Raw genomic sequence first — 85869 nt, 5'->3', positions numbered from 1 at the left:
CACTGCCAGGCATCAAATAAACGTTATCGGTTTGACACCCGGTAATGAGCAGGATCGCCATGAGCGGTTTTGCCACATCGAAAGATGTAACGTGAAAGAACCGGTGGAGCGGTAGTTCAGTTGGTTAGAATACCTGCCTGTCACGCAGGGGGTCGCGGGTTCGAGCCCCGTCCGTTCCGCCACTAATTTGATAAGCCCTGAGTCTCTGACTCAGGGCTTTTTCATATGAAAAATTCAGAGAAATAGTCTATTGCAGCGTGATTTATGCGGTGAAAATCTATTTTGATAAATAATTATCTGAATTGAATGCCAATATAAAGAATAATATACCCGGCAGTAGGATCCCCACCGGGTAATCTACATTCTCGTCGTTATTTAATATTCTGACGGGCGAGTTCCAACTGAATATCCTTATCCAGATTGGCCACCCAGCGATTATAGTTTGGGTGAATCTTTCCGTCTTTGGCATCCATATTACCGCTGCCAATATAGTTAATTTGATAACTATTCGTATTGTAAGTGATGCGGATGTCGGCACTGTGACCACGCAGCAAAATTTTGCCATCGATCACGCCGTCAGCGCTCGGGTTCATAATCCAGCCACGGTTCAAGCCTGCAGAGAGAATGGCCTGACGCACCTGTGCGTCACTGTGGCTACCAGTAACCTGTTGACTGACGTTTCTTACCGGGGCTGTGCCTGCGCAACCACTGACCAAAACCGCAGCGAATACGCCAGTTAAAATGAATTTTAATGGTTTCATACTCTTTTCCATGAGTGATGGTGAATAAGAAATGTATTAGCCACACACCGGGTGTAGTGTATGACTCTCCCCGATTAAGATACTCCGATGAAGCATTTTCGACAAATATTGCTGGTTTTCATTACGATAATTCCTTTTTCTCTCAAGTCTCATCAGGTTATGTCGATAAGTAAACCTAATCGTTTAATCGAATATTCCGTGTAAAAATAGGAATTTTGGGAATGCATTCTGAGGTTAGATATAATAAATTTACCCACGGAATTTTTCTGACCGGTAATACCCTTTAATGGCGGGCGACATGAATATACTCAGTTGGTGGGCGATGGCTCCCGATCGTGGAACGCGTGATGCATGGCGCCAATGGGCTACAGATTACTCTCTTGCCGCTGAATATCAGGGCGTATTACCCGGCTGTTCTCATATCCCCATGATGTCGCTGCGTCGGATGAGTATCGGAACCCGTTTGGCGGTAGAAAGCGGACTGATCTTGTTGAATGACCACCAGGCGGATATGGCGATCTTTACCAGTCGTCATGGCGAACTGGAGCGGACGCACAAAATTCTTCAGCATCTGCATCAGGAACAACCCTTATCGCCAACGGATTTTGCCATGTCGGTGCACAACACGGCGGCAGGCTGGTTGACTATTACGGCGAAGAATACTTTGCCGACCACTTCATTGGCTGCCGGGGCAGACAGCTTTCAGCAGGGGATGATTGAGGCCCAGGCGCTCTTGGCCACGGGCAGTGCTGGGCGGGTATTGTTAATTGATTTCGACGGTATTGTGCCGGAGGTTTATCGCCCTTTCGCGCCGGAAAATTCGGTTCCCTATGCTGTCGCCCTGTTGCTCGAAAGCGGTGACAGTCTGCATTGCCAGGCAACAACTACCGAACAGGCTAACCGCCATGAGCCACAGGGGTTGGCGTTTTTACGGGGTTGGTTGAGTGCTGATGATGAATTCACGGTACCGGGCCTACGGCACGACTGGTCGTGGAAACGCTGATGGCTACGACGATCCCTGCGGAAAGTGCTCCCGAAAAATCCTCCTGGTTTAATCGCTGTTGGCGGGTGGTGGCGACGGGCTTTTGCTTTTCACTGTTTGGTTTGGGTGGCCTGTTACTGTCTGGCGTCTGGTTTAACCTGATGCGTCTGGTGGTCCGTGATCCAGATAGCCGCAGTCGATTGACGCAGAACTCAATCCGTCACAGTTTCCGTTTCTTCCTGGCCACGACGCGCTTTTTTGGCGTTCTGGATTACCATTTCGACAATGTAGAACGCTTTAGTGAGGATCGCGGTTGCCTGGTGATCGCCAATCATCCCAGCCTGCTGGACTATGTGTTGCTGGCATCTCGGATGCCGCGCTGTGACTGTATCGTCAAAGAGGCCTTGCTGAGTAATGTGTTTGTCAGCGGGGTGATCAAAGCGGCGGGGTACTTGGCCAATGCGCAGTCGGATATCCTATTGGAGCAGTGCCGACAACGCCTGGCCAGCGGAGGGACTATCCTGATCTTCCCGGAGGGCACTCGTACTACGCCGGGCAAGGCGCTGACATTGCAGCGGGGGGCCGCCAATATTGCGCTACGAGGGCAGTGTGACATCCGCGTGGTGCATATTCATTGCCAGCCCCCCATGCTGACGAAGCAGGGCAAATGGTATAATATCCCGGCGATAAAGCCGCAGTTCCATATCACCGTTCAGGATAAGATCGACGCCCGCGCATTTATTCATGCAAATGACGTTTCTCCCGCCCTTGCGGCAAGAAGATTAACCCAGCATTTAACTGACGCCTTACAGTCAGAACCTATAAATAATGAGAAATAGTGGAATGAATTTATTGAGCACCGAAATCAAGCAATTGATCATTGATACGCTCAATCTTGAAGGTATGACACCGGAGGAGATTGACGCTGAGGCACCGCTGTTTGGTGATGGACTGGGCCTGGATTCCATTGATGCATTGGAACTGGGTCTGGCATTAAAGAACCGCTATGGCGTGGTGCTGTCGGCTGAAAGCCAGGATATGCGCCAACATTTTTATTCCGTGGAAACGCTGACAAAGTTTGTTTCTGCACAGCGTAGCAAATAAGGGGTTTTCATGGATAAGCAAGAAATTTACCTGCAAATTCAGGCGCTGTTGGTCAAGCTGTTCGAGCTGGACGCGGATGACATTAAGCCGGAGTCCCGCTTATACGAAGAGCTTGAGCTGGACAGCATTGATGCGGTGGATCTGGTCGTGCACCTGCAGAAAACAACCGGTAAGAAGATCAAACCGGAAATGTTCAAGTCGGTGCGCACCGTGCAAGACGTGGTTGATGCCATCGATGAGCTGCTTAAGTCAGATAGTTAAGGCCGCAGTATAAAAGTGAACACTGCCCCCTGGCTGAATCCGATGTTGCGGCTGTTGCAGGTCGTGACCTGGCTGGTGCTGCTGCTTTATCCACTGGCGGTCTGGGTTGGCTTGACTCGCTGGGGAACCACTGTCCTGGCGCCGCTGTTGGTGACGGTGTTTACCTTACGCTTGCTGGTGCTGCGCGGTAAACTTCGTCAGCAAATGTGGTTAGGCAAAGCCCTGGCTATTGTCGGTATCTTGCTGGCGCTGGCCAGTTGGGCGCTGAAGCAGAGCCACTGGTTGCTGTATTACCCGGTATTGGTTAACGCATTACTGCTGTTGCTGTTTGCATACTCGCTGTTTGTGCCACCCACGGTGGTTGAGCGGTTGGCGCGTATAACCGAGCCGCAGCTGGATGCCGCTGGCGTGGCTTACACTCGCCGGGTGACTCAGGTTTGGTGTGGGTTCTTTATTGTTAACGGCGCGATAGCGCTGGCAACCTGCCTGTCCGGTGATATTGCACTCTGGACGCTGTATAACGGCGGCATCAGCTATCTGCTGATGGGGGCATTAATGGGTATTGAATGGACAGTCAGGAAAAGGATCAGGCGCGCCTGAGTTTGCCGATGAGCCAATGGCTCAGCCCGGAGCGTGATGATGGGCTGCTTATTGCCTGGCGTGGCGCTCAGGTGTTCTATCTCGGTCAGTTTCGCCGTGACGTTGCCGCATTGGCTACAAAGCTGGCAGGCAGGCAAGAGCGTCGTTGGGCGCTGTGTTTTGATGATAGCTATCGCTTTGCCGTTGCGTTGTTGGCATCCTTGTATGCCGCCAGGGTGCCGGTGATTTTTGGCCACCAGCGCGAAGCCATCCTCAAAGAGCAGCGGGCAGATTACGATGCGTTGCTGACCGATATACCTCTCGATCCCGGCGTGCCGGTGTTGTCGGTATCCGAGGGGGCCAATGCGGGTAGCGTACTGCCCGCCTGGCCTCAGGATCCTCGTTTTATTCTTTACACTTCCGGCTCTACCGGCCAGCCGCAGGCGGTGAATAAATCAGTTGCCTGTATGGACCATGAAAGCGAACTGCTGGCTGAAACCTGGCACGAGCCCTTGCAAGGTTGCTGCGTTATCGCGTCGGTGTCTCACCAGCATATGTATGGCCTGAGTTTTCGCCTGTTCCTGCCACTGGCTTTTGGCCTGCCGTTTGATGCGCAGTTAACGCAGTATCATGAACAGTTGATTGCCAGACACCAGGGCCGGCGTCTGGTTTTTGTCAGCAGCCCGGCGTGGCTTAAGCGTTTGGATAACCGCCTGGCGCTGACCGAATGCGTTAAGGTATTTTCCGCCGGTGGCCCGCTATCTGGCGCCGAAGCCAAACTGTCGCAGCAGATGCTGGGCGGATTGCCGTTGGAAATATACGGCACGACGGAAACCGGCTCGCTGGCCTGGCGCAAGCAAGTTCGAGAGGCCGCACTGTGGCAGCTATTTGATGGCGTGACGCTAACGGTTAATGCAGACAGCAGTGTCAAGGTCGTGTCGCCACTGATCCCTGATAGCGGCGAACTGGTGTTGAGCGATATTATTCAGCTCGCACCGGACGGCCGACAATTTCAATTAAACGGCCGCGCCGACCGTATTATCAAACTGGAAGAGAAACGACTGTCGCTAAGCGAAATTGAGCGTCGGCTGACTTCGCTACCGGAGATCGCCGATGCCGCGGTGTTAACGCAGCAGCAAACAGGACGCACGGTATTGGTAGCGGTGCTCGTGTTGTCACCCTATGGCGAAACCCGCCGACAAAGCTTGTCCGAAGGGGGGTTAACCCGCGAACTGCATCAGGCGCTGCGGGGCTGGCTGGAGCCGGTGGCCCTGCCGCGTCGCTGGCGTATTATCGATGCCATTCCGCTGAATCCGCAGGGCAAGCGCGCCTATGCTGAACTACAGGAGCTGTTTTTATGATGCAACCTGAGGTGCTGCAACAGCAGGTGAGTGACGCTACCCATGCCAGCCTGCAGCTGCGTTTATCTGCCGGGCTGTTTTGGTTTCGCGGCCATTTCCCGGAACATCCGATCCTGCCGGGGGTCACGCAGTTGAACTGGGTGATGCAATATGCCCGGCAATTGCTGGCTATCGAGGCCGGGTTCAAAGGGATCGAAGTGATCAAATTTCAACAACCCCTGTTGCCGGAGCAAACCGTACTGTTACAGCTTGAATGGCAGCCGGCGCGGCATAAACTGTTATTCAGCTACCGCGTGGGTGAAACGATCGCCAGCAGCGGTAAGATCTCATTATGTCAGTGAGCGCCCCCTTCACCCCCTGTCTCGTTATCCCTTGTTTCAATCACGGGCAGATGATGGCCGCGGTGCTGAGCTCGTTAGCCAGCTATGGCCTGCCATGCCTGATCGTGGACGATGGCAGCGATACCTATACCGCCGGGGAACTCCAGCGCCTGGCCGCGGAGCTACCCTGGGTCAGGTTGCTGCGACTGGAGAAAAACCAGGGGAAAGGGGCGGCGGTGATCGCCGGTCTGCAGTTGGCACAACGGCAGGGTTACAGCCATGCTTTACAGGTGGATGCCGACGGCCAGCATCAACTGAGTGATATCCCGGCCATGATCGACGAGGCGCGCGCTCATCCGGATTGTCTGATTTCCGGCCGACCCATTTACGACAGCTCGGTGCCAAAAGCTCGCCTGTATGGCCGCTATGTCACCCATGTCTGGGTATGGATAGAAACCCTGTCGCTGTCGTTGAAAGACAGCATGTGTGGTTTTCGCGTTTATCCGGTGGGACCGACGCTGGCGCTAACCACTCGCCATCCGCTCGGCAAGCGCATGGATTTCGATACCGAAGTGATGGTCCGGCTGTATTGGCAGGGAGTCCCCAGTCGTTTTTTACCGACGCGGGTCACCTATCCGGCCGACGGCGTTTCTCATTTTGACGCGCTGCGCGATAATCTGCGTATCTCCTGGATGCATACCCGTTTGTTCTTTGGCATGTTGCCGCGTATTCCTCGCCTGCTGCGACAACGCCAACGGTCGGCTAATTCACAACATTGGTCGGCGACCCAGGAGCGTCGTGGCCTGTGGGGCATCCGGCTGATGCTGCAGATCTACCGGCTGTTTGGCCGCCGGGTATTTCAATTATTGCTGTATCCGGTGATCGGTTATTTCTGGCTGACCGGGCGTCGCCAGCGCGAGGCATCGCGCGCTTACCTGCAGCGTCTGCGGCAGTTCGCCCAGAGTCGGCAGCAGCCGTTGCCTGCGTCGCTCAGCAGCTTCCATCACTTTATGCGTTTTGGCGAGGCGATGCTCGACAAGCTGGCGAGCTGGCGCGGGGAACTGAATGATATTCGGTTGGTGGATCGCGCTGGCTGTGAACGCCAGATAGCTTCCGGCAAAGGTACGCTGATCCTGGCTTCACACCTGGGGGATATCGAGTCCTGCCGTGCCCTGGGCGAGCTGGATTCCGGCGTAAAAGTGAATGCCCTGGTGTTTACCGAGCACGCCGAGCGCTTCAACCAGATGATGAAAGAAGTGAATCCGCGCGCCAATCTGAATTTGATCTCAGTGACGTCGCTGGGGCCGGAAACGGCCATGCGGCTGCAGGACAAGCTGGATGCCGGTGAATGGGTGGCGATCGTCGGCGATCGCACCTCTGCCGGTAAACATCAGCGAGGTGAGCAACCCCGCGTAGTATGGAGCCGTTTTCTCGGCCAACCAGCCCCTTTCCCGCAGGGACCCTTTGTCCTGGCTGCCGCACTGCGTTGCCCGGTATTTCTGATGTTCGGTCTCAAGCAGCAGGGGCGCCTGAACGTTTATTTCGAGCCGTTTGCCGATCCGCTGTTATTACCCCGTCAGCAGCGCCAGCAGGCGTTGCAAGACGCGGTGGATAGTTATGCCGCACGGCTGGAGCACTATTGCCTGCTGGCACCGCTCGACTGGTTTAATTTTTTCGATTTTTGGCAACTGGCGGCGCAGCCGTCAGCGCAACAGGGGCCTGAGACATGAAGCTAAAAGACGATCCGCGATTCTCCGTCAGTATTGAAATCGCTATTCCTTTCCATGATACCGATGCCATGGGCGTCGTGTGGCACGGCAACTACTTCCGTTATTTTGAGATCGCGCGTGAAGCGCTGCTCAAACAGTTCAGTTACGGTTATCGGCAGATGCAGGCTTCGGGCTATGTCTGGCCGATCGTGGATACGCGAGTGAAATACATCGCGCCGGTGCTGTTTGAACAGCGCATTATCGTTTGCGCCGAGCTGGAAGAATATGAAAACCGCCTGCGCATTGGCTACCGCATTCTGGATGCAGAGAGCGGCAAAACCACCACCCGCGGTCATACCATTCAGGTAGCGGTAGACGCTGACAGCAAAGAAATGTGTTTTGCCTCACCGCAGGTGCTGCTGGACAACATTGAGGGGGCGCAATGAAGTACGGGTTATGGGTTCTTATCACCTTTTTCAGCCTGAGCGTCCAGGCGGTCACATTGCCGGAATTGCAACAGCGCTTTAGCCAGCAGCCGGTGTTGCGCGCCGAGTTTGAACAGCAGCGCAGCATCAGCGGCATGACGAAACCTTTGAAATCCAGCGGTGAGCTGCTGATTTCCCAGCAAAAAGGGCTTTGGTGGGCGCAACAGAAACCCTTCCCGCTGACCCTGCTGCTGGATGATAAGCGCATGGTACAAACCCTGGCAGGCCAGCCGCCGCAGGTGGTAACGGCGGACAACAATCCGCAAATGTTTCAGTTCAACCACCTGCTGACCGCGCTGTTTCACGCCGACAGCCAGGCGCTGGATCAAAACTTTGCTTTGCAGTTCAGCGATTTGGGAAAAAACCAATGGCGACTGGTGCTGACACCCAAAACCACTCCTCTCGACAAGTTGTTCAAGCGAATTACCCTCAACGGTGCGCAATTCCTGGAAACCATTGATATCGATGATATGCAAAGTGATGCCACCCATATCCGCTTCTTTAACCAGCGTACGGCACCACAGACGCTGACCGCCGAGGAGCAACAGCGTTTTGCGTCCTGAATTGCACCGGCGGTTGGCGTTTGGCTGGCTGGCGATTTGCCTGCTGTTGCTGGCGGCTTTGTGCTGGCTGTTGCCGCGCAGCCAGATCAACAGCAGCGTATTGGCGTTATTACCGAAGCAGCAACTGGTGGGCGTGCCGGATGAGCTGGCCGAAGGTTTCAGCCGCCGGCTCGACCGCCAACTGATGTGGCTGGTCAGCCCGCCGCCGGGAGCAGATAGCGCTGCGGTGAACTGGTGGTGGCAACAATTACGCCAGATGCCGGAACTGCAGCAGGTTGGCGGGCCAATGGATGCGCAACGTCAGCAGCAGTGGGGGCGTTTTTTCTACCAGCACCGTAATGTGCTGCTGGACGATGCCACCCGGCAACGCTTGTTGCAGGGGGCGGATGCGCAAAGCCAGTGGATCCTTGGGCAACTCTATTCTGCTTTCGCCGGGGTTAGCGGCAAGGAGCTGGCTAACGATCCGCTGATGCTGGTGCGAGCCTCGCAGCTGGCACAGCAACAAAACGGTGGCTTGCTGAGCCTGTCCAATGGCTGGCTGGTGGCGCGTGATGCACAGGGTCGCAGTTGGTATCTGCTGCACGCTGAATTAAGTGCCTCTTCTTATGACATCAGCAGTGCCCGGCGCACGGTGGATAAACTTACGGCATTGCAGCAACAACTGCAGCAGCGCTGGCCGGGCGCAGAGGTGCTGAACCGCGGTACGCTGTATTACAGCAATTACGCCAGCCAACAGGCCGAACGGGATATTTCCACTATTGGCCTGGCGTCGGTGGTGGGGGTGTTTGTATTGGTGCTGTTGATGTTCCGTTCACCGTTGCCGCTGTTGCTGTGCGGGCTATCGGTGGGGATAGGCGCCTTGGCGGGCACCGTCGCCACGCTGTTGGTCTTTGGCGAAATACATTTGATGACGCTGGTGTTGAGCATCAGCATCGTCGGCATTTCGGCCGATTACACGCTCTATTTCCTGACCGAACGTATGGTGCATGGTGAGCAATCGACACCGTTGGCCAGTTTACAAAAGCTGTTGCCGGCGCTGTCGATGGCTTTGCTGACTACGGTGGTGGCTTATCTGGCGCTGTTGATTGCGCCGTTCCCGGGTTTGCAGCAGTTGGCGGTGTTTGCCGCTGCCGGGCTCAGCGCCGCCTGTCTTACCGTGATTTGCTGGTATCCCCGGTTGTCGCGTCGGCTGCCGGTGCGGCCGGCTCCGGGTTTGCCGCTTATCCTGCGCTGGCTGCATGCCTGGCGACATCGTCCCTTACTGCGCTATGGGTTGCCCGCAGCGGTATTGTTGCTGGTGGTGGCCGGTTTCAGCCAGTTGAAGGTCGACGACGATATTGGCCAATTGCAGGCGTTACCCACGGCGTTACAGCAACAGGAACAACGCATTGCGGCATTGACGGGTCAGCATAACGATCAGAAATGGCTGGTGGTCTACGGCGAAAATGCCGAACAGTTGTTGCAACGCATCGAGTTGCTGCAGCCCAAGCTGGCGCAGGCAAAACGGCAGGGCGTGCTGGCGGATTATCGTCTGTTACCTCTGCCTTCACTCCAGCGCCAGCAGCAGAACGTCGCTCTGTTGCAGCGGGTAGCGCCGCAGGTGATGACGCAATTACAGCAGGCGGACCTGACCCTGAAAGCCCCTGACTTGACCGCTGAATGGGTGAAACCGGATCAGTGGCTGAGCAGCGTGGTCAGCGAGGGTTGGCGACTGCTGTGGCTGACGCTGCCCGATGGGCGCAGTGCAGCGCTGGTACCGGTCAACGGGGTGCAGAACAGCGCGGCGATGCAGGCATTGGCTGAACAGGTGCCGGGCACCGGTTGGATCGACCGTAAAACCGAATTCAGTGAACTCTTTGGCCAGTACCGGCTGTATCTTTCCTATCTGCTGATGCTGTCAGTGGCGGCGATCGCGCTGATTTATCTGTGGCGTTTTGGCCTGCGTCATGGCTTGCGTTGCATGGTGCCGACGCTGTTGTCGCTGGGCAGCGGTATTGCGGTATTGGCGTTGAGCGGCCATACGCTGAACCTGTTCTCGCTGCTGGCGTTGGTGCTGGTATTGGGGATCGGCATCAATTATACGCTGTTCTTTACCAATCCCCGGGGGACGCCGACCACCTCGATGTTCGCCATCTTTATGGCGGTATTCACCACCCAATTGACCTTTGGCATGCTGGTGCTGAGCCATACTCAGGCCATCAGCAGTTTTGGCATTGTATTGAGCAGCGGCATCGCCGTCGCCTTTCTGTTAGCGCCGCTGACGTTAGCAACAAAAAGAAAAAGAGGAAAAGCCTGATGCGTGGCTTACGAATGATGCTGTTAACGCTGGTCGCGGTGCTGGCCGGTTGTGCCGGTTCGCAGGATCCAACCCTGCCGCAGGCGTGGCTGAAACCCGGTACACGGGTGACATTACCCGCACCGACGCTGGCGCAGCCGTTCAGCCAGCAGCAACTGCTGACCGCCGAAGTGAAAGGGCAGCAGCATTCGATGCTGGTATTGCTCAATGCCGACGGCCAGCGCTTGCAATTGGTTGGCATGTCGCCGCTCGGTATCCGGCTGTTCAACCTGACCTACGATCGTCAGGGGATCCATACCGAACAGTTGATTAAAGTGGGCGAATTGCCGCCCGCCAGCCAGGTGTTGGCCGACATAATGCTGAGCTATTGGCCGTTGGCGGACTGGCAACCTTTGCTGCCTGCCGGGTGGCGGCTGGAAGATCAACCGCAGGTGCGGCGTCTGTATGACGATCGTGGGACGATCATCAGTGAAATCCGTTATCAGCAGGGGGACGGGCGGCGTGAACCGCAGTCTATCACCCAATCCGCTTTCCATTACCGCATCACCATTCAGAACCTGGGGAGCGAATAATGATCTACTTCTCCGCCGTAGGGATGGTGAATGCGTTGGGTAACAGTTTGCCGCAGATAGCGGAAAATCTGGCGCGTGGCGTGTCGCCCGGCATGCAGCAGCAGACGCAGTGGCTGCTCGGGGGCGCGCCATCCTGGTTCGGAAATGTACAGGGCGAACTGCCTGCCATTCCTGAGCCACTCAAAAAGCATAACTCTCGCAACAACCGCCTGCTGCTGGCAGCATTGGCGCAGATCGACACGCCAGTGCGCGAGGCTATCGCCCGCTACGGCGCGGATCGTGTTGCGGTGATTATGGGCACCAGTACCTCCGGTATCCACGAAGGTGAGCTGGCGCTGCAACAGTATCAGGCGGGGCAGTGGCCGCAGGGTTATGATTATCAGCAGCAGGAGTTGGGCGATCCGGGCCTGTTTCTCAGCGCGTTTCTTGCTACCCGTGGCCCGGCTTATACCCTGTCTACTGCCTGTTCCTCCAGTGCGCGTGCCATTATCAGCGGTAAACGCCTGATTGAGGCCGGGCTGGTGGACGCGGCGATTGTTGGCGGTGCCGACAGCTTGTGCCAAATGCCGATTAACGGTTTCCACAGCCTGGAGTCACTGTCAGCGGAACGCTGTACGCCGTTCGCCACTGGGCGTAGTGGCATTAATATCGGTGAGGCGGCAGCGTTGATGTTGTTAACGCGGGAACCGGCACCGGTCGCACTGTTGGGCGTCGGTGAATCTTCCGATGCCTGGCATATGTCGGCACCGCATCCTGCCGGTGAAGGAGCCGAACGGGCCATCAGCATGGCACTACGGCAGGCCGGTCTGAACGCCGGGCAAATTGGTTATATTAATCTGCACGGTACCGCTACACGGCTTAACGATCAGGTTGAAGCGCAGGTGGTCAATCGCCTGTTCGGTAGCCAGACGCCGTGCAGTTCTACCAAGCATCTTACCGGCCACACGTTGGGTGCTGCCGGTGCGGTCGAGGCGGCGTTGAGCTGGCTGTTGCTGACTCAGCCGTTGCCGCTGCCGCAGCAAGATTTCAGTCGCGTGCCGCGTGATGCCGAATTGGCACCGATAGGCTTGGTTTACCAACCACAACCGCTGCGCCAGCGTGCGATTTTGTCCAATTCATTTGCCTTCGGCGGTAACAATGCTTGTCTGCTGTTGGGAGAAGCTTGATGAATCACTATCACACTGCCGAATACTATTTGCCTCATGCATCACCAATGGTGCTATTGGAACAGGTGCTTGAAGTAGGTGAAGAGCATGCCCGCTGTGCCGTTACGGTCAGTGCCGACGGCGTGCTGGCGCCATTTCTTGACGCGCAAGGCGCACTGCCGGGCTGGTATGGCATTGAGCTGATGGCACAGGCGATTGGCGTCTGGAGTGGCTGGCATGGCCGTCAGAGCGCCCAGCCGCCGCAATTGGGCATGTTGCTGGGCGGACGTGCGATTCACTGCGAGTTACCGATCTTTCCTGCCGGCAGTAAACTGTTGGTTAGCGTGCAGCAACTGTTAAAAGACGAAAAGTTAGCCAGTTTTGAGTGTGAAATCAGTATCGATAATGTGCGCATCGCACAGGGCAGGCTGAATACTTACCAGCCTGATCAACAAGAAATCATTCAATTGACGACCTTAAGGGGAGACGCATGATGCGTTCCGTTTTAGTCACCGGCGCCAGTAAAGGGATCGGTCAGGCCATCGCCTGCCGCCTGGCTGCCGATGGCTTTTTGATGGTAGTTCACTACCACAGCGATAAGACCGGGGCAGAACAGACACTGCAGCAAATTACCAACGCCGGTGGGCAAGGGCGGTTGCTTCAGTTTGATATCAGCAACCGCAGCCAGTGCCGTGAGGGGCTGGAACAGGATATTGAAACCCACGGCGCCTATTATGGCGTGGTGAACAATGCGGGCATTACCCGCGATGGTGCTTTCCCTGCGCTGAGTGAGGACGACTGGGATGGCGTGATCCATACCAATCTCGACAGCTTCTACAACGTACTGCACCCCTGCGTGATGCCGATGATTGGCTTGCGTAAGGGCGGGCGGATTATCGCGCTGTCGTCGGTTTCCGGCGTGATGGGTAACCGTGGGCAGGTCAACTACAGTGCGGCCAAGGCCGGGGTGATCGGTGCCTGCAAGGCGCTGGCGATCGAACTGGCAAAGCGCAAAATCACCGTTAACTGCATCGCGCCTGGCCTGATTGATACCGGCATGATCGACATGGAGCCGGCGGCGCTGGATGAAGCGATGCGCGTTATCCCGCTTAAACGCATGGGCTCGGCGGAAGAGGTGGCCGGGCTGGCCAGCTATCTGATGTCGGATATTGCCGGCTATGTGACGCGGCAGGTCATTTCCATTAACGGAGGAATGGTATGACGCAACGAGTGGTAGTAACCGGCATGGCCGGTGTGACGGCGTTCGGCAATAACTGGGCGGATGTCTCCAGCCGGCTGAAGCAGGGCAAGAATGCGGTGCGTTACATGACGCAATGGGAAGAATATCAGGGGCTGAATACCCACCTTGGTGCACCGATCGAGGATTTTGTATTGCCGGAGCACTATACCCGCAAGCGTATTCGTTCGATGGGCCGGGTTTCACTGTTGGCCACCCGGGCAACCGAACTGGCACTTGAGCAGGCTGGGCTGCTGGGTGAGGCGGTACTGACCAACGGTGAGACCGGTATCGCTTACGGCTCATCGACCGGCAGCACCAAGCCGGTCAGCGAGTTCGCCACCATGCTGACCGAGAAGCACACCGGCAACATTACCGGTACCACCTATGTGCAGATGATGCCCCACACCGCGGCGGTGAATACCGGCCTGTTCTTTGGCCTGCGCGGCCGGGTGATCCCGACCTCCAGCGCCTGCACCTCAGGCAGTCAGGCCATTGGCTACGCCTACGAGAGCATTCGCCATGGGTATCAGACGGTGATGGTGGCGGGGGGAGCCGAAGAGCTGTGTCCTTCGGAGGCGGCGGTGTTCGACACGCTGTTCGCCACCAGCCAGCAGAACGAGCACCCGGCGCTTTCGCCACGCCCGTTTGACCGTCAACGTGACGGGTTGGTGATTGGTGAAGGGGCGGGGACGCTGATTTTGGAGTCACTGGATCATGCGCTGGCGCGCGGTGCTACCATTTACGGCGAGATTGTCGGCTTTGCCACCAACTGCGATGCCGCGCATATTACCCAGCCGCAGCAGGAAACCATGCAGATCTGTATGCAGCAGGCACTGAAGGCCTCCGGGCTGGCGATCGGTGATATTGGTTATATTAGCGCTCACGGCACGGCGACCGATCGTGGTGATATCGCAGAAAGTCAGGCAACGGCGGCGATTTTTGGCAATAGCACGCCGATCTCCTCGTTGAAAAGCTACTTTGGTCATACGCTGGGTGCTTGCGGTGCATTGGAAGCCTGGATGGCGCTGGAGATGATGCGTGAAGGCAGCTTTGCGCCGACCATCAACCTCAGCGAACCGGACAGCGCCTGCGGCGATCTGGATTACATCATGGGCGGCTATCGCCAGATTGATACCGAGTTTGTGCAGTCGAACAACTTTGCGTTTGGCGGTATCAATACCTCGCTGATCCTGCGCCGCTGGGCGTAATCTTGCCTTGCCGGGGTGCTTACCCCGGCAATTGTTGTATTTTAATCAAAAGTCTTATGCACAATAGGGCGTTTTTGATCAACAAAACAGTTGCCATAATCCTCCCATATCGCTTCAACATCCTAATGAGAGAATAAAATTATGAGCATCCCTGCATTTGGTTTAGGTACCTTCCGTCTTCAGGACCAGGTCGTTATCGACTCGGTTAGCACCGCGCTGGCACTGGGGTATCGCGTCATTGATACCGCACAGATCTATGAAAACGAAGCGGCAGTGGGCCAGGCGATCGCCGCCAGCGGTATCCCGCGTGAAGAGCTGTTCATCACCACCAAGATTTGGATCGCCAACCTGGCGAAGGGCAAGTTGATCCCAAGCCTGCAAGAGAGCCTGAGCAAACTGCAAACCAGTTATGTTGATCTGACTCTGATCCACTGGCCGTCGCCGAATGACGAAGTCTCTGTCGCGGAGTTTATGGCTGAGTTGGCGGAAGCCAAAAAGCTGGGCCTGACCCGTCAGATTGGCGTGTCCAACTTCACTCTGGATCTGATGCAGCAGGCGATTGATGCGGTAGGCGCGGACCAGATCGCCACTAACCAGATCGAGCTGTCGCCGTATTTACAGAACCGCAAGGTGGTGGAGTTTGCCCAGCAGCACGGCATTGCCATCACCTCCTACATGACGCTGGCCTATGGCCAGGCGCTGCAGGATGAGACCATCAAAGCTATCGCGACAAGCCGCAACGCCACTCCGGCACAGGTTATCCTGGCCTGGGCGCTGCAATTGGGTTACGCGGTGATCCCATCATCGACCAAACGTGAAAACCTGGCGAGCAACCTGTTGGCGCAGCAACTGACGCTGACTGCCGAGGAAATGGCGGCAATCGCCAGCCTGGAAAACAATGGCCGTCTGGTCAGCCCGGAAGGCCTGGCACCGAACTGGGATTGATTCTCTAGCATCTATACATCAGGGCGCCCAAACGGGCGCCTTTTTTATGGTGCCAAACGCTCACTAATAAAATCGATAAAGCTGCGCAGGCGGTTGCTGACTGCACTGTCGCTGTAATACACGGCATTGATCGGCATTGCTACCGGCAGGGTTTCAGCAACCAAAATCGGGACCAAATCGCCGCTATTGATATCTGCATCAATCATAAAATTCGACAGGCAGGCAATACCGTTGCCGTGCAGGCACAGGTGACGCTGGGTTTCACCACTGTTGGTGGTCAGGCCCGGGGTTATTTCCAATTGGCGGCCGTCGGCGCAGGCCAACGGCCAGCGGTTCAGACTGGGCAGGTCGTTAAAACCAATGCAGCAGTGCTGCTCTAATTCTTCTACCGTCTGTGGCGTGCCGTACTGCGCCAAATAGCGGGGGGAGGCGAGAACGCGCCGATAGCTGGTCATCAGCTTGCGTGCCTTCAGGCTGGAGTCGGTCAACTCACCGACGCGGATGGCAATATCTACCTTACGCTCGATCAGATTGATAAAGTTCTCCGATGACACCAGCGACAGCGTCATCTCCGGGTAGAGCGTCCGAAACTCCGCCACCAGCGGCGTCAATACATGCAGTACTACCGGTGTCGCGGCATCGACGCGTAGCAGCCCTTGCGGACGCTGACGGCTTTCCATCAGCGCATTCTCCGCCGCCGCCATATCACTCAGTACCTTCTGCACCTGACGGAAATAGTTCTCCCCTTCCTGCGTCAGGCTGATCTGGCGTGTCGTGCGGTTAAGCAACGTCACGCCCAGCTTGGTTTCCAGCTTCTTGACCGTACGGCTGACTACCGAATTCGCCTGAGCAAGCTGTTCTGCCGCCCGGCTGAAGCTGCCGCTTTCTACCACGGTGACGAAGGTGATGAGTTCATCGGAGTTCGCTTTCACTATTGCTCCTTTGGCAAAATTAATTTGATATTTTGAGCATTTTTATCATTTAAGCATAGGCCGATAATAGCCGTCATCAACCTGAACGCTATTTGGAGTAAAAAAGATGCCTCTCGCATTACTTGCATTGACCATCAGTGCCTTTGCTATCGGTACGACGGAATTTGTGATTGTCGGACTGATCCCGACGATTGCAGAGCAGTTAGGGGTAACTGTGCCGTCCGCCGGGCTGCTGGTGACTATTTATGCTATCGGCGTGGCCATTGGCGCGCCGGTGCTGACGGCGTTAACCGGCCGTGTACCGCGCAAGCTGCTGCTGATCAGCCTGATGGTGCTGTTCACCCTCGGTAACCTGTTGGCCTGGCAGTCGCCAGGCTACGAGTCGCTGGTGATAGCTCGTCTGCTGACCGGTCTGGCCCATGGGGTGTTCTTCTCAATCGGTTCTACCATTGCTACCAGCCTGGTGGCGAAAGAGAAGGCCGCCTCGGCGATTGCCATCATGTTTGGTGGCCTGACCGTGGCGCTGGTGACTGGGGTGCCCTTGGGGACCTTTATCGGCCAGCACTTTGGCTGGCGTGAAACCTTCCTGGCAGTATCACTGATTGGCGTAATAGCCACCGTGGCCAGCGCTATTTTGGTGCCAAACAACATTAAAAATCAGGCCAGTGCCAGCATTAAGGACCAGTTCAAAGTGCTGACGCATCCTCGCCTGTTGCTGATTTACGCCATTACTGCACTGGGTTACGGTGGTGTGTTCACTACCTTCACCTTCCTGGCGCCGATGATGCAGGAACTGGCGGGCTTCTCCGCTCCGGCAGTCAGTTGGATCCTGCTGGCCTACGGTATTGCGGTGGCGATAGGTAACATCTGGGGTGGCAAGCTGGCGGATCGTCACGGAGCCGTGCGTGCATTGAGCTTTATTTTCGCCGCTCTGGCCGTTCTGTTGCTGGTGTTCCAGTTCACTGCCAGCCACAGCATTGCCGCGTTGCTGACGGTGATCGTCATGGGGGTGTTTGCCTTTGGTAACGTTCCGGGTCTGCAGGTGTATGTGGTACAAAAAGCCGAGCAGTACACGCCAAACGCGGTGGATGTGGCTTCCGGCCTGAACATTGCGGCCTTTAACGTGGGTATTGCCCTTGGCTCCGTGATTGGTGGCCAAACCGTGGCGACCTTGGGTCTGGCACAAACACCGTGGATTGGTGCGTTGATTGTGCTGGTGGCGCTGTTACTGGTGGGGGTCAGCGGCCGGCTGGATAAGAAGTACCGGCAGCAATTGGCCTGAACCTCATAGTTTTTTCTTCACTGGCCTGCATTTTGCGGGCCTTTTCGCATTTATGACACGCTGCCGCTAACCTTTACACACATATACTGTCAGAAGATTGAAATCCCTGTATCACGCCCCTATAACTGAAAGGGTATAACCCCTAAAAGCCATGCCGTCAGCCGAGGGCAGGCGTATAATCAATTCATTGTTGGCGGGAATGTCACCGCCAGTTTCATCCTAATGGGAAATAGGCGAATAGCGTGCCGAAACGAACTTATGCAATGAGGTATGTTGCAGGCCAGCCAGTTGAGCGAATTTTCCCTGGCGCCATCGACCAAGCGTTGCCGCCCGGGGCTGCATTGCCCACGTCCGGCGCGTTACGGGTCATGGTGTGGAATATCTTTAAACAGCAGCGTGCCGACTGGCTTTCGGTGCTGAAAAGCTATGGCAAGGATGCGCAACTGGTGCTGTTGCAGGAAGCGCAAACCACGCCTGAACTGGTGAGCTTTGCTACGTCAAACTATCTGGCAGCCGATCAGGTGCCGGCATTTGTGTTGCCGCAGCATCCTTCCGGCGTCATGACGCTGGCGGCGGCGCATCCGGTCTATTGTTGTCCGCTACGTGAACGTGAGCCTTTGCTGCGATTGGCCAAGTCGGCGTTGATCACCGTCTACCCGTTGTTTAACGGCCAGTTATTGATGGTAGTGAATATTCATGCGGTTAATTTCAGCCTGGGCGTGGACGTTTACAGTAAGCAACTGGGGCCGATTGGTGAGCAGATTGCCCATCACCATGGGCCGGTGATCATGGCCGGGGATTTTAATGCCTGGAGCCGTAAACGAATTAATGCGCTTTATCAGTTCGCCAGTGATATGGCGCTGCGTGAGGTGAATTTCACCGATGATCACCGTCGCAAGGCTTTTGGTCGCCCACTGGATTTTGTGTTTTATCGCAACATGGGGGTGGCAGAGGCTTCGGTTCTGGTGACCAGCGCGTCGGATCATAATCCGCTGTTGGTGGAGTTTCATCCAGAGGCCGACAAACCGCACTGGTAATGTTCACCCCTGTATTCAGGACGGGTCACAGACAATAAAAAAGCACCCCGAAGGGTGCTTTTTTTGCGCCGAAAATTTAGGTATCCGGCGACGTTTTATCGCTGACAAACAAGGTCAATTTCAGACCCGGTTGCAGGCTGCTGTTAGCCTTGGCAAGCGTTGAGTTCCAACGCATCACGTCGTTAATATCGACGCCGTGACGACGTGCAATACTGGCAAGCGAATCACCTTTACGAACCTGATAAGTGATACTGCTGTTACTGCCGGTGTTGCTGGCCACTTGCAGGGTTTGCCCAACTTTCAGCGTGCTCTTGGCACGTAAATTGTTCCAACTCTGCAAATCGCTGGACTTGATATTCAACCGCTTGGCAATGCCCGATACCGTATCGCCGGAGCGCACTTTATACGAGCTGCCACCAGTCAAACCGCTGTTCTTCGCCAACTGGGTAGTTGGTTGAGTCACGGCGATCTGGCCATCGGCCAACGAGTCTTTCAGCTGATCGGCATGACCTTTGGGAACCATAATGTAATGGGGCCCGTTGGGTGCCGTAACGCCTTTTTTGTAGCCTGGGTTGTAAGCTTTCATCTTGGTCAGTGAAAGCCCAGCCATCTCAGCCGCCTGAGTTAACTGTATTTGCTGCCCAACATCAATACGCGCCAGTGCACGGGTGTTATCAGTCTTAGGCAGATTGATACCGTACTTTTTGCTGTTCTTAATGATGTCGCTCAGCGCCAGCATTTTCGGGACATAAATTGACGTTTCACGTGGAAGCGACAATGCCCAGAAATTGGTTGGCTTACCCTGGCGTTTATTCGCCTTAACCGCCTGCATGACACGGCCTTCACCACTGTTATAAGCAGCAATGGTCAGTAACCAGTCACCCTTAAACATGCGGTTCAAATACTGCATCATATCAAGCGCAGCAGTCGTTGAGGCCACGACATCGCGTCGTCCGTCATACCACTGATTGTTTTTCAAACCATAATTCCGACCCGTTTGCGGCACGATTTGCCATAGCCCTGCGGCGTTGGCACTTGACGTGGCGTGGGGGTCAAAAGCGCTCTCCACTATGGGTAGCAGTACCAGTTCCATCGGCATATTGCGTTTCTTAATCTGCCCGACTATCCAGTACATGTACGGCTCTGCCCGTAATGTTACATCGTGGAGATAGCTCTTACTTTTTAGGTACTTTCTTTTTTGATCACGGATCCGGGAATTTTCCGGAACCTCCATCTTCAGCTCGTCGCTAATGAAGTTCCACAGGTTCTGTTGCGCGGCACCACTATTGTTATCTAGCCACCGCGCCGAGCTCGCTCGACCATTCGCTGTGTACTCTCCTGCTTCACCTTCTTGACCTGCCGAAGACAAACTCTGTGCATGCTGTTCTGGGGCCGGTGCGTCCTGCCTGGACGACTGGCACCCCACTAGCAAGACTGAGGCGAGAAATATCGCTTTAGCCTTCATGTGTGTGTCAATATAGTTGCTTAAAAGACGAGCAATCATACTTTGCTTCGCCAAACAACACAACTAAAAGCTCAGAAGTTGTCTTTTCGCAGGCGTAATTCGGAAAAAACTGAATGAAGGTGCTTTGGTGGCGTATGGAATCCTAATTTCTTTTGTAAATCAGTGTCATGGCAGCGTAAAAATAGGTTAATTTTACGCTCTAATTGTAGCGGAGTAGGGACGCTGGGTTGGCCTTTTGCCCGTAATGCCTCGACTTGTTGCTGATATGTTTCAATCTGTCGATCTTCCGGCAAAATAGCCCGTGCAAACTTAAGATTTGAAAGCGTATATTCATGCGCGCAACAAACTAACGTGTTATCGGGAAGTTGCGCGAGCTGTTGAAATGAGTCGTACATTTGCTCGGCGGTCCCTTCGAAAAGCCTGCCGCAGCCGGCAGAGAAAATAGTGTCTCCGCAGAACAGATAAGGTGCGCTATAGAAAGCCACATGACCCAATGTATGTCCGGGAACCGCGATGGTGGCGAATTTTTGTCCGTTAATTTCGATGGTGTCGCCGTCATGAACGATGTGGTTAGCACCTTTGTCGGCGGTTTCCTGTGGGCCATAGACTTTCAGCCCGGGATAGCGCGCTGCAATTTGTGCAACGCCGCCAACGTGATCGTGGTGATGGTGGGTCAGCAGGATCGCATCAGGCGTCAGGTTCAGCCGATCCAGCGCTGCCAACACCGGTTGTGCCTCGCCGGGATCGACGATAGTGCAATGCCCCTGCTGGTTATCCAATAACCAAATGTAATTGTCCTGGAAGGCGGGAATACTGATAAGATTCATGTTGGACCTCTCGTTGGCAACGGCTTGAAAGAAGATAATAAATCATGAAACCAGCCCATACTCTACAAAAGCTCACCGGCCCACAGTCCTGGGCGGAGTTGCCGTGGGGGGAATACTATCGTGAGGCGCTTGAGCGGCAGTTGCAACCCTGGTGGTCGAAGCTGTTTGGTTTCCACCTGCTAAAACTCGGTAATCTCAGTGCCTGTCTGGCAACCGACAAATGCGCCATTTCTCATCAGGTGAATGTGGGTCTGGAAGGGGATAACCTGCAGGTGATTGGCGATGCCTACCAGCTCCCCTTTGCCGCCAAGTCGGTGGATGCCTGCCTGTTGGCGCATACGCTGTCTTATGCTGACGATCCGCACCGCATGCTGCGTGAGGTTGATCGCGTGTTGATCGACGACGGCTGGCTGGTGATCAGCACCTTCAATCCGTTCAGTCTACTGGGGTTAGGCAAGCTGGTTCCCGGGTTACGCCAACGTCAGCCTTACGTCAGCCGGATGTTTACCCAGATGCGCCTGTTGGACTGGCTGAGCTTGCTGAATTATGAAGTCCTGCATCAGTCGCGTTTTCACGTGTTGCCGTGGCAACGTAAAGGTGGGAAGTTTTTATGCACCCACTTACCGGCGCTGGGGTGCATGAGCGTGATTGTGGCGCGTAAACGCACCCTGCCGCTGACGCCAACACCGATGAAGTTCGGTGCCAGGAAGCCTGCTCTCAGCCGCGCCGTCGGCGCGACCAAGAGTTATCGCAAACTGCCTTAACTTTCCGGTTTATAACCGACGTCATCCTGGGTTGGATTACCGGCCGCATCGCGCGCCAGCACGTCGCAGCGTTCGTTTTCCGGATGGCCGGCATGGCCCTTGACCCATTCCCATTTGATGGTGTGGCGCTGAATGGCCAAATCCAATCGCTGCCATAAATCGACATTCTTGACCGGTTTTTTGTCGGCCGTTTTCCAGCCGCGCTTTTTCCAGTTGTGGATCCAAGTGGTAATGCCCTGGCGCACATACTGGCTGTCGGTGCTCAGAACCACTTCGCAAGGGGTGGTCAGAGCTTCCAGCGCGACAATCGCCGCCATCATCTCCATGCGGTTGTTGGTGGTCAGGCGGAAGCCCGCGCTGAAGGTTTTTTCAGTCTGCTTATAACGCAGTATTGCGCCATAACCACCGGGGCCCGGGTTGCCAAGGCAGGAGCCGTCGGTGAAAATTTCTACCTGTTTGAGCATCTCTGGTAGACTCTTCCTATCAGTTTTATAAAAGCCAAGTCTGACATAAACACGCGCTGCGAGCACTGCAATATGATCTCTACAACCACCAGACAGATTGTCCTCGATACCGAAACCACCGGTATGAATAAACTCGGGGTGCATTACGAAGGCCACCGCATCATTGAAATTGGTGCACTGGAAGTGATTAACCGCCGCCCGACCGGCCGTCACTACCACGTCTACATCAAGCCGGATCGGCTGGTGGATCCTGAGGCCTATGGGGTTCACGGCATCAGCGATGAGTTCCTGGCGGATAAACCGACCTTTGCCCAGATTGCCGATGAGTTTATCGACTTTATCCGCGGCGGTGAGTTAGTCATCCATAACGCGGCGTTCGACATCGGCTTTATGGATCACGAATTCCGCATGCTGCAGCAGGGCATCCCGAAGACCGATACCTTCTGTACCATCACCGACAGCCTGTTAATGGCGCGCCGCCTGTTCCCGGGCAAGCGCAACAACCTCGATGCCCTGTGTGGCCGCTACGAGATAGACAACAGCAAGCGTACGCTGCACGGCGCGTTGCTCGATGCCGAGATCCTGGCGGAAGTCTATCTGGCGATGACCGGCGGTCAGACGTCGATGGCATTCCAGATGGAAGGCGATACGCAGAATAATAATTCAACGCAGGACATTCAGCGCATTGTGCGTCCGGCGACGACGATGAAAGTGGTCTACGCCAGCGATGAAGAAGTGGTGGCTCACGAGGCGCGTCTGGATTTGGTGGCGAAAAAGGGCGGCAGCTGCCTGTGGCGTACAGAAGTGGAATAACGCTGTTTTAATCTGGGCAGATAATCTTTGGCCCCTGTTAGCTGAAAAACTGTGCAAACGGTTCATTTGGTAAGAGAAAGGCATTGACGCCATAGTGGCTCAACCGTAATATGCGCCTCGTTCCTCTCGAAAGAGAAGAACGGCGCGGAGCGGTAGTTCAGTTGGTTAGAATACCTGCCTGTCACGCAGGGGGTCGCGGGTTCGAGCCCCGTCCGTTCCGCCAACATTAAGAAGCCCTGAGTTAGCAATAACTCAGGGCTTCGTTGTTTTTAATCTTTGCTTAATTCTGCCTTGGCAAAGGTCACTGCCTGGTTGGCTGCCCATTCGCGGCGGGCAATGATTCGATAACCTCCCCCACCCAGTGCCGCACCGATAAACCAACTGAAGTTAGCCACCTGATGCAGGCCCGGCGTAAAGCTGATGGCCAGCCCGATCGCCACGGCCGGTACCAGCGCCCAAATCGCATTCGGATTGAAGCCGTTCTTGTACCAGTAACGGCCGTTTGGCGTGGCGTTATACAGGTCGTCGACGTGCAGTTCGCCGCGCTTGATGATGTAAAAGTCCACCAACAGAATACCGAACAGCGGGCCGATAAAGGCGGCCAGTACGTCCAGCGTGTAATGAATCAGCTCGGGTGACTGGAACAGGTTCCACGGCGTCAGCAGGAATGAGCCGACGGCGGCGATCATGCCGCCGGTGCGGAAGCTGATCTTCTGCGGTGAGCAGTTGGAGAAATCAAACGCCGGCGACACAAAGTTGGCCACGATATTGATGCCGATGGTGGCGACAATCATGGTCAGCAAACCCAGGGCGACGGCGATATCGCTGTCGAGGCGGGTGACGGTTTCGATCGGATCGGTGATGAGCTGCCCAAACAGCGGCAGGGTGCCGGAAACGATCACCACGGTCACCAGCGAGAACAGCAGATAGTTGAAGGGCAGGCCCCAGCGGTTACCGCGCTGCACTTCGGCAAAGCTTTTGCCGTAGCGGGTAAAGTCACCGAAGTTAAGCAGCGGGCCGGAGAAGTAAGACACCACCAGCGCGGTGGCGGTCAACATCAGCCAACCCTGTTCACCGGTGCTCAGGGTTTTGCTCGACAGCGTGAGGGACAGGTTGGAAAAACCGACGCGGTAAACAATCCAGCCTGCCAGCGCGAACATCACCACGTAAACCGCCGGTCCGGCGATATCGATAAAACGCTTAATGGCCTGCATGCCGTGCCAAAACACCATCGCCTGCAACAGCCACATGGTGATGTAACAGACCCAACCCAGTTGCGACAACCCGAGGAAATGCGGCTGGGTCATCGGCTCCAGCGACGGGAAGAATTTCAGCAGCGTCAGCATCAGTGCGTTGGAAGCCAGATAGGTTTGGATGCCGTACCAGGCGAAGGCGATCATGCCACGGATCACCGCCGGAATATTGGCACCGAACACGCCAAACGCCTGACGGCTTAAAACGGCGTAGGGCACGCCGCCGAGCTGGCTGGGTTTAGCCACCAGGTTGGCGCAGAACTGCACGATGCAAATCCCCACCAGCAGACAAATCAAGACCTGCCAGCTCGACAACCCGAGGGCGAAGAAGCTGGCGGCCACCACATAGCCGCCCATGCTGTGCACATCCGACATCCAGAAAGAAAAGATGTTGTACCAACTCCAGTTCTGGTCACGCGTGGGGGCCAGGTCGTCGTTACACAGCTTGGGACTGTAGTTTTCATTAGGGTTTGGCATAAATCGTGCTCCTCTCAAGAACGTCACCCGGATGTTGTTATCTGTTTTTTGGCAAAGATTGCTGAGAGGGCTTTTGCAGGATCCAGGCCAGACTGCTCATTTTTGTATACAAGAGATATTATTCTTGTATACGATTTGATTATCTAAGGGGACGGGGAGCAGCAAAATGATCGGTACAGCGATCGGCACCAATGCCGCGTGGCATGGGCAGCAGGCCAGTTATTTCATTGAAGATAAAGACGATCATATTTACAACTCACTGGTGAAGGCGATTGTTGAGCATCGGTTGCTGCCCGGCAGCAAATTGCCGGAAGAAACGTTGGCGGAGACCTTTGGTGTCAGCCGCACCGGTATCCGGCGGGTGCTGCAGCGCCTTGCCGCAGTGCAATTGGTTACCCAACTGCCCAAACGTGGTGCACAGGTCGCCACGCCGGGGCAGGGCGAAGCGGCGAATGTTTTCCAGACGCGAAAAATGCTGGAGTGCGCCAATCTGCCGCAGGTGATTACCCACTGCCGTGAAGAGCATCTGTTGGTGATGGAACAGATAGTGGCGCAGGAGCAGCAGGCCCACCGCGATCAGGACGGTGCGGCGGCGATCCGCCTGTCCGCCGCGTTTCACGTTCAACTGCAGGCGATCGCCGGTAATCAGGTGCTGACCGAGATGGTTTCACTGCTCACCCTGCGTTCATCGTTGGTGATAGCCGTTTACGGCTCTCCCTGGCAGCAGGGCTGTCGCTGCCACGATCACAGTGATTTGCTGATGTTACTGCGCGACAAAGACAGCGCGGCGCTGGCGGATCATATGGCCCGTCATTTTGACGACATTGTGGCCAATCTGCGGTTTGACCAGGCTGTAAATGAAACGCCAGATTTCGCCCAAATCTTTGCCGAATCCGGCTCGCGGGAGTCGCTATGACCGCGGGTTGCATCATTCAGGTCATCAATCCGAACACCAGTCGGAGCATGACCGAAACCATTGCTGTGGCAGCCCGATCGGTGGCCGCACCCGATACCGAGATCCTGGCGGTCTGCCCGCAGGAAGGGGTGCCATCAATAGAAGGGCATTTTGACGAAGCCATTGCTGCCATCGGCGTATTACAGCAGGTGAAGTTGGGACGAGAGGCGGGTGTCAGCGGCCATGTCATCGCCTGTTTTGGCGATCCGGGCCTGCTGGCGGCGCGGGAGTTGGCAAACCGGCCGGTGATTGGCATCGCCGAGGCGGCCATGCATATGGCGACGCTGGTGGCGACGCGTTTTTCCATTGTCACCACCCTGCCGCGTACGTTGGTTATTGCGCGGCATTTACTGCATCAATACGGTTTTGAGCGCCACTGCGCCGCACTGCATGCGATCGATCTGCCGGTATTGGCGCTGGAAGACGGCAGCGGTCTGGCGCAGCAAAAGGTGCGTGAACACTGTATTCAGGCAAAACACCAGGACGGCAGCGGGGCGATTGTGCTCGGGTGCGGCGGCATGGCCGATTTGGCGCGTGAGTTGACTCAGGAACTGGGGATCCCGGTGATCGACGGCGTCAGCGCCGCGGTAAAAATGATCGAGTCGTTGCATGCGCTCGGCCTGAACACCAGCAAACACGGCGATCTGGCTTTTCCGCAGGCCAAACCCCTGTCCGGCATGTTTGGCGGTTTTAACCGGTCATCAGTAAAGGGAAACAGCGATGAGTGAGTACCAGTTCAACCAGGATTATCCCCGTGATTTGATCGGCTACGGTGGCCAGCCACCCCATGCTCGTTGGCCGGGACAGGCGCGGATCGCGGTGCAGTTTGTCCTCAACTACGAGGAAGGGGCGGAAAATAGCGTGCTGCACGGCGACGCCGGTTCTGAACAGTTTCTCTCCGATATTATCGGCGCGGCCAGCTACCCTGAACGGCATATGTCGATGGAGTCCCTGTACGAATACGGTTCTCGCGCCGGGTTCTGGCGTATCCATAATGAGTTTCAGCGCCGTGGCCTGCCGTTGACGGTGTTTGGTGTGGCGATGGCGCTGGCGCGTAATCCGTTGGTGGTTGAGGCAATTAAAAATGCCAATTATGACGTGGTCAGCCATGGCTGGCGCTGGATCCACTACCAGCACATGGACGAAGCGACCGAACGGCAGCATATGCAACAGGCGATCGCGGTATTGCGCGATCTGTTCGGCAAGGCACCGCTCGGCTGGTATACCGGCCGCGACAGCCCGAACACCCGCCGGTTGGTGGTGGAGCAAGGTGGACTGTTGTACGACAGCGATTATTACGGTGATGACCTGCCGTTCTGGACCGAGGTGCATTGTGCCAACGGTGAGACGAAGCCGCATTTGATCGTGCCTTATACGCTCGAGGCTAACGACATGCGCTTTGCTTCGCCGCAGGGGTTTAACACCGGTGAGCAGTTCTTTACCTATCTGAAGGACAGCTTTGACGTGCTGTATGCCGAAGGGGCGGAGTCGCCGAAGATGTTGTCTATCGGCATGCATTGCCGTTTACTCGGGCGTCCGGGCAAGTTCCGCGCGTTGCAGCGTTTCCTGGACTATATCGAGCAGCACGATCGGGTCTGGGTATGTCGCCGGCAGGATATCGCCGACCATTGGCTGGCGCAGCACCCGTTCAAGCAATAAAGAAAGGGCCGATACGGCCCTGAATTTTTACGCCACCGAAAGGGTTCGATGACCAACGGGATCCTGGCTCGGCCTGACAACAATTTCAATGTCATAGCCGAGGCGGTTGAGACAATCCATCAATTTTTTTTCCGACATGTTGAAAAATTTACCGTGATACAGGGCAGAGACGCGCGCCTGTGGCAGGTTCATTCGTTTGCCCGCTTCAGCCTGATTGAGACCTAATTGTTTGATGGTACTGATGATCTGGATAGCGAGATCGGCTTTTAGTTGCAGATTGTCGGCATCAGGCAGATTTAAATCGGCAAAAATGTTATCCGAGCCGAGCTCAAAATCATTTTCGTCATATTTTGCCATTTTTCATGTCCTCATAAACCTGTTTGGCTCTATTAAGGCGAGACTTGATGAGTTCAATATCCGCTTTTGGCGTCGCTACACCTGTCTTGGATTTTTTCTGAAAGCAGTGCAGCACAAACACGGCATCCTCAAATCGTAGGGTATAAACCGCTCGGTAGGTATTACTGTCATGGTCTTCTACGACTTCCAATACGCCTGCGCCTTGAAACCCCTTGAGAGCCTTCACGCCAGGGGGGATTAATCCGGCCTGCGCGCAATGAAGGGAATAACCGACGGATTTAATGACCTCATCCGGCAGCGAAAGCAGATCTTTTTTGCTGCTGGCGATCCATACCAACTGTCTTACCCGATGTGTGTCCATGAACGATCACTCCTTGATCATATTTTTGGATTATTACACAACTGATATAAAGCGGCAATGCGGGAGGGGAGGTTGGGCGGAGTGACCTCCGCCCAAAGGATCAGAACAGGACGGAGTAGTTCAGGCCAAAGGTGCGGCCGCGGCCTTTATAGCTGTAAAGCTCTGGCGAGCCGTAAGTTGGGCTATAAAGGATCGGTGCGCGCTGGCCCCAGACTGTGGTGTATTCCTTGTCCAGCAGGTTCTCCACGCTGAAGCTGACTTTACCCACTGGCAGGGCGTAGCTGCCAAGGAAGTCGATGGTGTTGTAGCCATCAATTTTGCGGCCCTGAGTGGAGCCGGCCTTGGTGTAGTCGCCGTCATCCGACACGTCGAAGCTTTGCTGTGACTGCAGGCGCAGGTTCCAGTCGCCCGGTGCCCAGCCGACATAGGCGGTGACTTTCGACGGGCTGGCGGTGTCCACCAGCAACTTTTTCCACTCGCCGTTGACCTTGGTCTCGGAGCGAATGAAGTTGAAGTTGGTGCCCGCACTCCAGTCACTGTCTTCGAAGAAGTAATCGACCGCGCCTTCTACCCCATAGATACGACGCTTATCCGAATTGACGTTAATGGTCATGTCGGTTTTGTTGATCGAAATACTCTTATCGGACAGAGAATAATAGCCGGCGATCTGCGTGCGCAGGTTGTCGCCGGTATAGCGCCAGCCGAGCTCATAGGAGTTAACCTTGATGCCTTCCAGCTTGGAGTCGCCGACGTTGACGCTTTTGTTCAGCTGATAGTGGCCGTTGTTCAGCGAATAAGTGCCGTTGCCGTAATATTTGCCCGGATCCGGAATTTCGTAGCCCTGTGAGAAGTTGACCCAGGTCTGTTGACGTTCGGTCAGGTGCGCCAGCAGGCCGGCGTTGAACAGGGCGTTGTTGTAGTCGGTTTTCCCGCCTGGGATCGCATCCGCTGAGGTTGCACCGCCGGTAGCGATGGCCTGCTGTTGGTTATAGCCGACAAAGTCATCAATCTTGTTTTCGGTGTACTGATAACGCACGCCGCCGCTCAGGGTAAAGATCGGGTTGATGTCGTAACTGGCCTGCATAAAGGTGGCCAGATTGCTGGTGGTATAACCCGGATAGCGGCCGGTGTTATAGGCATTTTCCAGCGTCATACCGCCGGATTGCTGCGCCTTTGCCAGATTGAAGAACTGCTGATTGGAGTTAAAGCTTTCATGCTCGGCGTCGATGCCGTAGGTCAGCGTCAGCGCGTCGATCGGTTTGCTGTTCAGCGTCAGCTTGCCGCCGTAAAAATCGGTTTTCTGCTGTGAGGCACCGATGCTGCTGACATAGTAGTCCGGCGCTTTGCCCGCCAGCGTCGGGAACGGATAGAAGGTCAGCGACTCATCGCGATAATAAACCTGAGCGACCAGATCCTGCCCGAGGAAATCGGTGTTGGAGTATTGCAGGTTAATCAGGTGGCGTTCAGTGCCTGGAATACGATCCGAATTCAGATCACCGCTGTTGTACGCCTTGGCGCTGCCGGTCACGGCCGCGAAATTCTCCCCCAGATACAGGCCGTGGTCACCATCGGACTGGCTTTTGTAATACTGGGTGGTCAGCTGCAACTGCTGGTGATCGTCAATATTAATGGTGCCGGTACCCATCACGTCGAGACGATCGGAATACTGCAGGCCGGTCTGGGTATTGTCGATCAGGACTTCATTGCCTTTGCCATCGTACCAGCCGCCGTAACGCTGGTAAGAGACCGACAAGCGGCCCGAGGCATTGTCGTTGCCACCGCTGACCGCCGCCGCTACGTTCTCATCGTGGTCGTTATGGCCGCCAAAGCCGGTTTTGCCGCCGACCTGTAGCTCAACCTGCTGCTCTTTCTGGCCCTTTTTGGTGACGATGTTGATCAAACCGCCGGTGCTGCCGCCGCCGTACAGTGAGGTGGCACCGGAGATCACTTCAATGTGGTCGATGTTAAACGGGTCGATCGAGTCCAACTGGCGGCTGTCGCTGCGTGAAGAGTTCAAACGCACGCCGTCGATCATCACCATCATCGAACGGCCGCGCAGGTTCATGCCGTAGTTGGTACGGCCCTGACCGCTGACGTCCATCCCTGGGATCAACTGCGCCAGCATGTCCTTGATCTCTTTGCCACCCTGTACCTGTTGCTCAATTTCCTGGCTTTCAATCACCCAGGTGGTCTGCGCCATTTCTGCCACGGAACGGTGCGAGCGGCTGGCGGAAACCACCATTTGCTCTTCGCTTTTTTGTTCTTCTGCCCAGGCTGCTGCGGGTGCGATCATCGCCAGCAGACAAGGATTTAATACCCAGAGGTGTTTGCGCTTCATCATTATTTTCCAGTGGTTCCCATCATTGGTGTGTAGTTAAAACTCGGTGTAATTGAGCATGACGTGATCGGCACGGGCTGGGGTGCCCGGTTGCCGACTGCGCCATTGGATCACCGCCGGGGTGGACGTTAAATCGAACTGGTCGCGTCCTAAAGCCCGGTTGAGAATACGAGCCGATCGCCAGGCCATCAGGCTGAGCTGGGGTTCGGCGATGCCGTGACTGTGCATGCCGGCGTTAACCGCAAACAGGCAGTTTTCCTTGGGGCCTTCCCATTCGAGGGTGAAGTCGGGGGCCACGCGATACTGGTCATCGGCCGTGGTCAGCAGACGATCCGCCAGCGGCTCGAGGAAAGCCGGGCGATCCTGCTGATAGCCAGTGGCGAAGATCACCACGTCGGCATCGAAAGTTTCCTTACCCTGATCGAGATGGTGATGAGTCACCAACTGCCAGCCGTTGCCTGCGGCCTGGATCGCCGCCAGTGAGCGGCTTGGCAGCAAGTGCGCCCAGGGTTTCTCACGCAGCACTTCAAACTGGTGATACATAGCGCGGTAAATTGCCAGCAGCGAATCGCTGGTGATGCCGTCGGAGGTCATCTTCTGCTCGGTCAGCATGCGCTGCTTGGCGCTGTCGTTCAGGCCATAGAAGCTGTCGACGTAGTCCGGCGTGAAGTACTCGTTGGCGAAGGCGGCTTCGTCCAGCGCGTTATAGTTGTTGCGACGTGAGATCCAGTTCAACTGCGCCGGCTGGCCCCATTCGGCGCGGAAGATGTTCAGGAACAGATCGGCACCGCTCTGGCCGCCGCCGACGATGGTGACGCGCTTGCCGGTCAGGTCCGGGTTGCGCAGCGTCATCTCACTGGCGTGGAAGCAGCGGTCGTTCTGTTCGGTGACGCAGTCCGGCAGCTTGATGCGTTTGCCGATACCCAGACAGACGTGGCGCGCCCGGTAGGTGGCTCGCGGGGTGGTGACGACAAATTGGCGCTGCTGGTCGTCAAAATCCACGCTTTCAATTTCCTGGCTGAACTCGAGCGATTTCAGGCCATTGGCGGCCCAGTCGAGGTAGTCGGCGAACTCTTCACGCGATACCGTGTGCAGTTCGGTGGTCAGGAAACGGTAAAATTTCTTCCGTTTCACCAGATAGTTAATAAAGCTGTAGGGATTGGTCGGCGATACCGCGCTGACCAGATCCTTCAGGAAACTGGTCTGCATATGGCAGTCCGGCACCATCATGCCGGGGTGCCAGGAAAAGTGCGGTTTGCGCTCGAGAAACTTTGCGTTAAAACCGGCAACTTCACTGCCCAGTGCGGCAATGCTGAGGTTGAACGGGCCTACGCCAATGCCGATGAAATCCAGGGGCTGATTCATTGGGCAAACTCCTTGGTGACCAGGTAAAGAGGGTTATCCAGATCCTGCAGATAGTTTGGCAACATGCGGCTGCCGCCATCCTGCTCCGAGTAGGTGAGTTTCACCGGGTTGAGCACCACGCGAATGATTTGCGGTTTAAACAAATCAAACAGGGCAAAACGTTCCGCCATCTCCGGGTGCTGTGCCATATAGCTTTCCAGCACCTGCGCCAGCAGTTGATAGAAACGCGGTTCACTCACCCCGCAGGCCTGCATCAATGGTGAGATAAAACGCAGCACGGTGACGAAATGCCCGGTTTGCAAATCATGGATCAGATAGTCGGCGGACAGACGCACAGTGACGTCTTTCACCACTTTCGGCAGCGAAGCCGCTTCGGGGAAGTCCTGATCCACCAGGCGCATATCCCCCTGGAAGTCTTTCAACAGCACGCGCTGCGGCACCTGGTCTTTCATCACCAGCGTGATGTTCTGCCCGTGGGCGATCAGCGCCACGCCGTAGCGGCACATCAGGTGGTACATCGGCAGCACCACCACGCGGAACATCTGTTGCAGCCAGGCTTCGGCGTCGAGAGCGGAATTGGCAATATAGGCGGCGATCAACGGTTGGCCGAGGTTGTCGGTTTCCATCAGCGTCGCCATCAAAATGGCCTGTTCGCCTTCCTGCAGATAACAAGAAGGGTTCTCGCGCCAGATCACCCCCAGCATTTCCTGATAGCGGTAGGGCGCCTTGGTCAGCGAAGCGTAGGTTGGATGAGTCATGTAACCTGCCGCCGGTTCGCCAAGGATCTCGGCCCCGCTGGTACGCAGCGTGCTGTCTTCGGCAAAAATCTGTTGTAGCCAGCGGGAAGCGGCCGGTCCGGCGCTGATATATTTGCCAGGAATGCCGCGATAACACGAGGTGTTGTAAATTGTCAGCGGCAGCTTGATGTCGAATGCGGAGCGGCGGCTGATGTTGGTCAGGGTGCGCAACGATTGCTGGGCCAGATAGCTGTCGCCGAACTCACCCAGCTCCACCAGTTCCCCTTCGGCCAGCTGCGGCAGGAAGTGCAGGGCGATTTTTTGCTGCCACTGCCACGGGTGCAGTGGCACCGGGATCCAGTCTTGGGTCAGTTTCAGCTCGCGCCAGCGGCGGTCAAAGCGCTGACGTTCGGCGCTATCCATGGCGCTATCCAGCAGATTGGCCAGCGGATAGGCTTCATCAGCACACCAGACGAAGCTGCCACGTTTGGCTGCTACCCAGTGCAGCCGGAACTGGCCCTGGTATTCCGGCGCATACTGCTGCAGCGCGGTCAGCCCCCAACCGCGACGGCCTTTGTTAAAGATAAACTTGGGATGTCCTGCCAGCAGACATTGCAGCGCATCGGCGTCCAGTGCGATCAGATCCTGTGCGCTCATGCCGTGGCGGGCAGACAGCAACTGCATATCGCCGCGCAGTGTGGCGTACAGGTCTTCCAGATGTTCGGCGACCTGCGCATCGTCCATCTTCAACACCTGTGCCAGTTGGCGCAGCGTTTGGTCGGCGGCTAACGGCGATTGATCGCAGACCAGCGTAGTCGGATCGATGTGCAGCCAACCCCAGATACCGCGTTCGGCGCTGAAGCGGTAGTGGGCATCGCCCAGCGCAATGCGCCATTGTCCATCCTGTTGTTCGGCGTGCAGCGTGCGTTCGTATTCCAGTTCGGCCAGGATCTTGGCGATCATCTGGCGGTTAACGCGCTGCCAGTCGGCGTAATCAGGGGTCATCATACGCAAGCCTCCCGGAAGAATTCATCACGCTGATTCATTATCAAACGCGAACGTTTATGTGGGAAATCAAACTCTTTAAGGGTGTGATAGCCGGCGGCAGGCAGGTGGCGGAACAGCCGCTGATTGTCAGCGCGCGGCTCGGCGACCACTCGCGTGGTGCGTGGCTCATCCAGATACAAGTAATGCGTCAGGCCGCGTAGCCAACTGCGGATGTACTGTGCGCCGCGGCAGTCTTCCTCACCGACCAGCATATGCAGCCCGCGATCGAATGGCTGCCAACGGTAGTGACGGCCAATGCGATCCTCCGGCGCCCAATAAACTTCGAAATAACCGAACGGGCGATCGTCAAAGCAACCCAGCAGCGGGTAGCAGTAGCTGGAGTCCAGTTGACGCTGCAGGTAGGCGGCCTGGGTTTCGAGCGGGCCGCTCATTTCCCAGAAGGCATCGACACGCGGCGAGTTCATCCAGCGGGTGAATTGTTCGGCGTCGCGTTCCACTTCCGGCAGGCGGAAGCTCAGGGTCTTCTTCAATTGCGGATCGTAACGGCGATAGACCTCACCGCTGGGCCGTACCGGGCGCTGTGGAAACCACAGGCTGCGTTCAGCGTCATACTGCATCTGGCCAGAGGCACGGTTGCGTTCAGCAATGAGCCACAGTGGTAATTGATAAAAGGTTTCGCGCGCCAGATAGTCACTGCTGGCCAGGGCGAACAGTGCCTGCGCCTGCGGTTCTTCACGCCATTGCGCATAGGGCAAGGTGACACCGCTGAGCTGCGGTGCCGCTACCAATAACTGGTCCAGCGCCACTACCAGCCAGCCCTGCGGCAACGGGCCCGGATAGTGCAGCACGGCGCTGCCATCGAGACCGAAACCCAATTGCAACTCCTGTTCCAGCCGCTCACAGCGAAAACCGCTGCCGGCATGCATCAGTTTGGCGTGTGGCATCATTGGGCAGCCCCCTGGCGCAGCGGGTTAACGAAGTCGAAGTAAATCACCGCCGGATCGACGATGGTGTTTTCGTTATGGTCGTGCAGATAACAGAAGAAGTTGCCTTTGCAATTCCAGTGGCTGCTGTCGAGCACATAGTCCAGGCACAGAGTATTTTTGGCGCTGGCGCGCAGGCCGCTCAGTGCGTCGCGAACCCGGGCCATCAACGGTTCTTCACTGTCGAAACCGGCCGCGGCCAGCGCGGCGGTTACCGCCAGGCTGGAGTTCACCAGCAGGTAGTAAGGGAAGTAGCGCAGCAGTTGCTGTTCGCTGAAGCGGTTTTCCGCATCGGCTTCGCCAATTTCTTCCAGCCAGGGGCCGGCATCACGGGTAAAGCCGCTGCCCTGACAGTCGCGGTACAGCATGCCGATCGGCAAATCCTGCTGCATCTCAACCAAAATATTTTGCTGGTGAGCCAGCAACACCAGGCCGTAATCGGCTTCGGTGCTGAACAGCGGCAGCAGGACCTGTTGGCAGTAAGCGTCGAGCCAGGTGTGGGCGGCCTGTTGCAATGGCAGATTCAGACGGCTGGCCAAACGGCGTACCGCTGCAGCCAGCAGGCTGTCACCGCCATCCGGCGCGGCCTGGGTCAGCGTCACCAACACGTTGGTCTGGCTTTGTGGCTGATCGAACAGCAGGTTATCGCGCAGCGCCATCAGGCTTTCTTCCTGGATGGTGCCGTCCGCCGAACGCAGACCGGCCCAGCCGTCTTCCTGCATTACGCGGAAGGTCGGATAGCGCGCCTGCAACTGCTGCCAGCGTGATGTTTGCGCCAGACGTGCCAGGCGGATGCCGCGCTTCACTTCTTTTACTGACAGGGTGCGTACCGAGTTGGTCAGACGCACGCTGAGGGAAAACTTGATCATGTCGCGGTTGCTGGCGCTGTACAGCGAGCGCGAAGAGCTGGTTGGCAGCCAGCGTTCGCCGGCTTCGCCCAGATCGTGCAGCAGCCCCTGGGCCACCAGATCCTGACACCAGCTCTGGGTCAGCAAATGGTCGGCCTGCCAGGGATGCATCGGCAGCAGCCAGACGTCATCGCTAAAATGGGCCAGCAGCTGCGGGGCGCTTTCGGCGGCAAAACGTTGCAGGCGTTGCTGCAGCGTCAGGTTCAGGCTGTCACCGCACAGTTGGCGTTTATCCACGGCGAACCAACGCAGCGGGAAGCTGGCGCCAAAGTCCGGCAGATAACGGCGTGCCTGCTGTTGGTTGAACGGCTCATGAGACTTCGGTGCCGGGTGGAAGGCGTGACCGACCAGCAGGCCCTGTTCCGCCTGGGCGAAGTTCAGCGGCTTGTCGCGCAGCGCAGGCCAGTCCAGACGGATATCGATCGCCTGTTGGGTATTACCATGACTCTCCAGCACACGCTGACGAAAACGAGCGACCACGTCATCCGACAGTTCGCCTCTCACCGCCGGTTTTTCCAACATCAAGGAGATAAGCTGTTCCACGCTCAGCGCAACGCCGGCACCGTCATCTTGCTGATGCAGGTAGGCGGGGAACCGATATTGGTGATGCTGAGTGGGGGAGATATGGCGTAAAGCGATGCGAATAGCCTGAGAAGGCGAAAGTGGAATGTGGAGCTGCGGATGCTGTTGGTCGTTGGCTGGCGGAATGATTTGCCAGTCCCGGGTTTCACGCATCAATGCGTTGAGAAAACATTGTGCAGCCACGTCGGTCGTCGCGGTTTCAAACTGGATTGTCATGATCCCATTTCACTGTTGAATCAATTGAGAATGATTCTTATATCAATAATATTTATTGTTATCAATCGTCCTATGATACAATTTTTCAATGAATTGAACATAACCTTATAATATTATTAACGGTAAATTTACGTTTGATGCATATTTCTTCTCCCCCAAAATCACCGACAATTGGGAATACGTCTCCTTCCAACTGGCCGCTGGCACTTTGCGCCGGGTTGTTGGGCATCGGGCAAAACGGCCTGCTGGTGGCGTTACCGGTGTTGGTCAGCATGACTCACCTGTCGCTTTCCGTCTGGGCCGGGCTACTAACGCTCGGCTCAATGCTGTTTCTGGTTGGCTCTCCGTGGTGGGGCAGGCAGTCTGAAATTCGTGGCTGCAAGTTTGTAGTAACCCTGGCCTTAACAGGGTATTTGTTCAGTTTTGCTTTACTGGCATTGGCGGTTTGGGGGCTGGCGGCCGGCTGGCTTTCGCCGATGCTGGGGCTGGGCGGCCTGATCGTGGCGCGGATTATTTATGGTTTGACGGTCTCCGGCATGGTACCGGCCAGCCAGACCTGGGCTTTGCAGCGTGCCGGTTACGAACAACGGATGTCGGCGCTGGCGACCATCAGCTCCGGGTTGAGCTGCGGGCGGCTGCTTGGCCCGCTGTGTGCGGCATTGGCGTTGTCGATTCATCCGATGGCGCCGCTGTGGCTGATGGCGATTGCGCCTTTAATCGCCTTGTTGGTGATATGCCGCCAACAAAAGGATCCGCCTTTACCGCCGGTGGCCCATCAGCAAAACCGACTGCGTCTTAATATGGTGCCTTACCTGCTGTGCGCGGTGCTGTTGGCGGCTTCGGTCAGCCTGATGCAACTGGGATTGGCACCGCATTTGACCCGGATGTTCAGCCACTCGGCCACTGGCGTCAGCCATCATGTGGCGGTGTTGCTGAGTGTGGCGGCGGCCTGTACGTTGTTGGCACAGTTCCTGGTGGTGCGGCCACAGCGCTTTAGCGCGCCACAATTGCTGCTGATTGCGGCGGTGTTGATGGTCGTCGGCCTGGGCCTGATGTGTGCTCAGCTGCTGGCCTTGTTCTATGCCGGTTGTGCGCTGGCCTCCTTTGGCGCGGCCATGGCGACACCGGGCTATCAACTGATGTTGAACGATAAATTATCCACCGGCAAAGGATCGGGAGCTATCGCCACCAGCCACACGCTGGGTTACGGCCTGAGTGCGCTGATGGTGCCGGTGGTGGCCAGGTTTTATGGTGAGTCGCAGCTGATCGCGGCGGCTCTGATGATGGCGGTTCTGCTGGGCGGTATCAGCGGCTGGTTGTGGTGCCAGCACCGTATCCAGGTAAATTCTGCGGGAGAGTAACTGTTATGTCCGGCGTATCAAGCTACAGAATTTTTGATATCACACTGAAAGTAAAAGAAAACGTATCGCCTTCCTTGCTGCGCTGCGTATTCGAAGGACCGGATGTCCATCGCATGAAGTTAGAGGCGCCGGATCAGCGCATCAAACTGTTGTTCCCGGCCGAGAATGGCCAGCAGCCACTGTTGGAAAACAGCGACGACTGGTACCGCCACTATATGGCGATCCCGAAAGAACAACGCCCGGTGATGCGGACTTATACGCTGCGTGCGTTGCGCACGGAACACAATCAGATGGACGTCGAGTTTGTGCTGCATGGCGTCAACGGCCCGGCTTCCGCCTGGGCGACCCAGGCCAAACCGGGGGATGTCCTTCAGGCAGTGGCACCCAATGCCGATTTTGACGGTGACAGCGGCGGTTATGAATGGGCACCGCCGAGCGTGCTGCAACATGCCCTGCTGATCGCCGATGAAACGGCGGTACCGGCGGCGGTAGGTATTTTGGAACAGCTGGCGCAGCGGCCCAATCCACCGCAAGTGCAGGCGTTCTTTGAAGTACCGGTAGCGGGGGATTGCCTGAATATGGACCGCTTCCCGTTTGCCGAGGTGTATTGGTTACCGCGTGACGTTGGGCACCAGCAAATACATGGCACACTGCTGGTGGAGTCGGTACGCCAGCGGGTAAATATTCCAGAGTCGGCGCGTACGCAAGCACAGTCGCTGACGGAAAACAGCCTGGGCGGCGACCTGCTGTGGGAACGAGCGGAAGGGGCGAAAAGTTTCTACGCCTGGGTTGCGGCGGAGTCTTCAGCGGTGAAGGCATTACGCCGTTACCTGATTGGCGAACGCGATTTGGACCGTTCCACCGTGAACTTTATGGCCTATTGGTGCTGAGCTAATCCTTCAATAGCCGGCTTCACTTTGGTGGCGGAGCGGGATCTCCGCGTCGTCACCTCTTTCCAGGCCAGCGAGCCAATGATCGACCTCTGCATGAGACAGATGTTTACCATTTGTCTGATAGATTCCCCATGCCTGCAGCGCATCTTTGCGCAGCGTTTCGCGTTTTTCTTCTCGCTCGACGTATTCACGGATTGCCTCACGAATTATCCAGTGCACGCTACGTTGACGTACCACTGCGATTTGCTGTACTCGATACTTCAGTTCTTCATCAATTTTAATCAACATTGCACTTGTCATTGGTCTTCCCTGTTAGCTAAAAATAATACCTCAGACGGCTGACAAAGCCCGTTATTAGGGAGAGTGTGGCGAAGGGGTCGTAGCGGCTCGTCCGCCGACCAATTTGCCGGGAGCAAATTGAAACGACTTCCAGTCGGCCCGTAGGGTGGGGCACATGGATGTACCCCATAATGGCCCCTCGGTGCGCTAGGCCCGAGTATCTCGGGTTCAAAGACAACTGATACCTTTGGCTACTATACGGCGGGTTGAGTCGGGCTGTCCGAATTTTGTTCAACCGCGATTATTCTGCCATCAAACTCACATGCGCAGCCACAATACGCCAGCCGCAGGGCAGTTTGACCCAGGTTTGCATCTGGCGGCCGAGCCTATCGCTGCCCGGGCGGCGGAATTCGGTACTGGCCACCGCCATATCATCGCCGTAGGTGGTGATGACGGTGTTTTCCAGCAGACGAACCAGCCCTTTCGAGGGACGCTGCTGGCGGAAGTCACGGATCTGATCGATGCCGTACAAATTTTCCGTCGCGCCGTAACGGACAGTGCGCCCATCGTGCCAAAACAGCTCATCCAAAACTTCAATATCATTGCCAATCAGCGCCTGTTCATAGCGATAAAACGCGCTGTTCACTTCTGCCAATACCGCCGGTCGATCGATATATTCACTTTTCAAGGTTAATCCTGTTTTCCCGCTAAACCACAGAAGGCCACACCGCGTTGCTCCAGCGCATAGGCGGCTCGCAGCGCCAGATCCTCACGCCACGGCGGCGCGATAAGCTGCAGGCCGATCGGCAGCCCGGCCGCAGTTTTCAGCGGCACCGTCACCACCGGCAGACCGAGGAAGGAGATCGGCTGTGTCAACATGCCCATGCTGGCGCGGATCGGCAGGTCGGTGCCGTTGATACGCATGGTTTCCTGACCAATCTCCGTTGCGCCGCACGGCGTGGCCGGGGCGATCAGAATGTCCCAGTGTTCAAACAGCGGCAGTACCTGCTGCTGAAAATGAGAGCGGAAACGTTGTGCCTGCAGATACCAGGCGGCGGGCAGCATGGCACCGGCCAGCAGCCGCTCGCGCGACAGCGGTTCAAAGCGCTCAGGCTGGCTGCGCAACTGCGGGAGATACTGGTTCCCCCCCTCGGCGGCGGTGAGAATGAACGCCGCCGAGCGTGCCAGTTCGGCCTGCGGCAGTTCGACTTCGGCGATGGCCTCCAGCGCCTGAGCGACCTGTTGCACCGCCGCTTTGGCGTCGTCATTGCACCACTGCTGGAAATAACCGGCCAGTACCGCACAACGCAGCCCCTGCTGACCACGCGGCAGCAGCGATTCGGTTTGGGTGATCGGTTTTTCCGCCTGGAAGCGGTCTTCGACGTCGGTACCCTGCATCACGTCATACACCGCTGCCAGGTCGCGTACCCGACGGGCAAAAGGACCGACATGATCCAGACTGGCGACAAACGGCTGGCTGCCGCTGCGCGAAAGGCGGCCAAAGGTCGGTTTCAGGCCGAAGATGCCGCACAGCGAGGCGGGCACGCGTATTGAGCCGTTGGTATCGCTGCCGAGCGAAAATGTCACCAGTCCGGCGGCGACTGCAGCCGCTGATCCGCCAGAGGATCCACCGGCAATACGTGTGGTGTCGTGTGGGTTGCACGTTGCACCGTAGTGGCTGTTTTCGGTGGTAAAACCGTAGGCATAGGCGTCCATATTCAGCATGCCAGAGAGCAGCGCGCCTTGCGCCGCCAGCTTGTTTACCACCCAGGCATCTTGTTTGGCAGGGGGGTTATCGCTGAACAGGCTGGCACCGGCCAGGGTGGTTTCCCCGGTGACGTCGAACAGGTTTTTCACCGCGTAAGGAATGGCTGCCAGGCTGGGTAGCGTTTGCCCTTGGGCACGGCTGCGGTCGAGAAGATCGGCCTCACTCAACATACGTTCGCGGGTGACGTGGGTATAGGCGTTCAGCGAAGGATTTTGGCTGTCGATATTGTCCAGCGTTTGCTGGGCGATCTCGCGGGCGGAAATCGCGCCTTGTTTCAGGGCGGCGCGGATCTCGGCGATCGACAGTGCGCTTAGTGGATTCATGCTCGATATACCCCGGCAATCTCCAGACGCTGATCGAGCGGCAGGGCCATCAGCGGTTCCGCCATCGCAGCGATGCGGTTGAATTGGATCAGCAGTTCCTGACGGCGCACGTCATTCAGCTCCAGGGCCAGCACGGCTTCCATCTGGCTGATATAGGTCGCCCAGTCGGTGGCAGGTGGGTGGTTCATCGGTGTCCCCTTTTTGAGAGATCGGTTAGAAGCCGGCGGCGCTGCCGTTGCTGCGTGGATCAAAAGCGCCTTCGAGCATGCCGTTAGTATGGCGAACAATGGCACCGGCGTGGCCGACCGCTTCGCTGAAATCCGGCAACAGTTCCACGTCGTGGCCGCGTTGACGCAGGTAGGCAAGGGTTTCTTGGCTGAAACGTCCCTCCAGTTTTAATGAGTCGGAGCTTTCACCCCAGGTGCGGCCGAGTAGCCAGCGCGGCGCACTGATCGCCTGTTGCAGCGGCAGCCCCTGCACCACATGGCGGACAAATACCGCCGCCTGGGTTTGCGGCTGGCCATCACCCCCCATGGAGCCGTACACCAGGGTACGCCCGTCATACAGACGTGCCGCTGCCGGGTTCAACGTGTGGAAAGGTTGTTTACCCGGCGCCAGTGCCAGCAGGTGCGCGGCATCCAGGCTGAAGGACGCACCCCGGTTTTGCCACAGTACGCCACTTTGCGGCAGTACCACGCCGCTGCCGAATTCGTGATAGATACTCTGGATAAAGGACACCGCCAGACCGCTGCTGTCCATCACCCCCATCCAGACGGTATCGCCCGGCCCTTTGCCTTTGCCCCAGGCGGCGGCTTGTTCAGGATCGATGCGCCTGGCCAGGGTATCCAGATGTTCTGCCGTCAGTAGTTCTTGCGGATCCTGAGTCATTTGACGCGGGTCGGTGATAAATTGATCGCGCAGGCCGAAGGCCAGTTTGGTGGCCTCGACGATGCTGTGTACCACCGCACCTTCGCTACGGCTGGCGAGCGGCAGGCGATCGGTTAGCCCGAGGATTGCCAGCGAGACCAGGCCCTGAGTCGGTGGTGTCAGGTTAAATATCTCCCCTTTTTGATGCTCCAGCCGCAGCGGGGTGCGGCGGCGCGGCCGATAATCTGCCAGATCCTGCGCGGTGAGCGGCATACCGAGCTTGGCCATATCCGCTGCCATGCCCTGTGCCAGCGGGCCGCGATAGAAGCTGTCCAGGCCCTGTTCGGCCAGAGCGATCAGAGTATCCGCTAACTGCGGCTGACAGAAACGTTGTCCGGCGTGAGGGATTTCCCCGTGCGGCAGGTAGGTGCGGGCAAAATGCTCCCGATCTGCCAACTCATGATATTTGCTGCGGGTAGCCGCCTCCTGCGAGGCAGTGACCGGAATGCCGTCTGCGGCATAGCGAATCGCATCTGCCAGCAGTCGCGACAGCGGCAACTGTTCGCCGCCCAATTCAACGGAATAGCCCAGTGCTTCCTGCCAGCCACCGACGGTACCGGCGACGGTCAGCGCGGCTTTTGGCCCCCGATGTGGAATGTGACTTTCACCAGCGTAAAAATCCAGAGTGGCCAGCGATCCGGCAGCGCCGCTGGCGTCGATCGCCACCGGATCACCCTGCGGCGGAACGATCAGCCAGAATCCGTCGCCCCCCAGGCCATTCATGTGCGGGTAGACCACGGCGATGGTCGCGGCGGCGGCGACCATGGCTTCAATCGCGTTGCCGCCTGCGCGCAGTACCGCCAGTGCACTTTCACTGGCGAGGTGATGTGGCGTGACGGCCATGCCCAATGGCGCGGTGTTGCTGTTAATCATTTCTTGGCCCTTGTTTGAGGTCAGCGTCTGCCTTAAACATAAGCAAGAGACGTTCCATGTTTTCTGCCAGCGCAATAATCGCTTGCCAGCGGGTGGATTGGCCGTGGTATGTTCCGCTGAAACAAAGGTTACAGCTGGAGTAGCAATGAAGCAGATTGATGAACGCCTGCGCGGGGACTATCCGCAGCTCACGCCGCAGGAACAGCGGGTGGCCGATTTTATTTTCGATCACTTTGATGACCTGATCAGCTACAACAGTGCCGAACTGGCGCGCCTGAGTGGCGTCTCCAAAGCCACCGTCAGCCGCTTGTTCAAACGCCTGGGTTACCCGAGCTACCGCGCTATGCGTGATGAATTGCGCACCCTGCGTCAGAGCGGTATGCCGCTGACCGATAACCGTGATGCGGTGCAGGGCAATACCCTGCTGGCACGCCACTACAAGCAGGAAATGGCTAATCTCACCCAGTGGGTGAACCATATTGATGCCGAGCAGTTCAACGCGGTGATCGCTGCTTTGGTGCAGGCGCGGCGAGTGGTGCTGATGGGGTTTCGTAACAGCTATCCGGTGGCGATGCATCTGCGCCAACAACTGATGCAGGTGCGTGAGCAGGTGTTACTGGTGCCGCAGCCCGGCCAGACGTTGGCGGAGGAACTGGTCGATATTGATCGGCGGGATGTGGCGGTAGTGGTGGCATTTCGTCGTCGGCCACGCCAGTTGCGGGCGTTATTGACGCAGTTACAGGTTCAACAGGTGCCGACTTTGCTGGTGTGTGAGCCGCAGGCGCAGGCGTTGATCCCGCTGGCCAACTGGCATCTGGCGGCGCCACTCGACAGCGTTTCTGCTTTCGACAGCTACTCTGCCGCCATGAGTCTGGCCAATCTGCTCAGCAATGCCTTGCTGCATGAGACGCTGGCGCAAGGGCGGCAACGTATTCACCAGATTGCCGATCTGTATAGCGATCTGGATGAGTTGGAACAGCGCTAAACTCAGCGCCATTTTGGTGCTTTCGCACTTAGATGGTGCGCTACTTGCCCGCTTAATAGATCCCCCTGCTATCACTTTGACAGGGGAGTTTCCTTCTTAATGCCCTAACTTACGGTCACTAAAGCCGATCGTTCCTTACACCCTAGATTGGCACATTAGTTGCGAAGTGATAATCAAAGAATCTTTTGTTTCATCATTTCACCATCGGGGATAATCTATGAACTTCAAGAAAATCGGGGTAGTGGCGTTAGGTGCGGTGCTGTTGCTGGCGCAGGCCGCTTCGGCGATGGCGGATCAACTGCAGGAAATCCAGCAGCGTGGCGTGCTGCGGGTGGCGGTGCCACAGGACTTCCCGCCATTCGGCTCCGTGGGCACCGATCTGCAGCCGCAGGGTTATGACATCGATATGGCGCAGTATCTGGCCGACAAGATGAAACTTAAGTTGCAGTTGGTGCCGGTCACCAGCGCCAATCGCGTACCTTATCTGCAAACCAACAAGGTCGATCTGGTGATTTCCAGCCTGGGCAAAAACGCGGAACGCGAGAAGGCGATTGCTTTCAGCCGTATCTATGCGCCGTTCTTCCTGGGTGTGTTTGGCCCGAAAGAGTCGGTACTGGCTGACGCCGCGCAGTTGGACGGTAAAACCATCGGCGTGACGCGCGGTGCGGTGGAAGACATGGTGCTGAGTGATACCGCGCCGAAGGGCGCACAAATCAAGCGCTATGAAGACAACAACACTACGTTGTCGGCCTATCTGTCCGGCCAGGTGCAATACATCGCCACCGGCAACCTGGTGGTGAGCGCCATAGCGCGGCAGAACCCGACCAAAGCGCCGGTGGCCAAATTTATGCTGAAAGATTCACCCTGCTATGTCGGTCTGCGTCTGGGTGAGCCGGCGCTGAAAGCGAAAGTGGACGAGCTGATTGAACAGGCGTTGAAGGACAACACCCTCAATGGCCTGTCCGAGAAATGGCTGAAAGCGCCGCTGCCTGCCGACTTCGGCGCATAACGGGAGCGCCTGATGACCTATCAGCTGAACTTTCCTGCCCTGTGGCCTTACCTGCCCGAATTGCTGGCCGGTCTGCTGACCACCATTGAGCTGACGGCGCTGGCCACCTTGATGGGGGTGGCGCTGGGTATTTGCGGTGCGGCGATCCGCAGCGGCAAGGCCAACTTGCTCAGCCGCGTTTGGGGTATTTACGTTGAGGTGGTGCGCAATACGCCGTTCGTGGTGCAACTGTTCTTCATCGTCTTCGGCCTGCCGAGTCTGGGCTGGAAACTGACCGCCGGGCAGGCGGCGCTGCTGGCGATGGTGATTAACCTGGGGGCCTACAGCACCGAGATCATCCGTGCCGGCATTCAGGTGACGCCGAAAGGCCAGTGGGAAGCCGGTAGGGTGTTGGGTCTCAGCCGCAGCCAGACATTTTTGCGCATCGTGTTGCCGCCGTCGCTGCAACGGATTTATCCGGCGTTGGTCAGCCAGTGCATTATCGTCATGCTGGGGTCATCGGTAGTGTCACAGGTGTCGTTCGAAGAGTTGACCTTCGCCGCCAACCTGATCCAGTCACGGACCTTCCTCAGTTTTGAGGTTTATCTGGTGACGGCGCTGTTTTACCTGCTGTTATCCATATTGATGCGCCAGCTGTTGCTGGCCGCCGGACGCCGTTTTCTAGGGAGCCAGGGCTGATGCTGACTTTTACCGACTGGGACATTGTGCGCAACCTGCTGTTGGCGGCACGCTGGACCTTGCTGCTGTCGCTGACGGCGTTTTTTGGCGGCACCCTGGTGACGTTGCCGCTGTTATTGCTGCGCCTGAGCAAGCGTAAGTGGGCGTTGCGGTTTGTCCGCTGTTATTCCGAGCTGTTTCAGGGCACGCCGCTGCTGATGCAGTTGTTCCTGGCCTTCTTTGGTCTGGCGCTGTTCGGCATTGATGTTAGCCCCTGGACCGCTGCCGCTTTGGCACTGACTTTGTTTACCAGCGCTTTTCTGGTGGATATCTGGTCCGGCAGTATTGCCGCGTTGCCGAAAGGCCAGTGGGAAGCGTCGCGCTGTCTGGGGCTGAGTTTTGGTCAGACCCTGGTGCGGGTGATTGTGCCGCAGGCGGTGCGTATCGCTATCGCCCCTACCGTCGGTTTTTCGGTGCAGGTGATCAAGGGCACCGCACTGGCGTCGATCATTGGTTTTATCGAACTGACCAAGGCCGGCACCATGCTGAACAATGTCACTTATCAACCGTTTAAAGTTTTCGGCCTGGTCGCGTTGGGCTATTTCCTGATGTGTTATCCGCTGTCGCGCTACAGTCATTATCTGGAGAAGAAATTCCATGCCGCTCATCACAATTAATCAGGTGCAGAAATATTACGGTCAGAACCATGTGCTGAAGGGCGTGGATTTGGATATCGATATGGGCGAGGTGATTTCGATCATCGGCCGCAGCGGCTCCGGCAAGAGCACCTTGTTACGCTGCATCAACGGGCTGGAAGGCTATCAGGAAGGCAGTATCAAGCTGGGTGGCATGACCGTCACCGATCGCGATTCACAGGCCCGTGAAATCAGCCGCTCCATTGGCATGGTATTCCAGAACTTCAATTTATTCCCGCACATGACCGCGCTGGAGAACGTGATGCTGGCGCCGCGTCGGGTGCTGAAGAAAAGCCCGGCCGAATGCCGTGAACTGGCGGAAGAGATGTTGAACAAGGTCGGGCTGGCTGAGCGCATGCATTATTCACCGGCTAACCTTTCCGGCGGACAGCAGCAGCGGGTGGCGATTGCCCGGGCGCTGGCGATGAACCCGAAAGTCTTGCTGTGTGACGAAATTACCTCGGCGTTGGATCCTGAGCTGGTGGGCGAAGTGCTCAAGGTGCTGGAGCAATTGGCCAAAGAGGGCATGACGCTGATCCTGGTGACCCATGAAATGAACTTTGCCCGCGAGGTCGGCGACCGGGTGGTGTTTATGCACCAGGGCAAGGTATGGGAGCAGGGCGACAGTCGCACGCTGTTCGCCAATCCGCAAACGCAGGAATTAAAACAGTTTATTGCATCGGTTCGCGGCCTGTCTGAGCACTGATGCCACCAAGTCTATTAAGTTATTAAGCTGGTAAGGAATCAACATGTTAGATATCACCCAATTCGATCAGATTAATCCACCTGCCCGCCTGCTGATGGGGCCGGGGCCGATCAACGCGGATCCGCGCGTGCTGCGCGCCATGTCGAGCCAGTTGATTGGTCAGTACGATCCGGCGATGACCGGTTACATGAATCAGGTGATGGAGCTGTATCGCGCGCTGTTCCGCACCGAAAACCGCTGGACGCTGCTGGTAGACGGCACTTCCCGCTCCGGTATCGAAGCGATGCTGGTCTCTTCAATCCGCCCTGGCGACAAGGTGCTGGTGCCGGTGTTTGGGCGTTTCGGTCATCTGCTGTGTGAGATAGCCCGCCGCTGCCGCGCCGAAGTGCACACCATAGAGGTGCCCTGGGGCGAGGTATTCACTGCCGACCAGATTGAAGACGCGATCAAGAAGGTACGCCCGCGCCTGCTGTTGACGGTGCAAGGCGACACCTCTACCACCATGCTGCAGCCGCTGGCGGAATTGGGGGATATCTGCCGTCGCCATGGCGTGCTGTTTTACACCGATGCCACCGCTTCGTTTGCCGGCAACCCGCTGGAAACCGATGCCTGGGGGCTGGATGCGGTCTCTGCCGGCCTGCAGAAATGTCTGGGTGGCCCGTCGGGCAGTTCGCCGGTCACTCTCAGCCCGCAGTTTGAAGAGATCGTTCGCCGCCGCAAATGCGTAGAGCAGGGCATTCGCACCCTCGACCACGCGGATGGTGACGACGAAATGATCTACTCCAACTACTTCGATCTCGGCATGATCATGGATTATTGGGGCCCGGAGCGTCTGAATCACCATACCGAAGCCACCAGCATGCTGTTTGCCGCACGCGAATGCGCCCGGGTGATCCTGGAAGAAGGGCTGGATAACACCATCGCCCGGCATAAATTGCACGGTGCGGCGATGCTGGCCGGCATTCAGGGCATGGGGCTGGAAGTGTTCGGCGATCTTGATAACCGCATGAATAACGTGCTCGGCGTGGTGATCCCGCAACAGGTGCACGGCGAGCAGGTCCGTCAGATGATGCTGAACGATTTCGCCATTGAGATCGGCACCTCGTTCGGCCCGCTGCAGGGCAAGATTTGGCGCATCGGCACCATGGGCTACAACGCGCGTAAAGACTGCGTGCTGCAGACCCTCACCGCGCTGGAAGCGGTGCTGAACCGGCTGGGTTTCGCCAGCAAACAGGGTGAAGCGCTGCAGGCGGCCTGGAATACCTACGACGACGGGAGTCGTTGATGGTGGCGCTGTTAACCGCCCAGGAGGCGGAGCAGGCTGCGGCTCGGGTGATGGCCCGCTGCGATGCGCTGGCGGCGATCAGCGCCACGCCGGGCCAGTTAACGCGGGTTTATCTGTCGGCGGAGCATCAACGCGCCAACCTGTTGGTCGGCGACTGGATGCGCACTATCGGCATGAAGGTCTGGCAGGATAGCGTCGGTAACCTCTGTGGCCGCTATGAAGGCCAAACGCCAGATGCGCCTGCGCTGCTGCTGGGTTCACATCTGGACACGGTGCGCAACGCCGGGCGCTATGACGGCATGCTCGGCGTATTGACCGCGCTGGAAGTGGTGGCGCATTTGCATCGACAGCAGCGGCGTTTGCCGGTGGCGGTTGAGGTGATTGGCTTTGCAGATGAAGAAGGCACGCGTTTTAGTATCGCGCTGCTGGGCAGCCGGGGCATTACCGGACAGTGGCCGGCGGATTGGCTGGAACGCACCGATGCTGATGGCATGAGCGTGGCACAGGCGTTACGTGAGTTTGGGCTGGATCCGGCGGCGGTTGGCGAAGCGCGACGCGCGCAAAGTGATATTTGCGGCTATCTGGAACTGCATATCGAGCAAGGGCCCTGCCTGGAGGCTGCCGATCTGGCTTTGGGTGTGGTGACGGCGATTAACGGCGCCCGTCGGCTTAACTGTACCTTTACCGGCCAGGCAGGCCATGCCGGTACCGTGCCGATGGGGCAACGTAAAGACGCGCTGGCGGCGGCGGCGGAATGGATGGTGGCGGTAGAGGCGATGACTTCAGCCAGCGATCGGCACCTGGTGGCTACCGTTGGCCGAATTGAAAGCCTGCCGGGGGCAGTCAATGTGATCCCCGGTGAAGTCAAACTGACCCTCGATGTACGCGGCCCGGAAGATGGTCCGCTGGCAGCGCTGTTGACGCAGTTGCTGGAACAGGCGCAGGCGATCTGTACCCGTCGGGGACTGCGTTTTGACAGTGAAGAGTTTTACCGCATAAATGCAACAGCTTGTGATGCAAATTTGCAACAGCGCTGGCAGCAGAGCGTGATGGCGGTACAGGGGCGCAGTATGGCGTTGCCGAGCGGCGCCGGACATGATGCGATTGCCGTAGCGGCCTGTTGGCCGGTGGGGATGCTGTTTGTCCGCTGCGATCGCGGCATTAGCCACCATCCGGCCGAAGCCGTCAGCCAGTCCGATGTGGCGCTGGCGATCCAGGCTTACTGCCAGACGGTTAGCGGTTGGGAGGAGGCCTGATGAGTCTGCAACGATTTAATCAATTGCCACAGGCGGAAGCGGAGCATTTACTGCGGCCCTGTGTGGATATTGCGGCCTGGATCGCGGCGGTGATAGTAGCGCGGCCCTTCAGCAGCATCGACGCCGCGCTGGCGGTGGCCTGGCAAGCGGCACTGCGCTGGCAGCCGGAAGAGATCAGCCAGGCATTGGTGCAGCACCCGCGTATTGGCGAACGTGCCAAGGGCCAGGGGCAAGAGGCGCAATTTTCACAGCGTGAGCAAGCGGCGGTCAACGCGCAGGATGCTGAGCTGACCGAAGCGCTGTGGGACGGGAATCGACGCTATGAACAGCAATTTGGTCAGGTATTTTTGATCCGTGCCGCCGGTCGCGATGGTCAGAGTATTTTACGTGAGTTACAACGGCGATTGAATAACAGTGCGGAGCAGGAACGGCAGGAAACCGCCGAACAACTGCGTGAAATCGTGATGCTGCGTTTTAAGGAGTTACTGAGCGATGAGTAATATCAGCACCCATATTCTGGACACCTCACTCGGTAAACCCGCTGCGGGCGTGCGGGTGTGGCTGGAGCAGCAACAGGACGGGCAGTGGCGAACCCTGGCAGAAAGCCATACCGATGCCGACGGCCGTGCGCGTGACCTAACCCCTGACAGCCTGCCTGCCGGGCATTACCGTCTGTCTGCCGATCTCGGCGCTTACTTTGCCGCTGACCGGCGTGCAACCTTGTATGCCACGGCAATTATCGATTTTGTCATCAATGATGCGGCGCAGCATTACCATTTACCGCTGCTCATCAGCCCGTATTCCTACTCAACCTACCGGGGCAGTTAAACGCCCTTAGCGGTTAACCCGCATTGACGAGGTACCTATGGCTCTGTCTCAGGATAAGGGCGCGGCTTCGTGCTGCCCGGAAGATGAAAAACTGCCGCTGGCAAAGACCTTCGCCTACGGCTTGCAGCATATTCTGACCATGTACGGCGGGATTATCGCACCGCCGCTGATCATCGGGTCGGCCGCAGGGTTAGGCGCGCCGCAGATTGGCATGCTGGTGACGGCAGCCCTGTTTGTCAGCGGGTTGGCGACGCTGTTGCAAACCCTTGGGGCACCCGGCTTCGGTTCGCGTCTGCCGCTGGTACAGGGCGTGTCCTTTGCCGGGGTGGCGACCATGGTGACGATTGTGACCGGCGATGGCGGGTTGCCGGCGGTGTTCGGTGCGGTGATTGCCGCCTCGCTGATTGGGTTGTTGATCGCGCCGTTCTTCTCACAAATTATCCGCTTCTTCCCGCCGGTGGTCACCGGTACCGTGGTGACGGTGATCGGGCTGTCGCTGATGCCGGTGGCGGTGCGCTGGGCCATGGGCGGCAACGCCAGGGCGGCAGACTGGGGATCCACCGGGAATATTGGCCTGGCGGCTTTCACGCTGGCGGTGATTTTGCTGCTGAACAAGGTCGGTTCTCCGGCGCTAAAACGGCTGTCGGTGTTGCTGGCGATGGCGGTCGGCTGCGTGGTCGCCGTGCTGGCGGGTAAAGTGAGCTTTGCCGCCGTAGGCAGCGGACCATGGCTGGCATTCCCCGAGCCTTTCGCCTACGGTTGGCCGACCTTCGAACTGAGCGCGATCCTCTCGATGCTGTTGATCGTGTTGGTGTTGCTGACGGAAACCACCGCCGGGTTGATGGCGGTTGGCGAGATCGTCGGTTCGCCGGTGAATGCGCGCCGTATCGCCAATGGCCTGCGCGCCGATATGCTGTCCAGCGCGCTGTCGCCAGTGTTCAACTCATTCCCACAAAGCTCGTTTGCCCAGAACATCGGATTGGTGGCGATCACCGGAGTGAAGAGCCGCTTTGTGGTCAGCGCCGGAGGGGCCATTTTGGTGCTGCTGGGGTTACTGCCGGTGCTGGGGCGACTGGTGGCCTGTATTCCGTTGCCGGTGTTGGGGGGCGCAGGTGTGGTGTTGTTCGGTTCGGTGGCTGCCAGCGGGATCCGCACCCTGGCAAAGGTGGATTACAAGGACAATATGAATCTGGTGGTGGTGGCGACGGCGATTGCCTTCGGCATGATCCCGATCGTGATGCCGACCTTCTACGATCAGTTCCCGAACTGGGTGCGCACCTTATTGCATTCCGGTATCAGCGCTTCCTGCCTGGTGGCGTTGCTGCTGAACCTGCTGTTTAACCCTATTGGTGCCAAAGAAGAAAACGCGGTGGAAGAGGAGCTTTCCTGAAACAACGGGCGCAGCGGACCGCGCCCGGAAGGATTAATCGTGGCGCAGGAAGCTGTCGGCATCACGCCAGGCCGGGAAGGCGCTGCGGTAACTTTGCAGGTTTTCCAGCGACAGTTCGGCGTCCAGCCGTGCGGCGGCACCGGGTTCTGCCTGGGCCAATGTTTCCCCCTGTGGGCTGAGGATCAGGCTGTCACCGCTGTAGTTCAGGCCGTTGCCGTCTTCGCCGACGCGGTTGCAGCCGGCCACGAACACCTGGTTCTCAATGGCGCGTGCTGCCAGCAGCGTTTGCCAGTGTTTGCTGCGCGGTGCCGGCCAGTTGGCGACGTACAGTGCCAGATCGTAATCCTGTTGATAGCGGGACCACACCGGGAAACGCAGGTCATAACAGATCTGCGGCAGGATTCGCCAACCGCGCCACTCGAAAATTTCACGCCGTTTGCCGGCCTGATAGTGCAGGTGCTCGCCGGCCATGCGGAACAGATGGCGTTTATCGTAGGCATGCACCCGGCCGTTCGGCTCGACCAGCAGGAAACGGTTAACCGCGCCCTCGGCAGTTTTCAGCGCTACGCTGCCGCCGACCAGGGCGTTACTTTTACTTGCCCAGCCGTGCAACCAGTCGACGACCTGCTGTTCCGGCAGTGCGCTTTCCCCGGCATCCATAGCAAAGCCGGTGGTAAACATCTCCGGCAGCACGATCAAGTCGCGGCCGCTTAACGGCGCCAGCAGCGCATCAAAATGACGCAGGTTGGCTTCGCCATCGCGCCAAACCAAAGGTTGCTGCAACAGGGTAATTTTTAAAGTCGACATAACCGCTCCGCAGCCGCATCCAGCGTGGCATCCTGTTTAGCGAAGCACAGCCGGATCAATTTATGAGGGAAAGGATCGGCACAGAAGACCGACAGCGGGATCGCCGCCACGCCAACGTGCTCGGTTAACCAATGGCAGAATGCCACGTCGTCCAAATCGGAAACGGCGCTGTAATCGGCCAGTAAGAAGTATGTACCCTCGCAGGGCAAAATTTCCAGTCGACTGTTGGACAGCGCCTGCACAAAACGATCGCGCTTGGCGCGATAAAATGCTGACAACTGCTGCCAGTGTTCCGGCTCGCTGCGCAGCATGTCCGCCAGCGCCAACTGGGCCGGGGTGTTGACCGAGAAGGTCAGGTACTGGTGCACCTTGCGCACCTCCGCACTCAGCGCGGCCGGAGCCACGCAGTAACCCACTTTCCAGCCGGTCATGTGGAAGGTTTTGCCGAAGGAAGACACGGCGATGGCGCGCTGACGCAACTGCGGGTGCGCCAATACGCTGGTGTGGCCGCCCTTGGCGAAACAAATGTGCTCGTAGACTTCATCGCTCAGCACGTAGATCTCGTGATCGCCAATGGCATGCCACAGTTGCTGCATATCTTCTGCCTGCCAGGCCGTGGCGGAAGGGTTGTGCGGCGTATTGAGGATCACCAGCCGGGTACGGGGTGACAGCAACTCAGCAAACTGTTGCCAGTCGACGCTGAACGCCGGGGGTTGCAGCGCAATACGTTTTAGCGTGCCGCCGGATAAGGTCACCGCCGGCGCATAGCTGTCGTAGCTGGGATCAAAGCAGATCACTTCATCGCCAGGGCGTACCAGCGCGCTGATAGCGGCGAATAGCGCCTCGGTGGCACCCGCGGTGACGGTGACTTCGTTAGTGGCGTCCGGCAGCCAGCCGTACAGGGCGGCGGTTTTCTCGGCGATGGCCTCACGCAGTGGGGCGACACCGGTCATCGGAGCATATTGGTTCGCGCCCTGGCTGACATGCCAGGCCAGACGTTCTTTCAGGTAGTCCGGGCCATCGAAATCGGGGAAGCCCTGCGACAGGTTGATCGCCTGATGCTGCGCCGCCAGCGCACTCATCTGGGTGAAAATGGTGGTGCCCAGCGCGGGCAGTTTACTTTCGGGAATCAATGCTGAAGTGCTCATAGCAGGCTAATACTCCTGGCGCTTATGTTGCCGTCAATATAACACGATGTTAGTATTTGGCAATCAAGACGCTTAGATGGCTAAATGAAGAAAAAATCTAACCATTAATCAAATCATTCTAAGCTTCACCTGCAGATGACCTTACAGACCGGGAAACGATAATGACCGAAAATCCGCAACTTACAGCGCTATTGTCTGCCTGTCACTGGATTGGTGAAAAGGGCTGGTGCCCGGCGACCGGTGGCAATATGTCGCTGCGTCTCGATGACCAGCATTGTCTGGTGACCGAATCCGGTAAGGATAAAGGCAGCCTGACCGAAAGTGACTTCCTGCTGGTAGAAACCGCCAGCAACCATGTGCCGAGCGGCCGCACGTCGTCGGCGGAAACCGGTCTGCATACCCTGATTTACCGGCTATATCCGCAGATTGGTGCGGTGCTGCATACGCATTCGGTGAATGCGACCGTGCTGTCGCGGGTTGAACGCAGCGATGGACTGGTGTTGCAGGGCTATGAGATGCAAAAATCCCTCGGCGGCCAGAGTTCGCATCTGGACAGCGTGGTGATCCCGATTTTCGATAACGACCAGGATATCCCGCGTTTAGCGGCGCGCGTGGCGGCCCATGCCGAAGTCACGCCGCTGCAGTACGGTTTGCTGGTGCGCGGCCACGGTTTGTATTGCTGGGGCCACCAGGTCGCGGAAGCACGTCGTCATCTTGAAGGGCTGGAATTCCTGTTCCAGTGCGAACTACAACGCCGTTTACTGGAGGCAAAATGATCCGCGCCATTGTTACCGACATTGAAGGCACGACCAGCGATATCCGTTTCGTCCATCAGGTGCTGTTCCCCTATGCACGCGAACGCCTGGCGACCTTTCTCCGTCAGCACGCTGGAGAGGCCGAAGTCGCCGCCCCGCTGGCCGCTTTGCGCCAGGAACTTGAGCAGCCGCAGGCGGATATCGAGCAACTGATTACCGCGTTGTACCGCTTTATGGATGAAGACCGTAAATCTACCGCGCTGAAGGCGCTGCAAGGCATCATCTGGCGCAGCGGCTACCAGAACGGCGATTTTCGCGGGCATTTGTACCCGGAGGTGGCTGAGCAACTGGCCGCCTGGCAATTGCAGGGGCTGAAGCTGTACGTCTATTCTTCCGGCTCGGTGGAGGCGCAGAAACTGCTGTTCGGCTACAGCGACGCCGGGGATTTACAGCCGCTGTTCAGCGGTTATTTCGATACCCACGTCGGTGCCAAGCGTGAAACCGCTTCGTACCGCAATATCGCCAGTGAAATCGGTATCGTCCCTGACCAGCTGTTATTCCTTTCCGACATTCATCAAGAGCTGGACGCCGCTCGTGCCGCAGGTTGGCATACCTGCCAACTGATCCGCGATGACGCCGATAACCAGAGTCAACATCCGCAGGTTAACCGTTTTGATCATATCGATTTAGGGGAGTTTGCCTCATGAGTGGATTGACTATTTTCAGTGATAAAGAGCCGCAGCAGCCACTGTGGCAGAGCCGCGACGCGCAGGCCATCCAGCAGCAACTGGCGCAAATTGGCGTTCGTTTTGAGCGCTGGCAGGCGGACCGTGAACTGGGTGAAAACCCGGAGCCGGCGACGGTGATTGCCGCCTATCAGCAGCAAATCGATCGGCTGGTGGCGGAGAAGGGCTACCAGAGTTGGGATGTGATCAGCATGCGTCCGGATAATGCCCAGCGTGAAGTGCTGCGCAGCAAGTTTTTATCCGAACACACGCACGGCGAAGATGAAGTACGTTTCTTTGTTGAAGGGGCCGGGCTGTTCTGCCTACATCTGGATGGCAAGATCTTCCAGATCCTGTGTGAGAAGAACGATCTGATCTCGGTGCCGGCTGATACCCGCCATTGGTTCGATATGGGTTCGGCACCGAATTTTACTGCGATCCGCGTGTTCGATAACCCGGAAGGCTGGGTAGCGCATTTCACCGGCGATAACATCGCCGATGCCTACCCGCGCCTAGACTGACCGCTACGATGCGGGTGTTAACCTAACGCCCGCTGGAAAATCCCTTCATTGACCTGCTGTGGCGTGATCACGCCGCTGTCGAACACCCAACCGCTAATCAACGCCGCGGGCGTCACGTCAAACGCCGGGTTATAAACCTGGGCATCGGCAGGGGCCCACTGGCAAGAGCCAAAACTGCCCGACACACCGGTCACTTCAGTTGCGGCGCGCTGCTCGATAGGGATTGCGGCGCCATTTGGACAGTGCGGATCGTGCGTAGTGTGCGGGGCCGCGACGTAGAACGGAATGCGGTGATAGTGTGCCAATACTGCCAGGCTATAAGTGCCAATCTTGTTGGCGACGTCACCATTGGCGGCGATGCGGTCTGCACCCACCCACACCGCATCCACCTGGCCTTGCGCCATCAGGCTGGCTGCCATGGAGTCACAAATCAGCCGATAGGGGATGCCCAGCTCACCCAGTTCCCAGGCGGTCAATCGGCCACCTTGCAGCAACGGGCGGGTTTCATCGACCCACACCTGTTGCACCTTGCCCTGCTGATGAGCGCGCAACAGCACGCCGATAGCGGTACCAATGCCGGCGGTTGCCAGACCCCCGGTATTGCAGTGGGTCAGCAGGCGGCTGCCGGGTTTCACCAGCTCGGCGCCGTGATCGGCAATGCGATCGCACAATTGACGATCTTCTTCCACCAGGCGTAGCGCTTCTTCCACCATTGCCGGCACCCAGTGCGGTTGTGCCAGTGCCAGCTTCATGCGGTCCAGGTTGTTCATCAGGTTGACCGCCGTCGGTCGTGAGGCGCGCAGGGTGATCAGCGCCTGCTCCAGTTCCTCACGCGGTAAGCCGCGTTCCGCCAGCAGAGCCAATAACAGGCTGGCAGACAGGCCGATCAGCGGCGCACCCCGCACCCGCAAGGTGAGAATATGATCAACCAGCTGTTCCACGCTGTCGCAGGTCCGCCACTGTTTTTCCTGCGGCAAAGCCTGCTGGTCGAGGATCCAAAGTCGGTTGTCACTCAGGGTCAAACTGGTGGTGTTAAGCGCTTGCATCGGCGGTTAATTCCTTGTTGCGTAGTTATTGCATCTGGAAAGCTATTCTGCCAACATGACTTCCGGATGTATAGACGTCCAAATGCTTTTACGTCTAAAAAAATATAATCGCTGGGTCAGTGAGAAAGTTCAGAGGGGTTGGGAATGTCGCATTATCGTACGTTTACTGCTGCTGATGCCGTTGAGTATGCCCGTCAATATGGGCAGTTAGCCGATCCCCAGGCGTTGGTGAGCGCTGACGAGATTGGTGACGGTAATCTGAACCTGGTGTTCAAGATCCGCGATCGTGATGGTGTGAGCCGGGTGATAGTCAAACAGGCGCTGCCGTATGTTCGATGCGTGGGCGAATCCTGGCCGTTAACCCTGGATCGCGCACGTATTGAAGCGGAAACCCTGTTGATCCATGGCGGTTTTTGTCCAAGGCATACGGTAAAGGTGTTGTATCACGATCCTGAACTGGCGGTGATGGTGCAGGAAGATCTTTCTGATCACCATATCTGGCGCAGTGAGTTACTCAAGGGGCACTATTACCCGTTGGCTGCCGGGCAACTGGCGGAGTATTTGGCGCAAACCCTGTTCCATACTTCTGACTTTTATCAGACCGCGCAGGAGAAAAAAGCGGAGGTTAGTCGCTTTAGTAACCCCGAACTGTGCCAGATCACCGAAGATCTGTTCTTTACCGATCCCTATATTGACCATGAGCGTAATCAGTTTGATCCGGTGCTGTTGCCGCAGGTCCTTGAGCTGCGTGACGATGCGGCACTGAGGCTGGCGGTCGCCGGATTGAAGCATCGTTTCCTGAGCAAGGCGGAAGCGCTGTTGCACGGTGATATCCACAGCGGCTCGGTTTTTGTCGCGGAAGGCAAGCTGAAGGCGATAGACGCCGAGTTTGGTTTCTATGGCCCGATCGGTTTCGACGTCGGTAGCGTATTGGGCAATTTGTTACTGAACTATTGCGGTCTGCCAGGGCTTTTGGGGCCGCGTGACGCCGCTGCCGGGCGCGAGCAGCGCTTGCAGGATGTTCGCGAACTCTGGCTGATTTTTGCCGATCGTTTCCTGGCATTGTGTCACCAACAGACACGAGAACTGGCGCTGGCAGTTCCGGGCTACGCCGAACAGTTTCTGCAACAGGTGTGGACCGATGCGGTTGGTTACTGTGGTAGTGAGTTGATCCGTCGCACCATAGGTCTGGCGCACGTTGCCGATCTGGACAGCATCAGCGATGACGATATGCGTGCCGAATGCCAGCGCAGTGCGTTGAGTCTGGGCCGCGCGCTGATCGTCAACGCGTCGCAAATCGAACATATCGACGCGTTGTTGGCGCGCATCCGCCAGAACGGCTAAGCCTCCTGGATGTGGTGAAAAGGGTGCTCATGGATCCGTCGCTAACAACCAACAGGCGGGGGCAAGCCCCGCCGTTGGGTTGCCTTACCCTTCGGGTTCGTAAGCCAAAATGGCGGCAACCTCCGTGTCTCCCAGTGTGATGCGCAGTTCACATAGCGAACCGCGAGTGATCCACATCAGCGCGATCAGCGTGATGCAGATAATCATCAGCCTCAGAACGACCCGTTCCTGCTGCATTTTTGACCTCCTTATCCTTGCCTTGCGGCGGGGAAGAGGCTAACCTGACGTTGTTGGACGTTCAGAGTGGCCTCGGGTTGATTACATCGACTCGGGGCCTTTCTCTTTCTATCCGTTAGCAAGGCTCCGGACAGAAAGATCCAGAGCACCCATCCGCAGTCTATCCGATAATCCCCAGGGTTAAATTAGCCGTTCTGGTAAGGTGCGGAGCACCGCGCAGTTTTGAACGGAATGCCGGTGAAAGGGGGCGATGATGCAAATCCGTAAGTCTGGCAGGGGGAAGGGTGCTCATGGATCCGTCGCTAACAACCAACAGGCGGGGCAAGCCCCGCCGTTGGGTTGCCTTACCCTTCGGTTTCGTAAGCCAAAATGGCGGCAACCTCCGTGTCTCCCAGTGTGATGCGCAGTTCACATAGCGAACCGCGAGTGATCCACATCAGCGCTATCAGCGTGATGCAGATAATCATCAGCCTCAGAACGACCCGTTCCTGCTGCATTTTTGACCTCCTTATCCTTGCCTTGCGGCGGGTAAGAGGCTAACCTGATGTTGTTTGGACATACAGAGTGGCCTCGGGTTGATAATATCGACTCGGGGCCTTTCTCTTTCTATCCGTTACCAAGGCTCCGGACAGAAAGATCCAGAGCACCCATCCGCAGTCTATCCGATTATCCCCAGGGTTAAATTAGCCGTTCTGATAACGTTGCGAAGCTCTGCGCATTTATGGGGATAAATAGAAAAGGGGCGATGATTATCGCCCCTGGGTAAGTCAGTTTATTGCAGTTACGCGGCTTCGGTGTGTTTCTGGCGCTTATCCTGCTTGAGCAACTTTTCCGGCTTACTGGCCGCCAGCGCATCCGGCTCAAAGTCATCCACGTTGATGGAACGCAAACGGCTCTCTTCGGCTTTCACCAGGATCTTCGCTTCGTCGGCGTTAATCTTGCCTTCTTCCAGCGCACGCTGCGCCAGACGATCCAGTCGGGTGAACGGCAGGTTCTTACCGGCCGCCTTGCACAGACGATCGTGGATCGGCTCGGCGGCGATCACGTCAACCAATGCGGCTTCCAGCAGGCCGACCGGGTTATGCTCACTTGGCGTCAGATACTGACCACGACCCAGACGGCTACGGGTGGCGGACGGTTGTTGGATAATCTTGGCCAACTGGTGATCCAGACGGTCAGACGGTGCAGTATGCACGCGGCCTAACGGGAAGATAACCAGACGCATCACGCCGGCGATAAAGCGGTTCGGGAAGTTGCGCAGCAGATCGTCCAGCGCCTGTTCTGCCTGATGCAGACTGTCCTGTACGGCCCAATGTACCAGCGGCAAATCTTCTTTCTGACGGCCTTCATCTTCAAAGCGTTTCAGCGAAGCGGAAGCCAGGTACATTTGGCTGAGGATATCTCCCAGACGGGCGGAAATACGCTCACGGCGCTTCAGGCTGCCGCCCAGTACGCCCATGGAAACGTCCGACAGCAGCGCCAGGTTAGCGCTCAGGCGGTTCAACTGCTGGTAGTAACGACGAGTTGCATCTTTGGTCGGTGTACTGCTGGTGCGGCCGTTGGTCAGACCCAGCCAGAAGCTGCGTACCTTGTTGCTGCCCACGTGGCCCAGATGGCCGAACAGCAATTTGTCATAGGCGTTCAGGTCGTTATTCTGCGCTGCCGCCATTTCGTCCAGCACATAAGGATGGCAACGGATCGCACCCTGACCGAAGATCATCATGGTACGGGTCAGGATGTTGGCGCCTTCTACCGTGATAGCGATAGGCGCGCCCTGATAGGCACGGGCCAGGAAGTTGGATTTACCCAGCATGATGCCTTTACCGCCGGCGATATCCATTGCATCAATGATTGCCTGCTGGCCGCGGTGGGTACAGTGGTATTTAACGATGGCCGACAGCACGGCCGGTTTCTCGCCCAGCATCAGACCACTGGTGATAAGCGTAGCCGCTGCATCCATCACATAAGTGTTACCGGCGATACGCGCCAGCGGTTCTTCAATACCTTCCATCTTGCCGATCGACAGCTTGAACTGACGGCGGATATGGGCGTATGCGCCTATTCCCAGCGCCATGGACTTCACGCTACCGGTAGAGTTGGAAGGCAGGGTGATACCGCGACCTACCGACAGGCACTCAACCAGCATACGCCAGCCCTGACCGGCCATTTTTGGCCCGCCGATGATGTAATCAATCGGGACGAACACGTCATTGCCGCGAGTCGGACCGTTCTGGAACGGCACGTTCAGCGGGAAGTGACGGTTGCCGATTTCAACACCCGGCGTGCTGGTTGGGATCAGCGCACAGGTGATGCCCGGTGATTCATTGGTGCTCAGCAGGTGGTTCGGGTCATACAGTTTGAACGCCAGGCCCAGCACGGTCGCCACCGGTGCCAATGTGATATAGCGTTTGTTCCAGGTCAGGCGCATGCCCAGAACCTGTTCGCCTTGCCACTCGCCCATGCAGACGGTGCCGACGTCCGGAATGGCACCGGCATCGGAACCCGCTTCCGGGCTGGTCAGGGCGAAACAAGGGATCTCGTCGCCGCGCGCCAGGCCTGGCAGGTAATGGTTTTTCTGTTCGTCAGTACCGTAATGTTGCAGCAGTTCGCCCGGACCGAGGGAGTTCGGCACGCCGACGGTGATGGCCAGAATGCCGGAAACACCGGACAGTTTTTGCAGTACGCGTGCCTGAGCATAAGGAGAGAAGTCCAGGCCGCCGTATTCTTTCTTGATGATCATCGCGAAGAAGCGGTGTTCTTTCAGGTATGCCCAAAGTTCCGGAGGCAAATCGGCCAGTTCATGGGTGATCTGGAAGTCGTTGGCCATGCGGCAGGCTTCTTCCACCGGACCGTCGATAAACGCCTGTTCTTCGGCGGTCAACTGCGGTTTCGGGTAGTTATGCAGCTTGTTCCAGTCCGGCGTACCGCGGAACAGATCGCCCTCCCACCAGGTGGTCCCGGCTTCGATCGCTTCCTTTTCGGTGGTGGACATTGGCGGCATCACCTTGCGGAACGCGCGCAGCGCCGGTGCAGACAGCAACGAACGGCGCAGTGACGTGACGTTCAGTGGCAGCAGAATAATCGCCAGCGGCAGCAGCATCCAGAAGGTCCACAGACCGATGGCGCCCATGGCGGCGGTGTATGCCAGAAGAATAAGGCTACTGAGGGTGAGGTTCACTCGGTGATAAAACACCACACCAATGAGTGCCAGTAAAACAACAATACTAAGAACCATCATAAGAAGCTCCGAAGTGGCAAGAGGTCTGACCTGTTGTGTGTATGTAATAGGTTTTAGTACAACCCCATATTTTTATCAATGCATTTACAGTTTAATTACAACTTAAGTCACAAACTGACCGCATCAATCATCAAAAACCTCATCGGCGCCTCAACCGGGCTGCTGTTTGACTGACAATGCTTCTCGGTTTTTCCCCGATCCGTTACACTGCGGGGCGGAAGATTGACGATAACAAGAGGTTCCTCATGTACCACGACCTTATTCGTAGTGAACTGAACGAAGCGGCCGATACCCTGGCGAAATTTATCAATGACGACGCCAATATCGACGCGATCCAACGCGCAGCCGTGCTGCTGGCCGATTCCTTTAAAGCCGGTGGGAAAGTCATTTCTTGCGGTAACGGTGGCTCCCACTGTGACGCGATGCACTTTGCCGAAGAGCTGACTGGCCGCTACCGTGAAAACCGTCCGGGTTATCCGGCGATTGCCATTTCCGACGTTAGCCACCTGTCTTGCGTCAGCAACGACTTTGGTTACGAGTATGTATTTTCACGCTATGTGGAAGCGGTAGGCCGTGAAGGCGACGTATTGCTGGGTATTTCCACCTCAGGCAATTCCGGCAACATCATTAAAGCCATCGAAGCGGCGCGCGCCAAAGGGATGAAAGTGATCACCCTGACCGGCAAAGACGGCGGCAAAATGGCCGGTTCTGCCGATGTGGAAATCCGCGTACCGCACTTCGGTTACGCAGACCGCATTCAGGAAATTCATATCAAAGCGATCCACATCTTGATTCAGCTGATTGAAAAAGAGATGGTTAAGGCTTAACGGCTTTAGGGGGCATGGCGCCCCCGTTAATAATGCACAGGGGCGCAGTTGATCGCGCCCGAATAGACGGTGTCAGTGGGAGTTAAGGAGTGGCTGGCGATGTGTGAATTGCTCGGGATGAGCGCAAACGTACCGACCGATATTTGCTTTAGCTTTACCGGGCTGGTTCAGCGCGGTGGCCGTACCGGGCCACATAAAGATGGTTGGGGCATTACCTTCTATGAAGGGAACGGTTGCCGCACGTTTAAGGATCCCCAGCCGAGTTTCGACTCGCCGATCGCCCGTCTGGTGCAGGAATACCCGATCAAATCCTGCGCGGTGGTATCGCATATCCGTCAGGCCAATCGCGGTGAAGTGGCGCTGGAGAATACCCACCCGTTTACCCGCGAACTTTGGGGCCGTAACTGGACCTACGCGCACAATGGCCAGTTGAAAGGCTACCGTCAGTTGGAAACCGGCACTTTCCGCCCGGTCGGCCAGACTGACAGCGAGTACGCTTTCTGCTGGCTGCTGCATCAGCTTTCCCTGAAATACCCGCGTACCCCGAGCCGTTGGCCGCCGGTGTTCCGTTATATCGCTCTGCTGGCGGATCAACTGCGTCAGAAGGGGGTATTTAATATGTTGCTGTCGGATGGGCGCTTTGTGATGGCTTATTGCTCCACCAACCTGTATTGGATCACGCGGCGCGCGCCGTTTGGCAAAGCCACGTTACTCGATCAGGATGTGGAGATTGATTTTCAGCAGCAGACCACACCCAACGATGTGGTCACGGTGATTGCTACCCAGCCGCTGACGGCGAATGAAACCTGGCACAAGATTGCGCCAGGCGAATTCGCATTATTTCACTTCGGTGAGCGGCTTGGTCTGAGCGAAGGGATTGGTACTGACAGCGGGAGCCGTGTTTGACGCATACTGCGTCATCTGGCCGCTGCTCAGCACGGGTTGACCCAAGACGTACTGACCATTGGCTACGCTGACCATCGGTGGCTGGTGGTTTTTGACAAAGTAGTCATAGCCCGGTTTCAGCTGACGCCAGAAGGCGATGTAGCTGGAAGAACTGTGGCGTTTCAGGTTCTTATCGGTCATGCGGAACGGATAGATACTGATATCAATCCGGTTCTGTCCGTAGGCGAACGCAGCTTCGACGTAGCGGTAAATCTCATCCATATAGGTGTTGGTCATCGCATAACAACCAATCGATTTACATTCACCGTGGATCATCAGATAAGCGCCGGAATAGCCCTGTGATTTATCGTAATCATTTGGGAAGCCGATATTGATTGCCCGATAATACTTGCTGTCGGGTTTCAGATGGCGCGCGTCGACGCTATAAAAGCCTTCCGGACTCTTAAAGTCACCTTCACGGCGTTTCGGGCCGAGGCCGCCGGAGAAATTACAGATTTGGAAAGAGTTCACCAGACGGAATTCGTTGCCCATTTTGGCATACAATTCCAGCGTGCGTTCTTCTTTGAAGATCTGAATATAGACCGGTGAACCCACTAATTGCTGCTTAACTACCGGAACCTCGGGAACCTGCTCGCTGGCGCTGCAGGCCGTGATCATCGGCATAGAAAAAAGCATCGCAAACAACAACGCGATTTTGCTCATTATTATTCCTGCTTATATTTATCTGTCGGCTCAATGCAATTGGCCAACATGCCACTGATTATTGTTTTACGGTCTTAAAACACCGCCAGATTACCAGTGTGTTCTTTTTTAGCAATATGCGATGTGTATAAAAAAACTACAAACTTCGATAAAAGTGAATCTATAGGCAGATTTTAACGATTAGTCGCGTAAAACGGCCGAAATTTAATTGTGTTTGCTTGACTCAGGTCACTGCCTGACGCAGAAAAATGTTGTGGAAAATGTTAATATTCCGGCTCGAATAAATGCGCAAAAAATGGACGCAGGAGTTAATCAACGGAATGTACGTTAGCCCATTTTATCAGTGCGAAAGATTTCATGTTGAGCGTGATGCCGTTGCGCTCAACCCAGAGGCTGCTGATGCGGCCTCATCATCCAGGCATCGTCAGTACCAGCCTCTGGGGTCGGTAAGACGTGTGAAACTAACCAACATCGTATAAAACCTATGATTAAAATCAGAAAAGGGTTAGACCTGCCAATTGCCGGAACCCCGGTTCAGGCGATTCAGGACGGCCCAGTCATTCAGCATGTCGCCCTGCTTGGGGAAGATTACGTCGGAATGCGCCCGTCTATGCTGGTGCAGGAAGGCGAGAGCGTTAAAAAAGGCCAGGCACTGTTTGAAGATAAAAAGACCCCCGGGGTTTTCTTCACCGCGCCTGCCAGTGGTCGCATTGTGGCCATCAATCGCGGTGAACGACGCGTATTGCAGTCGGTCGTCATTGCCGTTGAAAACGGCGGCGATGATCAACTGGAGTTCGCTCATTTTCCGGTCGCCGAACTGGCGATGCTGCCGCGCGAACAGGTTGAAAGCGAACTGATCGCCAGTGGTCTGTGGACCGCACTGCGCACCCGTCCCTTCAGCAAAACACCGGCACCGGGCACCAGCCCACGCGCCATCTTCGTTACCGCCATCGACAGCCAGCCGCTGGCCGCCGATCCGCAGGTGATCATTTCCGAGCAGTTGACGGCGTTTAACGCCGGGCTGGCGGTATTGGCTCGCCTGACTGACGGCAAGGTGCACGTTTGTCATGCCGCAGGGGTGACCCTGGGCAAGCAGCCCGATGCGCAGGTGACCTATAACGAATTCGCCGGTCCGCATCCTGCCGGGCTGGTGGGCACCCATATTCATTTCCTCGAGCCGGTCAGTTTGAAAAAAACCGTCTGGCATATCGGCTATCAGGACGCGATTGCCATCGGCACCTTGTTCACTACCGGCAAGCTCGATACCCGCCGGGTAGTGGCACTGGCCGGGCCGCAGGTGGAACAGCCGGTACTGCTGCGCACCCGGTTGGGCGCCAGCATCGACGAACTGACCGCCGGCCGTCTGAAAGCGGGCGAGAACCGGGTCATTTCCGGCTCGGTGCTGAGCGGCACCCACGTCGCCGGGCCGAACGCTTACCTTGGCCGTTTCCACTCGTTGGTTTCCGTGCTGCAGGAAGGGCGTGATAAAGAGCTGTTCGGTTGGATTGCCCCATCACCGGATAAATTCTCCATTACCCGCACCACGCTGGGCCACTTCCTGAAGAACAAGCTGTTTGCCTTCTCGACCACGACTCACGGCGGTGAGCGTGCGATGGTGCCGATCGGCAACTACGAGCGGGTAATGCCGCTGGATATCCTGCCGACCCTGCTGCTGCGTGACCTGCTGGCGGGTGACAGTGACAGCGCGCAGGCGCTGGGCTGTCTGGAGCTGGATGAAGAAGATCTGGCGCTGTGCACCTTTGTTTGCCCCGGCAAGTATGAATACGCTCCGGTGCTGCGCGATGTGCTGACCAAGATTGAGCAGGAAGGATAACCGATGGGCCTGAAGAATTTTTTTGAAAAGATCGAGCATCACTTCACTCCGGGCGGCAAGCTGGAAAAGTGGTACCCGCTGTATGAAGCGACCACCACGGTGTTCTATACCCCGGGGCAGGTGACGCGTGGTGCTTCGCACGTGCGCGATGCTATCGATCTGAAACGCATGATGATCCTGGTGTGGCTGGCGGTCTTCCCGGCGATGTTCTGGGGGATGTACAACGTCGGCCAGCAGGCCATTCCGGCACTGCACCACCTTTACAGTGGCGATCAACTGCAGCAGGTGCTGGCGGGCGATTGGCACTACCGGTTGGCGCAATGGCTCGGAGCCTCGCTGGCGGCGGACGCGGGCTGGATCAGCAAAATGGTGCTGGGTGCCTGCTATTTCCTGCCAATTTATGCCGTGGTGTTCCTGGTGGGGGGCTTCTGGGAGGTGCTGTTCGCGGTCATTCGCAAGCATGAGATTAACGAAGGCTTCTTCGTCACCTCGATTCTGTTTGCGCTGATTGTGCCGCCAACGCTGCCGCTGTGGCAGGCCGCGCTGGGTATTACCTTCGGCGTAGTGGTAGCCAAAGAGATATTCGGCGGCACCGGACGCAACTTCCTTAACCCGGCGTTGGCGGGGCGTGCGTTCCTGTTCTTCGCTTACCCGGCGCAGATTTCCGGTGACCTGGTGTGGACCTCCGCCGACGGTTTCTCCGGCGCGACTCCGCTGGCACAGTGGAGCGCGGGCGGGGCACACAGCCTGAGCAACGTGGCTACCGGCCATTCCATTAGCTGGATGGACGCGTTTCTCGGCAACATCCCCGGCTCGGTCGGTGAAGTCTCCACGCTGATGATCCTGCTCGGCGGGGCGATAATCCTGTTTGGCCGCGTGGCTTCCTGGCGCATTGTCGCCGGTGTGATGCTCGGCATGATGGCTACCGCCTTCCTGTTCAATTCGATCGGCTCTACCACCAACCCGCTGTTCGCCATGCCGTGGTACTGGCATCTGGTGTTGGGGGGCTTCGCCTTCGGTATGATCTTTATGGCTACCGACCCGGTTTCTGCCTCGTTTACCAACAAGGGGAAATGGTGGTACGGCATTCTGATTGGCGTGATGTGCGTGCTGATCCGGGTGGTCAACCCGGCCTATCCGGAAGGCATGATGCTGGCGATCCTGTTTGCCAACCTGTTCGCGCCGCTGTTCGATTACCTGGTGGTGCAGGCCAACATCAAGCGGAGAAAAGCCCGTGGCGAATGAATCTAAAAACGACAGCATCGGTAAAACGCTGCTGGTGGTACTGCTGCTGTGCCTGGTGTGTTCTGTGGTGGTGGCGGGTTCCGCCGTCGGCCTGAAGTCCAAACAGCAGGAACAGAAGCTGCTCGACAAGCAGCGCAATATTCTCGACGTGGCCGGCTTGCTGCAGCCAAAAATGGAAGGTGAGCAGGTCAAGGCGCTGTTCACCCAACGTATCGAACCGCACCTGCTGGATTTGAACAGCGGTGAGTTTGTCACCGGTAAGGCGACGGCGTTCGATTTGGCTGCGGCCCTGCGTGATGACGCCAAAAGCGTAGCGCTGCCGGCGGCTGACGATCCGGCCGGCATCAAGCGTCGCAGCAATCAGGCTGAAATCTACCTGGTGCGCGACGACAGCGGTGCGGTCAACAAAATCGTGCTGCCCGTCTACGGCACCGGCCTGTGGTCGATGATGTACGCCTTTGTGGCGTTGGATAACGACGGCAACACGGTGAAAGGCATCACTTACTACCAGCAGGGGGAAACTCCGGGACTGGGCGGTGAAGTTGAGAATGCCAGCTGGCGCCAGCAGTGGATCGGTAAAAAGTTGTTTGACGACAACGGCCAACCGGCGATCCGCGTGGTGAAAGGCGGGGCGCGTCAGGGGGATGAACACGGGGTGGACGGCTTGTCCGGTGCCACGCTGACCTCCAACGGCGTGCAGCATACTTTTGACTTCTGGTTGGGCGAGCACGGCTTTGGCCCGTTCCTGCAAAAAGTTCGTGAAGGAGCGCTGAAAAATGGCTGATTCCAAAGAGATTAAACGGGTCCTTTTAGGGCCGTTGTTCGACAACAACCCGATTGCCTTGCAGGTGTTGGGCGTCTGTTCCGCGCTGGCGGTAACCACCAAGCTGGAAACGGCGGTGGTGATGACCATTGCGGTGACGCTGGTCACCGCGTTCTCCAGCTTCTTTATTTCCCTGATCCGTCACCATATTCCGAACAGCGTACGCATCATCGTACAGATGGCGATTATTGCCTCACTGGTCATCGTGGTCGATCAGTTGCTGCGCGCCTATGCGTTTGAAATCTCCAAGCAGCTGTCGGTATTTGTCGGCTTGATCATCACAAACTGTATCGTGATGGGGCGCGCCGAGGCGTATGCCATGAAGTCTCCGCCGATCGAGAGCTTTATGGACGGCATTGGTAACGGGCTGGGCTATGGGGTGATCCTGGTGCTGGTCGGCTTCCTGCGTGAGCTGTTCGGTTCCGGCAAGCTGTTTGGCATTCCGGTGCTGGAAACGGTGCAGAACGGCGGCTGGTATCAACCGAACGGCCTGTTCCTGCTGGCACCGAGCGCGTTCTTTATCATCGGCCTGCTGATTTGGGCGCTACGCACCCTGAAACCAGCGCAGATCGAAAAGGAGTAATGGCCGATGGAACATTATATCAGCCTGTTTGTACGCGCGGTGTTCGTTGAGAACATGGCGTTGGCGTTCTTCCTGGGGATGTGTACCTTCCTGGCGGTGTCGAAAAAGGTGTCGACCGCCTTTGGTCTGGGTATCGCGGTAACGCTGGTGCTCGGGATCTCCGTACCGGTGAACAACCTGGTCTACAACCTGATCCTGCGCGACGGTGCGCTGGTGGAAGGCGTTGATCTGAGCTTCCTTAACTTCATTACCTTTATCGGCGTGATTGCGGCGCTGGTGCAGATTCTGGAGATGATCCTCGATCGCTTCTTCCCGTCGCTGTACAACGCACTCGGCATTTTCCTGCCATTGATCACCGTGAACTGCGCCATCTTTGGCGGCGTGTCCTTCATGGTGCAACGTGACTACAACTTCGTCGAATCGGTGGTGTATGGCTTCGGCTCCGGCACCGGCTGGATGTTGGCGATTGTCGCGATGGCGGGGATCCGCGAAAAACTCAAGTATGCCAATGTCCCCGCAGGGTTGCGCGGCCTGGGCATTACCTTTATCACCACCGGGCTGATGGCGTTGGGCTTTATGTCCTTCTCCGGTGTTCAGTTGTAAAGGCGGGAAGAATTTATGGAAATTATTTTAGGCGTCGCGATGTTTACCGGCATCGTTATGGTGCTGGTGCTGCTCATCCTGTTTGCCAAATCCAAGCTGGTGAACACCGGTGACATTGCGGTGGAAGTGAACGGCGATCTCGACAAAAGCTTTACCGCTCCGGCGGGCGACAAGCTGCTGAATATGCTCTCCAGCCAGGGGATCTTTGTTTCGTCTGCCTGCGGCGGCGGCGGTTCTTGCGGCCAGTGTCGGGTGGTGATCAAAGAGGGCGGCGGCGATATCCTGCCGACCGAGCTGTCGCACATCAACAAGCGTGAAGCGAAAGAGGGCTGTCGCCTGGCTTGCCAGGTGAACGTGAAGCAGAACCTGAAAATCGAGCTGCCGGAAGAAATTTTTGGCGTGAAGAAGTGGGAATGCGAAGTTATCTCCAATGATAACAAAGCCACCTTTATCAAAGAGCTGAAGCTGAAAATCCCTGATGGGGAAGACGTGCCGTTCCGCGCCGGTGGGTTTATCCAGATTGAAGCGCCGGCACATGACATCAGCTATGCCGATTTTGAAGTGCCGGACGAATACCGTGGCGACTGGGACAAGTTCAACCTGTTCCGCTATCGCTCAGTGGTGAATGAAACCACGGTGCGCGCCTACTCAATGGCCAACTACCCGGACGAGAAGGGCATCATCATGCTCAACGTGCGTATCGCTACGCCGCCACCGCGTGATCCGGACGTGCCACCGGGCATTATGTCTTCTTATATCTGGTCGTTGAAAGCCGGTGACAAGGTGACCATCTCCGGGCCGTTCGGCGAGTTCTTCGCCAAGGAGACCGACGCGGAAATGATCTTTATCGGCGGTGGTGCCGGTATGGCTCCGATGCGTTCACATATCTTTGACCAGCTCAACCGCCTGAAGTCGAAGCGTAAAATCACCTTCTGGTACGGCGCGCGTTCACTGCGTGAAATGTTCTACGAGGAAGATTTCAACCAACTGCAGGCAGAGAACGAGAACTTCACCTGGCATGTGGCGCTTTCCGATCCGCAGCCTGAGGATAACTGGACGGGTTACACCGGCTTTATCCATAATGTTCTGCTGGAGAACTATCTGCGTAACCACCCGGCGCCGGAAGACTGCGAATTCTACATGTGTGGTCCGCCAATGATGAACGCCGCGGTGATCAAGATGTTGAAAGATCTGGGCGTCGAAGACGAAAATATCATGCTTGATGACTTTGGTGGCTAAATGCGTGCAGGGGCAATGAAGGGGTTAATGACCACGGTGGCGCTCAGCGCTACCCTGTTATTGACCGGCTGCGGACCGGAGCAGGTGAATCTCGATGGCAAAACCATGGGGACCTCTTATTCGATCCGCTATGTCACCGGGGACGACACGCCGTCTGCCACCAAAATGCAGGCGGAGATCGACAAGCGCCTGGAATTGGTGAACGACCAAATGTCCACCTACCGGCCGGGCTCTGAACTGAGCCGCTTCAACGCCAGCCGCGCGGTGGATAAACCCTTCCCGGTATCGGCAGCGACCACCGAGGTGGTGCTGGAGGCGTTGCGTATCAACCGCGTCACCGACGGTGCGCTGGATGTGACCGTCGGGCCGTTGGTTAATCTGTGGGGCTTTGGCCCGGAAGGCCGCCCGGACAAAGTACCGAGCGCCGCCGAGCTGGAGCAACGCCGCGCCTGGACCGGGATCGACAAGCTGTCGGTGCAGGGTAACGCATTGGTAAAGAGCATTCCTGAGCTGTATGTCGATCTTTCCTCGATCGCCAAGGGCTATGGGGTGGATGTGATTGCCCAGTACCTGCAATCGCAGCAGGTTAAGAACTACATGGTGGATATTGGCGGTGAGGTACGGACTCGCGGCCATAACGGTGAGAAAAAACCGTGGCGTATCGCCATTGAACGGCCAACCGCCGGCATGGAGCAGAAGGCGCAGTTGGTGATCCAACCGGGCGAGATGTCGATCGCTACTTCGGGGGATTACCGCAACTACTTCGAGCAGGGCGGCGTGCGTTATTCGCATACCATAGATCCGGTCACCGGCAAGCCGATCCACCACCATCTGGTCTCGGTCACCGTGTTGAGCCCGACCTGTATGGCTGCCGACGGCCTGTCGACCGGGCTGAACGTACTGGGGCCGGAACGCGGCATGGCGCTGGCGAACCTGATGGGGATCCCGGTGTTCATGATTGTGAAAACCGCTAAAGGTTTTGAAGAGCGCTACTCCGAGGCGTTCAAACCCTATTTGAATAAGAGCTGATGAGGTCGCTATGTTGACAGTATTTGTCGCCAGCTTCGTGTTGTTTCTGCTGATTGTCGGCGGGATGTCGTTGGGTTACGTGTTCAAGCGTAAAAGCCTGCAGGGCAGTTGCGGCGGCATTACGGCGCTGGGGATGGATAAAGTCTGCGACTGTCCTGAACCCTGCGATGCCCGTAAAAAGCGTCTGGAGAAAGAGGCGTTGCGCCAGCAGCAGTTGGAAAAACACCGGATCATCTGAATAACAGGGGCGCATGCAGCGCCCCTTTTTTTATCGGTTATTTAGCCTTAACGAAGCTCTTTGCTTCGGCCGGTGAGTTGACCATAACCCCATCCACGCCTAGCGCCAACGCCTGCTGGTATTCCGCCGGTGAGTTGATACCGAACAGAATGATGTGCGCCGGTCCTTGCGAACGGAAGCAGTCGATCGATTCTTTATCCCAGGTCAGAAACGCCTTGGAGCGCCCTTCACCCAACGTAAATTTCTCCACCACTTCCACTTCACGTTTCAGTTCCAGCCCGTACCAGCGCGGTTGCTGATTGTCTGGCTTCAGCTCACACAGGTGTGACAGGCTGATATTCGCCAGCAGGTCGCGGGTTTCATCGCGGGTCTCAAAACGTTTAATCGCCGGTGGCAGCGCCTGCAGATATTTGGCATCGGTGGAGTACACGCGGGTGCGGTTCAGGCTGTGGGTCTTTTCCAGCGTTGCCAGCAGGGCTTTACCGAACTGGGCCGGGTCAGCGTCCGGTGATTTGATATCCAGATAGAAATTGACCTTGGGGAAGGCGTTGAGGATCTCATCCAGCCGGGGAATACCAATGCCCTTACCGCGGAACGGATGAGTCTCCCCTTTGGCAAATGACCAACCGGCGTCAACTTTTGCCAGTTGCGCGGCGGTAAAGGCAGAGACCAACCCCTGCTGATTGGTCAGCGCCTTTAGATCCGAAGGGCGGTACAACACAATCACCCCGTCTTTGGATTCCTGCAGGGTGATCCAAATGGCATCGGCACCGTTTTTCAGTGCGGTTTCAATGGCGACGCGGGTATTTTCAGGGGCGTCGGCCGTTCCACCACGGTGAGCGATAATGGCGGGGGCGGCGGTAGCGGCAAGGGATATCAGGGATAAGGCTGAAGCTAATAAATAGACTGATAATGTTTTCATGTAGGGCACCATCCTGTGCGTAGCGTTATTGTTATCAGTAAGCGCGGCGGTTAATTTGCCACAGCGTACTATTGAAAAATTACGCTTTTTTAACAAGTCGAAGATAATTGGGTGAAACCCTGTTTTCTCCGAGTGGAGCCGAGGCTTGAGCTTTCCATTGTTGCCTGTATACTTATACAGTGTTATTGGAGGCGAGATGCGTAAAATCATTCATGTCGATATGGACTGCTTCTTCGCGGCGGTAGAAATGCGCGACGATCCCAGCCTGCGCGATATTCCATTGGCGATCGGCGGCAGTGCCGACCGGCGTGGGGTGATCAGCACCGCCAACTATCCTGCCCGTCGCTATGGCGTGCACAGTGCGATGTCGACGGCGATGGCGCTCAAGCTTTGCCCACACCTGAAACTGCTGCCCGGCCGCATGGCGGCGTATAAAGAAGCCTCGCAGCATATCCGTGAAATCTTTGCCCGTTACACCCCGTTGATTGAGCCACTGTCACTGGATGAAGCCTATCTGGACGTGACTGACTGCAGCCAGTGCAACGGTTCGGCGACGCTGATCGCCGAACAAATCCGCCAGACTATCTCTGATGAACTCAACCTCACTGCCTCTGCCGGTATCGCGCCGATCAAGTTCCTCGCCAAGATTGCCTCAGAGCTGAATAAACCGAACGGACAATACGTCATCACGCCGGCGCAGGTGCCGGCGTTTTTACAGCAGTTGCCGCTGAGTAAAATTCCCGGCGTGGGCAAAGTCACGGCCAAACGGCTGGAAGAAGTGGGGCTAATCACCTGTGCCGACGTGCAGCAGTATGATCTGGTGTTGTTGTTAAAGCGCTTCGGCAAATTTGGCCGGGTCCTGTGGGAGCGTTGTCAGGGGATCGATCTGCGTGAGGTCTCGTCAGAGCGGCTGCGTAAGTCGGTGGGGGTGGAGCGTACGCTGGCGGAAGATATTCATGACTGGGAAGATTGTGAAACACTGATTGTCGACAAGCTTTATCCCGAGCTGGAACTGCGGTTGCGTAAGGTGAAACCGGATCTGCACATCGCCCGGCAAGGGGTAAAATTCAAGTTTCAGGATTTCCAGCAAACCACCCAGGAACACGTCTGGCCGGTACTGAATAAAGACGATTTGATCAACGTGGCGCGGCAGGTCTGGCGCGAGCGGCGTGAAGGGCGCGGGGTGCGACTGGTCGGGTTGCACGTGACGCTATTGGATCCGCAGCTGGAGCGGCAACTGCTGCTGCCCTGGGAATAACAAAGGCGCAAATATTTGCGCCTTTGGTTTAATCACTAAATCATCTGTAACATTACGCGCGCTCTGGGATGGCCTTCAGCAGTGCGGTCAGCAATTTCCAATACAGACCCACGCTTTCGATATGCACCTGCTCATCCGGCGAGTGTGGCCCAGTGATGGTTGGCCCAATCGATACCATATCCATATTCGGGTACGGCTTTTTGAACAGGCCGCATTCCAGACCGGCGTGGATCACCATGATGTTCGGCGTCTTGTTGAACAGGTCCTGATAGATCTCGCGCACCAGATGCATGACCGGTGAGTCTGCGTCCGGCTGCCAGCCTGGGTAGCCGCCTTTTGGTGCGACCTTGGCGTTGGCCAACTGGCCCAGTGCGGTCAGCATGCCGACCACGTAGTCTTTACCGCTGTCGATCAGCGAGCGGATCAGGCAGATGATTTCTGCTTCGCTGTCGCTGGTGGTAACCACGCCCACGTTCAGTGAGGTTTCCACCACGCCTTTCACCGCGTCGCTCATGCGGATCACACCGTTTGGCGTACCGTTCAGCAGTGCCACAAAACGCTGTTGGCTATCGGCAGTCATCGCCTGAGAGGTGCTGGTGACAGGCTCCAGCAGCACGGTGATGTTCTTCTCTTTGGCCGCCAGTTCGTTTTGCAGGGTCGCCAGGAACGCCTGGCTCAGCGCTTTCAGCGCATCGGCTTTCTCGGCCGGTACGGCAACCACCGCAGAGGCTTCACGCGGGATAGCATTACGCAGCGTGCCGCCGTTCAGATCCAGCAGGCGCAGGTTCAGCTCAGCGCTATGATCGAACAGGAAGCGTGCCAGCAGTTTGTTGGCGTTGCCCAGCCCGACGTGGATATCAGCGCCAGAGTGGCCGCCTTTCAGGCCTTTGAGCGTCAGTTTCAGGGTTTGATAACCGGCAGGCAAGGCTTCGCGCTGCAGCGGCAGGGTGGTGATGAAATCAATACCCCCGGCGCAACCCATGTAGATCTCGCCTTCCTCTTCGGAGTCGGTGTTGATCAGGATATCCGCCTGCAGCCAGTTCGCCTGCAGGCCGAATGCGCCGTCCATACCTGCTTCTTCGGTCATGGTCAGCAGCACTTCCAGTGGACCGTGCTCGACGCTGTCGTCGGCCAACACGGCCAGCGCGGAAGCCATACCGATACCGTTGTCGGCACCCAGCGTGGTACCACGGGCCTTGATCCACTCGCCGTCAATGTACGGCAGGATCGGATCTTTGGCGAAGTCGTGCACGGTGTCGTTATTTTTCTGCGGCACCATATCCAGGTGCGCCTGCAGGGCGACCGGCTTGCGGTTTTCCATGCCTTTGGTGGCAGGTTTACGCAGCAGGATGTTGCCTACATGGTCACGCTCGGCGTGCAGGTGTTTCTCTTTGGCCCACTCGAGGATGTGCTGTGCCAGCGCTTCTTCATGATAAGAAGGATGCGGAATAGAGCAGATTTTGGCAAAAATATCCCACAGCGGCTGTGGCGAAAGTTGAGACAATTCAGACACTATAAGTCTCCTGTAACAGCATTCTCGGCAATGCGGGAATGCCGCTCGGTTAGGGTTAGGGGCATCTGTGCTTCGTGGCACGATCTCCAGAGAATATCACTTTCTTCCGGGCGGTGCCCGTGCCGTATTGCGCTGTTTAAGCGCTTGATCACACTAGTTTGATGCGTCATTGCTCATTTATGCAGCATCAATCACCAGACGAAATACTTATGATTTCCAAGGTACAACTGGTATTTGGTGCGTCCAGTCTTTATAATCTCGCGCAACCTTTTTTCCCCTGATTACTGAGTAAGCCGCACCACTGCTGGCTGGGACACCATTCTATGAGCGAAAAATACGTTGTTACCTGGGACATGCTGCAAATGCAAGCGCGCAAACTGGCTCACCGCCTGCTGCCTGCTGACCAATGGAAGGGCATTATTGCCGTCAGCCGTGGCGGTCTGGTTCCGGCCTCTCTGTTAGCGCGTGAGTTGAGCATCCGTTATGTGGATACCGTCTGCATCTCCAGCTATGACCATGACAACCAACGCGAAATGAAAGTGCTCAAGCGCGCCGAAGGCGACGGTGAAGGCTTTATCGTGATCGACGATCTGGTGGATACCGGCGGCACCGCGAAAGCGATCCGTGATATGTACCCGAAAGCGCATTTCGTCACCATCTTCGCCAAGCCGGCAGGTCGTCCGCTGGTTGACGACTATGTGGTTGATATCCCACAGGATACCTGGATCGAGCAGCCATGGGACATGGCGGTGACCTTCGTGCCACCGATCGGCGGCCGTTAAGCTAGCCACGCTGACTCACTAAAACGCCCGGTTCTGCCGGGCGCTTGCGTTATTTTGCTTTATCGCTCCAGAGTTAGGTACACTACCTCCAGTTGATTAGGCTGTTTGCGGCCTATTACCAGATTTACGGAGGCTGTTGTTACCATGGCACAAGCCAACCTTTCTGAAATCCTGTTCAAACCCTCATTTAAACACCCTGAGACCTCAACTCTGGTACTGCGCGCGCGCAACAAAGTCAGCGCCGATCTGCATTCCACACTGGAAGGCGACACCGTCAGCAATTGGTACCGCATGCTCAACCCGCTGTTGTGGGCCTGGCGCGGTGTTGATCCGATTGAAATCAACGAAGTGCTGGCACGCATTGCGGTCGCGGATGTGGAACACACCAACGACAAATGGCTGGATACCGTGATCGGTTACCGTAACGGCAACTGGATCTACGAATGGGTGCATCAGGGCATGCTCTGGCAACAGCGTGCGCTGGAACAACAGGATCCGCTGATTGGCGGCCAGTACTGGCTCAACGCCGCCAACTTTTACAGCATTGCCGGCTACCCGCACCTGAAAGGCGACGAGTTGGCCGAGCAGGCGGAGTCGTTGTCCAACCGGGCTTACGAAGAAGCCGCGCTGTTATTGCCGTACCAGTTGAAAGAGCTGGAATTCCGCATTGAAGGCGGCAGCAGCATTACCGGCTTCCTGCATTTGCCGGAGAAGGGCGAAGCGCCGTTCCCGACGGTCTTTATGTGCGGCAGCCTGGATACCCTGCAGACCGACTATCACCGCCTGTTCCGCGATTATCTGGCACCGCAGGGCATCGCCATGCTGACCATTGATATGCCTTCCATCGGTTCTTCTTATAAGTGGAAGCTAACCCAGGATTCCAGCTTCCTGCATCAGCAGGTGCTGACCCAATTAGCCTCAGTGCCCTGGATTGACCATCAGCGCGTCACCGCGTTTGGCTTCCGCTTTGGTGCCAATGTGGCCGTCCGGTTAGCCTATCTGGAACCACAGCGGCTGCGTGGCGTGGCCTGCCTGGGGCCGGTGGTGCATCGCCTGCTGTGCGACATCAACACCCAGAAGAACGTGCCGGACATGTATATGGACGTGCTGGCCAGCCGGATGGGCATGGCCAACGCTTCGGACCATGTGCTGAAGGTCGAGCTGAACAGCTATTCGTTGAAAAATCAGGGGCTGTTGGGCCGCCGCTGCCCGACACCGATGCTGGCCGGTTACTGGGATCAGGATCCGCTCAGCCCGAAAGAAGAGGCGCAGCTGATCGTTTCATCCTCGATGGACGGCAAATTGATCGCCATACCGCGCAAACCGGTGTACAGCAGTTTTCACAAGGCGCTGCAGCAAATGTCTCATTGGATGAAAGATAAAATGCGTTAAATAGTTGCTAAATTTTAACAATTTGTTAAAAAGAGTGGTCTACATTGAGGAGCTTAAGAATGACGTTACCGAGTGGTCACCCTAAAAGCCGACTAATGAAACGTTTCGCCAGCTTGGGGCCGTATCTGCGTGAAGGGCAATGTGAGAACGACCGTTTTTTCTTTGATTGTTTAGCCGTCTGCGTCAATGTTAAGCCTGCTCCAGAGCTGCGAGAGTTTTGGGGTTGGTGGATCGAACTGCATGCTGAAGATACGCGTTTCACCTACGCCTATCAGTTTGGCCTGTTTGATAAGAAAGGGCAGTGGACGCCGGAAAAGATTAAGGATACTGAAGTAAAAACCAAGCTGGAAACCACCCTGCGTGATTTCCATCGTCGTCTGGGCGATCTGCTGGCCACCATGGAACTGACGCTTGAACCGGCTCCTGATTTCAAAGAAAAATTGATTAAACTTTCCGCCTGACCCCGTTTGACCGCAAGTATTCTGCTGATTTCGCGTTGTGCCTGTTGGCATAACGCGTCTCTCCTGTTACAAAGTCCTTTGCACTATTCTTCTCATCTTACACGGCAGAAACACTATGAACGGCAGCCAGACACTGGTTGTGAAATTGGGCACCAGCGTGTTGACCGGCGGATCGCTGCGTCTTAACCGTGCCCATATTGTCGAACTGGTTCGCCAGTGCGCACAACAGCATGCAGCGGGTCACCGCATCGTTATCGTCACCTCTGGCGCGATTGCCGCCGGGCGCGAGCATTTGGGCTACCCCGAACTCCCCGCCACCATCGCCTCCAAGCAGTTACTGGCGGCGGTCGGGCAGAGCCGGTTGATCCAACTGTGGGAGCAACTGTTCTCCATCTATGGCATCCACGTCGGGCAGATGTTGCTGACGCGCGCCGATCTGGAAGACCGCGAACGCTTCCTCAACGCGCGTGACACCATGACGGCGTTGCTGGACAACCGTATCGTGCCGGTAATCAATGAGAATGACGCGGTTGCGACCGCAGAAATCAAGGTGGGCGACAACGACAACCTGTCGGCACTGGCGGCGATCCTGGCCGGGGCCGATAAACTGTTGTTGCTGACCGATCAGCAGGGGCTGTACACCGCCGACCCACGCAATAACCCGCAGGCAGAGCTGATCCGTGAAGTGCACGGCATCGACGACGCACTGCGAGCCATCGCCGGCGACAGCGTCTCCGGCCTGGGTACCGGCGGCATGGGCACCAAGCTGCAAGCCGCCGACGTGGCCTGCCGTGCCGGTATCGACGTGATCATCGCGGCCGGCAGCAAGCCGGGCGTAGTGAGTGATGTGATTGAGGGCAAACCGGTGGGCACCCGTTTCCACGCGCTGGAAACCCCATTGGAAAACCGCAAACGCTGGATCTTCGGCGCACCCCCGGCCGGTGAGATCACCGTCGACGACGGTGCGGTCGACGCCATTATGGCGCGCGGCAGTTCACTGCTGCCGAAGGGCATTCGCGAAGTCAAAGGCGATTTCTCCCGTGGTGAAGTGATCCGCATCCGCAACCTGACGGGGCGCGATCTGGCGCACGGCGTCAGCCGTTATAACAGCGACGCGATGCGCATGATTGCCGGTCACCACTCGCAGGAAATCAGCGAAATTCTCGGTTATGAATACGGCCCGGTGGCAGTACACCGCGACGATATGATTGTCAGCTAAGGAGTGAGCATGCTAGAGCAGATGGGAAAGGCCGCCAAGCAGGCCTCCTGGCAACTGGCGGTGCTGAGCACGGCGAAGAAAAACCAGGTGCTGTCGGTGATTGCCGACAGACTGGAAGCCGAAAGCGAAGTGATTTTACAGGCTAACGAACAGGACATGGAGCAGGCACGCGCCAGCGGGATGACCGAAGCGCTGCTCGATCGCCTGTTACTGACCCCGGCACGCCTGGCGGCGATCGCCAACGACGTGCGTCAAGTATGCCGTCTGAACGACCCGGTCGGCCACGTATTGGACGGCAGCCTGCTGGACAGTGGCTTGAAGCTGGAACGCCGTCGGGTACCGCTCGGGGTGATTGGCGTGATTTATGAAGCACGGCCAAACGTCACCATCGACGTCGCCAGCCTGTGCCTGAAAACCGGCAACGCGGTGATCCTGCGCGGTGGTAAAGAAACCCACCACACCAACCAGGCGACGGTGAAGGTGATCCAGCAGGCGCTGGAACAGTGTGGCCTACCGGCAGCGGCGGTACAGGCGATTGAAAGCCCGGATCGCGCCCTGGTGAATGAACTGCTGCGCCTGGATCGCTACGTCGACATGCTGATCCCACGCGGCGGCGCGGGCCTGCACAAACTGTGCCGCGAACAGTCGACCATCCCGGTGATCACCGGCGGTATCGGCGTTTGCCACACCTACGTGGATGACAGCGTCGATTTCGACAAAGCGCTGACGGTGATCGAGAACGCCAAGATTCAACGGCCAAGCGCCTGTAACTCGCTGGAGACGCTGCTGGTGAACCGCAACATCGCCGCAGAGTTCCTGTCAGCACTGAGCAGCAGAATGGCGGCGGTCGGCGTCACCCTACACGCAGCGGAGAACGCCATGCCACTGCTGCAAGACGGCCCGGCAACGCTGGTGGCGGTAGCAGCGGAAGATTACGACGACGAATGGCTGTCGCTGGACCTGAACGTGGCGCTGGTGGATGACATCGATCAGGCCATCGATCATATTCGCACCCACGGCACCAGCCATTCTGACGCGATCCTCACCCGTTCACTGAGCAGCGCCGAGCACTTCGTGCGTGCGGTGGACTCCAGCGCGGTGTACGTCAACGCCAGCACCCGCTTCACCGACGGCGGCCAGTTCGGCCTGGGCGCAGAAGTGGCCGTCAGCACCCAGAAACTGCACGCCCGCGGCCCAATGGGCCTGGACGCACTGACCACCTACAAGTGGATCGGCTACGGTGATGATTTGGTTCGTAGCTAAGTTTTAGTTCGGTGTTCAAAAATGCAGGGGCGCAGTTCATTTGGACTGTGCCCTTTTTGTTTGGGGAATCTTAAAAAGGCAGATGCCAATGCCGGCTGGTAGCATGTTGCTGGTCTAAGCGAAACCTCATCTGACAGGCGGCTTTGTGCCAAAAGCGGACGTTGCTTGCATCGATGGATCTCAATTAATAGGGTGAAAGGCTATAGCGCAATACTATCCAAAAAGGTATTTTGGGTGAAACAACAGCTATGGACACAGAATAAATGAGTATATTTTCAATTGATGAGTCTGGTTACACTGGGCGCGATCTTCTTCAAAAGTCACAACCTTGGCAAGGGGCCAGCGCTGTAAAGATTACTCATGACGATGCTCTCCACCTTATCAGACAACATTTTCCTAAACACAAAGCCCCTGAATTAAAATTTAGCTCTCTCAAAAAGCGAGATAGTTATCAAAAGCCAATTTTTACTTTGCAACAGGAACTACTTGCCAATTTTCCATGTGTTACTTGTGTTGCCGATAAGCGTTTTATTCTAATTCAAATGTTTATTGAGTATGCTGTAGAGCCTTTTTACTATGACCATGGGATAAATCTATACGAGAATGGTGGAAACGTTTCTATGGCATCAATGGCTTACTATGTCTGCCAAAGCCACTTTGGTAGAGATTTTGATAATATCCTAATATCTTTTCAAAATGCGATGCATGAGAAAACGCACACGGCAGTAAATAGCCTTATTGCGAACGTTAGGGCCGTGAATTGGCGCCTATTACCGGAAGTACTGGGGCCACTAGCTTTGGAGCATCCAGATTGTATTGCGGCAATAACTAATCCAAAAATTTCTACTGATGCAGCATTTGTTATTCTTCAAGCGCTAATATCACGTACTGAATTAATGTCAGAGGGACCATATAGCATTGAGCATGATCGTTCTAAAAATCTCTTACAATACAATGAATATCTTTCGATGCTTATCAAATGTCAGATGCAAGCCGAGTTTAAGATGTCTGAAATCGCCAGTATTAAATTCCCATTAAAGCTTGAGCATGTACACCAAGTTGATTCAAAACTAAGCCCAGCAGTTCAATTATGTGATGTTTTGATTGGTAGTGCTATATCAGGAGTGCGTCAATTATTGAATGATAAATCATTGTCATTTTATTCTCCTTTAAAACTGTATGAAGATAATCAAATAATTCATTTTTCACCTGATATAGATTTCGAAGGGCAGAAAAAATTCAGGAATAACGGTCAAGGTAGTGAGTACATTGATTTTATTGCTGAACAATTTAATAAATTTGGAAAATGATCTCATTGGTGGGTATCAAATCTGAGATATCTAAATAGTGATATGAAGACCCATGACGAATATTTACTGTTTTGTGACAGTGATTCAGATGCACTTATTGGTTCCCCTGTGCAATAAATTCTGACTAGAGTTGCGGACAGAGACGTCACTTAATTATCTGAGCTATAGCAACTATAGATTTCCACTAAAAGCCACTACTCTGATAGACATCTATTTGTTTAGCGACTCCGCATCCTAGTCTATGCTGATTACAGTGTAAGGTCAGCTTCTCGCTCATAGCCGCCGAAGCTCTGTGGGTAGTCCAGCCCAAACCTGATAGGTAAACCTGTGGCAGATTCACTCTGCTGTTCTGTTAGCAACACATCGTTCGAGATACACGGAAGGTTCACTATGGCAGACATGACAGGGGCAGGACGACGTTGGCACAGACCCTAGCCGTTAGATCCGATCCTCTCTACCCCACAGCAATAACCAGAGTAATACCTCCCTCAGATAATACTCAAAGTGGGTGACGTAGCTCCCTTTCAGGAAGAAGAAAATAAAAATGCTCTTGAAGCGAGACCCGTTGTCAGTGACACTTCAAAAATCTCCCATCGACAAGGAAAGCTCATGTATCTCGCCGTCCCACCAGGGCAGAAAACTATCGCATGGTCGGAAATGGCCCTCGACCGCGAAGCCAGGAAGCTGGTGAATATCGCTAATACTGTCGCATCCTCGCATCTGAAAGACGGGTTAACACGTATCAAGTTCGTGGAAGAAATACGCGATCTGGTGACGCTGCAACTTATGCGGGTAAGAAAGTCGAAAACCATCGAAGCTTATACTCAGGCTACGCAGACATTACGCACTGAAACCAACAATTTGTTGGAACAAGACCGGTTGATCCGCACCAAGGCTGCGCAACTCTACGCCAAAATTGAATTTGTGCGTGAGAACAACAGCATTGTTGGCTATGTAATCAGCTCGATAAATGTAGTTCTGGCGGGTGTGGAAATTTTTACAGGTGCGGTGTTGGTCGGAACATCGATGCCGATAGGCGTGCTTGCGGGGGCGATACTTTTCGCTGATGGCTTTAACACGATATCAAAAGAGTTCGATCACTATTTTAGAGACAAACAGAACTCGGAAGGCGTGCTGGCAAATGGCGCAATGTCGGCGGCCGAATTTATGGGGTTTTCAAGAGCAGACGGGCTTGGGGTTTTCAAAGTGGTTGCCCTGACAGCCAATGTATACAGCATCATTGGGCTTATAAAACGCCCTGGCACATGGAGACTATTCCATCATTTGCCATCTGATTTCTACCGAAAGGTTAGCTCGATGAGTAAACCCGCGTTAACCATGAAAATTGTGGGTTATGGACTGAAAGCAAAAATAGTCTTTGATTTGTTAACTACGGAACATCCTGAGAATTGAAAGATTGTTTTCTGCTGGACCACGCCCTGTAAGCTAATGGGATTGGAACAGTGAACCAAACAATGGCCAGGGCGATTAAGGCCGCGACTGCGGCAGAAGCTGCGTCACCCAATGAACCGCCTAACAGAACCGTCAAGCAAACGACAACCACTGCCACAGTGATCCAGATATTTGCTCGAAACCTGTTCGACAGACCTTGTATGACCTGTTCAAACGAACCGCCGTAATTATCGAGGTTGTTCTTCAGCTTTTGCACATCTGCTAGCGTAAAACCTGCGGCCAGCAATTTTTCTTCAGTGATCGCCATAGCGCAGTTTCCTCAGACGGCTAGAGTGTAGAAACGAGGGGCAAAACAAGCAGTTTTAAACACCCGCAAGCATTCTAGCAACCTTCACCCCGAAATTCCCGTACGTTTGCGCTCCGTTGTTTTCAAATTCCTTCATCAAAACTGTGGATCAGGTGTCGGTCTCGCCAAAATGATCTCTACTCTTAGAGCATCTTGCTGCACACGGGGAATATGTCATTTGAGACTAACGTCCGCTTTCTCATGGGGCATTCGACAAGCATTTGATGACTTCAGTCGGGCCGTAGGCTCTACTCTAGCTAACACAATGGCTCAACCCGCCCACCAATCCGCTCCATAACCGCCCCGGCATCAACCCCAAGCAAACGAGCGATCAGAGCAAACTCAACCACATCCAGTTTGCGTTCGCCGTTTTCAACCTTGGCGATAAACGACTGAGGGCGACCCAGGGCCTCGGCCAGCTTGGCCTGAGTGATGCCTTTTTCTATACGAGCATCTCTAAGTATTTTTATAACTAATTGATACTCGGTTGAATAAACTGAATTCATGGCGTTTTCCGCGAGTGAAATCCCAAAACAGGATAATAACAGTATCAGATACTTAGGAGGATTCAGCATGACTGATAAACGTGTAAGAAGGGTATCATCTTGGCGACGGTATCCAGAGGTGCAGGATTGGCACTTTCTACGTTTGGCAATGCGTTGGCGCACCAACGACACTAGGATTAGCGGCTGATTAGTAAGTCACAGGACTTACTTCTTATGCACATATGGCTTTCAAGATATTTAAATCTATACTATATTTGATAATTCAGATTTATAGGCGATAATTATTAATTTTTTTTGTTTTGTTATTAATTTAATAACGTTTTATCTGAAGTTTGGTTGAATTTTATATCATAATTTTTATTAATATGAAAATGGAGTTTCGTTATGGGTGAAATGTTAAGTAAGGCGTTAGACTTTGTATTCATTACATTATCTGGAATGACTGCTAATGGTGAGTTGAGCTCTTTACAGGCAGTTTTCATTGTTTTATTTTCCGTGCTGGTGCTAATTGTTTTTATGAGGATAAAAAATGTTGTTGGATTTTTTAAAGATTTCAAAAATGCAAGGCTAAATGAGTACGTTCACATACTGAAAACTTATGAACTAAACAGTGTTGATCATGACTGTATCAAGGATGATATATCCAGAATTATTAGATATCGATTGTCTGGTATCTCGGATGTTGCGAGACAAAGGATTATATTTAAATTGTTACCCTTGCATCGTGAGATGGTTTCACCGATTTTTTTTAAGAAATTCAGAACGTTTCTCGATTTTAAAGATGGTTACTTGATTTTTAATAAAGGAATTGCCTTTAGGGTTGAGTGTTTTATGTACGGGGTTTTTTCCATGCAATATCTAGTAATAGCACTTTCACTTATTGCTGTTTCATTATACAAGGGCAATCTAATATACTTTTGGGAACATTGCTTGTTATATTTAATGGCAGTTGTATTATTCCTGATGTTTATCGCATTTGGGAAAATGATTCCCACCCCGAAAGAGTGTCGATTGATGCAAAAAATCTTGCATGCGCAGAACGATCCCTCACCTTGTGAGTGACTGTTTTTTCGCCAGTCTCATTAATTTTTGCGGGTGCAGTGGATTACTGAGGCTGGCGAATTTAATGTGTGAAACGCTATTTCTTAACCATAAGATGTTTGCGTTGTTCTTTAGTCATCGCCTTGTTTGAGCTGGAAATAACGCAGTTATATTCTTTACCTTTATTAATAATCATAAAGGTGCTGACCGGGTTTTTAAAATCTTTGTCGATGGTGAAATAAACATAGTCTTGCGGTAACACATTGGGTTTAAAGGCACCAAACGCATAAACCCCTTCGATGCCGAGTGGGGATAAATCAACCGTCAACTCTAGCGGTTGGGTAGCCATCGGGGAAGGCAGCATCGATTTCGCCGACATCATCATCGAGTTGGGGTTAACGGTGTATTCGCTGGTGACTTTCATCCCGACATACTTGGACGTCGGCATAGAAAGCTCTTTCATACAGGCCGCGTCGTGCTTGGGCGCGGGGCTACCATTTTCTTGCACGGCGTGCACGTGCTCCAGGGTAACCACTTCTTTGCCGGTCACCGGTTGTTTGCTGTCTGCTGCGTGCGCCATACCCGCCATCGCGAGGGCGGCAACCGTAGGTAAAATAACGCCAGTCATTATTTTCATTACTTTGCTCCTGACTTTTATGTTTGGAAAAGTAATATTAACTTTCCCGTGTGTGTAGCCGATGGAATTTAATTAATGAAATCATGGGTGCACCGCATCGCCTTGTGTGACCACAGGGCATGACAGAGCTCTCCTGAAAAATAACTGGCGTTTTTTAAGATGAATAAAATGAGTGGTTAATAATATTGGTTACGGATCTTCGTCAGCCCGTGGGCTTATAATTTGTATGAATAACCTTAGTCAATAAACGGAATAGATACAACTTACCGGATGCAAATTTATTTTTAATCGCCATAAACTATAAAAACAATAAGCCAATGGATTATATCTATTGGCTTATATATACATGCTTATTATTACACTGTGGGTATTGTCACCTATAGCTAAGGCTTTTTCAGCCATGGCAG

General features: G+C 56.0%; 90 protein-coding genes and 2 tRNA genes (1 of these 92 only partly in view). 61 read left to right on the top strand and 31 right to left on the bottom strand.

All coding sequences use genetic code 11. From position 1 onward, the window contains the following. The first annotated feature begins 105 nt into the window (after window positions 1–105). Window positions 106–182: transfer RNA gene (locus BEI65_RS21125), tRNA-Asp, on the top strand. A 189-nt stretch (window positions 183–371) separates the two neighbouring features. Here the strand turns inward: BEI65_RS21125 and BEI65_RS21120 are convergent. Beyond that, window positions 372–761, bottom strand: coding sequence for a hypothetical protein (locus tag BEI65_RS21120; RefSeq protein WP_099064985.1), 390 nt, complete (start codon window positions 759–761; stop codon window positions 372–374). 286 nt (window positions 762–1047) lie between these two features. Here BEI65_RS21120 and BEI65_RS21115 point away from each other — a divergent pair, with 286 nt between their 5' ends. The 17 genes from BEI65_RS21115 to dkgB all read left to right on the top strand — a co-directional run bounded on the left by BEI65_RS21115 (window position 1048) and on the right by dkgB (window position 15531). Continuing rightward, window positions 1048–1764 carry a beta-ketoacyl synthase chain length factor gene (locus BEI65_RS21115; protein WP_099064984.1) on the top strand — a complete coding sequence of 239 codons (717 nt, stop codon included), beginning with the start codon at window positions 1048–1050 and terminating at the stop codon, window positions 1762–1764. Beyond that, window positions 1764–2582 (top strand): 1-acyl-sn-glycerol-3-phosphate acyltransferase, encoded by an 819-nt coding sequence (locus tag BEI65_RS21110; protein WP_099064983.1) that lies wholly within the window; start codon window positions 1764–1766, stop codon window positions 2580–2582. Before BEI65_RS21115 ends, BEI65_RS21110 begins: the two co-directional genes overlap by 1 nt. 4 nt (window positions 2583–2586) lie before the next feature. Further along, the gene (locus BEI65_RS21105; protein ID WP_099064982.1) at window positions 2587–2847 is read left to right on the top strand and encodes a phosphopantetheine-binding protein; all 261 of its coding nucleotides are present in this window, start codon (window positions 2587–2589) and stop codon (window positions 2845–2847) included. A gap of 9 nt (window positions 2848–2856) precedes the next feature. Then, window positions 2857–3108: an acyl carrier protein gene (locus tag BEI65_RS21100; RefSeq protein ID WP_012005336.1), complete on the top strand. Its 252-nt coding sequence runs from the start codon at window positions 2857–2859 to the stop codon at window positions 3106–3108. Window positions 3109–3150: 42 nt separating this feature from the next. Next, window positions 3151–3708: a hypothetical protein gene (locus tag BEI65_RS21095; protein ID WP_198404493.1), complete on the top strand. Its 558-nt coding sequence runs from the start codon at window positions 3151–3153 to the stop codon at window positions 3706–3708. After that, window positions 3675–5048, top strand: a complete 1374-nt coding sequence (locus tag BEI65_RS21090; RefSeq protein ID WP_099064980.1) for an AMP-binding protein — start codon at window positions 3675–3677, stop codon at window positions 5046–5048. The genes BEI65_RS21095 and BEI65_RS21090 overlap by 34 nt, the downstream gene beginning before the upstream one ends. Continuing rightward, window positions 5045–5389: a 3-hydroxyacyl-ACP dehydratase FabZ family protein gene (locus BEI65_RS21085; protein WP_099064979.1), complete on the top strand. Its 345-nt coding sequence runs from the start codon at window positions 5045–5047 to the stop codon at window positions 5387–5389. The genes BEI65_RS21090 and BEI65_RS21085 overlap by 4 nt, the downstream gene beginning before the upstream one ends. Beyond that, window positions 5380–7098: a glycosyltransferase gene (locus BEI65_RS21080; protein ID WP_099064978.1), complete on the top strand. Its 1719-nt coding sequence runs from the start codon at window positions 5380–5382 to the stop codon at window positions 7096–7098. The genes BEI65_RS21085 and BEI65_RS21080 overlap by 10 nt, the downstream gene beginning before the upstream one ends. Further along, a complete protein-coding gene (locus tag BEI65_RS21075) occupies window positions 7095–7523 on the top strand; it encodes a thioesterase family protein (RefSeq protein ID WP_099064977.1) in 429 nt (142 codons plus the stop codon). The genes BEI65_RS21080 and BEI65_RS21075 overlap by 4 nt, the downstream gene beginning before the upstream one ends. Further along, window positions 7520–8125 carry an outer membrane lipoprotein carrier protein LolA gene (locus BEI65_RS21070; protein ID WP_099064976.1) on the top strand — a complete coding sequence of 202 codons (606 nt, stop codon included), beginning with the start codon at window positions 7520–7522 and terminating at the stop codon, window positions 8123–8125. Before BEI65_RS21075 ends, BEI65_RS21070 begins: the two co-directional genes overlap by 4 nt. Further along, window positions 8115–10421 (top strand): MMPL family transporter, encoded by a 2307-nt coding sequence (locus BEI65_RS21065; protein ID WP_099064975.1) that lies wholly within the window; start codon window positions 8115–8117, stop codon window positions 10419–10421. Before BEI65_RS21070 ends, BEI65_RS21065 begins: the two co-directional genes overlap by 11 nt. Continuing rightward, a complete protein-coding gene (locus BEI65_RS21060; RefSeq protein WP_099064974.1) occupies window positions 10421–10993 on the top strand; it encodes a DUF3261 domain-containing protein in 573 nt (190 codons plus the stop codon). Before BEI65_RS21065 ends, BEI65_RS21060 begins: the two co-directional genes overlap by 1 nt. Then, a complete protein-coding gene (locus BEI65_RS21055; RefSeq protein WP_099064973.1) occupies window positions 10993–12159 on the top strand; it encodes a beta-ketoacyl-[acyl-carrier-protein] synthase family protein in 1167 nt (388 codons plus the stop codon). Before BEI65_RS21060 ends, BEI65_RS21055 begins: the two co-directional genes overlap by 1 nt. After that, a complete protein-coding gene (locus BEI65_RS21050) occupies window positions 12159–12632 on the top strand; it encodes a hotdog family protein (RefSeq protein ID WP_099064972.1) in 474 nt (157 codons plus the stop codon). Before BEI65_RS21055 ends, BEI65_RS21050 begins: the two co-directional genes overlap by 1 nt. Continuing rightward, on the top strand, window positions 12629–13360 hold the full coding sequence (locus tag BEI65_RS21045) for a 3-ketoacyl-ACP reductase FabG2 (protein WP_099064971.1): 732 nt from the start codon (window positions 12629–12631) through the stop codon (window positions 13358–13360). The genes BEI65_RS21050 and BEI65_RS21045 overlap by 4 nt, the downstream gene beginning before the upstream one ends. Then, window positions 13357–14586: a beta-ketoacyl-ACP synthase gene (locus BEI65_RS21040; protein WP_099064970.1), complete on the top strand. Its 1230-nt coding sequence runs from the start codon at window positions 13357–13359 to the stop codon at window positions 14584–14586. Before BEI65_RS21045 ends, BEI65_RS21040 begins: the two co-directional genes overlap by 4 nt. Before the next feature lie 141 nt (window positions 14587–14727). Beyond that, entirely contained in the window at window positions 14728–15531 is an 804-nt protein-coding gene (gene dkgB, locus BEI65_RS21035; protein ID WP_085115290.1) for a 2,5-didehydrogluconate reductase DkgB, read from the top strand. A 44-nt stretch (window positions 15532–15575) separates the two neighbouring features. On the opposite strand, the gene yafC is transcribed toward dkgB, so the two are convergent. Next, window positions 15576–16463: a DNA-binding transcriptional regulator YafC gene (gene yafC / locus BEI65_RS21030; protein ID WP_099064969.1), complete on the bottom strand. Its 888-nt coding sequence runs from the start codon at window positions 16461–16463 to the stop codon at window positions 15576–15578. A gap of 106 nt (window positions 16464–16569) precedes the next feature. Here yafC and BEI65_RS21025 point away from each other — a divergent pair, with 106 nt between their 5' ends. Together BEI65_RS21025 and BEI65_RS21020 are read left to right on the top strand one after the other, a co-directional pair. Beyond that, on the top strand, window positions 16570–17745 hold the full coding sequence (locus BEI65_RS21025; protein ID WP_099064968.1) for an MFS transporter: 1176 nt from the start codon (window positions 16570–16572) through the stop codon (window positions 17743–17745). A gap of 242 nt (window positions 17746–17987) precedes the next feature. Further along, window positions 17988–18782 carry an endonuclease/exonuclease/phosphatase family protein gene (locus BEI65_RS21020; protein ID WP_099064967.1) on the top strand — a complete coding sequence of 265 codons (795 nt, stop codon included), beginning with the start codon at window positions 17988–17990 and terminating at the stop codon, window positions 18780–18782. 76 nt (window positions 18783–18858) lie between these two features. Here BEI65_RS21020 and mltD read toward each other — a convergent pair whose 3' ends face one another. Continuing rightward, a complete protein-coding gene (gene mltD, locus BEI65_RS21015; RefSeq protein ID WP_176979060.1) occupies window positions 18859–20247 on the bottom strand; it encodes a murein transglycosylase D in 1389 nt (462 codons plus the stop codon). Window positions 20248–20318: 71 nt separating this feature from the next. Then, a complete protein-coding gene (gloB, locus tag BEI65_RS21010; RefSeq protein WP_099064965.1) occupies window positions 20319–21074 on the bottom strand; it encodes a hydroxyacylglutathione hydrolase in 756 nt (251 codons plus the stop codon). A gap of 44 nt (window positions 21075–21118) precedes the next feature. Here gloB and BEI65_RS21005 point away from each other — a divergent pair, with 44 nt between their 5' ends. Continuing rightward, window positions 21119–21838: a class I SAM-dependent methyltransferase gene (locus BEI65_RS21005; RefSeq protein ID WP_099064964.1), complete on the top strand. Its 720-nt coding sequence runs from the start codon at window positions 21119–21121 to the stop codon at window positions 21836–21838. Here BEI65_RS21005 and rnhA read toward each other — a convergent pair. After that, window positions 21835–22302, bottom strand: coding sequence for a ribonuclease HI (gene rnhA, locus BEI65_RS21000; protein WP_099064963.1), 468 nt, complete (start codon window positions 22300–22302; stop codon window positions 21835–21837). The two genes, BEI65_RS21005 and rnhA, sit on opposite strands and share 4 nt — an antisense overlap. 72 nt (window positions 22303–22374) lie before the next feature. On the opposite strand from rnhA, the gene dnaQ reads away from it, so the two are divergent. Together dnaQ and BEI65_RS20990 are read left to right on the top strand one after the other, a co-directional pair. Then, a complete protein-coding gene (dnaQ, locus tag BEI65_RS20995) occupies window positions 22375–23115 on the top strand; it encodes a DNA polymerase III subunit epsilon (protein WP_099064962.1) in 741 nt (246 codons plus the stop codon). A gap of 146 nt (window positions 23116–23261) precedes the next feature. After that, window positions 23262–23338: transfer RNA gene (locus tag BEI65_RS20990), tRNA-Asp, on the top strand. Window positions 23339–23384: 46 nt separating this feature from the next. Here BEI65_RS20990 and BEI65_RS20985 read toward each other — a convergent pair. Beyond that, window positions 23385–24845 carry an NCS1 family nucleobase:cation symporter-1 gene (locus BEI65_RS20985; protein WP_099064961.1) on the bottom strand — a complete coding sequence of 487 codons (1461 nt, stop codon included), beginning with the start codon at window positions 24843–24845 and terminating at the stop codon, window positions 23385–23387. A 166-nt stretch (window positions 24846–25011) separates the two neighbouring features. On the opposite strand from BEI65_RS20985, the gene BEI65_RS20980 reads away from it, so the two are divergent. From BEI65_RS20980 to puuE, 3 genes are read left to right on the top strand one after another with little or no spacing between them, the layout of a single operon-like run. After that, on the top strand, window positions 25012–25761 hold the full coding sequence (locus BEI65_RS20980) for a GntR family transcriptional regulator (RefSeq protein WP_099064960.1): 750 nt from the start codon (window positions 25012–25014) through the stop codon (window positions 25759–25761). Beyond that, window positions 25758–26528, top strand: coding sequence for an allantoin racemase (hpxA, locus tag BEI65_RS20975; protein WP_099064959.1), 771 nt, complete (start codon window positions 25758–25760; stop codon window positions 26526–26528). The genes BEI65_RS20980 and hpxA overlap by 4 nt, the downstream gene beginning before the upstream one ends. Continuing rightward, window positions 26521–27459, top strand: coding sequence for an allantoinase PuuE (gene puuE, locus BEI65_RS20970; protein WP_099064958.1), 939 nt, complete (start codon window positions 26521–26523; stop codon window positions 27457–27459). Before hpxA ends, puuE begins: the two co-directional genes overlap by 8 nt. Window positions 27460–27486: 27 nt before the next feature. Here the strand turns inward: puuE and BEI65_RS20965 are convergent, their stop codons facing one another. The 7 genes from BEI65_RS20965 to BEI65_RS20935 form a co-directional block, all read right to left on the bottom strand. Continuing rightward, window positions 27487–27816, bottom strand: a complete 330-nt coding sequence (locus tag BEI65_RS20965) for a helix-turn-helix domain-containing protein (protein WP_099064957.1) — start codon at window positions 27814–27816, stop codon at window positions 27487–27489. Further along, window positions 27803–28177: a type II toxin-antitoxin system RelE/ParE family toxin gene (locus tag BEI65_RS20960; protein WP_099064956.1), complete on the bottom strand. Its 375-nt coding sequence runs from the start codon at window positions 28175–28177 to the stop codon at window positions 27803–27805. The genes BEI65_RS20965 and BEI65_RS20960 overlap by 14 nt, the downstream gene beginning before the upstream one ends. Before the next feature lie 100 nt (window positions 28178–28277). Next, window positions 28278–30515, bottom strand: coding sequence for a TonB-dependent siderophore receptor (locus tag BEI65_RS20955; protein ID WP_099064955.1), 2238 nt, complete (start codon window positions 30513–30515; stop codon window positions 28278–28280). Window positions 30516–30551: 36 nt separating this feature from the next. Beyond that, window positions 30552–31880 carry a lysine N(6)-hydroxylase/L-ornithine N(5)-oxygenase family protein gene (locus tag BEI65_RS20950; protein WP_099064954.1) on the bottom strand — a complete coding sequence of 443 codons (1329 nt, stop codon included), beginning with the start codon at window positions 31878–31880 and terminating at the stop codon, window positions 30552–30554. Continuing rightward, complete coding sequence (iucC, locus tag BEI65_RS20945) at window positions 31877–33625, bottom strand: IucA/IucC family siderophore biosynthesis protein (RefSeq protein WP_099064953.1); 1749 nt, start codon at window positions 33623–33625, stop codon at window positions 31877–31879. The genes BEI65_RS20950 and iucC overlap by 4 nt, the downstream gene beginning before the upstream one ends. Then, window positions 33622–34572, bottom strand: a complete 951-nt coding sequence (locus BEI65_RS20940; protein ID WP_099064952.1) for a GNAT family N-acetyltransferase — start codon at window positions 34570–34572, stop codon at window positions 33622–33624. The genes iucC and BEI65_RS20940 overlap by 4 nt, the downstream gene beginning before the upstream one ends. Then, the gene (locus BEI65_RS20935) at window positions 34569–36314 is read right to left on the bottom strand and encodes an IucA/IucC family siderophore biosynthesis protein (RefSeq protein ID WP_099064951.1); all 1746 of its coding nucleotides are present in this window, start codon (window positions 36312–36314) and stop codon (window positions 34569–34571) included. The genes BEI65_RS20940 and BEI65_RS20935 overlap by 4 nt, the downstream gene beginning before the upstream one ends. 137 nt (window positions 36315–36451) lie before the next feature. Between BEI65_RS20935 and BEI65_RS20930 the strand changes: the two genes are divergently transcribed. Both BEI65_RS20930 and BEI65_RS20925 read left to right on the top strand, forming a co-directional pair. Beyond that, entirely contained in the window at window positions 36452–37675 is a 1224-nt protein-coding gene (locus BEI65_RS20930) for an MFS transporter (RefSeq protein WP_099064950.1), read from the top strand. A gap of 5 nt (window positions 37676–37680) precedes the next feature. Further along, a complete protein-coding gene (locus BEI65_RS20925) occupies window positions 37681–38565 on the top strand; it encodes a siderophore-interacting protein (protein ID WP_099064949.1) in 885 nt (294 codons plus the stop codon). Between the two features lie 9 nt (window positions 38566–38574). Here the strand turns inward: BEI65_RS20925 and BEI65_RS20920 are convergent, their stop codons facing one another. The 5 genes from BEI65_RS20920 to BEI65_RS20900 form a co-directional block, all read right to left on the bottom strand. Next, window positions 38575–38868 (bottom strand): CopG family ribbon-helix-helix protein, encoded by a 294-nt coding sequence (locus BEI65_RS20920; protein WP_099064948.1) that lies wholly within the window; start codon window positions 38866–38868, stop codon window positions 38575–38577. A 280-nt stretch (window positions 38869–39148) separates the two neighbouring features. Then, a complete protein-coding gene (gene hpxZ / locus BEI65_RS20915) occupies window positions 39149–39535 on the bottom strand; it encodes an oxalurate catabolism protein HpxZ (RefSeq protein ID WP_099064947.1) in 387 nt (128 codons plus the stop codon). A gap of 2 nt (window positions 39536–39537) precedes the next feature. Then, window positions 39538–40938, bottom strand: a complete 1401-nt coding sequence (locus BEI65_RS20910; RefSeq protein ID WP_099064946.1) for an AtzE family amidohydrolase — start codon at window positions 40936–40938, stop codon at window positions 39538–39540. Beyond that, entirely contained in the window at window positions 40935–41126 is a 192-nt protein-coding gene (hpxX, locus tag BEI65_RS20905; protein WP_099064945.1) for an oxalurate catabolism protein HpxX, read from the bottom strand. Before hpxX ends, BEI65_RS20910 begins: the two co-directional genes overlap by 4 nt. 25 nt (window positions 41127–41151) lie before the next feature. Next, on the bottom strand, window positions 41152–42738 hold the full coding sequence (locus BEI65_RS20900) for a gamma-glutamyltransferase family protein (RefSeq protein ID WP_099064944.1): 1587 nt from the start codon (window positions 42736–42738) through the stop codon (window positions 41152–41154). A gap of 145 nt (window positions 42739–42883) precedes the next feature. Here BEI65_RS20900 and BEI65_RS20895 point away from each other — a divergent pair, with 145 nt between their 5' ends. From BEI65_RS20895 to BEI65_RS20850, 10 genes are all read left to right on the top strand, one after another. Further along, window positions 42884–43723 carry a MurR/RpiR family transcriptional regulator gene (locus tag BEI65_RS20895; RefSeq protein ID WP_099064943.1) on the top strand — a complete coding sequence of 280 codons (840 nt, stop codon included), beginning with the start codon at window positions 42884–42886 and terminating at the stop codon, window positions 43721–43723. A gap of 217 nt (window positions 43724–43940) precedes the next feature. Further along, window positions 43941–44732 carry a transporter substrate-binding domain-containing protein gene (locus BEI65_RS20890; protein ID WP_085115319.1) on the top strand — a complete coding sequence of 264 codons (792 nt, stop codon included), beginning with the start codon at window positions 43941–43943 and terminating at the stop codon, window positions 44730–44732. Between the two features lie 12 nt (window positions 44733–44744). Continuing rightward, a complete protein-coding gene (locus BEI65_RS20885; protein WP_099064942.1) occupies window positions 44745–45410 on the top strand; it encodes an amino acid ABC transporter permease in 666 nt (221 codons plus the stop codon). Further along, entirely contained in the window at window positions 45410–46066 is a 657-nt protein-coding gene (locus tag BEI65_RS20880; RefSeq protein ID WP_085115321.1) for an amino acid ABC transporter permease, read from the top strand. Before BEI65_RS20885 ends, BEI65_RS20880 begins: the two co-directional genes overlap by 1 nt. Then, window positions 46047–46790: an amino acid ABC transporter ATP-binding protein gene (locus BEI65_RS20875; RefSeq protein ID WP_099064941.1), complete on the top strand. Its 744-nt coding sequence runs from the start codon at window positions 46047–46049 to the stop codon at window positions 46788–46790. Before BEI65_RS20880 ends, BEI65_RS20875 begins: the two co-directional genes overlap by 20 nt. Before the next feature lie 43 nt (window positions 46791–46833). After that, the gene (locus tag BEI65_RS20870) at window positions 46834–48075 is read left to right on the top strand and encodes an alanine--glyoxylate aminotransferase family protein (protein WP_099064940.1); all 1242 of its coding nucleotides are present in this window, start codon (window positions 46834–46836) and stop codon (window positions 48073–48075) included. Then, window positions 48075–49331 carry an allantoate amidohydrolase gene (gene hpxK / locus BEI65_RS20865; RefSeq protein WP_099064939.1) on the top strand — a complete coding sequence of 419 codons (1257 nt, stop codon included), beginning with the start codon at window positions 48075–48077 and terminating at the stop codon, window positions 49329–49331. Before BEI65_RS20870 ends, hpxK begins: the two co-directional genes overlap by 1 nt. Beyond that, window positions 49331–49831 (top strand): 2-oxo-4-hydroxy-4-carboxy-5-ureidoimidazoline decarboxylase, encoded by a 501-nt coding sequence (gene uraD / locus BEI65_RS20860; protein WP_099064938.1) that lies wholly within the window; start codon window positions 49331–49333, stop codon window positions 49829–49831. Before hpxK ends, uraD begins: the two co-directional genes overlap by 1 nt. Further along, window positions 49824–50159: a hydroxyisourate hydrolase gene (gene uraH, locus BEI65_RS20855; protein ID WP_099064937.1), complete on the top strand. Its 336-nt coding sequence runs from the start codon at window positions 49824–49826 to the stop codon at window positions 50157–50159. Before uraD ends, uraH begins: the two co-directional genes overlap by 8 nt. 37 nt (window positions 50160–50196) lie before the next feature. Beyond that, entirely contained in the window at window positions 50197–51549 is a 1353-nt protein-coding gene (locus BEI65_RS20850; protein WP_099064936.1) for a nucleobase:cation symporter-2 family protein, read from the top strand. Between the two features lie 33 nt (window positions 51550–51582). On the opposite strand, the gene BEI65_RS20845 is transcribed toward BEI65_RS20850, so the two are convergent. Continuing rightward, window positions 51583–52356, bottom strand: coding sequence for an amidohydrolase (locus BEI65_RS20845; protein WP_099064935.1), 774 nt, complete (start codon window positions 52354–52356; stop codon window positions 51583–51585). Next, on the bottom strand, window positions 52344–53504 hold the full coding sequence (locus tag BEI65_RS20840; RefSeq protein ID WP_085115329.1) for a pyridoxal phosphate-dependent aminotransferase: 1161 nt from the start codon (window positions 53502–53504) through the stop codon (window positions 52344–52346). Before BEI65_RS20840 ends, BEI65_RS20845 begins: the two co-directional genes overlap by 13 nt. A 161-nt stretch (window positions 53505–53665) precedes the next feature. Here BEI65_RS20840 and BEI65_RS20835 point away from each other — a divergent pair, with 161 nt between their 5' ends. Genes BEI65_RS20835 through BEI65_RS20825 form a run of 3 tightly spaced genes read left to right on the top strand, consistent with a single transcriptional unit; the run spans window position 53666 to window position 55505 of the window. Then, window positions 53666–54280 (top strand): methylthioribulose 1-phosphate dehydratase, encoded by a 615-nt coding sequence (locus BEI65_RS20835; protein ID WP_099064934.1) that lies wholly within the window; start codon window positions 53666–53668, stop codon window positions 54278–54280. After that, window positions 54277–54966, top strand: a complete 690-nt coding sequence (gene mtnC, locus BEI65_RS20830; protein WP_099064933.1) for an acireductone synthase — start codon at window positions 54277–54279, stop codon at window positions 54964–54966. Before BEI65_RS20835 ends, mtnC begins: the two co-directional genes overlap by 4 nt. After that, complete coding sequence (locus tag BEI65_RS20825; protein ID WP_099064932.1) at window positions 54963–55505, top strand: acireductone dioxygenase; 543 nt, start codon at window positions 54963–54965, stop codon at window positions 55503–55505. Before mtnC ends, BEI65_RS20825 begins: the two co-directional genes overlap by 4 nt. A gap of 17 nt (window positions 55506–55522) precedes the next feature. Here BEI65_RS20825 and mtnA read toward each other — a convergent pair whose 3' ends face one another. Continuing rightward, window positions 55523–56551, bottom strand: a complete 1029-nt coding sequence (mtnA, locus tag BEI65_RS20820) for an S-methyl-5-thioribose-1-phosphate isomerase (RefSeq protein WP_099064931.1) — start codon at window positions 56549–56551, stop codon at window positions 55523–55525. Between the two features lie 144 nt (window positions 56552–56695). Here mtnA and mtnK point away from each other — a divergent pair, with 144 nt between their 5' ends. Beyond that, entirely contained in the window at window positions 56696–57895 is a 1200-nt protein-coding gene (mtnK, locus tag BEI65_RS20815; RefSeq protein ID WP_099064930.1) for an S-methyl-5-thioribose kinase, read from the top strand. A gap of 84 nt (window positions 57896–57979) precedes the next feature. Here the strand turns inward: mtnK and BEI65_RS20810 are convergent, their stop codons facing one another. The 3 genes from BEI65_RS20810 to fadE form a co-directional block, all read right to left on the bottom strand. Next, on the bottom strand, window positions 57980–58132 hold the full coding sequence (locus BEI65_RS20810) for a Hok/Gef family protein (RefSeq protein ID WP_085115335.1): 153 nt from the start codon (window positions 58130–58132) through the stop codon (window positions 57980–57982). A 344-nt stretch (window positions 58133–58476) separates the two neighbouring features. After that, entirely contained in the window at window positions 58477–58629 is a 153-nt protein-coding gene (locus BEI65_RS20805) for a Hok/Gef family protein (protein WP_012005392.1), read from the bottom strand. Window positions 58630–58913: 284 nt separating this feature from the next. Then, a complete protein-coding gene (gene fadE, locus BEI65_RS20800) occupies window positions 58914–61370 on the bottom strand; it encodes an acyl-CoA dehydrogenase FadE (RefSeq protein WP_099064929.1) in 2457 nt (818 codons plus the stop codon). A gap of 245 nt (window positions 61371–61615) precedes the next feature. Here fadE and lpcA point away from each other — a divergent pair, with 245 nt between their 5' ends. Then, window positions 61616–62197 (top strand): D-sedoheptulose 7-phosphate isomerase, encoded by a 582-nt coding sequence (lpcA, locus tag BEI65_RS20795; protein WP_004949058.1) that lies wholly within the window; start codon window positions 61616–61618, stop codon window positions 62195–62197. Between the two features lie 99 nt (window positions 62198–62296). Then, window positions 62297–63103, top strand: a complete 807-nt coding sequence (locus tag BEI65_RS20790; protein WP_099064928.1) for a class II glutamine amidotransferase — start codon at window positions 62297–62299, stop codon at window positions 63101–63103. Here the strand turns inward: BEI65_RS20790 and dpaA are convergent. Further along, window positions 63035–63805 carry a peptidoglycan meso-diaminopimelic acid protein amidase gene (dpaA, locus tag BEI65_RS20785; RefSeq protein WP_099064927.1) on the bottom strand — a complete coding sequence of 257 codons (771 nt, stop codon included), beginning with the start codon at window positions 63803–63805 and terminating at the stop codon, window positions 63035–63037. The two genes, BEI65_RS20790 and dpaA, sit on opposite strands and share 69 nt — an antisense overlap. A gap of 484 nt (window positions 63806–64289) precedes the next feature. Here dpaA and BEI65_RS20780 point away from each other — a divergent pair, with 484 nt between their 5' ends. Genes BEI65_RS20780 through nqrM form a run of 8 tightly spaced genes read left to right on the top strand, consistent with a single transcriptional unit; the run spans window position 64290 to window position 71399 of the window. Further along, a complete protein-coding gene (locus BEI65_RS20780; RefSeq protein ID WP_099064926.1) occupies window positions 64290–65639 on the top strand; it encodes a Na(+)-translocating NADH-quinone reductase subunit A in 1350 nt (449 codons plus the stop codon). Between the two features lie 3 nt (window positions 65640–65642). Further along, window positions 65643–66884: an NADH:ubiquinone reductase (Na(+)-transporting) subunit B gene (locus BEI65_RS20775; RefSeq protein ID WP_085115341.1), complete on the top strand. Its 1242-nt coding sequence runs from the start codon at window positions 65643–65645 to the stop codon at window positions 66882–66884. Next, the gene (locus tag BEI65_RS20770) at window positions 66874–67668 is read left to right on the top strand and encodes a Na(+)-translocating NADH-quinone reductase subunit C (RefSeq protein ID WP_085115342.1); all 795 of its coding nucleotides are present in this window, start codon (window positions 66874–66876) and stop codon (window positions 67666–67668) included. The genes BEI65_RS20775 and BEI65_RS20770 overlap by 11 nt, the downstream gene beginning before the upstream one ends. Beyond that, window positions 67661–68290 (top strand): NADH:ubiquinone reductase (Na(+)-transporting) subunit D, encoded by a 630-nt coding sequence (locus tag BEI65_RS20765; protein WP_020825369.1) that lies wholly within the window; start codon window positions 67661–67663, stop codon window positions 68288–68290. The genes BEI65_RS20770 and BEI65_RS20765 overlap by 8 nt, the downstream gene beginning before the upstream one ends. A 6-nt stretch (window positions 68291–68296) precedes the next feature. Beyond that, a complete protein-coding gene (nqrE, locus tag BEI65_RS20760) occupies window positions 68297–68893 on the top strand; it encodes an NADH:ubiquinone reductase (Na(+)-transporting) subunit E (protein WP_085115343.1) in 597 nt (198 codons plus the stop codon). A 15-nt stretch (window positions 68894–68908) separates the two neighbouring features. Further along, window positions 68909–70132 carry an NADH:ubiquinone reductase (Na(+)-transporting) subunit F gene (gene nqrF / locus BEI65_RS20755; protein ID WP_099064925.1) on the top strand — a complete coding sequence of 408 codons (1224 nt, stop codon included), beginning with the start codon at window positions 68909–68911 and terminating at the stop codon, window positions 70130–70132. Beyond that, window positions 70133–71161, top strand: coding sequence for an FAD:protein FMN transferase (locus BEI65_RS20750; RefSeq protein WP_099064924.1), 1029 nt, complete (start codon window positions 70133–70135; stop codon window positions 71159–71161). 10 nt (window positions 71162–71171) lie between these two features. Continuing rightward, window positions 71172–71399, top strand: a complete 228-nt coding sequence (gene nqrM, locus BEI65_RS20745) for a (Na+)-NQR maturation NqrM (RefSeq protein WP_012005403.1) — start codon at window positions 71172–71174, stop codon at window positions 71397–71399. A 37-nt stretch (window positions 71400–71436) separates the two neighbouring features. Here the strand turns inward: nqrM and BEI65_RS20740 are convergent, their stop codons facing one another. Then, entirely contained in the window at window positions 71437–72321 is an 885-nt protein-coding gene (locus BEI65_RS20740) for a glycerophosphodiester phosphodiesterase family protein (RefSeq protein ID WP_099064923.1), read from the bottom strand. A gap of 196 nt (window positions 72322–72517) precedes the next feature. On the opposite strand from BEI65_RS20740, the gene dinB reads away from it, so the two are divergent. Next, window positions 72518–73579, top strand: coding sequence for a DNA polymerase IV (gene dinB, locus BEI65_RS20735; protein ID WP_099064922.1), 1062 nt, complete (start codon window positions 72518–72520; stop codon window positions 73577–73579). Window positions 73580–73631: 52 nt separating this feature from the next. On the opposite strand, the gene pepD is transcribed toward dinB, so the two are convergent. Beyond that, a complete protein-coding gene (gene pepD, locus BEI65_RS20730; protein ID WP_099064921.1) occupies window positions 73632–75092 on the bottom strand; it encodes a beta-Ala-His dipeptidase in 1461 nt (486 codons plus the stop codon). Between the two features lie 323 nt (window positions 75093–75415). Between pepD and gpt the strand changes: the two genes are divergently transcribed. The 7 genes from gpt (at window position 75416) to BEI65_RS20695 (ending at window position 82932) form a co-directional block, all read left to right on the top strand. After that, window positions 75416–75874: a xanthine phosphoribosyltransferase gene (gpt, locus tag BEI65_RS20725; RefSeq protein ID WP_085115349.1), complete on the top strand. Its 459-nt coding sequence runs from the start codon at window positions 75416–75418 to the stop codon at window positions 75872–75874. A gap of 144 nt (window positions 75875–76018) precedes the next feature. Beyond that, window positions 76019–77266, top strand: a complete 1248-nt coding sequence (frsA, locus tag BEI65_RS20720; RefSeq protein ID WP_099064920.1) for an esterase FrsA — start codon at window positions 76019–76021, stop codon at window positions 77264–77266. Window positions 77267–77325: 59 nt separating this feature from the next. After that, complete coding sequence (gene crl / locus BEI65_RS20715; RefSeq protein ID WP_099064919.1) at window positions 77326–77727, top strand: sigma factor-binding protein Crl; 402 nt, start codon at window positions 77326–77328, stop codon at window positions 77725–77727. Between the two features lie 115 nt (window positions 77728–77842). Continuing rightward, entirely contained in the window at window positions 77843–78946 is a 1104-nt protein-coding gene (gene proB, locus BEI65_RS20710; protein ID WP_085115352.1) for a glutamate 5-kinase, read from the top strand. A 9-nt stretch (window positions 78947–78955) separates the two neighbouring features. Next, window positions 78956–80209: a glutamate-5-semialdehyde dehydrogenase gene (proA, locus tag BEI65_RS20705; protein WP_198404490.1), complete on the top strand. Its 1254-nt coding sequence runs from the start codon at window positions 78956–78958 to the stop codon at window positions 80207–80209. 263 nt (window positions 80210–80472) lie between these two features. Then, a complete protein-coding gene (locus BEI65_RS20700) occupies window positions 80473–81519 on the top strand; it encodes a DUF3800 domain-containing protein (RefSeq protein WP_099064917.1) in 1047 nt (348 codons plus the stop codon). Window positions 81520–82128: 609 nt separating this feature from the next. Beyond that, window positions 82129–82932 (top strand): DUF4225 domain-containing protein, encoded by an 804-nt coding sequence (locus BEI65_RS20695; protein WP_099064916.1) that lies wholly within the window; start codon window positions 82129–82131, stop codon window positions 82930–82932. Here the strand turns inward: BEI65_RS20695 and BEI65_RS20690 are convergent. Together BEI65_RS20690 and BEI65_RS20685 are read right to left on the bottom strand one after the other, a co-directional pair. Next, complete coding sequence (locus BEI65_RS20690; RefSeq protein ID WP_099064915.1) at window positions 82910–83239, bottom strand: hypothetical protein; 330 nt, start codon at window positions 83237–83239, stop codon at window positions 82910–82912. The genes BEI65_RS20695 and BEI65_RS20690 overlap by 23 nt on opposite strands. Before the next feature lie 296 nt (window positions 83240–83535). Further along, window positions 83536–83784, bottom strand: coding sequence for a helix-turn-helix domain-containing protein (locus BEI65_RS20685; RefSeq protein WP_099064914.1), 249 nt, complete (start codon window positions 83782–83784; stop codon window positions 83536–83538). Window positions 83785–84168: 384 nt separating this feature from the next. Here BEI65_RS20685 and BEI65_RS20680 point away from each other — a divergent pair, with 384 nt between their 5' ends. Then, window positions 84169–84846: a hypothetical protein gene (locus tag BEI65_RS20680; RefSeq protein ID WP_099064913.1), complete on the top strand. Its 678-nt coding sequence runs from the start codon at window positions 84169–84171 to the stop codon at window positions 84844–84846. 76 nt (window positions 84847–84922) lie between these two features. On the opposite strand, the gene BEI65_RS20675 is transcribed toward BEI65_RS20680, so the two are convergent. Together BEI65_RS20675 and cybB are read right to left on the bottom strand one after the other, a co-directional pair. Next, window positions 84923–85462 carry a hypothetical protein gene (locus BEI65_RS20675; RefSeq protein ID WP_099064912.1) on the bottom strand — a complete coding sequence of 180 codons (540 nt, stop codon included), beginning with the start codon at window positions 85460–85462 and terminating at the stop codon, window positions 84923–84925. 383 nt (window positions 85463–85845) lie between these two features. Next, window positions 85846–85869: the 3' portion of a cytochrome b561 gene (gene cybB, locus BEI65_RS20670; RefSeq protein ID WP_085115534.1), read on the bottom strand. Its footprint extends 501 nt past the window's final position; the window shows 24 of its 525 coding nt (coding positions 502–525); its start codon lies beyond the right edge, outside the window; it ends in the stop codon at window positions 85846–85848.

The organism is Serratia sp. BW106 (assembly GCF_002607755.1).
Classification (GTDB): domain Bacteria; phylum Pseudomonadota; class Gammaproteobacteria; order Enterobacterales; family Enterobacteriaceae; genus Serratia; species Serratia proteamaculans.
This window is presented reverse-complemented; position numbering and strand designations above follow the sequence as displayed.

What these genes read in the sequence shown, in the direction of transcription:
- nqrE (WP_085115343.1), top strand. Translation starts at nt 68,297, where the DNA reads ATGGAACATTATATCAGCCTGTTTGTACGCGCGGTGTTCGTTGAGAAC.
- BEI65_RS20685 (WP_099064914.1), bottom strand. Translation starts at nt 83,784, where the DNA reads ATGAATTCAGTTTATTCAACCGAGTATCAATTAGTTATAAAAATACTT.
- BEI65_RS21025 (WP_099064968.1), top strand. Translation starts at nt 16,570, where the DNA reads ATGCCTCTCGCATTACTTGCATTGACCATCAGTGCCTTTGCTATCGGT.
- BEI65_RS20890 (WP_085115319.1), top strand. Translation starts at nt 43,941, where the DNA reads ATGAACTTCAAGAAAATCGGGGTAGTGGCGTTAGGTGCGGTGCTGTTG.
- BEI65_RS20690 (WP_099064915.1), bottom strand. Translation starts at nt 83,239, where the DNA reads ATGGCGATCACTGAAGAAAAATTGCTGGCCGCAGGTTTTACGCTAGCA.
- BEI65_RS20675 (WP_099064912.1), bottom strand. Translation starts at nt 85,462, where the DNA reads ATGAAAATAATGACTGGCGTTATTTTACCTACGGTTGCCGCCCTCGCG.
- nqrM (WP_012005403.1), top strand. Translation starts at nt 71,172, where the DNA reads ATGTTGACAGTATTTGTCGCCAGCTTCGTGTTGTTTCTGCTGATTGTC.
- uraD (WP_099064938.1), top strand. Translation starts at nt 49,331, where the DNA reads ATGAGTCTGCAACGATTTAATCAATTGCCACAGGCGGAAGCGGAGCAT.
- BEI65_RS20680 (WP_099064913.1), top strand. Translation starts at nt 84,169, where the DNA reads ATGGGTGAAATGTTAAGTAAGGCGTTAGACTTTGTATTCATTACATTA.
- BEI65_RS20835 (WP_099064934.1), top strand. Translation starts at nt 53,666, where the DNA reads ATGACCGAAAATCCGCAACTTACAGCGCTATTGTCTGCCTGTCACTGG.
- nqrF (WP_099064925.1), top strand. Translation starts at nt 68,909, where the DNA reads ATGGAAATTATTTTAGGCGTCGCGATGTTTACCGGCATCGTTATGGTG.
- BEI65_RS20895 (WP_099064943.1), top strand. Translation starts at nt 42,884, where the DNA reads ATGAAGCAGATTGATGAACGCCTGCGCGGGGACTATCCGCAGCTCACG.
- rnhA (WP_099064963.1), bottom strand. Translation starts at nt 22,302, where the DNA reads ATGCTCAAACAGGTAGAAATTTTCACCGACGGCTCCTGCCTTGGCAAC.
- BEI65_RS20695 (WP_099064916.1), top strand. Translation starts at nt 82,129, where the DNA reads ATGTATCTCGCCGTCCCACCAGGGCAGAAAACTATCGCATGGTCGGAA.
- BEI65_RS20940 (WP_099064952.1), bottom strand. Translation starts at nt 34,572, where the DNA reads ATGATGCCACACGCCAAACTGATGCATGCCGGCAGCGGTTTTCGCTGT.
- BEI65_RS20880 (WP_085115321.1), top strand. Translation starts at nt 45,410, where the DNA reads ATGCTGACTTTTACCGACTGGGACATTGTGCGCAACCTGCTGTTGGCG.
- mltD (WP_176979060.1), bottom strand. Translation starts at nt 20,247, where the DNA reads ATGAAGGCTAAAGCGATATTTCTCGCCTCAGTCTTGCTAGTGGGGTGC.
- BEI65_RS21080 (WP_099064978.1), top strand. Translation starts at nt 5,380, where the DNA reads ATGTCAGTGAGCGCCCCCTTCACCCCCTGTCTCGTTATCCCTTGTTTC.
- BEI65_RS20845 (WP_099064935.1), bottom strand. Translation starts at nt 52,356, where the DNA reads ATGTCGACTTTAAAAATTACCCTGTTGCAGCAACCTTTGGTTTGGCGC.
- BEI65_RS20920 (WP_099064948.1), bottom strand. Translation starts at nt 38,868, where the DNA reads ATGACAAGTGCAATGTTGATTAAAATTGATGAAGAACTGAAGTATCGA.
- BEI65_RS21105 (WP_099064982.1), top strand. Translation starts at nt 2,587, where the DNA reads ATGAATTTATTGAGCACCGAAATCAAGCAATTGATCATTGATACGCTC.
- dinB (WP_099064922.1), top strand. Translation starts at nt 72,518, where the DNA reads ATGCGTAAAATCATTCATGTCGATATGGACTGCTTCTTCGCGGCGGTA.
- BEI65_RS20955 (WP_099064955.1), bottom strand. Translation starts at nt 30,515, where the DNA reads ATGAAGCGCAAACACCTCTGGGTATTAAATCCTTGTCTGCTGGCGATG.
- BEI65_RS21075 (WP_099064977.1), top strand. Translation starts at nt 7,095, where the DNA reads ATGAAGCTAAAAGACGATCCGCGATTCTCCGTCAGTATTGAAATCGCT.
- dkgB (WP_085115290.1), top strand. Translation starts at nt 14,728, where the DNA reads ATGAGCATCCCTGCATTTGGTTTAGGTACCTTCCGTCTTCAGGACCAG.
- BEI65_RS20700 (WP_099064917.1), top strand. Translation starts at nt 80,473, where the DNA reads ATGAGTATATTTTCAATTGATGAGTCTGGTTACACTGGGCGCGATCTT.
- BEI65_RS20925 (WP_099064949.1), top strand. Translation starts at nt 37,681, where the DNA reads ATGTCCGGCGTATCAAGCTACAGAATTTTTGATATCACACTGAAAGTA.
- BEI65_RS20790 (WP_099064928.1), top strand. Translation starts at nt 62,297, where the DNA reads ATGTGTGAATTGCTCGGGATGAGCGCAAACGTACCGACCGATATTTGC.
- lpcA (WP_004949058.1), top strand. Translation starts at nt 61,616, where the DNA reads ATGTACCACGACCTTATTCGTAGTGAACTGAACGAAGCGGCCGATACC.
- BEI65_RS21070 (WP_099064976.1), top strand. Translation starts at nt 7,520, where the DNA reads ATGAAGTACGGGTTATGGGTTCTTATCACCTTTTTCAGCCTGAGCGTC.
- BEI65_RS20935 (WP_099064951.1), bottom strand. Translation starts at nt 36,314, where the DNA reads ATGACAATCCAGTTTGAAACCGCGACGACCGACGTGGCTGCACAATGT.
- BEI65_RS21005 (WP_099064964.1), top strand. Translation starts at nt 21,119, where the DNA reads ATGAAACCAGCCCATACTCTACAAAAGCTCACCGGCCCACAGTCCTGG.
- mtnK (WP_099064930.1), top strand. Translation starts at nt 56,696, where the DNA reads ATGTCGCATTATCGTACGTTTACTGCTGCTGATGCCGTTGAGTATGCC.
- iucC (WP_099064953.1), bottom strand. Translation starts at nt 33,625, where the DNA reads ATGATGACCCCTGATTACGCCGACTGGCAGCGCGTTAACCGCCAGATG.
- proA (WP_198404490.1), top strand. Translation starts at nt 78,956, where the DNA reads ATGCTAGAGCAGATGGGAAAGGCCGCCAAGCAGGCCTCCTGGCAACTG.
- puuE (WP_099064958.1), top strand. Translation starts at nt 26,521, where the DNA reads ATGAGTGAGTACCAGTTCAACCAGGATTATCCCCGTGATTTGATCGGC.
- BEI65_RS21060 (WP_099064974.1), top strand. Translation starts at nt 10,421, where the DNA reads ATGCGTGGCTTACGAATGATGCTGTTAACGCTGGTCGCGGTGCTGGCC.
- BEI65_RS21100 (WP_012005336.1), top strand. Translation starts at nt 2,857, where the DNA reads ATGGATAAGCAAGAAATTTACCTGCAAATTCAGGCGCTGTTGGTCAAG.
- dpaA (WP_099064927.1), bottom strand. Translation starts at nt 63,805, where the DNA reads ATGAGCAAAATCGCGTTGTTGTTTGCGATGCTTTTTTCTATGCCGATG.
- proB (WP_085115352.1), top strand. Translation starts at nt 77,843, where the DNA reads ATGAACGGCAGCCAGACACTGGTTGTGAAATTGGGCACCAGCGTGTTG.
- BEI65_RS20900 (WP_099064944.1), bottom strand. Translation starts at nt 42,738, where the DNA reads ATGATTAACAGCAACACCGCGCCATTGGGCATGGCCGTCACGCCACAT.
- BEI65_RS21115 (WP_099064984.1), top strand. Translation starts at nt 1,048, where the DNA reads ATGGCGGGCGACATGAATATACTCAGTTGGTGGGCGATGGCTCCCGAT.
- BEI65_RS21090 (WP_099064980.1), top strand. Translation starts at nt 3,675, where the DNA reads ATGGACAGTCAGGAAAAGGATCAGGCGCGCCTGAGTTTGCCGATGAGC.
- gpt (WP_085115349.1), top strand. Translation starts at nt 75,416, where the DNA reads ATGAGCGAAAAATACGTTGTTACCTGGGACATGCTGCAAATGCAAGCG.
- mtnA (WP_099064931.1), bottom strand. Translation starts at nt 56,551, where the DNA reads ATGCAAGCGCTTAACACCACCAGTTTGACCCTGAGTGACAACCGACTT.
- BEI65_RS20740 (WP_099064923.1), bottom strand. Translation starts at nt 72,321, where the DNA reads ATGAAAACATTATCAGTCTATTTATTAGCTTCAGCCTTATCCCTGATA.
- BEI65_RS20980 (WP_099064960.1), top strand. Translation starts at nt 25,012, where the DNA reads ATGATCGGTACAGCGATCGGCACCAATGCCGCGTGGCATGGGCAGCAG.
- BEI65_RS20810 (WP_085115335.1), bottom strand. Translation starts at nt 58,132, where the DNA reads ATGCAGCAGGAACGGGTCGTTCTGAGGCTGATGATTATCTGCATCACG.
- BEI65_RS21120 (WP_099064985.1), bottom strand. Translation starts at nt 761, where the DNA reads ATGAAACCATTAAAATTCATTTTAACTGGCGTATTCGCTGCGGTTTTG.
- BEI65_RS20825 (WP_099064932.1), top strand. Translation starts at nt 54,963, where the DNA reads ATGAGTGGATTGACTATTTTCAGTGATAAAGAGCCGCAGCAGCCACTG.
- BEI65_RS21050 (WP_099064972.1), top strand. Translation starts at nt 12,159, where the DNA reads ATGAATCACTATCACACTGCCGAATACTATTTGCCTCATGCATCACCA.
- BEI65_RS20840 (WP_085115329.1), bottom strand. Translation starts at nt 53,504, where the DNA reads ATGAGCACTTCAGCATTGATTCCCGAAAGTAAACTGCCCGCGCTGGGC.
- BEI65_RS20780 (WP_099064926.1), top strand. Translation starts at nt 64,290, where the DNA reads ATGATTAAAATCAGAAAAGGGTTAGACCTGCCAATTGCCGGAACCCCG.
- BEI65_RS20850 (WP_099064936.1), top strand. Translation starts at nt 50,197, where the DNA reads ATGGCTCTGTCTCAGGATAAGGGCGCGGCTTCGTGCTGCCCGGAAGAT.
- hpxA (WP_099064959.1), top strand. Translation starts at nt 25,758, where the DNA reads ATGACCGCGGGTTGCATCATTCAGGTCATCAATCCGAACACCAGTCGG.
- BEI65_RS21085 (WP_099064979.1), top strand. Translation starts at nt 5,045, where the DNA reads ATGATGCAACCTGAGGTGCTGCAACAGCAGGTGAGTGACGCTACCCAT.
- hpxK (WP_099064939.1), top strand. Translation starts at nt 48,075, where the DNA reads ATGGTGGCGCTGTTAACCGCCCAGGAGGCGGAGCAGGCTGCGGCTCGG.
- BEI65_RS20875 (WP_099064941.1), top strand. Translation starts at nt 46,047, where the DNA reads ATGCCGCTCATCACAATTAATCAGGTGCAGAAATATTACGGTCAGAAC.
- BEI65_RS20910 (WP_099064946.1), bottom strand. Translation starts at nt 40,938, where the DNA reads ATGAATCCACTAAGCGCACTGTCGATCGCCGAGATCCGCGCCGCCCTG.
- frsA (WP_099064920.1), top strand. Translation starts at nt 76,019, where the DNA reads ATGGCACAAGCCAACCTTTCTGAAATCCTGTTCAAACCCTCATTTAAA.
- BEI65_RS20775 (WP_085115341.1), top strand. Translation starts at nt 65,643, where the DNA reads ATGGGCCTGAAGAATTTTTTTGAAAAGATCGAGCATCACTTCACTCCG.
- BEI65_RS20965 (WP_099064957.1), bottom strand. Translation starts at nt 27,816, where the DNA reads ATGGCAAAATATGACGAAAATGATTTTGAGCTCGGCTCGGATAACATT.
- BEI65_RS21040 (WP_099064970.1), top strand. Translation starts at nt 13,357, where the DNA reads ATGACGCAACGAGTGGTAGTAACCGGCATGGCCGGTGTGACGGCGTTC.
- BEI65_RS21110 (WP_099064983.1), top strand. Translation starts at nt 1,764, where the DNA reads ATGGCTACGACGATCCCTGCGGAAAGTGCTCCCGAAAAATCCTCCTGG.
- BEI65_RS21045 (WP_099064971.1), top strand. Translation starts at nt 12,629, where the DNA reads ATGATGCGTTCCGTTTTAGTCACCGGCGCCAGTAAAGGGATCGGTCAG.
- crl (WP_099064919.1), top strand. Translation starts at nt 77,326, where the DNA reads ATGACGTTACCGAGTGGTCACCCTAAAAGCCGACTAATGAAACGTTTC.
- BEI65_RS21055 (WP_099064973.1), top strand. Translation starts at nt 10,993, where the DNA reads ATGATCTACTTCTCCGCCGTAGGGATGGTGAATGCGTTGGGTAACAGT.
- hpxX (WP_099064945.1), bottom strand. Translation starts at nt 41,126, where the DNA reads ATGAACCACCCACCTGCCACCGACTGGGCGACCTATATCAGCCAGATG.
- BEI65_RS20950 (WP_099064954.1), bottom strand. Translation starts at nt 31,880, where the DNA reads ATGAATCAGCCCCTGGATTTCATCGGCATTGGCGTAGGCCCGTTCAAC.
- gloB (WP_099064965.1), bottom strand. Translation starts at nt 21,074, where the DNA reads ATGAATCTTATCAGTATTCCCGCCTTCCAGGACAATTACATTTGGTTA.
- fadE (WP_099064929.1), bottom strand. Translation starts at nt 61,370, where the DNA reads ATGATGGTTCTTAGTATTGTTGTTTTACTGGCACTCATTGGTGTGGTG.
- uraH (WP_099064937.1), top strand. Translation starts at nt 49,824, where the DNA reads ATGAGTAATATCAGCACCCATATTCTGGACACCTCACTCGGTAAACCC.
- BEI65_RS20750 (WP_099064924.1), top strand. Translation starts at nt 70,133, where the DNA reads ATGCGTGCAGGGGCAATGAAGGGGTTAATGACCACGGTGGCGCTCAGC.
- BEI65_RS20960 (WP_099064956.1), bottom strand. Translation starts at nt 28,177, where the DNA reads ATGGACACACATCGGGTAAGACAGTTGGTATGGATCGCCAGCAGCAAA.
- BEI65_RS20985 (WP_099064961.1), bottom strand. Translation starts at nt 24,845, where the DNA reads ATGCCAAACCCTAATGAAAACTACAGTCCCAAGCTGTGTAACGACGAC.
- mtnC (WP_099064933.1), top strand. Translation starts at nt 54,277, where the DNA reads ATGATCCGCGCCATTGTTACCGACATTGAAGGCACGACCAGCGATATC.
- BEI65_RS20765 (WP_020825369.1), top strand. Translation starts at nt 67,661, where the DNA reads ATGGCTGATTCCAAAGAGATTAAACGGGTCCTTTTAGGGCCGTTGTTC.
- BEI65_RS20870 (WP_099064940.1), top strand. Translation starts at nt 46,834, where the DNA reads ATGTTAGATATCACCCAATTCGATCAGATTAATCCACCTGCCCGCCTG.
- BEI65_RS20885 (WP_099064942.1), top strand. Translation starts at nt 44,745, where the DNA reads ATGACCTATCAGCTGAACTTTCCTGCCCTGTGGCCTTACCTGCCCGAA.
- BEI65_RS21095 (WP_198404493.1), top strand. Translation starts at nt 3,151, where the DNA reads ATGTTGCGGCTGTTGCAGGTCGTGACCTGGCTGGTGCTGCTGCTTTAT.
- dnaQ (WP_099064962.1), top strand. Translation starts at nt 22,375, where the DNA reads ATGATCTCTACAACCACCAGACAGATTGTCCTCGATACCGAAACCACC.
- BEI65_RS20930 (WP_099064950.1), top strand. Translation starts at nt 36,452, where the DNA reads ATGCATATTTCTTCTCCCCCAAAATCACCGACAATTGGGAATACGTCT.
- BEI65_RS20805 (WP_012005392.1), bottom strand. Translation starts at nt 58,629, where the DNA reads ATGCAGCAGGAACGGGTCGTTCTGAGGCTGATGATTATCTGCATCACG.